Here is a 115,343-nt window from a genome sequence, read left to right on the forward strand (position 1 = left end):
GTTTCCTGTTCATGGCGACACCGACGTACAGTACATCAATGACAGCCAATTGAACGAGACGCGACGTTAAAGCTTCCGAACGATACAAGGTCTCGCGCGATTTCGTATGCAAGACGAGATCGCACAGTTTCGTCAACGGAGAGACGGAAAATTGCGTCAAACCGATCGTGTATGCGCCGGTATCCTTTGCTACTCGCAAAGCTTCGAGCACATCTTTGTTGCTGCCGCTGTGGGAAACGGCGAAGGCCACACATGATTCGTCAAGCATTGCTGCCGACATGACCTGCATGTGGCCGTCGTCAAAAGCCTGGCAACGCAACCCGGTTCGCATAAATTTATGGACCGCATCGCGAGCGATGACGGCGGAACCACCTGAACCGTAAAAATCGATTCGCGAAGCGCCCGCGATTTTCTCGATTGCCGTTTCAAACCGGCCATTTTCATACAACTGCAACGTATCTTGCAAGCCTTGGATATGTCCAGAAAACACTTTTTGCATTAAAGTTTCAGCCGAATCGTTTTCTTCGATCTCTTGATAAATGTTTTCGATCGGTTTAACGACGTCACGGGCCAAAGAGATTTTGAAGGCTTGATAACCGTCGAAGCCGATCTTCTTGCATAGACGAAAAATCGTTGATTCCGCGACTCCGACACGTTCGGCCAATTCGGTGATCGATTGATGGATCACTTCATCCGGATGAGTCAACACGTAATCCGCAGCAAGCCTTTCCTTCTTGGAAAGCGTTGAAGCGACGGCTCGCAAGCGGAGCAGCGATCCATGTTGCTCGGTCATTTTTGTCATTCCTCCTGATCTTTCGGCAATCCTCGGTTCCGTTAATTTCATTTCATCACATTAGCCAAGTCATTTTCCTTAAAATGCCCAATTTCCGTTTCTGAAAATCGGTTCCGTCTCTCCCGACGACGTAATTCCATCAATGTCGAGATTTTCGCATCCGATCATAAAATCAACGTGAGTAAGACTATGATTCACGCCTTTTTCTTCCAGTTCTTTGCGGCTCATCGAAGTCCCGCCTTTCAAACTTGCCGGGTACGCTTTGCCGACAGCCAAATGGCACGAAGCGTTTTCGTCGAACAAGGTGTTGAAAAAGATCAGACCTGCTTGCGAAATCGGAGATTGATGAGGAACAAGCGCGACTTCTCCTAAATAACGGGAACCTTCATCCGTTTCGATCAGTTTCTTGAACGTTTCGTAACCTTTTTCGGCAGTAAAATCAATGATTTTTCCGTTTTCAAACGTCACCGACAACTGTTCGATGACTTGTCCGTTGTAATTGAGCGGTTTTGTGCTCGCCACCGTCCCGTTGACACCATATTTGTAGGGAAGCGTAAATACTTCTTCGGTCGGGATGTTCGGCAAGAAATCGTCACCCTCATCATTGGTTCCTGAAGCTCCCGCCCATACATGATTGTCGGGAAACTCGATCGTCAAATCAGTGCCGGGCGCGCGATAATGAAACTTTTTATATTGTTTGTCATTTAAGTATGCAGCTTTCGCCGTCAACGTTTCTTTATGACGTTGCCACGCTTCTACAGGGTTTTCCGTATCCGCACGTGTCATCGTAAAAATGTGCTCCCAAAGCTTGCGAACCGCTGCTTCTTCGGGCTCGTTCGGAAAAACTTTTTTCGCCCATTCCTTTGTCGGCACCGCGATGATCGACCAGCTAACGCGGTCGGCCATCTGATATTCTGCAAACGTTTCGAGCGCCTTCCTTGCGGTTTTATTGTATGTGGCCATTCGCCTCGGATCTACGTCTTTCAGCAAATCCGGATTTGGACAATCGAGGTATAAAAAAGCCGCTCCGTTCTTTGCGAGTTCTTCCCTGCCCCGTGCTTTCCATTTCGGATAGTCCTTGAAAGCCTCTTCCGGAGCCATTTTAAATTTGGTCAGCGTCAAATGGTCGTCCGCCCAATCGACATACACATGTTTCGCTCCTGCCCGATAAGCCTTTTCCACGAGATTCCTCACAAATTCAGCTTTGGAAATCGGGGCAATGATCACAAGTGTCTGTCCTTTTTGAACGTTGACACCGTTTTCAACCGCCAATCTTGCATAATTTTCGAGTTTCTCCGCAAAAGATAACATAGCCATTCCTCCCGAATGTATGGTTTCGACAATGATGGAGATGAATCCTTTTTTACGCGAAAAACGCCCGCATTGTTGCGGACGTTTCCTGCAGTTTCGCGAACAACTCAAATCACCCAGTTTCCATTGCGGAACAATGGAACGGTTTCGCCGTTATCGGTGATGCCGTCAATGTCCAAATCAGCTGAGCCAATCATGAAGTCCTCATGAACAAGGCTGTTGTTGGCACCGCGATCCTTCAACTGCTCCGCACTCATCTTCGATCCGCCTTCAAGTGTCGACGGATACGCTTTACCAATCGCCAAATGGCAAGAAGCATTCTCGTCGTACAACGTGTTGTAGAAAATGAGCCCGGATTGCGAAATCGGGGAGTCGTACGGCACGAGCGCCATTTCCCCTAAATAATGGGATCCTTCGTCCGTGTCAATCAGATTTTCGAGAATTTCCTCGCCCGTTTCCGCTTGGCACTCAACGATTCGGCCGTTTTCAAACGTCAGCGTGAAACCGTCGATTAAACTGCCGTGATAATTGAACGGTTTCGTGTTCGTGACTTTACCGTTCGCGCCGGTTTTCAACGGCATTGTGAAAACTTCCTCGGTTGGAATGTTAGCAAAAAAATCGACGCCGTCCTCATTTGGACCGGCTCCTCCGACCCAAAGATGACCTTCCGGCAATTCAATCGTCAAATCCGTTCCCGGCGCGGTATAGTGAAGCTTTCTAAACTTCTTTTCGTTGAGATAATTCACCTTTTCATTAAGCGCCGATTGATGCTCGCTCCACGCAGCCACTGGATCTTCTCGATCCACGCGCGTCATTTTGAATATCGTCTCCCAAAGCTTTTCGAGCGCTTCATCCTCCGGGAGATCCGGAAACACTTTTAAAGCCCATTCCTTGGTTGCTGCAGAAATGACGCACCAACTCACTTTGTCTTTCATGCGAGCGTCTTTGTAGTCTGCGATCGCTTGCGCTTCCGCTTTGTTTGCGGCGGAGATTTTCTTACTGTCAATTCCCGTCAACAAATCCGGATTCGGCGTACGGATGTTTAGGAAAGTTGCCCCGTTTTCTGCCAATTCTTCGAACCATTTGGCTTTCCATTCAGGGTATTCATGAAAAGCTTCGTCCGGAGCGAGTTCGAATTTCGTTCGCTTGATGACATCGTCTTCCCAATCAAAATAGACATGTTTCGCTCCGGCTTCGTATGCCTTTTCGGCTATCTTTCGTACAAATCCGATGGTTTCGATCGGCGCATGCACCAAGAGCGTCTGCCCTTTTTGAACATTGTTCCCGATGCGAACGACAAGTTCGGCATATTTTTCAAGGTTCTTTTCAAAGGTCGACATGTACACCCCTCCTCAAAAACCATTCTACCACTCAGCGAACGTTCCGTCATCGTTGCGCCATATCGGGTTCTTCCAATCATGCCCTTCGCTGCCTGCCGATTTCACCCGTTCCTCGTCGATTTCAATGCCGAGACCCGGGCCGTCCGGTATCGCTGCATACCCATTCTCATAGCGGAACACTTTCGGATCGACTAAGTAATCGAGCAGATCGCTGCCTTGATTGTAATGGATGCCAAGGCTTTGCTCTTGAATGATGCAGTTCGGCGTGCACGCATCCAACTGCAACGATGCGGCCAAATTGATCGGTCCGAGCGGGGCGTGAGGAGCGACAGCAACATCGAATGTTTCCGCCATCGTCGCGATTTTCTTCGCTTCAAGGATGCCTCCGGTATGGGACAAATCCGGTTGGATGATGTCTACATACCCGTCCTGCAACATTTGCTTGAATCCCCATCTTGTATAATTCCGTTCACCGGATGCGATCGGAGTCGCCGTATGTGCCGCAATGTCACGCAAAGCCTCAATGTTTTCAGCCAATACCGGCTCTTCAATGAACATTGGACGGTAAGGTTCTAATTCTTTTACAAGAATTTTCGCCATTGCTTTATGCACTCGGCCGTGAAAATCAATTCCAATTCCGAAAGCGCCGCCGACCGCTTCGCGGATCGCCGCCACGCGGCTCACCGCAGCATCGACCTTTTCATAGCTGTCGATATAATTCATTTCTTCCGTACCGTTCATTTTGATCGCCGTGAATCCAGCTTCTGCTTTTTCTTTCGCAGCCGTCCCGACATCCTCCGGACGGTCGCCGCCAATCCAAGAATAAACGCGAATTTTTTCGCGCGCGGCGCCTCCAAGCATTTCATATACCGGCATGTTGTAATATTTGCCCTTAATGTCCCACAACGCCTGCTCGATTCCTGAGATCGCGCTCATCAATACTGGACCTCCGCGATAGAAACCCCCGCGGTAAAGCACTTGAAAATGGTCCTCGATTTTGCGCGGATCTTTCCCGATTAAATAATCCATGATCTCCTCGACGCAAGCTTTTACCGTATGAGCACGCCCTTCGACAATCGGTTCTCCCCAGCCGGACACACCTTCATCGGTTTCAATCTTTAAAAACAACCAGCGCGGCGGCACTTGGTACAAAGAAAAATTTGTGATTTTCAAAGCTTTCACCCTCCGATCTTATCGTGAAATTGTTTCGCTCTTTCTGTAAGTTCGGCTAATGTTTGTTCATTGATCGGCTGTTTTGCATTGACGAGTGCGCTGCCGAGCCCAGCGGCAACAGCACCATTTGCAAAATAGTCCTCAATGTTTTCCAGGCTGACCCCGCCGGTCGGCATGAGCGGAATGTGCGGGAGCGGTCCATGGATATCTTTCAAATAACGAGGTCCGAGCACATTGGCGGGAAAAACTTTGATAATGTCGGCCCCATGTTCATAAGCAGATAAAATTTCCGTCGGTGTCATCGCGCCGGGAATACTGACTGCGCCGTAACGCTTCGTCATTCGAATCGTATCAGGATTCACCGTCGGTGAAAAAATAAATTGCGCCCCCGCCATGATCGCTGCTCTTGCCGTTTCCGGATCGAGCACCGTCCCGGCGCCTACCGTCACCTCATCGCCGAGCTCGTTCGCCACCTTCTCGATCAACCTGAGTACGCCCGGTGTTTCCGCCGTAATTTCCAACACTTTCACGCCGCCGTTGCTCAGCGCCTTTGCAATCGCCAACACTTCTTCACCTTTCGCGCCGCGGATGACGGCTACGAGTTTATTCTCATAAATCGATTGCAACGTTTCCAATGTGATCGCCTCCTATCGTTTGACATCTTCACCGTTTTCGCTGCTCATGAAAGAAACGAGACGTTCCTTGTCCGGCAGCCCTTCCACATCTCCGTGTACCATTGTCACGATCGCCCCGACCGCGGCACCTCTTCTGACGGCTTTCGCCAACGGCAACTGATCCAACAAACCCGAGAGAAGTCCCGCCGCAAAACCGTCCCCGGCGCCAACCGGATCAACCACGCGCGGCACCTTGAAGGCATCGACCGTTCCACTTTCTTGATCTGCGGAATAATACGCCCCTTGTTCGCCAAGCTTAACCACAACAGTGGCCGCGCCAAGTTCATGAAACCGGCGGGCAAGCGTTTCCGGCTCGCGGCTGCCGAACAAAAAATCACCTTCATCAAGACCCGGCAATACGATATCTGCGCGTCCGGAGAGATCGAGCAACGCGTTTCGCGCCTCTTCCTCTGACCATAACTTCCGACGCAAGTTCGGATCAAAAACGACCTTTACGCCATGTTGTTTCGCCGCTCGAATCGCGTGAAGCATTGTCTCATAACAACTCGCACTTAAGGCCGGTGTGATGCCGGACAAATGAAGAAAGTCGGCCTGCGCAACATATGATTCGTTCACATCGTCGGGCGTCAGCCGGCTGGCGGCCGACCCGGCCCGATAATACTGCACACGCATTTCTTCCTCACTGATTTGTTCCTTGAAGTACAAACCCGTTGCTGCGTCAGGGTCGAACGTCACTTCGCTAACGTCGACCCCTTCACCGCGTATAAAGGTTAAGATTTTTTTTCCGAATTCATCATTTCCCAATTTGCTGATCCATCCAGTTCGGTGGCCGAGCCTCGCCAATCCGATTGCTACATTCGATTCGGCACCGGCGACCTTCGCAGTAAATCGATCGGCATACCTCATGAATCCGGTCGATTCTGCAGACAACAAAACCATGGTTTCTCCCATCGTTACGACGTTCATAGTTCAAGCTCCTTCTTCTTTAACACTTGTGGAATTCTCAAATGGCTCGGTCGTTCCCCGTTCCTTGCGCTTAAAAATGATCTGCAATTGAACACAGCAGCTTTCATAAGCTGCGTGAGTTAATTACTAATTTTTTACAAATCGGTTCGTTATCGAAGACGTCAAAAATGACCCATCTTCATTGTCCGCGCGGTCGAAAATGAACAAGAATGGCTTTTCCGACGCCGGTACGCAGGCTGGCGCTCTATTCCTATTTTCAACTTCCAGTAAGTCAGCACCCTTTTGTGCATCCAACGAATCCATGACCGCATGGCCCCGCTCCTGCAGTTTCAGGCCTAACCTGTACCTTTCGGCAGTTGGATCAATGGAAGTATACGTAAGGCGCGATCAACGGACGTACAGAACCGCAAATATTGGAGGATCCCCCGAAACAACAACACTGCTCCTTTATAAGGAACAGTGTTGTAAAATATATTTTTCCACATCATAACCTGCGATACTAGTGGAGTCAATATCGACTGGAAAAATACACAAACCGCTCCCCGGCAACCATCATATGAAACTTTTGGTTCGGATACGTATGAAATAAGTAATCTACAAAATAAGCAGGATTATCCGTATTGTTCGGAAACAAATCAAAGTGAATCGGGATGAGCATGTCGGCTTGCACGCAGTCACTGAAATCGCAAGCTTCCCGAAAATTCATGTTCCCGATGATGCCGCGGCGCGTACGCGCGTAATCTCCGCCGTTGATCGGCAAAAAAACGATGTCCGGAGCAAAAGCTGCCACTGTTTCCACGATTTTTTCGTCAACAATCGTGTCCCCGCTATGAAACAACTTAACACCATTTCCTTCGATCAAATAACCTAAATGTTCTGCGTTTCCATCGGCATCAAATACATACGTATCATGCGCGACAGCGATCGGTGTGATTCGAAAACCGCCGATTGAAAACCTTTGGTTTTGACACGCAGCAATGATTCGCTCTTCGCCGATCCTTTCCGGCAGCAGATGACGATGGGCGGGCGGCACAGCAAATTTCGCCGCTTTCGCCGTTTTCGCAATGCCCTTTAACGTACAGGGATCTAAATGGTCATCGTGTTCATGAGTGATGATTACCCCATCAAGCGCCGACAATTCTTCCGGCGCAAACGGCGCGGGAAATGCACGAACAAATTCCGTCCCCGGCTTATTTTTCTCAATGCAATCGGTCAAATACGGATCAATGCAAATCGCTCCATCATCTTTCGATCCTTTGATGATCACACCCGATTGCCCTAAGCTCCAAATCGCAACCGATCCGCACGGCAGATCGGTTGCATCCATTTGCTTCTTAAGCGACTTCACTTTCAATGGCACCTCCTGCCTCCGTTTTCCATTTTACCTTCCCATCCAACCCCCGTCTACGACGATCGTTTCTCCGTGGATGTAGTTCGATGCTTCGGAGGCAAGAAACAGCGCTGCACCGGCAACATCTTCCGGTTTCCCCCACCTGCCTGCAGGAATGCGTTCAAGAATTTGCCGATTTCGCGTTTCATCTTCCATTAAAGCCGTGTTCATGTCCGTTGCCATGTAACCGGGGGCAATTGCATTAACATTGACGCCATGCTTTGCCCATTCGTTCGACAGAGATTTCGTAAATTGAGCGACCGCTCCTTTGCTCGCCGCATAAGCCGGGACGGTGAGACCGCCTTGAAACGAAAGCAATGAAGCAAGATTAACAATCTTTCCTTTTCCTTGCTTCAACATCGCTTTCCCTGCAGCTTGACAAAGAAAGAAAACGGTTTTTGCGTTCACGTTCATTACATCGTCCCAATATTGTTCGCTGAATTCAACAGCTGGCGCGCGTCTTTGAACGCCGGCATTGTTGACCAATATGTCCAATTTCCCAAAATGGTGAATCGTCTCGTCGACGATCGTTTTCACTTGCGATGCGTTGGTTAAATCAAAACGAATCGTCACACACTTTTTTCCTAACTTTTCAATCTCCGCAACCGTATCCGATTCTTGTTCGGATCGTTGCACGATTGCGATATCCGCCCCTGCGCGAGCGAGGCCGAGCGAAATTCCTTTCCCCAGCCCCCGGTTCCCTCCGGTTACAACCGCAACTTTCCCTTCAAGGTTAAATAATTCGAGCATGCAGGTCCTCCTCGTTCGATCATAGCATTCACCCCCTCGGAAAAGGGGGTGATGAGAAATTAAGACAAAATGTTGCGGAACGTAATGTTTTTCACTTGCGTCAATTCTTCAAGCGTAACCGACAAGCCTTCTCGGCCAAGTCCGCTCTTCTTGTAACCGCCGAACGCCGCCACATCTGGACGATACAAGCCGGTTCCGTTAACCGCGACAGATCCTGTTTGCATTTTATAGGCCGTGTTCATGGCGCGCGCCATATCTTGAGTGAACACTGAACCGCTCAAGCCGTAAATCGACTGATTTGCAATTTTCACGGCTTCTTCATCGGATTCGAACGAGATGATCGGCAAAACCGGACCGAAGATTTCCAAGTCTCCGGCGACCTCCATTTCCGGTGTCACTCCGCCTAATACGGTTGGCGTAACAAAACATGGATCGAGACGCTCCCCGCCGTATAAACGATGAGCACCAGTTTTTACCGTCGCTTCAATTTGCTCCGCCACTGTTGCTGCCGCTTTTTCGCTGATAAGCGGCCCTACTTTCGTATCCCGCTCCATCGGATTTCCTACTTTATAAGTCTCTAAAGCTTGAATCAATTTATGCGTGAACGGTTCTACGACATTTTTTTGCACAATAAACCGTTTGCTGGCACAACAACATTGCCCGTTTGCGATCGTTCTTCCAAAAATCGCATGATCGACGACCTCATCAAGGTTTGCATCATCGAAAACAACCATTGCGTCGTTGCCTCCGAGTTCGAGGAAGACGCGCGAAAGATGTTTGGCCGCATTTTGCGCCACTCGCACCCCAGTGTTCGTATCGCCGGTCATACTCACAATGTCGACTTTAGGACTCAATGCCAAAATTTCGCCGACAACCGATCCACGGCCCGTAACAATTTGCATGACATTCCCCGGGACCCCTGCTTCATACAACAACTCGGTTACACGAATCACCGTTAATGGGGCTTCGGTTGCCGGTTTTAACACGACAGCATTGCCGGCTGCCAAGGCAGGAGCAACTTTATGTGAAAACAAATCAATCGGAAAATTGAATGGTAGAATCGCACCCATGACTCCGATTGGCTCACGCCTCGTCATGTACACGTCTTTTTCAAGCCCAGGCTGCGCGTCGAGCGGCGCTGTGATGCCGTATAAGCTTTTCGATTTTTCCGCGAATCCTTTAAACAGTCTCGTTCCCGTATCGATTTCCCATTCGGCTTGCTCAAAAGGCTTGCCGTTTTCTTTTGTCAAAATCTCCGCCAATTCCGCTTTATGGTCTTGGAGCAAGTCAGCAAATTTAACCAAAATTTCATAACGTTCATGTGTCGGCGTTTTCGCCCAAACTTCTTTACCGGTTTGCGCAATATCGAGTGCCTCTTCGACATCTTCAGGCGTTGCCATCGGAATGTAGTCGATCACTTCCTGTGTAGCTGGATTCGAAACGGCAGTTCTTTCGCCGTCACGAGCGGTTCTTGCTTCCCCGTTAATGAGCATTTTTCCTAATCCGTTCATTGATGTCATGTGGACAACCTCCTGCTATTCTTTCTTGTAAGTAGCCTCGACTGAAGGATAACGATAACGATCAAAAATACGCCGCGAATGACCGGCTGCCACCATGAATTGATGTCGCCTTCCAGATTGATAATGTTCAAAATGACACCGAGTAACATGACGCCGTAAAAAGTACCGGAAATATTGCCTTTACCGCCGGTAAGAATCGTTCCGCCAATGACGACGGCAGCAATCGCATCCAGTTCCCAAGTATTTCCCGCCACGGCTTGAGCAACTCCTCCGAGCCGCGAAGCGAGCACCACGCCGGCAAGACCGGAGAGCGCTCCATTGATCACGTAAACCCAGATTTTTATACGATCGACTTTCAATCCCATCAATTTGCTCGCCTCTTCATTTCCGCCGACCGAATAAATATGGCGTCCAAATCCCGTTTGTTTCAACATCCACGCCGCAACAGCCGCCAGCAAAACAAAAATCCAAATAGGCGTCGGTACACCAAAAAACGACCCGCGGCCGAAAAATTTATAGATTTCATGGATGGAAGAGTCGACCGTCAATGAATGCTGATTCGTTACGGCATAAACCAATCCGCGTATACCGATCATCGTTGCGAGCGTAACGATGAAAGGATCGATTTTGCCTTTCGTAATGAAATATCCGTTGACAAACCCTAAAGCACCGGTTATTACCAACGGTACGAGCAAAGCGGCCACTAGTCCATATTGGGAAAAGTACGCAGATACGATGCCGCCAAGCGCAAGCAAAGAGCCGACAGACAAATCGATACCGCCCGTTAAAATGACAAGCGTCATGCCGATCGCCACAATCCCGAGCATGCTGTTTTGCCGCAAAACATTCAAGATGTTCATTTGAGTTAAAAATGAATCATAGCGAATCGAAGCGGCGATAACAATCAAGATAAGCGCTGTGAGTGCGCCGTGTTTTTGCAAAAAATGGCTGACTTTCGCAAAGCCGGATCGGCTTATCGGCGGATGTTTGATATCGGTAGCCACGGTGCAAACCTCCTCATGCCTGATTTCCTCTCTGTAAATAGACGGCAACAATAATAATGGCGGCCTTCAACACTAACGAATAGGAATGCGGGATATCGTTCATATTGAAGGTTGTCGTAATCAAACCCATTAAGATCGCGCCAATTACCGTTCCCCAAATGTATGGCCGGCCTCCGGTCATTAACGTTCCGCCGACGACGACAGCCGCGATTGCGTCAAGTTCGATTAACTGTCCAATGTTGGTTGCATCTGCCGCAGCAAGCCTTGATGTTTCAATAATTCCCGCAAAACTCGCTAACACCGCAGCAATGACGTAAACAGATATTTTCACGAAGTTGACTTTGACACCGGCAAGTTGCGCCGCTTTCTCGTTGTCGCCGATCGCCTCAATGTATCTCCCGAAAGACGTATATTTAACAACCAGGTAAAACAACAATGCCGTTATTAGCATGATCAAAACCGGAATTGGAATGGCTCCGATTTCTCCTTTTCCAATCGTTTCAAAGCTAGGCTTGTCAAACGACACAAGGTAGCCGTCCGTCGCGATTTGTGCAATGCCGCGCCCGGCAATCATCATCGCAAGCGTGACAATAATTGGTTGGATTCGGAAATAGGAAATAATCGTTCCGTTCAGTAAACCGATGATGGCAGCAACGACTACAGCGCCAAGGACCATCATCCACATGCTGCTGTGTAAGAAAAATGTTGTCGTGACGGCTGCGATTGCCATGATCGCGCCGACGGAAAGATCGATGCCGCCGGTGGCGATCACGAGTGTCATGCCGATCGAAACAAGGACTGTCGTAGATACATGAAGCAGCACGTTCCATAACGTTTGCATGTCGAGGAAATTGTTCGTCACGATTGAGTTAAAAATCACCAAGGCTACGAGAACCGCGACTGCCCCGTATTTACGGCTCACTTCCCGAAAGGACGGGAGTTCGCGCTTCGGTTTTGGAGATTCAACCACTGGCTTTTGCTCAACTTTTAAATCTTTCATGACACAACCGTCCCCTTTTGTTCGGACTCGATCCTCGAACTTGAAGCAATCATTTGCATGATTTGTTTTTCGTTGCGGTCTTCTCCAGTGAGTTCCCCGACTTTTTCACCGTCGCGAATGACGGCAATGCGATCCGTATGATGAACCAATTCCTCGAATTCCGACGAAATCATTAATATGCTTAAACCCTCTTTTGCCATATCCGCAATAAGAGAATGGATCTCCGCTTTTGCACCAACATCAATTCCTCGTGTTGGTTCATCAAGGATCAACAATTTCGGATTCGTTGCCAACCATCTAGCCAACAACACTTTTTGCTGATTGCCGCCGCTCAAGTTTTTGATTTTTTGATTGGCATTTGGCGTTTTGATGCCCATATTGCGAATGTATCGTTCGACAATTTCATTTTGTGTTTTCCGCGATAGGATGCCCCACTTTGAAATTTTCGGAAGCATTGAAATCGTTAAGTTTTCCTTCACCGACATGTTCGGAATGATGCCTTCAGACTTTCTTTCTTCCGAACAATAGCCGATGCCGAGTTTCACCGCGTCATAAGGAGCTTTCAAATGTTTTTCTTCACCCATAAACAACACTTGGCCTTTATCTGCCCCGTGTACGCCGAAGATCACTTGTGCCGTTTCGGTGCGTCCCGATCCGAGCAAACCGGCCAATCCAAGCACTTCCCCTTTCCGAATGTGCAAGTCGACGGATTTTACTTTGTTGCCTTGGGAAATGCCTTTCAATTCTACAATCACTTCTTCATCATCGCTGATATTGGCTGCTTTTTGCTTCGATAGTTTCTCGACTTCTTCTTCCGTCCTGCCGATCATATGGGAAATTAATTGAATTTGGTTGAGTTCCTGCACGAGCCAGGTGCCGATGTAATGACCGTCTCTCAACACGGAAATGCGGTCGCAAACCGAGTAAATTTCATCAAGACGATGACTAATGTAAAGAATCGACACACCTTCGCTTTTCAGTTTCCGGATGACTTTAAACAAGATTTGCACTTCTTGGTCGTTTAACGAAGACGTCGGTTCATCCATGACAACCAATTTCGCTTTCATCGAAATTGCGCGAGCGATTGACACCATTTGTTGCACCGCCGCACTTAATTCCGATACAGGCGTTCGCACATCGACTTCAATGCCCATGTCTTTCAAGATCGCTTCCGATTCTTGATGCGCTCTTTTCCAGTCGATCGATCCCCATCGTTTTTTCGGTTCCCGTCCCATGAAAATGTTTTCCGTAACGGAAAGGAACGGACTCAAACTAATCTCTTGATAAATCGTGCTGATTCCGTTCAATTGTGCATCGAGAGCAGATTGAAAGTTCACTTCTTCACCATCGAAGACGACGGTCCCTTCATCTTTGCCGTAAACGCCGGTCAAAATTTTGATCAACGTTGATTTGCCCGCACCGTTTTCCCCCATGAGCGCATGCACTTCGCCTTTTTCCATTTCGAAAGTAACGTCGTCAAGCGCTTTAACGCCGGGGAAACTTTTCTTAATATGGTCCATCTCCAGCAATTTCCGTTTTGACATTGTGTCACCTCCGGTGCAATTGCACTGCCGGCCCTTCAGCCGGCAGTCTGTTCAAATTTTAAAATGCGGAATCAACATATTTTTTCGCGTTGCTCTTGTCGTAGAACAAATCTTCGTTGATGATTTTCGTTGGGACTTCTTCCCCATTTTCAAGCTTTTTGATGACATCGAAGGCCACCGGTCCGAAATCGGGGCTGCACTGGACGATTGCATTGATTTTTCCGTCGATGATTGCTTGCAAACCATCTTTCGTTCCGTCGATGGAGACAATTTTGATGTCTTTGCCCGGTTTTTTGCCGTACGCTTCGATCGCGTTGATTGCGCCGAGCGCCATCTCGTCGTTATGGGCATAAACGGCCGTTACCTGGTCACCGTAGGACTGCAACAAGTTTTCCATAACCTTCTGTCCTTTGGCACGAGTGAAATCGCCGTCTTGTGAGGCAATAATTTCCATTCCTGGGACATCTTTGATAACGCTTACAAAGCCTTCATGACGATCTTTTGCGACGGAAGAACCTGTCGTTCCGAGGAGCTCAATGATTTTGGCTTTACCTCCGGTTTCCTCTTTCAACCATTTAGCGGCCCGCTTTCCTTCTTGAATGAAGTTGGAACCGATAAACGTCACATAATCTTCACCTGGGGTTCCCTTTGCTTCGCGGTCGATCAAGATAACCGGAATACCTGCTTTTTTCGCAGCATCCAAAGCCGGAGCCAACCCGAGATATTCACGCGGCGCAAGCAAGATGTAATCGACCCCTTTGGCAATCATGTCTTCAACATCGGAAACTTGCTTGGCGGTATCGCTGTGCGCGTCCGTGTAAACCAACTTGATGCCGCGTTTTTTGGCTTCCTCTTTAATGCTTTTCGTTTCCGCCACGCGCCACGGATTGTTGTTTTCCATTTGCGAAAATCCAACAACGAGTTGACCGTCGTCTTTCCCAGCGTTTCCGGAATCGTTGCTGTTGGATGCATCGCTGTCCGATACGCTGTCCGTGCTCGCGCATCCAGCTAGTGCGAAACTAAAAACCATCATGATAGCCAAGACGAAATTAAGCTTTTTCAACATTTCCCATAACCTCCGTTAGTACATATTTTCACATTGTAATGAGTACCTTCACTGCGTTTCCGCTTTTTAAGGCGTCGAATCCTTTTTGTGCATCCTGCAGCGAAAATTCATGCGTAATGATGTTGTCGAAACCTTCGTTATTGACCATTAGATCCAAAGCAATCTCGTAATCACGTTTTGTATAAACCCTCGTACCCGTTATCGAAATTTCTTTGAAAGTGATGGATTGCAAATCCAGCGGTGCTGGTTGTTTGTAAGTTCCGACAAGCACGATTTGCCCATTGACTTTAGTGACTTCCGGCAAGATACTCGCCACCGATGGATGCGCGGCGCAATCAAAGACTACATCGGCATGACCCCCTTTAAAGTGATCGTTCAACAAGCTAAGAAAATCTTTATCTTGTGGATGAAGGACAGCAAATCCAAGTTGTTCCGCCAGTTCACGGCGAAACGGATGAACCTCGACGATCACGAGATTTCGGACGCCCATATGACGCAATGTATAGGCGGTACATAAGCCGATCGGTCCGGCCCCAAAAACAAGGCATTGATCCCCCGGCTTAAACTTCGATTTACGAACAGCGTGCACGGCAACAGCGTAAGGTTCAATAAGCGCCCCTTGTTTGATCGACAGCGAAGCCGGCAACTGAAAAACTTCATCCGCAGGCACAGACACATACTCGGCCATCCCGCCCGCACGGTCGATGCCGACAAGGCGAAGATTTTCGCAAACGTGAGGAATTCCGTCCAAGCAAGAAGAACAAGTGCCGCATGATAAAATGGGCCGGGCGGTCACCGGCGCCCCCGCGGTCAGTTCGGGATGGCTTACAATTTCTCCGGCAAATTCATGACCGAGGACAAGAGGACCTTTCGCCCTCGGATGCCCTCCGCCGTATATGTTTAAGTCGGTTCCGCAAATCCCGCAATAGTGCACTTTCACGATCGCCCAACCGGATTCCGGTTCGGGGATGCCGCACGATTGCAGCGATATTGTCTCTGGCTGTTCGTATACGACCGCTCGCATTTTCTCAGACAATGAATTCACCCCGATCAGAAGCTACACGATTGACGGGATAACGGATCGGTTCTCCTTCGATCAATCGAGCCGCTTCTTCCGCCGCTTTTCGTTTCAAGTCGTATGCGGACTCTTCGGCATACCAAGCCGAGTGCGGCGTAAGAATGACGTTGTCATACGCGAATAACGGATGATCGGCCTCGGGAGGCTCGTTTTCAAGAACGTCCAAACCGGCACCCGCGAGCTTGCCGCTCCGAATCGCTTCTATGAGCGCCGTTTCTTCAATGATCGGTCCTCTCGCTGTATTGACGATGATCGAACCGTCTTTCATTTGTTTAAACGTTTCCCGTCGAAACATGTGCTTCGTTTCCTCGGTAAGCGGCACGTGAATCGTAATCATGTCCGCTTCCTTCAATAAGGTCGCAAAATCGACTTGACGGACGTAAGGATCGTCGGAATAGTCCTTATGATCGACTCCAATTACGTTCCAGCCCATGACCGAAGCTTTTTTGGCAACGTTATATCCGATCCGCCCCAACCCGATGACACCGAGCGTTAATTCGCTCGTGCGCCGGATCGGCCGGGAAACTTGAAAATCCCAGTTCCCTTTTTTAACGTCTTCGGAAAGCAAACTCACTTTCCGAATCAAGTTAAACAGTAAAGCGAGGGCGTGATCAGAAACCTCTTGTACGCCATAATCAGGCACATTGCAAATTTGCACGGCAAACTCCGTTGCCGCCTCAACATCCACATTGTCCACGCCCACACCGTAGCGAACGACAAACTTTAATTCTTTCAATTCAGCAAGGACTTTTCGAGTGATCGGCGCATACTGATTGATCAACCCTTGAGCGTCTTTACACTTTCGAATGACATCTTCTTCTGTCAAGCACTGTTCCAACTCAACTTCGATGTTTTGGCGGCGCAAAACATCCTTTTCAATATCGACGGAAGGATGGTCACAATCAGTGATTTTTATGAGTCGTTTTGGCATAAATGGCACTCCTAACCGATATGAGAATTAGCTTAAAACGTTTCCTCCGTCGACATTCACTGTTTGTCCGGTCATGTAATCCGAATCCGGCCCTGCCAAGAAAGCAACCACTTTGGCAACGTCTTCCGGCTGCTCCATCCTTCCTAACGGAATCGCTTCGACGGCGCGTCGCTTCGGTTCCCCTAATGGAAGATTTTGCAATTCTGCAAATTTTTTATCGACTTTTTCCCAGAAAGGCGTATCCACGACTCCTGGAGCCACTGCATTGACGTTTACTTGATCTTTCGCAAGCGCCAGTGCCGCCGACTGCGTGATGCTGATGACGGCAGCTTTGCTCATGCAGTATGATAAGGCAAATTCCTCTCCGCGGCGGCCGGCTTGCGAAGCGAGGTTGACGATTTTCCCGCTTTTTTGCTTAGCCATATACTCAGCCGCTGCTTGCAACGTGAAAAACAAACCTTTTACGTTCACTTCATACTGGATATCCAATTCTTTCTCATCAATGTCAAAAATGCGGTTAAACATGCCGACGCCGGCATTGTTTACGAGAATATCGAGACCACCGAGCTTGTCCGGTACTTGGCTGACCACATTGCGCACCGCTTCGCGATCGCGCACGTCTACTTGCAGTGCCAAACTTCTGCGTCCCATCTTTTCGACTTCCGCCGCTACGCTTTTCGCATTATCTTCAACGAGATCAGCAATCGCAACGTCCGCGCCCTCTTCTGCCAATTTTAACGTGATGGCTCTACCAATCCCTTGACCTGCTCCTGTAACGAGTGCGACTTTTCCATCTAATTTTCCCATCGTTTTTCCTCCCCTGAAATCTGTTCATTAAACGAGTGTTGCGCCCGTATCAACCTTGTATTTCTTGACTGTGTCCTCATTCAGTGTAACCCCGAGACCCGGACGGTTCGGCACGTTGACCCTGCCTTCAGCATCGATCTTAATTTCCTCGTTGAACAACTCGCTGCGCAACGGATTCGGATTTTGATCGAATTCCAACAATCCGCCATTTGGAATCGAAGCGATAAAATGCAAGTTAGCAACGAGGCTGACGGCTGAAGAAAAGACATGCGGAATGACCGGGAGACCGTAAGCATGCGCGAAGGCAGCAATTTTTTTACATTCGGTTACGCCGCCGGACCAAATCACATCCGGTTGAACGATGTCCACAGCACGTCTTGTAATTAATTCTCTAAATCCGTAAAGACCCACTTCCGTTTCATATCCGGAAACCGGCATGTCCAACTGATGAGCGACGAGCGCACTTCCCTCAATATCCTCGGTGTCAACCGGTTCTTCGAACCATTCAATGTTATAAGGCTCAAACGCCCGGGCCATTTTTATGGCGAGTGAAGGTGTCCATGCGTTGTTTGCATCAATCGCCAACTTCGTTTTCGGACCGATTGCTTCTCTCACTTTTGCTACTCTTTCAATATCCTCTTCTAAAGAAACCGTTGCGAAATCGGTGTGATCCATATTGTGAAGCGGATTCAGCATCGGCTCGAGATTGCGGCCAATCTTCATTTTGACACCTTTAAAACCTGCTTCAACATAGCCGGCCATCTCATTCGCGAGGTCATCCGGACTTTTTCCTTCCGCATAAAAACCAGCGCTTGCATACGCCTCCACTTTTTCACGATAACCGCCAAGCAAGCGATACAGCGGGGTGTTCGTTGCTTTGCCGATAATATCCCAGAGCGCGATATCGATACCGCTGACAGCCGTAAATAAAATGCCTTTTCTTCCATGTTGATGGGAAGGAATCGTCATTTTCCGGAACAAACGCTCGACTTGGAAAGGGTCTTCTCCGATCAAGCGCGGTTTCAATTCATGCAGGATTACGGCTTCCGTCGACTCCATCGGCCCTCCGTAAGAAGCAGCCTCACCGATCCCTGTCAATCCTTCATCAGTATGCACTTGCACGAGCAGCAAATTTCGCTGCCCCATGTAATGGATCGCGTCCGCCATCGGTCGATCCGGTGTGTAAGATAACTTCACTGTTGTTATGTCTGTGATTTTCATCCCTTGCCTCCCCAGGTTATTGATTCGAACGCATTGACGGAACATAACCTAACCGCTTTGAAATGTTTTCCGCTGTATCTTTCAGCCGCGGAATGATCGTTTCCCGTCTTTCATTGATTCTTTGCGTCGGTCCGGCGATGCTGGTCGCAGCAATCACTTGACCGGTGTACGTAAAAATCGGCACCGCAATACACGACAACCCGCTTTCCGCTTCCTCTTGGTCAAGCGCATACCCGCGCTCACGAATGTTGCTTAATTCTTGTAAAAATTGCTGCCGGTCCGTGATCGTATTTTCTGTATAACGCGGCATCCCTTTGACGCTTAAGATTTTGTCAACTTCAGCAAGTTCAAAATGAGACACGATCGCTTTGCCGAGTCCGGTTGAATGGATCGGTTTTCGCGTTCCCAATTGCGCGTTCGTAATCACCGATTGCCACCCTTCCACTTTGTAAACGTATACAATTTCGCCGTTATCATAAACCGCGATAAAACAAGTTTCTCCGAGTTCCTTCGACACTTGACGTACGTAGTCGGAAGCGATGTCGATCCAGTTCTTTAATCCGCTCATGCCGACTTCAATCGCCTTGACACCAATTTCATATTTTTCAGTCATTTGTACTTGTTCGACGAAGCCTCTCGCCTTCAATGTTTCCAAAAGGCGATGGGTTGTGCTTTTGGGAAGGCCAAGCGCTGTGCTGATTTCTCCAACACCTGTTTCCCGGCGCTTCTCAGCCATAAATTCCAAAATCGCCAACACCCGTTCAACGGAAGAATTGGAATCTACCTTCACTTGCGACAATGGAACACCACCTCACTTTTTTTAAATAACACTCTATAATCGGAACGATGTTCCGTTTTTTTCTGATTTAAGATTAAGCGTTTTCACATCGTTTGTCAACATAATTTTTTAAAAACTTTCTCGATTCTCCGTTTTCAAATCGTCCCACAATGAAAAAAAGCTTTTCCCCCCGCTTAAAAACTGCGGAACGGAAGAGCTTTTGTTAGCAAAACATCGCTATTTAAATCAGTAATGCCGCCATGCCTGTTGATAGAGCCGGATCAAATTCGGATGGCTGAGCGTGTTCGGCTGAAACACATAACGTTCGCCATCATCCACAATGTCAGCATCCTCGTCTTTGCCGAACTTCGTCAGCGAGGGGATCATTGAACTTTTTAAAAATCTCGTCTTGACAGGAATTTGCCAAGCCTTGACTTGAAACGGATGCCGCGCGGCAAACACAAAGCCCCAATTGCCGAAACTCGGCACGTCGACGTGTAAGTTTTGCGTATACAAATCGGCACTCTCGACCGTTTTGTTGATCGTCCAATACACTTTCGTCGCAAAAACCGGACTCGTCGCCTGCACCATCATCGCACCTGTCGGCGCTAAATGATTTCTTACGAGTTCATAGAATTCCCGCGAATACAACTTATTGAGTGAAATCGAATTCGGGTCGGGCAAATCGATCAAGATGACGTCGTAGAGTCCCCGGTTCGTTTTCAAATATTGAAACGCATCCTCGTGAATGACGGACACCCGCGGATCATGCAGCGAATCATGATTAAGCGCCGTTAGCATCGGATCCGTCTTCGCCAAATGAGTCATCGCCGGATCGAGATCGACAAGCGTCAATTGATGCACGCTTTTGTATTTCAAGACTTCCCTTGCCGCGAGTCCGTCGCCGCCGCCGAGAATGAGGACGTCATGCGGCTCGTCCGCGAGCGCCATCGCAGGATGAACGAGCACCTCGTGATAACGGAATTCATCGACCGAGGAAAATTGCAAGTTTCCGTTTAAATAAAGCCGTAAGTCGCCTTGCTCTTTCGTCATCACGATATGTTGGTATTGGGAATCCTCGGAAAAGATAATCGGATCACGGTAAAGTTTTTGCTCAAAAGAAAATGCCGCCTCATCACCGAGGAACGCACCGGTCGTCAATAAAAGCAAGACAAGGACACCGATGGTTCCATAGGTCCGCGGACGTTTGATTTCGTCACGGAACGTGATAACGGTCCAAAGCGCAACCGCAGCATTCGCGACGGCCACGAGAAACGCCGTTTTCACGAGACCGAAAGCCGGACGCAGCCATAAAATAAAAAGGATGCCCCCGATCAACCCGCCGGCATAATCCGAAAACAATACGCGCGCAGTACTTTTGTTAACGGCCACTCCGATTTCGTTGGCCTTCCGAATCAAAATCGGCAACTCGAGGCCGGTGAGAACACCGACAAGCAAGATGACGACATACAAATAAAGGGCGTCCGTACCCGCAGGCAAATACGCGCTGGCGCCAAACATGAAAAGGGCGGAAAAGCCGCCGATCAAGGCAACGGCAAACTCCACCCAAATGAAGACGTTCATTAATCGACTCAGCACTTTCTCGCTTAAGAAAGCGCCGATTCCCATTCCGGTCAGGAAAAGCGAAATCGTGATGGTATACTGTTTCACGCCGTCCCCAAGCACGTAAGAACCAAGTGCTCCGAACAAAACTTCAAAGATGATGCCGCAAATCGAAACGATGCCGGACGCCCAATAAATTCGTTTCACTTTTTTCAAATCGTTGCGTTCCATAGTTTTCACCCGGTTGTTATGTAATGGATGCACCGATGACGAGACCGAGTCCAATAGAGATCGACATCGAGATGATTCCGACGGCAACATTGCCTTCTTTCAACTTCGTTTGCACGGAAAAAGTGCGCGTCAACCATTCGAACAAGAAATAAACAATGATTTGCAACACAACACCGAAAGCTCCCCAGATCATCGTCGAAGGGATCGAAGCATTTTCGAGAATCGAAAACATTAAAATGACGGAAATTCCAATAATTTTCCCTCCGACCGAAAGCGCTACGGCTGCATTACCTTCCTCGATTTCTTTCCAATCTTTGTATTGCGTCGTAATCCACTCAAACACGATGATGCCGACGAGAACAATGACGCCCGCGGCAACGAAATAAGCGAGTGTCGCCAAAAAAGGTCCCATAATCTTCAACCCTTTCACATAGTGATGAATTTATTATTTGCCTGCATTCGGTCCGCCGCCCCTGAAAAAGCCGGACATGGATCCACGAAAAGAAGGAACCGTCTGCGGTCCTTTGTAATGCCCTCCAGAATGAACATAGCCGCCGTAACATGGATTGAAAGCGTGGCGGCACCGCGACGATTGCCTTTTGCCCCAATCATCGACGTCGAACAATTCGTCCAACAGATAAAGAGCCAACAATCCTTCAAAGAAACTCGGGCGGTAATTGTCGCGCACAAACGTGTAAGACGCCACCTCGATTTCCGTATTGTCCGGATTTGCCTTGCTCTTCATCAAAGTGACGAAATAATCGTCGTACACTAACACTTGCTTCCCGTCTTGTTTGTCGCTGATCCGGTTCGGCTTCTTTTTCTTCGTCAATTGCTGGACGACGTCGTCGATGCTTTGATTCTTCGCCACATAGATCCGTGCGACATCGTTCGCATCAATGCTGCTTTGCACGGTGTCTTTCAATGGATACGTCGCCGAAACGATATCTTTCACCGTTTGGCCGCATCCGGCCAAAACGAGAACGAGCAACATGCACACGCTCACCGTTTTCCCTTTCATCGAACCCCTCCTCGCAAACAGAAAAAGGGGGAAAGAACGGTTATTCTTTCCCGAGCTTTTTCTTTAATGCCGCCAATTCGTCGTCGACGCTGTCCTTTCCGTCGAGTTTTTCAAACTCGTCGTCCAGACTCCGGTTCGCCGAACGCAAATCTTCGCTCGTTTCCGCTTCCGCTTCATACCGCATCACTTTCTCTTCCATTCGTTCGAAGCCGGCCCGCGACGCATCCGACCCGATCCCGGACATCGTCCGGTTGATCTTTGTCTGCGCCTTCGCCGACTCCGCCCGCGCTTTCAACGAATCCTGCTTCAATTTCATCTCTTCATACTCGTCTTTCATCTCTTGCAGCTTGCTTCGCAGCGCCGCCGAATCCTGCTTCGCCCGCTCCCACGCGTCACGAAGCGAATCCGCATGCGAATCATGATGCTTTTTATCTTCGAGCGCGCGTCTCGCCAAATCGTCGTCCCCGGCTTCAATCGCCTTCTCCGCTTGAAGCTGGCGCTTTTCAACGAGCTTCTGAGCATCTTCATATTTCTTTTTCAACATTTTTTCATTGGCGATCTGTTTCGCTACCGCCGTTTCCGCTTCATGAATGTCTTCTTCCATGTCGCGCATGAATTGGTCAAGCATTTTCACCGGATCTTCCGCTTTATCGAGAAGCGCATTCAATTCCGAACTGACTACGGTTTGCACCCGCTTGAATAATTTAAACATGTACTTTTTCCTCCCTGCCGCCAATTAGCTTCCGGCAATGATTTTGATTTCAAAGTCTTCGATCGGCTTGCCGCGGCTCACTTCCACTTCGCCGCCCCAAATTTCAACCGACAACAATCGTTCCTCGTCCTCGTCCGAGTAATCGAAGTAGCGGACTTCTTCCCCGCTTACATTCTTCCCGCGTCCTTCACCGCGAACCCTTGCCGTCCCGTATTCCGACCGTTGATAACTAACCCCGTCGATGACAAGGCAATCCGGAATCGGCTCGCTGATCTTATGTTTGATGCGTTCGTACACGGCGAGTTCCAGTTCGTCGTCCATTTCGACACTGAGCCAACGTGAACCGCGGTCGCCTTGAAGCTGGTATTCCAGCCATTCGTAACCGCCGTCATGATAAGTCAGTTTTCCGACAACTTGATAGTCCGCCAAATCGTATTCGACGATGTCACCGACTTGAATGTGGAACAGGTCACGCTTGATCGGCCCCTGCCTCTCCTCCTTTTTCCCGAACATCTTTGAAAAAAGGCCCATATCCCCACCTCTATTCGACTCTTGCTGTTACACTTACCATTTACGATTGAACGGCAAGAGAGTTTCATTTTTTTTAAAACCTTTTTTTGTCCAACACAGATTTCATTCATTATAACATAGTCGGCGGTTTGCTTTTGCAACGTGAGGCACAATAAATTATAGTAAAATGAGAAAAGTCTTTCATCGAGGTGATCGTTATGAACGAACGGCTTACGCCCCTCTGTCAATGGCTGCGAGAAAACGAGTGCGATTTTGCTTTCATCCATTCCACAGCAAATGTCTTTTATTTGTCCGGCTTTCATTGCACGCCTCACGAACGTTTATTGGGGCTGCTCGTATTTCCAACAGACGAATCGGTACTCATCTGTCCGCGAATGGAGGTTAACCGCGCGAAAAATTCGGGAGGCACGGATGAAATCATCGGTTATTCCGATACGGACGATCCGTGGACGCTGATCGGAGAAACGTTCACGAAGCGCGCGATAAAAAATGCCCGAACAGCAGCAATTGAAAAACAAAAGCTCCCGTTTTCCTACGGAGAAGCGCTGAAAAAGCAGTTTCCGCACTTGACTTTCCTCGATGCGGACGAAAAGCTGGGCGAGCTGCGGATGACGAAAGATGCGAACGAACTGCGCATGTTGCGGGAAGCGGCGCGTTACGCGGACCTCGCCGTTGAAATCGGGGTGGAGGCAATCGAAGAAGGAAGAACAGAAATGGAAGTGCTCGCGACGATTGAATACGAGATGAAGAAAAAAGGCATCCGCGAGATGGCGTTTTCGACGATGGTGCTCGCCGGGGAAAACGCGGCGCATCCGCACGGAACCCCGGGAAAGCGAGAGATTCGCAAAGGCGATTTCGTCTTGTTCGATCTAGGCGTCGTACTCGACGGCTACTGTTCCGACATCACAAGAACCGTGGCGTACGGCCATGTAAATGACAAGCAACGGGAAGTATACGAGACGGTTTTGCAGGCGCAAGAAACGGCGTTGGCGTTAAGCCGGCCGGGATTGCGAATCGGCGACCTGGACGCTGCTGCGAGAAAGGTTATCGACGATGCCGGTTACGGCGAATACTTCCCGCATCGACTCGGGCACGGGCTCGGAATTGAAGCCCATGAAGCACCTTCAATGGGCGGTAATAATGACGAGACTTTAAAGCCGGGGATGGTCTATACCGTGGAACCGGGCATTTACATCGTGGACGATGCGATCGGTGTGCGCATCGAAGATGATGTGTATTTAAGCGAAAACGGGCCGGAGTGCTTGACTCGCTTCCCGAAAACGCTGCAAGTCATTAAATAAGAAACAGCGCGGAAAAATTGTTTTTCCGCGCTCTTTTCACATAATCCGCCGTTAAGGAAAATGGAAATGTAGATAGGAGCCATTTTCTTAATAACAATGGCCGTCTTTCGAGGAAACGGAGGATCAAGAGGAACTTACGAGGAGGGTGAACCAATAGAGGTTTCCATCGAAGGCGGATTACCGAAGTTGTAAATTCATTGTACGACAAAATCCCCCCTCCGTAAGGCCCATTTTTTTATAGGCCTGCTACAAAATCCCTAATTTTTTCATGTTTTCTGCGGCTTTTTTCACTCTACTTTCGCCCGTTTTCCGCAAAATGTGATTGATGTGGTTTTTCACCGTTTTTTCGGAAACGACCATCTTCTCAGCAACTTCTTTCCGTTTACAGCCTTTGCTGATCCATTTCATGACTTCGAGTTCCGTCCCCGTGAACCTTTTTTTCATTCGTTCAACCTCCATCTGGTGTTCATACGTTTTCAGTCTGCGAAATTCTTCCCTGACTTTCGCAGCCACGTTTCCGCGCAAAGCTGATTGATTGTGATAGGCGGCGCGTATCGCATCCGGGATCTCGTGAACGCGATCTTTCACGATGTAATCGACCGCTCCAATTCGCAAAGCTTCAAACAACAGTTCATCTTCATCCGACCCCGTCAGCATCACGACCTTTGCTGAGCAACAGCGGATGATTTCCCTCGCCGCTCTCAATCCTTGCGGCTCACCGTGCACGTAAATATCAAGAATCGCAACGTCGGGTTTGGATTTTCGAGCTTCGGCAACCCCCTCCGAAAAATTGCCCGTTGCTGCCACGACCTCCATATCATTCTGCTTTCCGATGAATAGTTCCAGTCCTTCAATCCAGTCGGGATCATCCTCCATCAACAGCACGCGAATCGTTTTCATTGCCATCCCCTCTTAAAGTCAATTGCCCGGCTTCAAGCCTCTAGTGCGAGTTGTACATGGCTTCATTTGCATCCATCCATCTCGTCACCGGCTTCTATCGGCTTCTCGGTTGGCGAAGCCAGACGCTTTTGCATGTACGGGAACAAATTCTTAGACTTCGCATATTTCGTTCCAGGAAGCCAAATCTTCATTACCGTCCCTTTCTGCAACCGACTTTCCGCCGTTATTGTACCGCCGTGTTTGCGAACCACTTCACGGCAATAGGCAAGCCCAAGTCCTTCATTTTCGCCTTGCTTCACTTTCGTCGTGAAATAAGGTTCAAAGATGTGCGGCAAGTAGTGTTCGGCTATCCCTGTCCCGGTATCCTTGATCATCAAGGTCACTCCGGATTTCGACGGTTTGCTTTGGATGACCAGTTTTCCTCCGTCCGGCATGGATTCGACCGCATTTATAATTAGATTCGAGATCACTTCCTGCATATGTTTCAAATCATAACTTAACTGAACATGTTCCACCTTAACGGATACGTCAATGTTCTCCAACACCGGCTCGAATGTGAACAGCAGATGATCGATCATCGTCGACAAATCCGACTGCGTTTGTTTAATTTGAATTTTCATAATTTTTGCCTTAAAATGATCGAGCAGTTCGCTCATCCGTCTTCCGGCCTCTTCAATTCGAACAATGTCCGAGCGAATTTGCTGATTCACCTTGCCGGAGTCGTACATTTTAAGTTTTTCACAAAATAAGCGAATTTTCCCGATGTCATGTTTCAATGCATGATTGACCATCAAAAACTTTCCCGTACTTGCGTCTTTATCATGGTGCATGATTATGCGCACCCCGATAATGCCCCGTCTCAGCCATACCACAATAAAAAGCAGCAACGCAGGCACCACCACGGCTCGGTCGTATTTAAACCATTCAAAATCCCCGAACAGCGGCATGACGTAATGAAACAACAAAATCATCACAACGGGCGGAACAAACACAACAATCGTATAGATGCGATTCTTGCGTATAATGTCATTCGGTTCGCGAAAAACGGCAACGAGCAGCACCAAACACCCTGCAAGCAAATAAAGGCCGTTCCATGTATATTCGATACGATGAATGACGAGAGGAACTTCCAACAGCAATGACTTGACGAACATAACGAAACTCAAGATCACTACGACGAAGGTCGTTTTGGCAATGAACGTTTTCCGAAAAAGAGAGGAATAATGCAGCGAGAACAACAAGAATGAGCAAGCAAATCCGTAAAAACTCAATAAACCGAGCGGTCTTTTCAACACAAACAAGAGGGAAGCTGGATAAAATTGATCCGGATGCAACGCAGCCGCAAGCATACCGATTCCAGCAAACAAGAATATGGCGCTGGCCGAATAAATGGCGGGGGTTCTCGCCCCGTATGCCAGCAGTCCCCAGGCCACAAGCACCATTGCTGAAAAAAGAAAGAACATTCATCACACTCCTTCCTGACAATGATGAAGACTGCAGTCTTTGCTTTTTATATCGGCAATGGAACTGGGATTTTTACCACTTCCCTGAAAATTTTCCTTCTTCTTGATGATTTCTGGTGCAAATTGGCCGCAAAAATGGCGTGCATTGGAAAAATTCCTCCGCACACCTCAGTATGACATCCTTATAAATTTCTTATGACAACAGTTCCCCTGCGTTTTTATAGTCGAGCCCGTGAGCTTCGGCTACTGCTTGATACGTGACATAGCCGTCCAGGGTGTTCAGCCCTTTCATAATCGCTTGATCTGATCGACATGCCGCTGCGTACCCTTGCGTTGCAATTTTATTCGCATAAGGAACGGTTACGTTCGTTAAACCGATCGTCGATGTTCTCGGAACCGCGCCTGGCATATTCGCTACCGCATAATGCAAGACGCCGTGTTTTACATAAGTCGGATCATCATGTGTCGTAATTCGGTCTGTCGTTTCAAAAATTCCGCCTTGATCAATGGCGACATCGACGATCACCGACCCCTCGTTCATCGATTGAATCATTGTTTCCGTCACAAGCCGAGGCGCCTTTGCCCCGGGAATGAGCACCGCACCGATCACGAGGTCCGATTCAGCGACAGACTCGGCGATGTTCAACGGATTCGACATTAACGTATTAATGGCGTTCCCAAACATATCATCCAATTGCCGCAACCGTTCAGGGTTGAGATCGAGAATCGTCACATGGGCACCAAGACCCATCGCGATTTTTGCCGCGTTCGTTCCAACGATTCCGCCCCCGATGATCGTCACTTTCCCTCGATTCACGCCAGGAATGCCGCTCAGCAAAATGCCCTTCCCGCCTTTCGGCTTTTCAAGAAATTGAGCGCCGATTTGAGCAGCCATTCGTCCAGCGACTTCACTCATCGGTGTCAACAAGGGAAGTGATCGATTTTCCAATTGTACCGTTTCATAGGCAATACCGACCACTTTATTGTCGATCAACGCTTTTGTAAGCTCCGGTGCAGCCGCTAAATGCAAATATGTAAACAAGATCAAGCCTTCGCGAAAAAATGGATATTCTTCGGGGAGCGGCTCTTTCACTTTCATGACCATCTGCTGCGCCCATGCTTTTTCGGCGGACGGCACGATCGTCGCCCCTGCTTTTTCATACTGCTCGTCCGTGAAACTCGAACCGAGTCCGGCTCCGGTTTCGATGAACAGTTCATGTCCCGCTTCGACAAGGTGATGTGCGCCTGACGGCGCAAGCGCCACGCGGTTTTCATTATTTTTTATCTCTTTAGGTACCCCGATACGCATTTTTATTCGTCCTCCTTAACATCATCACACATGAACTAGCGTTCATGCCGTTCCAACTTAAGATCGGCATTCGTACGACCAACCCAACGCCTAGGCACAGATGATCATGTTTCCGGTCGGTCTAACACAGCCCTTTCACAGAAGCGTCGTTGAGTCCTCCTTAACATCATCACACATGAACGAGCGTTCATGCCGTCCCAAATTTAAGATCGCATTCGTATCTTCCATGTTCATGCAAATTCAGTCCCGGCTGAAAACCCAGCTTGAGTCACGCTTAATGGCTTAAGTAGGTCATACAACAACCAGTAATAGCATAACACGGTTTCCCGAAAAATTGTATTTTTTCCTTGCCCCGCGCAAAAAAACCGCGGCCTCCCGCGGCTTACTTCTCATTTTTTGCTTTCCAAGCCCACGTATACAGCTTTTCTTCGGAATTGATCCAGCGTACGTCAAGGCAATCGATTTGTTCGTGACCGTCCTTTTTCAATTTCGCGACCATGTCTTTCACCTCAGCGCCGGGTGAGATGTTTAAATAAGTGAACATTTTGCTCACGAGCCGCCTGCCTTGGTCTCCTTTCACGATTTTGTTTCCGTGTTCGTATTCATACTCGTCGGGATTCGAATATTCCCATTGATACTCCACTCCGTTTTCAACGATCGTCACTTTAAGGAAAAGACTGTCGGAAAGCGGCTCCGCCTGCGCGTGAGCATGATGATGAGCAAACGGAAGAAACAAGGACAATAGGCAACCGATCACCACAAGCTTTTTCATTGCCATCACCTCTAGGAATAGCTTGCTTTATCGGCCGGATCCTTATTCGTTTGTTTCGTTGCGGCGGAATTGATGAACGACATCGACCCCGCCCGTGACTTCCAAAATCGCTCCGGTAATCAGGTCTGAATGGTCTTCACATAAAAACGCGATCGCTCTTGCGATATCTTCTCCGGTTCCTGACCTTCCGACAGGCGTATCCGCGTCAGTTTTCGTGCGCGATTCGGCAATCGTCGCCTCCTTCATTTCACCACGAATGTTGCCGGGACAAATCATGTTCACGGTAATCCCATTTTCCGCTTCTTCGAGCGCAACGGTTTTTGTAAAACTGACCAGCCCGACTTTCGCCGCCGCAAAGGCCGAACGGTACTTCCACCCGGGAGCCGCTCCCGCGCTCTGGAAACCGTAAGTAATAATGCGCCCGAACTGTTGTTTCCGCATATGAGGAATGGCGTGTTTCGTCAAATAAAACGCCGCGCTTAAATTTCCGTCGATCATCGTGTTCCATTCATCGTCGCTGTAATCGGCTAATTTTTTTCTTTCGAATATGTATGGCCCGGCATTATGGATGAGCAAATCGATCCTTCCGAACGCGGCAACCGTTTCTTGAACCAACTTGAGGCAATCGCTTTTCGAAGTGACATCTCCTTGAATGAGTTGAATCCGTGATTGCAGACGGGCAGGGAGGTCGTTCTTGAGGCGCTCGGCGGCGTTTCGGTCGCTCCTATAGTTCACGGTTACCGAGTAGCCATCGTGAAGCAAACGTTCCGTTACTTTTCTTCCGAGTCCTTTCGTACCGGCAGTAACGAGTGCATGACGCATCGGATTCCCCCGCTTTCTTATGAATTGATCTTATTGTATCAAAAATAAACGCCACAGTTAAAAACTGTGACGCCGATCACCATTATTGCGAGCGGTCTTTCTTCCGTTCGCCATCAACCTCCCCTTGATTTCCGTCAAGCAAACGATCGACCGCTCCACTTTGGTATGCTTCCGTTACTTGTCTATGAACAACTTCCTCGCCGTCTTTCTCTTCTTCCAAGTCAGTACCTTGATCATTTTCAATCGCCATGCAACGGACGCCTCCTTAAACCGTGATCGGTAGTTAGGATTCGTTTTCTTGCGACGATTTATGCCCGAGAACGTGTTTCGCCTTATCCAACTGTTGGCGTACTTGCGCGAAACCGGTGCCTCCAGCGCTGTTTCGTCTTGCAACGACCGTCCGGGGATTCAATACAGAATACACATCCTCTTCAAACAGCGGTGAAACATCAAGAAACGCCTCGAACGACAACTGTGCCAACACTTTCTTGTTTTGTATGCTGTAAAGCACAAGCTTGCCGACGGCTTCATGCGCCTCGCGAAAAGAAGCTCCTTTGCCAACAAGGTAATCGGCCAATTCCGTAGCATTGGAAAAATCGTTCGCGACCGCTGCTTCCATGACTTCTGTGCGGAAAGTACTCGTTTCGATCATCCCGGAAAAAATACGCAAGCAGCCTTTCACCGTTTTGACCGCATCAAACATGCCTTCTTTATCTTCTTGCAAATCTTTATTGTAAGCGAGCGGCAACCCTTTCATGACCGTTAACAAAGAAAAAAGATCTCCATAGACACGGCCGCATTTACCGCGGATCAACTCGGCCATATCCGGATTTTTCTTTTGCGGCATCATGCTGCTTCCCGTCGCAAACGTATCGTCAATTTCTACGAAGCGAAATTCTTCGCTCGACCAAAGAATAAGTTCTTCGCAGAAGCGCGAAAGATGCATCATCACGAGCGAGGCGTTGCTTAAAAATTCAACGATAAAATCACGGTCGCTGACAGCATCCAAGCTGTTTTCATAGATCGATCCGAATCCGAGCAGCTCTGCCGAATATTCCCGATCGATCGGAAACGTCGTTCCTGCGAGTGCACCTGCCCCGAGCGGCGACCGGTCGATCCGTTTCAAGCTTTCGGTTAGACGTTCGTAATCCCTTTCGAACATCCAAAAGTACGCAAGCAAGTGATGGGCGAGGGAAACCGGCTGGGCACGTTGCAAGTGCGTATACCCCGGTAAAATATCCTCCACGTGCTCGGCAGCCTTGACAAGCAAGGTCTCTTGCAGCCCGGCGATTTCCTTCAAAATCGCGGTCACTTCTTTTTTCAAATACAAGTGCATGTCCGTCGCCACTTGATCGTTGCGGCTCCGGCCGGTATGCAATTTTCCGCCGACAGGACCGATTTCATCAATGAGCATTTTTTCTAAGTTCATATGAATGTCTTCTTCCGTGACGGAAAAAGACAAGGCGCCTGCCTTCGCCTTTTTCAGCAACGTTTGCAGGCCGCCTTTAATGTCCGCCGTTTCTTCATCCGATAAAATCCCGCATTGGTTCAGCATCGAAACGTGGGCCAAACTCCCTTGAATGTCCTCTTCGACGAGTTCGCTGTCAAAAGCAATCGAAGCCCCGAATTCGTCGACCCACTCTGCTGCGGATTTCGTAAACCGCCCGCCCCAGAGTTTCGTCATACGTTCACCTTCTTCTTGTTCACCATGCTGTGCACCTTCGTCGGGAGTCCCCACAACGATGTGAATCCTTTCGCTGCTTCGTGATCAAATTCGTCATCGGGCGTATAGGTCGCAAGTTTTTCGTTATACAGCGAGTATTCCGACTTTCTGCCTTCGACGATGGCATGGCCTTTAAACAATTTCACGCGCACAACGCCGGTGACCGACTGCTGTGATTGCTCAAGAAAAGCCATCACGGCCGGCTGCAAAGCGGAAAACCAAAGCCCCTCGTAAATCAGTTCGGTGATTTTTTTCTCGACAACCGGCTTGAAATGCGCGAGCTCTTTCGGCAATGTGAGATCTTCCAATTCTTTATGGGCTGCGATCAATGTCATCGCCCCCGGACATTCGTACACTTCACGCGATTTGATCCCGACGAGTCGATTTTCCACGTGATCAATCCGACCGACGCCGTGCTTTCCGGCGATTTTATTCAATTGCATAATCAATTCAGCCAACGGCAAATATTGCCCGTCAATCGATACCGGGACACCTTTTTCGAAGGCGATTTCAATGACGTCCGGCTCATCCGGCGTTTTGTCGAGCGGTGTCGTAATATCATACGCTTCCTCCGGCGGCGCCGTCCACGGATTTTCAAGCACACCGCACTCGTTGCTGCGGCCCCATAAATTTTGGTCAATCGAATACGGGCTGTCATGATCGACTGGAACCGGAATGCCGTGATGTTTGGCGAAGTCGATTTCCTCATCGCGCGACCAAGCCCACTCTCTCACAGGTGCGATCACTTCCAAATCGGGATTCAACGCTTGAATGGACACTTCAAAACGAACTTGATCGTTTCCTTTTCCGGTGCAACCGTGTGCGACCGCATCCGCGCCGACTTCCTCAGCCACTTCGACTAATTTTTTCGAAATTAACGGACGGGACAATGCCGAAACGAGCGGATATTTCCCTTCATAAAGCGCATGCGCTTGCAACGCTTTTAGTGCATATTCCTCAGCAAACTCTTTTTTCGCGTCAATCGAATACGACTGAATCGCGCCTACCTTCAAGGCTTTCTCGCGAACGAAGTCAAGATCTTTGCCTTCCCCTACGTCAAGACCGAGTGCAATCACGTCATAACCTTTCTGCTGCAACCACTTGATTGCCACCGATGTATCGAGTCCTCCTGAATATGCCAATACAACCTTTGGATTTGCCATAAAATTCTCTCCTCCTATTTATCTCGAATGTATTTATATGCGTTTAAATGTATAAATACACAATAACATGACCCTTAAACGAACGCAAGCCCAAATCTACAAAAAAATCACCGCGAATAGGCGCGATGATTTTACACATAATCATTTATGCAATTCAGCGGCGACATGACGAAGCTCAGGCAAGATGAGCCGATTCATGGCCAATCGCACTGCCCCCGAAGACCCGGGCATCGAGAAAACAGCCGTCCCGTTCCTTCCGCCGGCCGTTGCACGACTCAACATCGCTGCCGACCCGATGTCTTCCGTATAACTGAGCATCCGGAAAAGCTCACCGAACCCGGGCATTTTTTTATCAAGTAACGCCTCGATCACTTCCACAGTTACATCTCGCGGAGCGATGCCAGTCCCGCCCGTAAGCAGCACGGCATCCACCTCTGCGTCATCGCAACCTGCCAACGCCGCATCACGAATCGGTTGTTCCTCATCACGTACGATCTCATAAGCGGTGATTTCGTGCCCGTCATGCTCCAACAGCTCGCAAATCAATGCTCCGCTCCGATCCGTCGCTTTCGTTCTCGTATCACTGACCGTGATCACTTTGCACGCAAGCCTCGATTTCTTTCGGATCCCCTCGCTCATTCATCTGCCTCCGCCTGTTTTTTCTCGTACAAATACCGTTTTTGGTAAAAGTAGTGGGCAAGCTCGCTGATCCGCCGCGAAAATTGATAATTCACCCCGGCACCGAAAGCCATTCCGAGCAACGGAACACCTTGAACCACTTTCTTTCTCAACAATTGAATCACAACAGATTTTACAAGTTGTTTTAACGTATGTTCCATCCAATGGGCATTCACGAGCAAATGGTCATCTTCGTAAAAATACGGGTCATACGTCTGGGCGAACACTTCATCCTCAAGCTCCCGCCACGCCTCACCCCGCAGCCGTTTCGGCAAAGAAGCGGTATGGAAGACTTTCAACGAAGTCATCATTTCCGCAGGAAGTGCTACTTCGTAACCGTAATTCATGGCAATTAACTGCACAGAACGCAAGTTGATCGCCAAAACCGCCGGAAAATCAATGCCCAACAAAAAAAATCCGCCGGTGCCGGTCAATCCGCCTTGAGCAAAGGAGATCAGTCTTTGTCTGGCAATGTTTTGGCTCGCCATGTACCGGAGTTGATCAATGTCAAGCTTTTTCATATCGCCGATATGGTTGACTCCGGGACGAAACAGTCTTGCTTCATTTAGCAACCGTTCCTTAGCTTCTGCTTGGAACTGAGCATTTTGAATGAGAGCATGCAAATGAAAAAGAAGCGTGTCGATCGTTTGCGGCACCTTCTTGCGAACCGGCGCGCTCAACCTGTCAAAACCGGCGCCAAGCCAATGTTCGTACGTAAAGGCGATGTCGTTCGGTTCATATGTAAAATACGTATCTTCCCAAGCCTCAATCCGCTTCCAAACCTGTTCGTCGCGCTCCGTCCATCCCATCGAACAAAACCTCCTTTACCTCTTTCTTCTATTATACAGCGTTCATCGCAAAATGAAAAAACACGGAAAAGAAAAGTCGTGCGAAATCCATTGGCATGATGCGCCTTAACTACGTTGCCCATTGAACGTCATCCACTCAAAGGAAATGCTGCAGAAAGGAATTTTATGTTAATATGGAAGAGATTAGAGTCGAAAACCAAACTTTCAAGGAGGAATGAATATGGCGTTTCATAAAATTTACACCGAAGTCACCGGCGGCCCGACAATCGAAATCATACTCTTGGCACTGTTCGTTGTTGGTTATGTTATTACATCTTTCTTTTTGATAAAAAAATACAAACCTGCCGCGTCCCCGTTGAAATTAGCATTGGGTATTTCCCTTTATTTCGTCATTTCCGCTGTTGCCACGGATTTTTCATTAAACCTATTCCTGTTTCCCCAAGGCGATTACGTTAATTATGGTCTTGGCGGAGGGCTTTTAAGGCTATTTAGCAGTATTTTCCTCGGGTTTCTGATTGGATTTTGGATCACACGGCTCAGTTACTTTAAATTTGTCACCCCCCTCTCATCAAGCAGTTAATGCCGTAAACAACCCCCGCGTCGGCCGCCTGCTCACCGATGAGATAAAAAAAAGTCCGTACGAGGCAATCAAGCCCGTACGAACAAAATCGATTAAATCGAAATCCCGTTTTCTTTTAAAAAGTCGGCAATCTGTACAACTTTTTCGGTTTTCGCCGATTGCTCCGCGGTTGTCGTCGTCTCCATCGAGGATGCTAATCATCCGTTTCAAAGGTGCTTTCCTGTCATGCAGTATACGAAAAAAAGTTTGACATGGATGTCTATTTTTTTCCGTGCAGAAATAAATCGATCTCATTCATTTCAAATACGACCGATACATTCACCCTTTTACGGCGCCTTCCGTCATGCCTTTGACGATATGCCGCTGGAAGATACCGTAAACGATCATGATTGGAATAACAGCAATCGTCAGTCCGGCAAACAAAGCGCCCCAAGCGTTCGTATATTGTGCCTTCTGATTCATCAGGTCCATCGCCACGCCGAGCGTGTATTGATCATCGGACTGCAAAAAGATGAGCGCCATGAAATATTCGTTCCAAAACGTGATCGCATTCATGATCGACACGGTAATGATGCCGGTCAAGACAAGCGGTGTGACGATCTTAAAGAGAATGCCGTACGGAGACAATCCATCGATCGCCGCCGATTCTTCCAATTCCTTCGGCACCGTCCCCATGAAACTCGTCAAAATAAACACGCTGAAAGGGATTTGCGTAACCGCATAGACGACGCCGAGCCCCCACAAGCTGTTCAACATATGCAGCTTCATGAGCAGGAAAAACAAAGGAATCCAGCCGAGCACCATCGGAATCATCATCGCCGACAAATAAACATTGAACAATACTTTGCTGCCGCGGAAGCGAATTCTTTCGATCGCATAGGAAGTCGGAAGCGAGAAGACGAGACAAAGGACGGTTCCGAGCATCGTCACGAATATGCTGTTCAGAAAGCTGGAGCCGATGTTGAAATCCGTCCAGGCGGTCACGAAGTTGTCGAAGCTGAACGATTTCGGCAGCGCCCAAGGGGAGGCGAAAATTTCGCCGTTCGACTTGAAGGCGCCGAGAACCATCCAGATGACCGGGTAAATGACCGCGATCGACCAGGCAATCAAAGGAATGCGCATCCCGGTTTTTACTAAAATTTTACCGAACCTCATCTTCTCCCCCCTAGTACTCAACTTTCTCTTTTCTTAATAAAAATTGCAGGATGAGCACCGTCGCCAGCGACAAAATCAAAATCATTACTCCGATCGTCGCTCCGTAGCCGAAATGAAATTGCTTGAATGCTTGTTGATACAAATACGAGCCCATCACTTGTGTGGCGTTGTTCGGCCCGCCTTCCGTCATAACTTGTACAATGATGAAAGACCCGTTCAACGTCGTAATGACGATATATAAAATCGATGTTTTGATTTGCGGCCAGACGAGCGGAACCGTCACCCGCCAAAATTGCTGCCAACTGCCGGCCCCGTCAATATCCGCCGCCTCATACAAATTTTTCGGCACATTCATAATCCCGCCCATCAACATGAGCATGAACAAACCGATGCCTGCCCAAACGGACGGCAACACAAGACTCGCCAACGCCCAATCCGGACTCCCGAGCCAAGGTTCTGCCCAGCTGCCCAGGCCGATCGCTTTCAATCCCGAATTGACGATACCCAAATCCGGATTGTAGATAAACGTCCACAATATCCCGATAATGACGACCGACATGATATTCGGAAAAAAGAAAACGATCCGGTAAAACGGCGCTTCCTTGATGCGCAATTGCGTTAAGGCAACAGCGAAATACGTGGACAAAACCATGATGCCGACTACTTTCGTGACGACGAGAAAATAATCGTGCCAAATCGTTTTCGGGATGATTGGGTCCTTCAACAGCTGTTTATAGTTGTCCCATCCGATGAAATCTTTCGTCCCCGACATGCCTGACCAGTCAAAAAAGGATAAATAAAGGCCGTTCAAGAGCGGATACACCGTGAAAATAGCAAAGACGATGAACGTCGGCGCCAAACAAAACAGCAAAAACATATATTTTTGATTTTTCGATTGCATCATACTGCTTCTCCTCCTCCCATTAAAGTGGAAAGGAAGGGTCCGATCGGACCCTTTCTCCGCCTCTTTTATTTATTGTTTCGGTATTTTTCGGCCGCCTGTTCGGCTTTTTGGCAAAACTGTTCCGCATCGATTTTGCCTAACAGGAGAGAAACAAGGGCGTTGCTAATCGGCGTTTCAAGATCGGCGCCCATCGGATGATTTTTATGATGAATCGCAACTTTGTCTGGATTGTTGATCATCTCGTTCGCGTCTTTCAAATAGTCCGGCACCTTCGGGTTGCTTGAAAGATCAACACCTTTCATGTTCATCATCGCACCCGTCAACTCAGCAAATTTCGAAGCGTATTTTTTCTGAAACACAAACTGCACGAACGCCTTCGCAGCTTCGGGATTTTCCGCTTTTTTTGCAATGGCGAGCGGACGCAAATCGGGAACGATGACCATCGGTTCACCCGGTTCATTCATCGGAGAAGGAATGAACCCGAATTGAAAATCATCCGGCACGTCTTTCGCCATTTCGTTCGGCAGCCAAAAGCCGACAGGAATATAGGCGTTTTTGTGCAGCAAGAAGTTCATTTGCGACTGTGTATGGCTCAGTGCCGCAAATCCAGGGTCGATGAAGCCTTTTTCCTGCATTTGCTGCACCTTTTTCATGACGCCGAGCACTTTGTCGCTCGTCCAAGCACCTTTCTCTCCGTCGATGACGGCATTTAACAGCTCATCCCCGCCGGCCGCAGCAATCGCTGGATACAATACGCCGCGCAAAAAATAATACGGATATTTCCCGGTCGTCACGAACGGCGCGATCCCCGCTTTCTCTTTAATTTCCTGCATCGAAGCCATCCAGCTCGGGAAATCCTTCGGCACATCAAAGCCTTCTTTTTCAAACCAATTTTTGTCGTACCACGTACCCCACGTATCAAACACGAGCGGCAAGCTGAATATCTTTCCTCCGTCATACTTGCTTGGCGGAACAATGAAACTGTCTTTCAACGGCGTCCCATCCGGTAATTTTACCGTGTTGATCCATTCCGACAAATCCATCAGCTGTCCGTCTTCGACCATTTGCGTTTCGCTCGCTCCCGCTCCGTCAATGTAAACGACATCCGGCGGATTGTTCGAAATCCAACGCGTCTTCATTTCCTTGTTTATGTTCGGACCCGCATATTGCTTCACATCGACTTCTGGATACTTCGCTTGGAAATCTTTGATGACCGCTTTCCACCAAGCATCTCCATATCCACCGACGAAATATTGTATTTCGAGCGTACCGGATACGGCTTTCCCTTCATTTCCGCCGCCCAATTCCCCTTGTGCGCCACCCTCACTGCCGTCTGACGTCTTTCCGAAAGAACAGCCAGCCAGCATTCCCATCACCAGCACAACCATCGCAACCAACATGAACGTCTTTCTCTTCAATCCGCTCACATTTTTCACCCCGTTTAATTTTTTGACTTGTCCCTTCGTATTCAAGCGATGATGTTTTGCCGTCAAGACTTCAGCGGAGATTTGCTGTGTGACGAACGGTTGGCAAGCCTCGATAAATTTTATTCGTAAAAACGGGGAAATATTAGCGAAATGAAATTTTATTTCATCGTTTCGTTTCGTCGATTAAACAAAACAAGCCGCCGACAACCCGGCAGCTCGTTTTCAACCTTGCCTATTCAAATGTTTCACGAACGCCATCGCTTCGCGGAAATGGCCATTCGCCGCCTTCAGCGCTTGCGCCGCCCGCTCTTGATCGATGTCGCACATAACCATCAGCAACGCTGCCCTGGCATCCCCTTGCGCCCTTTCCGCAACCGCCTTCGCTTCCTCTTCGGAAACCCCTGCAACCTCTTTGACGATTTCAACAACGCGTCTTCTCAATTTCTGGTTCGTCGCTTGTACGTTGACCATTAAATTTCCGTAAACTTTGCCGAGTTTGATCATCGATGTCGTGGATATCATGTTTAACACCATTTTTTGGGCGGTTCCGGCCTTTAACCTCGTCGACCCCGCAACAATTTCCGGTCCCACCGGCACTTCGATCGGATATTGCACGCATTCGCTTAATTTCGTATTTTCATTGCATGATAAGCCGACCGTAACCGCTCCCTTTTCACGTGCCGCCGTCACGGCGCCTATGACATACGGCGTCCATCCGCTTGCGGCAATTCCGACAACCGCGTCGCCCTCCTCGACCTCTTCTAGAATTTCCGCTCGCCCAGCATCTTCGTCGTCTTCCGCATCTTCGATCGAATGCTTCAACGCCATTTCTCCGCCGGCAATTAATCCGTTTACAAGCAAGGGACTTACGCCGAACGTAGGAGGACATTCCGAAGCGTCGAGAATGCCAAGCCTCCCGCTTGTTCCTGCCCCGACGTAAAACAACCGACCGCCGGAACGCAACGCATCGACAATGCTTTTAATGGCCGACTCAATTTGCGGTAACGCTTTTTCAACCGCTTTCGCTACGGTTTTATCTTCATCGTTCATCAATTCAATGATCTCGCCGACTTCACACAAGTCGAGATTCTGAGACTTACGAGATACTTGTTCTGTCGTCCACCTCTGTTTTGACCGTTCCACGGCATTCAACAACTCCTATCCTTGAAGAAGTGACCAACTTTGCCTGATTTCTTTTTTCAACGATTCGGTAATCGCCATCCCGGAATGCCGCAATGCCAGCACATAAGCACCGACCGCCGGGGAAACAGCAGGGTCAACAACCTTTAAATCGCCGAACGTTACGCCTGCTTTTTCAACGAATGCCTGTTTGAAGAAAGCATTCGAAAATAATCCACCGCTGAGCACCAAGTTCGTGCCTACCGCCGGCATTCCACAGTAAGCGGTTCGTACCAATTCGAGTAACTCGGCAACGGCAGCTTCGACGATGGCTTGCGCCTGCGCATCTCCCGTTTTGGCAGCCCGAAACACGAGCGCGGACAAATTTGCAATCGTATTTTTCACGTAGGGGCTTCCGTAAACAAGCGGGATTAGTTGCTCCGGCTCCGACACTGCAAACGCTTCTAAGACAAATTCCGTTAACGATGTTTTCGGCCCGCGGCCGTCCAACTGTTTAAGTACAGCCGACAACGCTTGTCGGCCAATGTCATAACCGCTGCCTTCATCGCCGAGCAAATATCCCCAGCCGCCTACGCGCACCGCTTTTTCGGAGGAAAAACCATACGCGATCGATCCCGTTCCCGCGATTAAAACCAACCCCGGTTCGCCCCACGAACCTGCGGCAAGCGCCGCCTTTGCATCATTCTCAATGACGATATCGACAAATGATCGCTTGTACGGATTCAAGAAAGCGTCGATCCGTTGTTTATCTTCCCGCCGATCGGCACCAGCCAACGCTAGATAGATGACTGCCAATTGTTCACGGCGCGAACCGGCTTTTACCAAAACCTCTTCAATGAGTCTGCAGAGCGTTTCTTTCACACGCTCCGGCGAATGAGATTGAATGTTGCCTGAGTCACCCGCGGCATGAGCGAACAATATTCCGTTTTCGTCTCCGATCACGCACGTCGTTTTTGTTCCTCCCCCATCGATTCCGATCCATTTTCTCGTCAATGATGATCTTCCTTTCACAACCTCCACCGTGAGCGACGGTCCGTTCCTTTCACAAGAGGCCAGGCAACTCTTCCAGCGTACAAAGAGCGGCGGACGGCGTAATCTCTTCACAAGCTATTTGTATCGTCAAATGATTTCCTTTAGACCACTTCTCTTTCAATATTCCAACATAGCTTTCGTTCTGCGTACGATCCTTTGGCGATTGACATCTGACTTGCTCGGGCATGTCACGATCGATGAGGAAAGAGAGACAGCCGAGCCGATTGGCAAAATAAACATCATGATCGACTCGATCGCCCACGTGGGCAACGAGTTCGTCACCGTTCTCGGTGAACGGATCCGCTGTTCGCAAATCCGGCTTTGCATAGCCCGCATGATCGGGCGTCACGATCTTTGCGAAGTGATCTTTAAGCTGCAACGTTTCAAGTACCGGCAGTTGATATTTTCCCAATCCGTTCGTAATAATACCGAGCGCGTATCCTTTATCCGACAGCTTGCGCAATACCTCGCGGATGCCCTCTTCAAGCAAATAAACCTTCGGCACAACCGAATGCTGCTTCACCATACGTTCAACGCTAAGCGCGTGCGATGCGCCATAGCAGGCAGCCACCTTGTTCAACATATCATCCCAGTCGTAAGCTTCCCGGTAACGCCTTTCTCCCATTCGAACGCTATGTTCCCGTACCAATTCGTCGATAATGTCCGCATCTGGAATTTCGTCCGCCAACGTTTCAGCAATTTCGGGAAACACCCATTTTTTAAAAGGATTCTGCATTAAAGTTCCGTCTAAGTCAAAAGTAATCCATTTTTGCCCCTTGTTCACTTTACCGCTCCTGTCGTTAAGCCTTCGACAAACTGACGCGAGGCGAACATGAAAGCGATGATCATTGGCAACGAAGCGAGCGTAAGACCGGCGAAGAGCAAACTCCAATCCGTGCTGTACTGTCCGAACAACGTTTGCATGCCAAGCGGAATCGTTTTTAAGTTTTCATCGTGGATAAAAATCAGCGGATAGAAGAAATCGTTCCAAATGCTGATTAGATTGACGATGCCGACGGTCGAAAGCGCTGGTTTCATCAAAGGCAGCACGATTTTGTAATAAACTTGAAAATCATTGCACCCATCCAACTTGGCCGATTGTTCTAGATCTTTCGGAACCGTTCGGAAAAACGCGTAAAAAATGAAAACCGCAAGCGGCATGCCGTGCGCCACGTAAATGACCATTAAGGAAGCGAGAGAATTCAGCAGATGCAGATGAATCATCATGATGTACAACGGCAAGATCGCTAACTTCATCGGCAGCATCAAGCCGATCATGAAGAAAAACAACAAGAATTTGTTCCACTTGAACGAGTAGCGGGATAAGTAAAAAGCGGCGAGTGAACCGATGAACAAAATAAAGAAAATCGATACGCCCGTAACAAGTACACTGTTCCACACATAATCGGAAAACTGCACTTTCTGCCAAACCTCAACGAAGTTTTCAAGCGAGAAATGTTTCGGCAATTCCAACGGATGCGTCAAAATTTCGACGTCCGACTTAAAGGACGAAACGATCATTAAAAAAATGGGATATAAGAATATAAACGCGAAAACGCCCAATATGACGTAACGCAAAGGTTTCGAATACGAGCTTAGTTGCATCCCCGTCTCCTCCTAATAATCGACTTCTTTTTTTCTGAAAAAGACCAACAGCAAGGCGGATGCACAAGCAACCAACAGAAATAAAATAACAGCCAAGGCCGAGCCCAATCCGATCGATGAGTTACTTCCTATGGAACCAAAGGCAAGTCTGTAAAAATAAGTTGTTAAAACGTCGGTGGCATAATAAGGCGAGCCTGACGAGCCTTCCATCGCATAAATGAGCTCAAACGTTTCGAAGGCACCTATAAAAGTCAAGATCACCGTGACCATAATTGATTGCATGACCATCGGAATCGTAATGTTGAAAAGCATTCGCCATCCTGATGCCCCATCAAGTTTCGCGGCTTCATAAATTTCCTGCGGGATGGACTGCAATCCGGCGAGGTAGACGAGCATCGAAAAACCGAGGCCATACCAGCTGCTGACAAAAATGATCGCGAATAGTGCCGTGTCGGGATTTCCGAGCCATGACGCGGTTAAAAAATCGAGGCCGACGGCACGGAGGAATGCGTTCAAAGCCCCATGGATCGGGTTTAAAATCAAATTGAACAAAAATCCGACGACAATAACGGATAACAGCTTTGGCGCAAAATAAACGAACTTGAAAAACTCGCGCCCTTTCGTCACGCTGTTGATGAGCAAAGCAAGAAAGAAGGCCAGGCAAAGCTCCGAAAAGAAAACGACGCAAAAGTAAAGGATGTTATGTCCGAAAGCATTGAAAAACCTTTCATTGTACGGCGATTCGGTAAACAATTTTACAAAATTGTTGAGGCCGACAAAATGCATGCGCACGTACCCTCTGAAGTCAAAAAAGCTGTTGTAAAACGCGGCAAGGATCGGATAAATCTGAAAGACGACGTACAGGAGCAAGGCCGGAAGAAGAAACAGATGAACGAGATGCTTTTTGAATTTGAACGGCTTCGATGGTTTTGAGTTCAAGGCTGTGATCGCATCCCCACGATGAGGATCTTCTTGTTTCTTATAAGCAGCATGCATTGTTTTGACCTCCAAAAAAGAGTGGAAGATCACAGTCTTTCCTCCTCGGGACCGACTGTGATCTTGAACAATTATTGCATCGGTTTAAACCATTTTTCGGCGGATTGCTGCGTCTCTTGAATGACTTGATCGATTGTCACTTGTCCGGTGTACATCCCTTGCAGCGCATTTTCAAACGTCGTTTTCGTTGACGGCGATCCTCCCGTGAAATGAACGAGCATCAAGTAAGGAGTGGTCGCCTTGTCACTCGCCTGCGAAATTTTCTTGATGATCGGCTGTTCCGGCGAAACGCCGCTGACCGCGCTTACCCGCGCAAACGTATCCGAGAACATTTGTCCGAACTGTTTCGAAGCAAGAAACTCCATAAAGACTTTCGCTTCTTCGACGTGCTCCGACTTTTTCACAACCGCATAAGAGCTGTCGACCCATGCGGTAACAGGCGCTTTTCCATTCTGCGTCTCAAGTGCCGGAATCACATCCACCGGCAAGTCCGGTGCTTTTTCGTGAAATTCCGAAAGACGATAGTCCCCGTTAATGTACATCGCAGCTTTGCCGGCGTAGAGGAGACCTTGAGCATCGTCATCGCTGATCCCGACAAAATCTTTCGGGAAATATTGAGCAAGATCCTTCATTCTTTGCACGGAAGCTTTGAATCCTTCATCGGTGAAGTCCGTTTCTCCGCTTGTGATTTTCTCAACGAATTCGTTACCTCCGTAAGCGGACGGCGCGATTACGCTGTGCAACAAAGAAAGCAGATAAGCCGCATTGCCCGATTGCGCAATCGGTGTGATCCCCTTACTTTTCAGAGTCTCGCAAACATTGACGAAGTCTTCCCACGTTTTCGGGACTGAAATGCCATTTTCCTCAAAGATTTTCGTGTTGTAAAAAATGACTGCGTTGTTCAAGGAAAGCGGAACACCGTATACTTTTCCGTCGCTGCCCCTTGCCGCGTCTTTAAACTGATCCGAAATGTTCGATAATCCTTTAATGTCATCCAGCGGAACCAAATAGCCGTTGTCCGGAATATCTTTGTTATAAGGACGCAATTGAATGATATCAGCGCCTTGGCCAGAGACGAGCGTGTTGGACAAAATCGTGTTGTATTCTGTTGATTTAAAAGGCTTGAACTCGACGTGAATGTCCGGATGATCGGCTTCGAAGGCTTTAATGATCTTTTCGTAGCCGGCTTGATCTTCAGTTCTCCAACTATACATGGTCAGCGTTACAGGCTCTTTACTTTTCTCATTGTTCCCGCCATCGCTTCCTCCTGCGCCGGATTCACTCCCTGAATCGTTGCCGGAGCAGCCGGACATAATGAAACAAATCACTAAGAACGGGATAAATAACGACAATATTTTCTTTTTCAACGTGTTTGCTCCCTTCTTTTTTGAAAAAAACACGGCTTGCTTATAGGCGAAACATACTGGCCGCCACTGCGTCATGAAACGCCTTTCTCAATTTTGCAAGCGGTTGCCGTCTCCCGAAATATACTCGGTTGGTCAGCAATATTACGTATAAACCGGTGTCTGGATCCATCCAAAGACTTGTCCCGGTATAACCGGTATGACCAAAGGAACGGGAAGAAAATCGGTTACCGGATACATCGTAACCGTCTCCTTTCAATACCCAACCGTATCCACGGTTCCCGTTCAATGATTTCGTATGATTGCGAACGGAGGAACGGATTAATTCAGGTGAAAGAATGCGATGTTCATCTCGACTTCCTTCCTCTAACCACATGGCTGCATACACACCGAGATCAACTGCTGTCGAAAACAGACCGGCATGTCCGCAAACTCCTCCTAATGCAAATGCACGTTCATCATGAACCTCTCCCCAAAGGCGATAACCAATGTCTGATCTGAACTCGGTCGCGGCCGTTCGCTCACGCAACGTTTTGGAAGGACAGAACTTGCTGTCCGTCATGCCAAGCGGCCGAAACAAATAGTGATCGGCGGCCTCGTCCAACGGCTGTCCTAACACTTTTGAAACAATTTCACCTAACGCGATGAATCCTAAGTCACTGTAGATCACCTGCTTTCCCGGCTCATCCGCAAGGGCTTGCGAGAAGAGGAAATTTTTGATTTCTTCGGATTCCCATCCTAGAAAAGTTTTTTCTACCGAAGGCGGCAGCCCTGAAGTATGTGTCAATAAGTGATGGATCGTCACCGACGCCTTCTTTCCGTTTCGAAATTCAGGCAAAAAGTCCGCAACGCAATCACTTAGAGTTATCGATTGATTTTCGATGAGCTTCAAAACTAGCGGCAGCGTCACAACGACCTTCGTCAAAGAAGCACAATCATACAATGTTTGCATGGATGTTTCGTAGCGCTGAGAATCGGCCATTGCGTAATGCCCCGCCGCATATTGACCGACGATTTGACCGCGTCTCCCGACGAGCGCCGCGACGCTCGGCGTCAACTTTTGCTCTACGGCATCCGTAAGAAGAGAGAACGCTAGGTCCAACTTCATGGGGTCGATTCCTGACCGTTCCGCAACGGTCTCCGGCACTTCGTTCAACATTCGGCAACGTCCTTTTACCCTATAGTTTCGACTGCCGTACCGCTTTTCTCGTCTTTTCCAACTTTTCGATGCTCGCTTGGTAATTTTCGCTGGCAATACCGATGTATAATATGTCGACAACATTCAACATCGAAATGCGAGAACTCATCGCGCCGCTTCGGATGCTTTTTTCCAACGAACTGGCATACAATGTAATGTCCGCGAGCTGCGAAACCGGATTATCGCCGAATTTCGTCAGTGAAATGATCGTCGCCCCGTTTTCCTTGGCGAGTCTCAACGAGCGAATTATATCGTCCGTCTGCCCGGAATTAGAAATACCCAGAACCACATCCCGTTCATTAAGATTCGCACTTACCGTCGCCATGGCATCGAAGCCATAAGCCGCTTCACACCAGCGATCGATGCGGGTAAGTTTTTGTTTGAAGTCTTCCGCGATCACGGCAGATGCCCCTATTCCGAAAACGGAGATCTTCCTGGCGGTACACAAACTTTTAATCGCCTTTTCCGTTTCTTCTTCAGACAATACGGACAATGTGTCTTTGATCGATTGAATGTTGTTGTGAGAAACCGAGCGAATTAGAGAATGCACGGAAGCATCCGCGGCAATCTCCTCATACGAATGATCCGTGTCGTTTCGATTGTTCAAATCATAGGCGATTCGTAATTTCAGTTCTTGAAACCCCTTACATTTCATTGATTTAGCGAATCTAACGATCGTCGCTTCACTAACCTTCGCCAACTTAGCAAGTTTCTGAATCGAGCAGTTGACCATTTCTTCCGGATGATCCAGCGTATATTGCGCAACTTTTTGTTCCGAAGGCTTTAAATGTGCAAGAGATTCTTTAATGCTTACCAATCCGCCCTTCAGCACATAGTCCCTCCATTCCGCATTATTTTTTGTTAATTTTTAATCTTTATAATATAAATGAGTATATTAAATTTTATTACATAAGTCAATATATTTTACGAAATAATATTTCATAAAAAGCTCACTAAAACTCATACAGGGTTTTTCAGTGAGAGTTGTGATGAACGAAAATTATATCGGGAGTCTCGTTTCATTCATCTATTTTCATCGTCACGATATGAAATTCGTATAGATCGTCCGCGCATAACCGCCCCTTGTTCAATAAAGTTCCTGTTTCAATCAAAAAGATGGAGTCGGGGGGCATTTTGTTCCATCAGTTCCAAAAATACTTTTGCCGCTTTTGTTTGAAATGGGGTGGCTTGCGTGATCAATGAAAAATTTCTCGTGAACGGAAACTCTTTCAACGGCAACGCCTTTAAAGTGCCGGCTTCCAGATCCCGGCGGATCGTCCACTGCGACAAAAAGGATACGCCGATACCGGCTGCAACTGATTCCTTGATTAATTGTGTGCTGCCGAACTCCATCGTTTTTTCCGGCTTGAATTGATGAAGCGAAAACATTTTTTCCGTCATTTCCCTCGTTCCGGATCCTTCTTCCCGTACAATCCATGTTTCCTGTTGGAGATCAGCCAGCTCGACCTGTTTCTTTCGGGCAAACCGATGATTATGAGAAACAACGACCATCATGTAATCCTTCACAAGCGGTTGAACCGCCAGCTTTTGGTCATGCACATCCCCCTCAATGATGCCGATGTCCAACTGTCGACGAGAAATCTTGTCTGCGACTGAGGCAGAGTTTCCGATCATGACCGAGGGTTTGATTAGCGGATACTGCTGCAGCAAGTCGGCAAGCAGCTGAGGCAGTACATATTCCCCAAACGAATAACTTGCCCCGATCGCCAACGGCCCTCCTGCTGTCTGCATTAAATCGACAACCAACGTTTTCATGCGCGCGTATAACCCGAGAATTTCTTTCGCGTGATGATAGACGACTTCCCCGGCTTTCGTCATCCTCACCATTTTATTGTTCCGTTCCAAAAGCGTCGCGTTTATATCTTGTTCCAGCGTTTTCACGTATTGGCTCACAGCGGGTTGTGTCATATGTAAAGCTTCGGCAGCGCGGGAGAAGTTTTTCTTCTCAGCGACGGTGACAAACACGAGTAAATGTTGATCCATCATGAAACCCCTCGATTCGCTGAATTTGGCATCATTATAACACATTACTTATCGTCACTATATTTATTATTTATTTTACTTATCGTTCCCTGTGACTTACGCTTAAAAAAGTTTCGTTACGCACGGATGAATAAACAGGGGGCAAGGATTTGAGAATGAAAACTTCAGAAACTACGGCAGCGGCACAGCCAATAGCCGATACGGTACGTAACCCATGGCCGTTTAGACAGTGGATGGGGGGACTTTTGTTTACCTTCGTCATTGCCGGTCTAGGCTATGGGCTCGCTCAACTTCCCGGCCCCGACCATGTCGGTTCGATGGCTTGCTCAATCATTCTCGCTGTCGTTTACAGGCAAATCTGGGGATACCCGGAATCGCTTCGGTCCGGAATTGAATTCTCCGCGAAAAAATTGTTGCGATATGCGATTGTATTATATGGTTTAAAATTAAACGTCAACGTGATTTTCAATGAAGGATTGCCGTTGTTGGCGCGAGGGGCGTTCACGATCGTTTTTGCGATGCTCGTTATGATGATTTTGGCGAAATGGTTAAAAGCCGACCTCTCTCTTTCGCTGCTTCTCGGCGTGGGTACCGGGGTATGCGGAGCTTCGGCGATCGCCGCAGCCTCGCCGATCATAAAGGCGAAAGAAGAGGATACGGCAATTGGAGTCGGCATCATTGCCTTCATGGGCACCGTTTTCGCGCTTAGTTATACGTTCATTCGGCCGTTTTTGCCGCTGTCTCCCGCCGATTATGCGGTCTGGTCCGGAGTGAGCTTGCATGAAATCGCCCATGTCGCTCTTGCCGCCGCTCCCGCTGGTCAAGATCCGCTTGCGATCGCGCTGCTTGCAAAACTCAGCCGGGTGTTTCTTCTCATCCCGCTTTGCTTTGTGCTGGTGTTTTGGATGAATCGAGGAAAAAGAAGCGACGATACTCCAGGCACGAAGACGCCATTTCCGTGGTTTTTGCTCGGATTTGTCGCGATGAGTTTGATCGGCAGTTACCTTATCGGTGATCTAATTGAAATCCCCGATCGTTGGCTGTCGGGGATTTCGGAACTCTCTCACTTTATCTTAACCGCAGCTATGGTCGGCCTCGGGTTGAATGTCAGCTTCGCGGCATTACGGAAAAAAGCGCTCCGTCCGCTGCTGGCAATGACACTCACTTCTGTTTTGCTGTCGATGATCACTTACTTGTCCTTATAAATGCGGTTTCTCCTTTCGAAACCAATCATCGATTTGCTGAACGATGCTTTGCATCGCACGCTCGTTCGAAAAGCTTGGCAAATGGACGAGCAGTGTCTGCGAGGGGGGATGCGCGTTTTCCCCGTGTTTTTGCAAAATCATGATGCTCTTGGCATAATGTTCTTTCTTGAACATCGTAAGCGGCAGCTGAAGAAGACCTTGAATGGCGGCCGTTTTCGAAATGAATGTTTTTAATGCTCCCGCCTGGTCGCTTTCAAAAAGGCCGTTTGGAATAAGGAAAATGGCGTATCCGCCATCCTTCAAGTGCCGCAAGCTTTGTTCGATCAACAAATGGTGGGCAAAAGAACGACCGCTTTTCGCTCGCACATCATAGCCGGCGGCAATGGCTTCATGCGGATAATACCCGATCGGAAGATCACAAACAATACAATCGACAGGATCGATCAACAAAGGCTGGATGCTGTCTTGATGAAAAAATTGCGTTGCGTGTTTTTGCAAGTTGCTGCTGACGTATGCCAATTTTAACAATAACTCGTCGGCATCCACAGCGTAACTTTGGTCAACCTTTGTTTGCGCGCTATTGAGCACAGCGGTCAATAAATTGCCGGAACCGACCGCTGGATCGAGGATAGTTACTGAGTCGCGTTCGGACGACAACTTGTTGAACAAATAGCCGATAAACAGAGAGACGGCATCCGGCGTCATTTCATGGTTCGGCTGCGTCGCTGCTTTCATCCCTTTTAACACTGCCAACTGGAACGCTTTGCGGATCTCTTCCGCTTTCAGTTGTTCGATGTCGATGTTCGAATAAAGGTCCTCAAGTTTTTTGACGACTTCCGAACGGACCGGTTGCAAGACTGCATGCTGAAACAAGTTTTCCCCTGTTTCCGCCAGTGCTTCCAAATAAGGAACGTCTTCGGTTTCTGACAACAAAACGCTCGAATCATCCAACACTTGAAAACATTTTTCTGTATTCGTCATGCTTTCCCTCCGTTTTTCAAGACTCCCATGCATTTGGCGAAACCGTTGCTGTCCGTCCGATCGCTTTTTGCGAGTTTGGCCGCTTTTTGCAGCGCAACAAACCATACGTGCGCATCCGCTTTCGCAACATCTTCAACACCGTATGCCTCGTAAAAACGACTTTTGCAACGCGCCGATTCAAAAGCATACTGAGCGACGTCCCAATAAGGGTCGCCGATCATCGAACGATCGAAATCAAACAGTAATAATCGCCCGTTTCGTTCGCCGATGTTCGCGAACCTAAAGTCGCCGTGAATGTAAGCCAAAGGGGTATACGGCGAGTCTTTCAATTGCGCAAGTTTTTCTTCAAGGCGTTCACCAACGGCAATCCAGTCACGTAACGATTCCACCGGTTTTCGAAAAGCGTGCGCCAAATAATCTTTCCATGTCGTGAAATGTTCGCCTGTGCCGGGGTCATAAACCGCTCCATACCTTCTCGTCGTATGGTGCAACTGCTTCATAAGGGCAGCGGCGGCAAGGTCTTTGTTCGCGCAATCAAAGGCTTCCTCAAGCGGTTGATAAGACATGTACAAACAGCGGCGGCGGACATCGATTTTGTAGACGACCGGCCGCATCGTACGGTCGATAGCTTTAACAGCTTCGATTTCTCTTTTGAAAGTTACCGGATCGAAAAACGTTTTTTTGACAATTTCCCCGTGTTTCGGATGCTTGACGAGATGCACCCGATGCGTTGAATCTTTTTCGGAAAGTTCTCTCACCACTTCATCCATCTTGATAACCTTCCTTTGTCCCGACTTCCTCTAGCATTTTAACATAGAAAAGAGAACAGCGGCTTAAGGGGCGCCTGAAGAGCAGCGCAAAAAAATCACCCGAGAAGCGTATCGGGTGAGAAATTATTGTACGGGCGTTTGATTTGTTTGGCTGGCTTGATTCGCTTGATTGGATGGTTGGCCTTGGTTCGCTTGCGGTTTCTTTCCTTTCAACATTTGTTGAATTTTCTCCGCCGCTTGCGGCGCCAAGTTCAGCATTTTTTCATAAAGATGCGTTGTGTTGTCGAGATGAATCAATTGAATGTCGTCTTTTTTCACAATCAAGAAAGCGATCGGCGTTATGGAAACACCGCCTCCGCTTCCACCGCCGAAAGGGAGTCCGCCCCCATCTTTCGAGCCGCTCATCTCACTTCCGCCCGCAGCGAACCCGAAGCCGACTTTGGAAACGGTCAAGATGATACTGCCGTCCGGCGTCTCCACGGGATCTCCGATTACGGTATTGACACTCGTCATTTCCTGCAAATTTTCAAGCGCGGTGTTCATCAACCCTTGAATCGGATGTTCCTGTTGCTGTTCCGGCATCGCCGTTGCCTCCTTTCAAGGACTTGAAAATGCGTCTCGCTGCGAGCATAGCATGCCCGATTCTGAAAGAAAACATGCAGGCGATCGTGGTCTCAAACCGTTGTTTCTGCCACAGCGGTTCAACGGAAAGTTCCGGTTCCGTCTTCCATTGAAAAAAACGATCCAATACGCCGAGTGCATTTCCCTTCAACGCCCATAGCGACCCAGCCGTCATACCGGTAACGGCTGCATCGGCGCATCCGATCCGGCTGTGCCAAGCAAAATCGACAAAAGTGACTTTACTCGCAAACCGGCGAACCGCAGCCACTGCATTTTCAAGTTTTCTTACCATTCTTTGCGTAAGCTTTAAACTCTCGTCAAGACCTGATTTTTCTTTTTTCGCCGATTCGTTCCCCTCTTTCGCCGGATAACCGTTTAAATCAACGGAATGATGCCGTGAATAAACCTTAATGCCCCATACGCGCATCGTGATCGTCATATCATTCGATTGATCTTGAAGGCAAAATTGAATTTCGACGTAAAGCCTTGAACACAGCAACGCGAACAGGCCGATGACGACTGCAATAAGCGCCGCATACGCAACCATTTCATTCCCTTCTTTCCATTTACAGTATCTCCGCCTGTGAAGGGAAATAAACAAAACCGCCTCGATAGCGAGACGGTTCATTCGTTGTCATACATGATGCTGTCGTCGACGACCGTTTTCATCACATTGGCGTTGGGGATCTCCTCGATGTCGACAGCAAACAAGTCTCGATCCAAAATGGTAAAATCGGCGGTATAGCCCGGGGCTATTTGGCCGCGTTCCAATTCTTTGCCGATCACGTATGCGCTCCCTTTCGTATACAAAGAAACTGCTTCGTACACGGATAGGGATTGTTCGGGGTAAAATCCTTTCCCCGGCTCTCCCGGCTGTTTCCTAGCCACGGCCGCATGGATGCCGAGCAACGGATCGGGAATCTCGATCGGCGCATCCGATCCTCCTGCGCAAGCAATGCCGGCTTCGAGAAGCGTTTTCCAGGCAAACGAGTGCTTCATTCGCGGCTCGCCGAGCCGTTCGATCACCCAAGGGAAATCAGACGGAACGAATTGTGGTTGAATATCGAGTACGACGGGCAGCGCCCGCAGTCGATTAATCAAATCGGGAGGTGTTACTTGCGTATGCACGAGCCTGTCCCTCATCCCCTCCGGAACCGGAAAGGCTTCAATGGCTTCCACCGCAAGCTCAAGAGCCCGGTCGCCGATCGTGTGAATGACAACAGGCATATCGCAAGCTCGCGCCTTCCTCACAAGCGACTTCAATTCGGGCAAATCATACATCGCCACGCCTGACGTGTCGGGAGCATCGTTATACGGGTCCCTGAGCAACGCCGTCCGCCCTCCGAAAGCTCCGTCGGCGAAAATTTTCATCGCGTCGAATTTGACGAAGGATGTCCCTTCTCCATACCGGCCGCCTTCCTCGTACATTTCTCCCACCACTTGATTGTGCACGAGCAAATGCGTACGAAATTTAATCCTTTTCCCGTCTATGACCTCACGGAAAGCATTCCACGTTCGCTTGAAACCGCCATGGTAATACAAATCCTCCGTATGCCCGCCGACTAGTCCCCGCCGTAACAAATCGTTCACCGCAATTCGTAAAGCATACCGCAATTCGGTATCGCTTTGTTTTGGAACTTGATTTTGCACGAGTTGTTGCGCATTATCGAGCAAATAGCCGGTCGGTTCTCCTTCGTTGTCGCGCACGATCACCCCTCCAGGCGGATCTGGCGTATGCGCGTCGATCCCCGCCGAGGCGAGCGCCTGTGAATTGGCAAGCAAAGCATGGCGGCATACCCTCGTCAAGATTAACGGCTTGTCGGGGGCGATGTCGTCAAGTTCTTTCTTATGAAAAATTTTCCGATCGGGAAAATGGTTCTCATTCCACCCTTCGCCGATTACCCATTCGCCGGCAGGCACCCCGTTTGCTTTTTCGCGTATCCTCCTGGCCATTTCTTCGGAAGAATATACGTCTGACAAATCCAGCCGCAACAACTTCTCTCCGTAACCGATCATATGCAAATGGCTGTCGACAAATCCCGGATACATCACATTTCCGTGCAAATCTATTTCCCGGGTAATTTTTTTGTCGACAGCCTCGCGAATCGCTCGTTCTGTGCCGATTCTTACAATTTTACCATTTTCCGTATAAATGGCTTCCGTCTTTTCGTTCTCTTTGCGCATCGTGTATATTTTTCCGCCGAACCATAATGTTCCCACAACATCTCTCTCCCGTTCTTTATGCTTCATGCACCAGTTTAACATGATCGTCCATAGCTGCGCACAAAAAAACACTGATCATGTCACACGAGCACGAAGCTCTTGGACCGATCCGTGTTTTAATTGTTTGCAAACGCGTCCATGAATTGTAAAACCGCCGGTCCTAACAAAACGATAAAGAGACTAGGAAAGATAAACAGCACGAGCGGAAAAAGCATTTTGATCGGCGCTTTCATCGCCTTTTCTTCGGCTCGTTGTTTTCGCTGCTCCCTTACTTCTTCGGATTGAATTCGCAGTACTTTCACTAGACCGATGCCTAATTTCTCTGCCTGTAAAATGTTGCTGATCAACACCCGCAGTTCGTTCAGCGTCAAACGCTCCCTTACCCCGCTCAAAGCATCCTTTCTCGTTTTCCCGAGTCGAATTTCCTCCAGGCAGCGGTGAAATTCCTCCGGCAGAACCCCGCTTTTGCGCGAAACCACCTTGCCAAGCGCCGAGTCAAACCCGAGTCCGGCTTCAAGGCTGACGGTCAGGAGATCAAGGATATCCGGAAGTTCTTTCAAGGCTTTTTCATTTCTCGATTTCGTCTTCATTCGCAAATAAAAACCGGGCAAAGCCGCAGCGACCGGAACTGAGAACGTGACGAACAGGATTGTGATCGACGAACGATTGCCGAGCAATTCCCCGTAAAAAAATGCGATCACCGGAAAAATTAAAAGCAGCGTAAGCTTGAACAAGCGGTACTCCACCGGTCCCATCCCAAGTGGACTTCCGGCTCGCAACAACTTGATTTCCAGTTTCGCTGCCTGTTCGCGTTTCATTTTCCGCTGGAAATTCCGTCTTATTTCACCCCAGAGTGGAGATCCGACTCTTTCCCACAACGATTGTCTCTCATTCTCGTCGCTGGGGACAGCCGCTCCGTCTTGATGAAAGACGGAGGAAATGCGCGATTGCACGAGTTTTCTTCTTTCTTCGCGAACCGTGGTCCAAAACATGCAAATCAGCAGGAATGTGCAAAAGAATGTGATGTAAAGCATGCACTACACCTCAATTTTCGTCAATTTCCTTATCATCAAGAATCCAACCGTGCAAGAAACGGCGCCGGCGGCAACCATAACGATGCCGATTGGATTAGTAAACAGTGCCCCAATGTATTGCGGCTGGATCAAATACAGAACGAAGCCTAAGATGACCGGCATTAAACCGATAATCAAACCGGACAACCGGCCTTGCGCCGTCAACGTCAAAATATTCCTTTGGATCCGGTTGCGGTCCCGAATCGTTTGAACGATTTTGTCTAGAACTTCTGCCAAATTGCCGCCGACTTGGCGTTGGATTAAGATCGCTTGAATCATTAGCTCCAAATCTTCACTCGGCATACGGTCTTTCAATTCCCCGAGCGCACTTTCCATTGAATTTCCATACTGAATTTCTTTCAATAACGTTTTTATCTCATCTTTCATCGGTGGATCCGCTTCTTCGATGACCGTCATGAGCGCTTGTGAAAAACTGAATCCGGCACGAAGCGACCCGATGATCGTCGTCAACATGTCGGGAAGCTGCTCATTAAAGGCTGTCAGCCGGTCCCGTTGTTTCTTTTTCAGCCACCATTTCGGCATCATCCAACCTGCGAATGCGCCAGTAATCAATAGAATCCAGTTTCCGGCCAATAAATAAAAAATTCCTCCTCCGAGCAGCACCGCCATCCAGCGAAACAACACATATTCTTCTGGTTTTAACGGAATCCCTGAACGAGACAGCATCTTTTCTAGTTTTGCATTGTGTCTTTTGTTGCCGATCTGTCCCTTCAACCGTTGTTTGAACAGTTGTATAGTAACGAGTTGACTAAACCGTTTGCGATCGAACCCTTTTTGATCTTGCAGTTCCAAATAATGCTGAATCCGTTTCGTCAAGCGTTTGTCGGAAGGGGCAAATAACCGGGATATCGCAAAAACCCACAAAAAGGATGTAAAAGAAACGAACAACAAAATCAACAGTTTCATTCAGACCAATCTCCTTCGGCAACAAAAACGCTTGTCGGGATTTTCATGCCTGATTGTTCCAACCGCTCGTAGAACAAAGGTCTTACCCCGGTCGGCATCATTTGCCCGATGATTTTGCCTTCGGCGTCAACGCCCTCCTGTTTAAAGACGAAAAGATCTTGCAGAACAATAACGTCCCCTTCCAACCCTTGCACTTCCGTAATTTTAGTAATTTTCCTCGTTCCGTCTTTTAAACGGGCCTGTTGAATAATCACATCAATGGCCCCGGCGATTTGTTCGCGAATCGCTTTGACAGGCAAATCAACACCCGCAAGTAAAACCATCGTTTCCAGACGAGCGACCATGTCGCGCGGACTGTTTGCATGTCCGGTCGTCAACGAACCGTCGTGACCGGTATTCATTGCTTGAAGCATGTCCAAAGCTTCTCCGCCGCGCACCTCGCCAATAACAATTCGGTCCGGACGCATGCGCAAGGAATTTCGTACGAGATCACGAATCGTTATGCTTCCTTTTCCTTCAATGTTCGGCGGCCGCGATTCCAATGACACGACGTGATCCTGACCGAGTTGAAGCTCGGCTGCATCCTCAATCGTGACGATGCGCTCATCGTTTGGAATGAAGGAGGACAATACATTCAGCGTGCTCGTCTTCCCTGAACCGGTTCCGCCGCTGACAAACAAGTTCAGACGCGATTTCACGCATGCTTCGATGAAAGTCGCCATTCCCCTCGTCATCGTTCCGAACCGAATCAAATCTTCGACTTGAAACGGATCTTTCGAAAATTTTCGGATCGTAACGGTCGGACCATTCAACGCCAGCGGCGGCACGATGGCATTGACACGTGATCCGTCGGGAAGGCGCGCATCGACCATCGGACTGCTTTCGTCGATTCTCCTTCCGAGCGGTGCAACAATTTTTTCAATAACATTTAACACGTGTTCGTTATCTCTGAAAAAAACGTTGGACAGTTCGATTCGTCCCTTTCGCTCGACGTAAACGCGGTTTGGACCGTTCACCATCACTTCAGATATTTCTGGATCCAACAAAAGTGGATTGATCGGTCCATATCCGGTCAAGTCGTTGATCAACTCTTCAACGACTTTCTTGTGGCTGACCACTCCGCGCAGCGACTCGTCTTCTTTAATCATTTCAATGGCGATGGCATCCAGTTTCGGAATGATCTGTTCGACTTCTTCCTCATTTAATTCGTCGAGCACTTTTTTATGCAAGCGATTCTTTAATTGTTGCTGCTTCTTTTGCAATTCGACGTTTACTTGAGGTTTCGGCCGCGGTTCACCATGCTTGCCTTCGCGCAAGCTGGAAATCAAGTCTTGCACTTGTGCACCCGGTTTTGGCACACTACCGTGATTCGGCTGCTCACTGCCGTTCCCCCGTTCCTCCCCCATCTTTTGCATGCGTTCCAAAAGACTCATCGTTTCTTCTCCTTCTTCGCATTTCGATTCGGCAACATTTTCGGAAATATCCGCTTGTTTTTTGACGGGACCGTCGTGATCACATGATTGGTAGTAAGCAGTTCCGCCATTTTGAAAACGGACTTGGCCACCTCAGTTTTTCCTTTGTTAACAACGAAAGGCACCCCGATATTCAACGACTGGGATACCGTTTTGAAATCATTCGGAAGATAAAATAGATCATTTTCGTCTTCCCCTAAAATAGCTGGTACGTCCGACGCCTTAATGACGCTTTCCATCGTCGATCGATTGACAACGACGCTCGTTTTCTCACGAAAACCTAACGTAGTTAACGTTTCCAACATCAATTTCGTGTTTTTCAATCCGGGCATGACCAAGTCCGTCGTCAACAGCACTTCGTCGGCTTGTTCAATGAGAAACAAATTGCTCTCCTGCAAACCGGAGGCAGTGTCGACGAGGACGTAATCATTTTTCTCACGCAGCCAACCGAGAACGGCCGTGATCACCTTCTCGGTGACAAGATCCGCATATTCGGGCTGATCCGGTGCGGTCAGCACTTTCACGCCGCTGTCGTGCTGGCTTAAATAGCTCGCGAAACTAACAAGTTCCATATGGTCAAAATTTTCGACGACATCTTTGATGGTAAACGGTGATTGAAGATCCAAAGCCAAGCCGACGTCGCCGAATTGGAAATCCCCGTCGAGAACGCCGACCTGCATGTTTTTTTTGCAAAGCGCCACCGCCAAATTGACGGTCAGAACGGTCTTTCCGATTCCTCCTTTTGCGCTGCATACGGCAATCATCTTTCCCCCTTGCCGTCTTTTAGCTGCCGCCATCGTTGTTCCCGCCCTCGTTCGGAAGCAGCCTGCTGTTCAAAATGAGTTGGAGTTTGCCTTGTTCCGCCGCACGAATGACTTTCAGCGCATCTTCCGGTTTCAGCTCGAGCGTTACCGCTTCATATTTTGTTCGACCATCTTTTGAATCCGGTTCGATCATCGTGCTCCCGACAGCCAAAACCCGTACATTGGAGACAAGGGTTTCAGTCTTTGTTTGTTTCTTTTGATTGACTTGCGTGGTAATGCTGACGACGACGTCAACTTTATCCTCCGGCTCAATTAAATTCGATACCGACCGAACGTAATCGACCCCGACCGAGACTGCGCGAAAACCGGGTGTGATTTTTCGGGAGACAAAGACGTTTTCATCCAGGTGACTGCGAACGTGGTTCGTTAACACTGGTTCGCCCGCCGCCATGTCGACAGTTGCGTAAAGTCCGGCAACCGCATCGAATTTCGGCGTCATAGACTCGAGTTCCCGGGTTTCAGGATATTGGACGATAGTCAGTTTCTCTTTCGTGATGCGTTCGTTCTTTTTGATCGCTTCTTTGGCGACGACAACATTGACCGTGTTCCCGTCGGAAGCTTGTCCAGTATCGAGGTGCTGCATATAACGATAAAATAAATAAGTTGTAAACCCGGCCATCACGATTGCCAGTACCAAAATCAACTTCGATTTCATGAGTTCAACACCTATTCCGTTAATCGAATCGCATAGGCACCGCGATTCGATCCTTGTGAATTGATATACCCCGTACCCGTTCTTCTAATGAAAATTCCGTGAATCGTCTTTCGTTGACTGTCCAATGGTTCCGTAATGTAAAAATAAGCAAAACCGGTGATTTTCACGGTTTTTAATTGATTTTGATCGACTTGGTAACGCTCATAGACCGGGATCAAAATCACCCGCGGACAGTCGCGGTCTTCATAATTGCCGTCCGGGCATGCGTCAATGAGCTCTTGCACCGCCTGTTTCGTTTTCCCGGCAATGTTTCCGGTTTCTGTTTCAACAATATCGCCGACTCGCAATTCCCCATCGAACCCATAGCGCAAATTGTCATAATACCGATCCGCCCCGCCGCCGCCCAATGACAACACGCCGAAATTCCCGGTATCCTCCAGCGTTTGATCGACTTTCAACTCATATACTTTGTTGTAGATCAAATCGACGGAATCGTCGATGCCGAGTGGTGCCGCTCCTGCGGCCCGTCCCATTGTGCCGATCTCTGCGGTCGCATTGGCCGACACTGTTCCCGTATCGATTCCGAATATGGACATGAAGGACAAAGGTACGGTCTTCTTCAATACGATGCTCACTTGGTCGTTCATGACGATATCCAAATGTTCCACATCATTTTCATTTCCGTGAGCAACCAAAATCCGTTCAACGACTTGTTGAACGTCGGATGGAGTGTCGGTCAGTTCCTGCGCCCCTGACAATACTGCGGCATCAGCCGCTTTTTGCAATGCAGCTCGTCTTTCGTACAGCATTCCCCCGTCCAGTGCCAAACCCGTGATCATTAACATTCCTACCAAAGCTAAGGAAAACAGAAGCAACGTACTTCCTTGTTGTTGTTGAAACAGCCGTTTAATGATTTTCATCTAGACCACCTCCCTATTCGACCCGGATTGTGGAATCGACCGAAATTACGAGGGGAGAAGGTATGATGGCAGAAATGAACGGCGTGATCAAATGAAAGGGATATCGCAAGGTCACCGTGACATAGTCGCCGGATTCGCGATCCGCTTCGGACGGCGAAATCGCAACGTTTAATGAGGAAGGATCTGAAAGCTCGACATCTTCCCTCGCAAAAGAAACGATTCGGTCGTCCCCTTCTCCCAAACCCGCCATTCGAACCGTATCTTGTGCGACCGACTGAAGGTTCAAATATGTGAACAACACTCTCCCCATATCAAAAATGCCGGAGAACAGCAAAAGCAGCAACGGCAAAATCAACGCCATTTCTACTAAAGACTGTCCTCGTTCGTTTCGGATCACTTCATCACCTCCCATTAAACATAAGACAAATGATCGTCCCTGCAGCAATTGCGATACCGTACGGATATGTAAGCGTAAGCGCATGTTTGTCGATGTTCAACGGCATCCTCAAACCGTGCAAATGCGAAAATAAAAACCACGTCATTGATTTTAACCGTTTCGCCGCGCCTTTCCTGAAGACGAGGATTCCAACAGCGACGGCTGCGCCGGCAAGTGCCATGTATATAGCGGAATGAAACACAAATACGGAGCCTTTTGCCGCTCCGACGAAAGCCAACAACTTAACATCACCCGCGCCCATCCCTCCAAACAAATACGGGACGATTAATATTCCGAATCCGACCAACAACCCGCCGAAAGCGGTTCCGAGCTCCGGAACCCCCCCGTTCATAAAATGTAGAAGAAAAGCCGCTAAAAACGCAGGATAAACGACGATGTTATAAATTTTTCGCGTTTTCAAATCCGTCACCGTACAAATAATCAAGACGATGATCAACATCGCGTCCAACATTACGGCAATGTTGCGCACAAATTCAACAATCATAATGAACCATCCCTCATGTTTCAAAAAAAGGGTCTTGCGCAAACGACAAGACCCCTTCCCTTTTCTTCTTATGTCGTCGTGCCTCCGTTAGCACCCGTGATGGCGGTAAGTACTTTCTCAAAAAGAATGACGATCTGTTCTCTCAAACTGACGAGAATCGTCACGACGCCAACCGCAATCACACCGAGGACAAGCCCGTATTCCGTCATCCCTTGTCCTTCTTCTTCCTTGAACAAATCAATGAATTTCTTTAACATGTGAATCGCTCCTTTTTTTAAATAAATTGGACCGTTTGACCGACTTTTGTTTCCGTTGCCGAGATCGTTCCCGGCGGAAGTTCCACTACGGCGAGAGTTTCCTTCGAACCTTTTGCCAGCTTGCCTGGCCGTAAATGTTCTGCAACCGCTCCAACGCGATTGTTCGAATCGAGATACAAAACATCAATGGAATAGTTCATAAAAAACGTGTGAATCGAACGGCATGGTTTAATGAGCAAGGCCTCTCCCGGCGGAAATTGCTTTGTAAACATGAGCCCTTTCAGTCTTTCAACAAACTTGCGAGCTTGGTTGACATTTTCCGCGATCGTTTCCCCATTATCGACGTTGAGCAGTTTCATCGCCTTCACCTCCTCGCATTTGATGACTTCGCAATTTATTTCCGAATCTTCCGACAAGAAAGAGATAAAAAAACCCCCCGCCAATTCCCGAAGGCGGGGGTGTATCACAGTCCCATCTTTCGGCAGCTGGCTGACATTGTGCGGTTGACCCCGCACTTTAGTCCCTGTAGCTTTGCGTCGCTGGCTTTCGCCAGTTTTGCCTTTATCGCGAATATTGTCGTATTTGCTGTGTCCTTACCATAATCGAGATGGAACATGTTTAAAACCCGACGAACAGCCTATTTTTTCCTGTCATTCTCACAAAAGAGGGACTAAAGTCGGATGCAGCCGGCTTTTTTGAATAGGCTGTTCGAATCATTTTGCGTGAAGAGCGAACAAAGCCCTCTCGAATACGTGATTCGAGAGGGCAACTGATCGTTTACGCATCCTTTTCCATTTGTCGAAGTTCAACGCGGCGAATTTTTCCGGAAGTTGTTTTTGGCAATTCGTTGACGAACGTGATTTGGCGGGGATATTTATACGGCGCCGTCATTTTTTTGACATGATCTTGCAGTTTCGCGACAATCTCGGGATCTTCGCTATCTTTGTTGTTCTTAAGTACCACGTAAGCTTTGACAATATGACCGCGTACTGGATCAGGACTTGCGACGACTGCACATTCTTTCACATCCGGATGCTTCACGAGCGCATCTTCCACTTCGAACGGTCCAATCGTATAGCCCGAACTAATAATGATGTCGTCACTCCTGCCTTCGAACCAGAAATAACCGTCCTTGTCTTTCTTTGCTTTGTCTCCGGTCAAATAATAATTCCCTCGAAATGCTCGGTTCGTCCGTTCGGGATCTTTATAATATTCTTTGAACAAGGCTGGGGTATCTTTATGTACCGCTATATCACCAACTTCACCGACATCCGCGGCATCCCCTTCCTCCGTAATGATCTCCACCCGGTTTCCCGGCGTCGGCTTTCCCATCGAACCCGGTTTGATTTTCATCCCTTCCCTGTTGCAAACGAGCAACGTATTTTCTGTTTGCCCGTAACCGTCCCGCACTTGGATACCGAAAACGTTCCGGAACGTGTCGATCACTTCCCGGTTCAACGGCTCGCCCGCCGAGACGGCACTCTTCAAATCCGTCAGCTTAAACCGTTGCAAATCGTCGACTTTCGCCATCAAACGATACTCCGTCGGCGTGCAGCAGAGCACTTGGATTCGATATTCATCTGCTAAAGCCAAATACGTCTCGGGGTCGAATTTCCCATAATAAACGAACCCGACTGCCCCGGAACCGAGTGTCGACAAAAACGGGCTCCATACCCATTTGGCCCAACCCGGTCCAGCCGTTGCCCAAACGCGGTCGCCTTCGGAAACGTTCATCCATTTTTCAGCAGCTGTACGCAAATGCGCATACGCCCAGCCGTGAGTATGGACAACTCCTTTCGGTTGTCCGGTCGTTCCGGAAGTATAGGAAAGGAACGCCATGTCATCGCGTGACGTATCCGCCGCTTCGAAGACGTGACTTTCTCCATCAGTCAATTCATTTACGGGAAGCCAGCCTTTATTCCTGCCGCCGACAACCACTTTCAACGAAAGTGAAGGTACCTGTCCGATTCGTTCGAACTCTTCAATCAATGGGGCGAATACGATCACCGCGCTTGCCGACGAGTGGTTAAGGCGATAGGACAAATCTTTCGCTCGCAACATTTCCGACGAAGGAATCACAACTAGACCTGCTTTCAAACAAGCCAAATAAGCTGTGTACGCCTCCGTGATTCGGGGCAGCATGATGAGCACGCGGTCGCCTTTTTTAAGTCCACGGTTTTTTAAGCCGTTCGCCATTTGATTTGCACGCTCAAAAAGTTTGGCGTAAGTGACCGTCTTCTCCTCGCCGCTTTCATTTTTCCAAATCAATGCTTGACGCGCGGGATCAGCCGCATGCTTTTCCATTTCCTCGGTCAAATTGTACGCTTCCGGTGCCAGCAAATTCGTTTCCAAGGGCCACTCCTCCTATGTTGGCGTTTCCTCCATTATAACAAATTCGCCAATTTTTTGAATCATCAAAATCGCAAAAAGGGTGATACCCACTGGTACCACCCAAGCCAATAATATCAAATTGTAAAAATGATTAACGTCCCAATTGTTGTTGAGCAGCGGTGACAAGACGTTTCGTGATTTCTCCTCCTACCGAACCGTTGGCGCGGGATGTTTGATCAGCACCCAGTTGTACGCCGAATTCTTGAGCGATTTCGGTTTTCATTTGGTCGATGGCTTGAGACGCGCCTTCGACGAGCAATTGGTTCGTGTTCCGGCTTCTTTCGTTTTGTGCCATGTCTTTCACCTCCTTACGAAGGTAGCATTTGAAGAAACCGGTTCGATCATGCAACTTGACGATGGTAAATGTTGAAAACTACGAACAAGACGTCTAACGTGCCATTCGCGGCCAGCGATCGTTAAAACAACTCGTGAAACTCTTCACTTGTTGCATCTTCTCGATCAAACGACAAGATCTCCGTTTGCGCAACCGCTTCTTCGATAAGCTTTTCCGTTTCCAAGTGGCGTTCGAAATGATTGGCTTTATCCCTTCGCGGTTTTGTTTTCGGAGCAGCCGGAACAAAAATTGTGCAGCAATCCTCGTAAGGACGAATGGAAATGTCATACGTGCCGATTTTCTTCGCAATTGCGGTAATTTCCGTTTTATCCATCGCCAACAAAGGGCGCAAAACCGGCATGTTCGTCACTTCATTGATGGTGTTCATGCTTTCGAGCGTCTGACTGGCGACTTGTCCTAAACTTTCTCCCGTCGCCACGGCTAACGCTCCATGTTGCTGTGCGATTCTTTCACTGATTCTTAGCATCAATCGGCGCATAATCGTCATCCGATAATTGTCCGGAACCGAGCGGTTGATCGTCTCTTGCGCGTTCGTAAACGGCACAACATGGAGGCGAATCGTTCCTCCGAATTTCGTGAGCTCACGGCACAAATCGACGACCTTTTGTTTTGCGCGTTCGCTCGTATACGGCGGGCTATGGAAATGCACGGCTTCGACGACAGCTCCTCTTTTCATCATCAAAAACGCGGCGACCGGGCTATCAATTCCACCCGAAAGCATGAGCATTCCTTTTCCTCCCGCTCCGACAGGAAGTCCTCCCGCTCCAGGAAAACGAATGCCGCTGATAAACGTGAATTTCTTTTTCACTTCCACTTTTAAATCTACATCGGGATGGTGGACGTCCACCTTTACGTCCGCATTCTTCAAAACATGGGCTCCAATTTCCCGGTTTAATTTATCGGAACGAATCGGAAAGCTTTTTTCGATGCGGCGGGCGGAAATTTTAAATGTTCGAACGTTGTCCAATTCGCGTATAGCCGCGAGTGCCCCCGTTTTCATCGCTTCCAAATCAGATTCGGTTTTCAGCGCAAGACTTAACGATTGGATGCCAAAAACTTCTTGAAGCTGTTCGATGATCGGCATATACGGCTGGCCGTTAAGCAGCACAAACATCTTGTCAAAAGAACGCTTTACCCGGATATCCGCGAAACCGGTCAATTTACGTTTTACGTTCGATTGCAGGCAATCGATAAATTGTTTACGATTTCGTCCTTTCAGCGAAAGTTCCCCAAATCGGATAATAATGTGATCAAAAGTCATCTCGTTCCCCCCACTTTGCGAAGCTTTGGAACAACCGCTTTAACGGCTTCGATTGTATCTTGTATTTCCGCTTCCGTGTTGTCGAAAGCGAGACTGATCCGAACCGCATGTTCCGCACGCTTCAAAGGAATTCCCGAAGCCAACAATACCGGACTTGCCCCGCTCTCATTAGAAGAACAGGCCGACCTCGTTGACACGTAAATGCCGTGTTCGCTTAATGCGTGAACAAGAACCTCCGGTTTGACGCCTTCGACAGAAAAGTTCAATATATGCGGAGCAGCATGTTCGTCAGGCGTATTCAAATCAATGCCCTCCAATTTCGATAAACGTTCCGCCAAATTGTTTTTCAACCGCCGAACATGGGACAGTTGGTTCATCGATGCTTCAGAACTCATCCGAAGCGCCTTCGCCATTGCGGCAACGGCGGGTAAGTTTTCCGTCCCGGAACGAAAGCCGGATTCTTGATTGCCGCCGGAAAGCAGTGCCTTCAGTTGGACGCCGTTGCGGACATAAAGAATGCCTACGCCGCGCGGGCCATGAAATTTATGGGCCGATAGGCTTGCCAAATCAATGCCGGACTTTTTGAAATCGAGCGGAACTTTCGTAATTCCTTGAACGTGGTCCACGTGAAAAACAATCTTTGGGTAACGAGCCAACAGTTTCCCCGCTTCTTCCACAGGCTGAATCGTTCCAAGCTCGTTGTTTACGTGTATCATCGATACGAAAATCGTGTCCGGCCGAATGGCTTTTTCCAAATCTTGCACGGATATCCGGCCGCCGTCCGTGGCAGGCAAATAAGTCACGTCAAACCCGAATCCTTTCAACTGCTCAAACGCCTGTTTCACCGCCGGATGTTCGACTTCCGTAGTGATCACGTGCTTGCCCCGAGACTCGTACTGGAAAGCTGTGCCTTTGACGGCCAAATTATCGCTTTCAGTTCCTCCGGATGTGAAAACGACCTCTTGTTCATTTACTTTCAGCCAATGCGCGCAAACTTTCCGCGCCTCGTTGAAGACTCGTTCCGCTTCACCGCCGAGGCGATGGAGGGACGATGGATTGCCGAAATACTTCTCCGCAACCTTGCTATACGTTTCAAGCACTTCTCGATAAGGTTTCGTCGTCGCGCTGTTGTCAAGATAAATCAATGGATCCTCGCTCCTTCACATCGTACTATCATAACACGTACGTTACCGTGATAAAAGCATCGCCAATTCAGTGAACATCCCGTCAATTTCGCCTTTTCCGCCGATCATCATGCAAAAAGATCCCGGTTGCCGGGATCTCATTAAGCTTCCTTATTCAACGAAACATCGAATTCCTTTAAGATGTGGGGCTCGACGGTTTCGATCGCTTTCGCCGCAAATTCCAACGCTTCTTCATAACTGTAATTGCGAAAAGCATTTTCCGCAGCGTTCAATCCTTCTTTGACGGACGGGTATTTGCTTCGATACCGATTTCCGTATTGGATGAGCCGCTCGGCCAAGTCGGCATCTTCGACAAGTTTCTTCGTCGCTTCGCAACTTTGTGCGACCTCCTCGAGCGCTTCCTCCAACACACGATTGACGACATTCATTTCCAACGGTTTTTTGTTCAGCTTTTCATCCACTTCGGCCATCTTTTCTTCGGCAAGCTCAAAATGGGTCAATTGATATGAAGGCAAGCCGGGAAGGTTGCTCTTCTGAACGAGACGCTTCGCTTCCAGCAAGCTTCTCTTCATTTCCAGCAGCTTCTTCTTCGCTTTCAGCTCATCTTCCCTTAAAGCATCAAGCATTTCCCGATACAGCTTTCTTTTTTCTTCCAATTGGTCAAGCCGTTCTTTCATCGTTTCAAGCTTTTCTTGAACAATGCTGAAGGCTAGCTTCTGCTCCTTCAACGCATCTTCCGTTTCCGCAAATCGTTTCCGCAATTGCTTCGTTTCCGACTCAAGTTCATCTTGAATTTGCAAATCTTCCTGTTCAATCCGGTAACTTAACTGGACGAGCTCCGTTTCACTCTTCAATTCGCCGACGTTCGCTTCCGTTTGCGCCAATTGATCTTGAACCGATTTTCGTTCAACCGGCACGAGTTTTCGCGAGGCGACTTCCTTCTCAAGCTCGTCGTAAATCCTTTCAAGACGCTTGCCGAGTGCCTCGATTTCCTCAGGCATCGTATCGACATTCGCTTGTTCCAAATCGGAAAGCAATTTGTCGACAAGTCCTTCAATCGCTTTAAGTTCACGGTCGATTTTTAAATGGCCGAGAATGAACCCTTGCTCTTCCATATCATGAAACCCTTCGCGCAGCTCTTTGATTTGTTCAGGAATGTTCGTCTGCAACTCTGTGAACCATTGCGGAATATGTTCCACTTTCCGTTGCAAACCATCGATCTGGGATTGGATTTCGAGCAAAATCGATCTCGCTTCGAGGTAATTGCCTTCTTCCGTTTCATGTTCGTAATTCTCAAAATAACGCGAAATATCGGCCAATTCAGCTTCAATGGGCACAATCGCTTTCTGAAAATGCCTTCTGCCTGTCAACATTTTCTTCTTCAGTTCATGATAGGCTGCCTTCAACGCTACGATGTCTTCGCGGTTTTGTTGTTCACTCGAAATGAGGACACGTAAATCTTCAAGAAGCTCTTCAATTCTCTTCTCTGACCGTTCCAGTCGTTCCTGAATGCCGTTCAAAATCGCTTTCGCTTTACCAAAACGAAATCGATCCGCCGCTTCTTCAGCCTCGAATAATCGCTCTTCCACTTCCGGCAAATCAACGGTGACGATATCGTCCCATTCATTTCTCCACCGTTCGAATTTCGCTTCCGTCTGACCGGTCATTTTCAAACGTTTCACTTTCGAAATTTCTTCGGTCACCGGCCGGTTCATGATCTCGATTTTCCTCGACTCGAGCCGGTCGATTTGCCGGTATACGTTGCGTCTGCTTAAACTGCCGAAAATAATAATTCCGATAAGAATTCCAATCAATGCGAGAATATAATAAACCAAAGGAAGCCTAACCCCCATTCCCCTTACACTTTCCCGGATGCCGGGAAGGCTCGTTCCATGCACAATTCCAGTTTCTATGATACCATGTATTCAACGTTTTGCGTGAATTTTTCCGAAAAAAATTGGTTTTTAGCGAAAAACGGCAAAAGACGAGGTTCGTTGTGAAACAGAATCTCGTCAAGCTTGAGCCTTTTTCAATTGGGGAGGATTCGGGTGGCAGACCGCGGTGTCAACCCACATTCTTAAGTAATGGGCGTACCTTTTTTTAAAATAAGCTTCCTGCGGCATTAAATGATAAACTTCACGTATATATTGAGGGTGCAAATACGGCATGAGCAACAGTTCTCTCAGTTGCAGTACAAGCAAATCGACCGGGCGGCGGCGAAATTCTTTTTGTTTGAATCCGGCGGAAAATACTTGCTCGTAACAATACTTTTCCTTCATTAAGTAAGTCGTCATTACTTCACGAACCAAGGTGGAGTCGAACGTCACCTCCCGGTGAACGCAACGGGCAAGATCGAGATGATCTTGCTGGTAATCGAGGGCAAAGCGAATCATCTCAAGCAGCACATCCTTTGCGGAACGTTCGTGAAGCTGTTCCAAACAAGCCGCGATGCCTTCGGTGTAACCTTCGTAAAAAGAAGTCATCAAATGTTCCAGCAAAGATTTTTTGCCGCCGAAATAATAGGAAATTAAAGCAACATTTACTCCGGCATGGGAAGCGATGTCCCGAACGGAAGTCCGATCGAACCCTTTTCCATTGAACAGAAGAACCGCCGAGTCGATCACCAGTTGTTTTTTGTTCGGTTTCATTGGTACCACCTCGCAAAGTGTTCTTCCTGTATGGTTTCGCGGCGAGCCGCAAGTGTCCTTTAAAAAAAGCTCGACAGATCGCCCGTGGATTCCGCAAGTTTAGTCAAAAGCCGGCGCAAGATTTAGCATTTAAAGGGGGATGACGATGTTTCACGTCGAATCTTACAATGATACGCGAAAAAATAATTACCGTTTGGTGTGCAAGCAGTTGAAGGCTTTAATTGAAGGAGAACCGAACTTGTTCGCCAATTTGGCGAACGCTTCCGCCCTGTTGAATCAATTTCTCGATGACGTCAACTGGGTTGGATTTTATTTACCGGACGGAGAAGTCGAACTCGTGCTCGGGCCGTTCCAAGGGTTGCCCGCCTGCGTAAGAATTCCATTCGGCAAAGGCGTATGCGGAACAGCGGCAAGCGAAAGGAAAATCATTCGGGTGAAAGACGTTAATGAATTTGCCGGACATATCGCTTGCGATTCAGCCTCGCGTTCGGAAATCGTCGTTCCGCTGATCAAAAACGACGAGGTGATCGGGTTGCTCGATATTGACAGTCCGTCAACCGACCGATTTGATGAAGAAGACGAAGACGGCCTGCGCCGGTTTGTTGAAGTATTGGTGGATCATCTATAATGATTGCGACAGTGAAAGCTCCCGACAACCCTCGGGAGCTTTTTTTCATCATCCGGACACGAATTGATTTTTTCCGGCCGCTTTTGCCGCATATAAAGCACGATCTGCACGTGAAAATAAGGCTTGAATCGTTGTTTGCCCTTGTAGGTCCGCCGCCCAGGATGCCATTCCGCACGAAGTCGTCACCTGCGGGTTCGTGTTCCGGCGAATGTTTTCAAGCAGCCTTTCGGCTACACTTTCGCCATGTCCCGAGTCAAGGTCAGGCAAATAAAGCGCCAATTCCTCCCCGCCCCACCGCGCTACGACATCGACGTCACGCGTATTGTTTCGTAAAATGTCGGCTACTTGGACTAAGAGATCATCACCGGTTTGATGGCCGAATGTGTCGTTGATCTCCTTGAAATTGTCGATGTCCAGCAACAAGAAACAGCCGAGCCTGTCCGCTTTCAAATGGTTTTCCAGTCGTTCGTTAAAATGAACGCGCGTGCACAACCTTGTCAAATGATCAGTAATTACCATCTTTCGAAGTTTTTCATGAAGAATGGAATTGCTGAAAGCGAGCGTGGAATGATGGATAAGTGATTCCAACAATTTGTGCTGGTCGAACGTAAATTGGTTAGGTTCTCCGTGCAAAACGACTGCGATGCCTTCCATGATTCCTTTATGGACCATCGGAACTCCCATGAAAGATCGGTAAGCGGTTTGGTTCGTCCAGCTTTCGTTTCTTAAGTCGCCGATGAATATTGCATCGCCGGCCTCCGCGATCTTTTTGAGGCAGGCGTCAAGAAACGGACGATTCGCTTTACGGAAGAAAAATTCCGTACTGCCTTCCAACGGTGCATTTCGTTTCCCGTAAGTGATGAAACCCACTTGTTCCGCATGAAACGAACGAATAATCTCCGATGTTATGTAGCGGATCGAATCCGTCAAACGGTGATTGGCATTCAGCTGATGCGATGTTTCGTTGATTAATTTCAAATCGGCGATGTATTGCTGCGATTGTTGATGCAGCTTTGCATTTTCCAATGCACTGCCCCCGATGGCGGCGAATCTCCTGATCCACTCGAAATCGGCGTCTGAAATCGTTTCGTTTCCGGCGTTCATCCGGTTCATTTCAATACTCATTACGCCGTAACTCCCTTGTCGGCCGAGGAGCGGAACATGGATAAAAGGGCAACAGCGATCATCCGTTTCCAACTGAATTTCACCGGATATGAAAGCCTCTGAACAACTATTGTCTTTATCAGTATGGTCAAATTCGAAATGTTCGACGGGCAAGCCTTCGAGATCACCGCTGTCATGGGACAAATAAAATTTGCACCGGCAAGCACTGTCGAGAAAAGCCGTGGCTCTGATCATCTCGCGAAGCACGACGTCCACTTCCGATGATGCGTGCACCGCTTTCAACATGTCGATGAGGTAGTCGTGACGCAGTTGTTCCTTCCCATTGGCGTCCGATAGTCTCATCATGCCGCGAAATTCTACCAGCCTTTCACGGATTTTCTTTTCGTCGCCGTTCGCTTTCGCATACACGGCACCGACAAAACCATTTTCAACGATTTCATCAAGAGACAACTGCATATAACACGTTTCTTCATCGGCTTCGACATCCATGTATTGGTCAATGCTGCGATAACGAGCAAGATCTTGCTGCAAACTTCCGCTGGAGGAAAGAATCGCTCCGTCTGCGCCAAGCAAAACAAAAATCGCCTGATCGCAAGCACCGAAACGATCGACGATCGAATTGAACAATTCAATCACATGTTCCATGTATCGAGGTCATCCCCTGTCATTGAAAACGATTATCTTATTCCATTATATCGAAACAAATGACCCCTGTCCTCTCGTTTTCGGAAAAATGATTCACTTTCTCCGAATATCTTTCGGAAACGGGAGAATTGCCGTGCTATCCTTGACTTCCCACCGAATTCCGATTATACTTGTCGTTGTGTAAAATGTGACAGCTTATGTGGACACCGTATGAACCCTCCCATTTTGTTTCTCGATCATCGCGGCTGTTTTTGAGAAGGATCGAGGTGCATTGCGTAACCCCCGCTGTCGGGGCGAAGGTGCGTGAAGACAAAATGGCATGCGGCGGACCGCGAATTCGCTGTTATTTTATGCAAATTAAAATAACACGAAGGAGGAGTCTTCAATGGCTCGCTATACTGGACCAGCATGGAAGAAATCCCGCCGTCTCGGCATCTCGCTCAGCGGTACCGGCAAAGAATTGGACAGACGTCCGTATCCTCCCGGAGAACACGGACAAAACCAACGGAGAAAGAAGTCCGAGCACGGCTTGCAGCTGCAAGAAAAGCAAAAGCTCCGCTACATGTACGGATTGACGGAACGCCAATTCCGTAACTTGTTCAACAGAGCCGGCAAGATGCGCGGGGTGCACGGCGAAAACTTCATGGTTTTGCTCGAATCCCGTCTCGACAACCTCGTCTACCGGATGGGGCTGGCAAGAACGCGCCGGCAGGCTCGCCAGCTCGTCACGCACGGCCACATTACCGTTGACGGGCAAAGAGTCGACATCCCGTCTTACAGCGTCAATCCCGGACAAGTGATCGGGTTGCGCGAAAAGTCGAATAACCTGGACATCGTAAAAGACGCGATCGAAACGAACAACTTCGTACCTGAGTATGTAACGTTTGACGCCGACAAGAAAGAAGGCACATACACTCGCCTTCCGGAACGTTCCGAACTGCCGGCTGAGATCAACGAAACGCTCATCGTCGAATGGTATTCGAAACGCTAAGAACACTACCGAAACACTTGGACGAAAGGTCCAAGTGTTTTCTGTATATTTGAAGTGAGAGGTTTGAGGTTGAAAAGAGACAAGCGCCTCTTTTGTACCTCTATTTGCAAACATCCAACAGGGAGGGAAACCGAAGTGGCAGAAACAGAAATGATTTTGTTTGACGTGGACGGCGTCATCTTAAGTGAAGAAAGATATTTTGACGCATCGGCATTGACCGTATGGGAACTCATCTCGAGTCCGAATTATTTAGGGCTCGCCCCCGAAACGTATACGCCGGCGCCGGATGAAGCGGTCATTCGCCGCATTCGCAAGCAAGTGTTCGACAACGACCGTGTCCTTCACCTTGTGAAAACACGCGGCATCAACGCAAACTGGGATATGGTGTATCTCACGTTTTCCGTACAGCTTCTATCCTTTTTAGGCACGTTGGCGGAAACGGATGAGCAAGCGGTTCGCACGTATCTCGGAGGGCAAGTCGACCGGGAAACGCTCCAACAAATCGGACGGCAACTCGCACAGTTGAACATTCGGCCAAATTATGAGAAGTTCGTCGCGGCGTTTGAAGCAACCGAGGTCAAAAAACAACAACTGCTTACCCATCTGAATGTCATCGCCGAACAAGAGACAGGCGTGCCGACGAACATCTTTTCGCGAAACAGTGCGCTTTGGGACGTTTGCCAACGCGCGTTTCAAGAATGGTATTTAGGAAACGACAAATTGGAACAACCCGCCGTCGATCCCGGCAAACGCGGATTTTTAACAGACGAGATTCCGATCGTCGCACCGGAAAAGCTGAAATTCGTCTTCCAATCATTAAAAGACAAAGGCATTACGCTCGGCCTCGGTACGGGACGCCCGGAAGTCGAGACGATCGAACCGCTGAAAGCGCTCGGCATTCTATCTTTTTTTGAAACGAACCGAATCGTCACCGCAAAAGATGTTCTAGTCGCCGAGAGACGTTTCCCCGAACAGGCGCCGCTGTCAAAACCGCAGCCGTTCACATTCGTCTACGGTTCCATCGGCAAAGATCGCGACCATCACGAAGTCATACATACGCCGCTTCCTTTAAAGAATGCGGACAAGCTTTTGATCGTCGGCGATTCACCAGCTGATCTTTACGCAGCAAGAAGCGCCGGCGCCCGTGTGGCCATCGTTTTAACCGGTCTTGAAGGCCAGAACGCGCGTGAACATTTTGAACAGCTCGGCGCCGATTACATTTTAAATGATGTGACCGAAGTGGCAGAGATCGTTTAAAGAAAACAAACGATTAACGTCGATAAGAAATCGCCCTCTTCATAGAAGAGGGCGATTTCTTTCATCGTCAAAGTTCCAGTTCCCTTACGCTGTAAATATCGTCCAAACCGCTCAGTTCCTCGAAAGCGGCTTTCTCGATTTTCTTGTCGACCGTCAACGCCATCATCGCCTGTCCGCCGACATCTTCACGTCCGACCTGCATCGTCGCGATGTTCACTTCATGTCGTCCGAGAATCGAACCGACTCGCCCGATCATGCCGGGACGGTCGGAATGACGGATGAGCAGCAGTCGGTCCAGCGGGGAAATGTCAATCGTGTATTGATCGATTTTCACGATACGCGGCCCATATCCGTTCAAAATCGTGCCCGCGACGCGATAGTGTCCTTGCTTCGTTTGCAGCGTTACGTCAATGAGGCTCGCAAACCCGCGATGTTTCGCCGACTGTTTCACAGAATAAGAGAGATCATTTTCTTTTGCCAGATGAGGAGCGTTGACGAAATTCGCTTTGTCGCCGAGATAGAACGATAAAATGCCTTTCAACATCATCCTCGTCAACGGTTCTGTATCAATGTCAGTAAGCTCCCCTGCATAAGCAATTTCGACGTCCCCGGGTGCCCCTTTGGCAAGCTGGACGACGATTTCGCCAAGTTTTTCCGCCAGCACAAAATACGGTTCCAATTTGCGAAGCACTTCACCGGACACCGGCGGCAAGTTGACCGCGTTTTTATACGGCTGCCCGCGCAAAATCCGCAAAACTTCGGTGCTTACGTCCACCGCAACATTATGCTGCGCCTCCTGTGTCGAAGCCCCAAGATGCGGGGTGACGACCACTTCGGGCAATTGGATCAACGGATGATCCGTCGGCGGCTCTATTTCAAAAACATCGATTGCTGCGCCTGCAACTTTTTTCTCGCGAACGGCGTTGTACAGTGCGTCTTCGTCAATGATTCCTCCCCGTGCGCAATTGATAATCCGCACGCCGGGTTTCATTTGATCAAATTGATCTTTTCCAATGAGGTGGCGCGTTTTTTTCGTCAACGGCGTATGAACGGTCAGAAAATCCGATTGCCGGACGACTTCCTCAAGCGTCAACCGTTTGACGCCCAATTTTCCCGCCTTCTCTTCTGTCAAAAATGGATCGAAAGCGACCACTTTCATTTGAAAAGCTTTCGCCCGCTTCGCGACCTCGGCCCCGATTCGGCCCATTCCGACAATGCCGAGTGTCTTCCCGTTCAGCTCCACGCCTTTGAACGCTTTACGGTTCCATTCCCCCGACGTCAGCGATCGATACGCTTGCGGAATTCGCCTCGCAACAGCCATCATCATCGCAAACGTATGCTCCGCCGCCGAAATCGTGTTGCCGTCGGGGGCATTCACGACAATAACCCCTTTCGCTGTCGCGGCGTCCAAATCAATATTGTCGACACCGACACCTGCCCTTCCGATCACTTTCAATTTCGCAGCATTCCGCAACACTTCCTCAGATACTCGCGTCTGGCTGCGCACGAGCAACGCATCGTAATCACCGATGATGCCAGCCAATTGTTCGCTGTTCAACCCGGTCGTTTCGTCGACGCGCACATCTTCTGCATCCAGCAAGCTTTGAATTCCTTCCTTGCTTAACGGATCACTCACCAAAACTTTAAACATGGTTCATCTCCTCCACCTTTTCCTCTCTTTTTGAAGCCGCGGTTTCTTCCCGCGCCTCGCTTCCGGGCACCTGATTTCCGTTGTCGTGTCTGCCGTGGGCCCCTTGATTTTTTTTATAAAATAAATACAAAAAACACCCGCCCACTACAGCAGTAGTGAGGGGCGTCTATAAGACGCGGTACCACCCTCATTCGCCGCGCGCATCGCACGGCCTCGACAGGTCTTACACCTAACCGGTAACGGGATAGCCGAATTCACCTACTCATTTCGGTGAACCAGTTCGGAAGGGCTCGGCGATCCGCTGAAAACCACCGACTCTCAGCAAACGTCGGTTCTCTGGAAGGTTTCCACTCGGAGCCGTTCTTCGTCGCAACTGTTCGAAATATTTAAACGTATTGTATCAAGCCCGTATCGCCTTGTAAAGCCGGGAATCGCATGTAAGCGCCGCCATTTTCAAAAAAAATTTGTTTTGCGTAAACCGGCCTGTTTTGCCGTCTTGCTGTTCGATTTCGAAAACTTTGTTTCTCGCAAACTGCGTGAACTCGCACGATTCCCTCTTCAAATGCTATAATAGATTCGTCTTTGTTGAATTTTGAGGTTTTGGAGGTTTATGAATATGTCATTTGAGCCGTCGGACATCGGCCAATATATGCGGAAAGCGGCCAACGGAGTTCGGTCGGTCATCCGTGTGCTGCGCGAAAAAAAGGTGTTTTCCGGATTCCGGATCACGTTCAAAGTCATTTGGAACTTAGTTTTAATTGCAATCGTTCTCGGACTGCTGGGAGGCATGTTCGCCTTCGGCGCCGGCGCCGGTTACTTTGCGTCGCTCGTAAAGGATCAACCGATCATGAGTTACGACGAAATGAAGAAAAACATTTACAACTACACGGAAACAAGCGAAGTTTATTTTGCCGACAACGTTTATTTAGGCAAACTGGAATCCAATTTGGAACGCGAAAAAGTGGACCTCGCCCACATTTCCGACTACGTCAAGGAAGCATTGATCGCCACCGAAGACAAATACTTTTACAAACATGAAGGTATCGTGCCGAAGGCGGTCGTTCGTGCGATTTACCAAGAATTGACGAATGCGCCTATCATTACGGGCGGAAGCACATTGACCCAACAACTCGTTAAAAATCAAATCTTGACGCCTGAAGTTTCGTTTAAGCGGAAAGCGAAAGAAATGCTCTTCGCGATGCGCATCGAGAACTTTTTTTCGAAAAATGAAATTTTGCAAGCTTACTTAAACGTCGTTCCTTTCGGCAGGAACGCTTCCGGGGACAACATCGCCGGAATTCAAGCCGCCGCCCAAGGCGTTTTCGGCGTTGACGCAGACGAATTGAACATTCCTCAAGCCGCTTTTTTGGCAGGGCTCCCGAAAAATCCGTTCACGTACACCCCGTTTGAAAACGCAGGCGGGGTCAAGGACGACATTTCCGACGGCGTGGACCGCATGCATACGGTGTTGAGCCGGATGTTAAGCGTTGGTTTCATTACGAAAGAGCAATACAAGAAAGCGATGCAGTACGACATCAAAAAACACTTAGCAAAGCCGAAACCGTCACCGCACGACAAATATCCGTACTTAACAACCGAAGTCAGAAAGCGCGCAAAAATTATCATCGCCAAACAAATCGCTGAGGAACAAGGATTGGACGGAGACAAACTCGAGCATTACACAACGGTCTACGACAACATCCTGTATGAAAAAAATCATTCATGCGGCGGAAGCACTTGTCTCCCCGGCGGTTCCATGGAAGAATCGGCGAAATATAAAGGGTTCGAACTGGGCGAATTGAAAAAGGCAGCCGAGCAATTCGAACAGTTCAAGAAAATTGCCGACCAACGCATCGACCAAAACGGTTATAAAATTTACACGACGATTGACAAAAAAGTATACGATGCCATGCAAAAAGCCGCCCATGAATTTGACAACTACGAACATTCGAAAACGATCACTGTGAAAAATTCGGAAACGGGCGAGAAAGAGAAAAGAGTTTACATGCAGCAAGTGGCCGGCATGTTAATTAAAAACGACACAGGCGCAATCATCAGCTTCGTCGGCGGCCGCGACTTTGATCATTTAAAATTCAATCTCGCAACCCAAGCTTACCGGCCGAACGGTTCGACGATGAAGCCGCTGCTTGATTACGCCCCGGGAATGGAAGCTGGCATCGTACAGCCCGGATCCATCCTTGCCGATTTACCGACGACACTAAACGGTTATACGCCGCACAATTACGCGGATTACGGTTACGGCAATTACCACGGGCTCGTAAGCGCGAGGAAAGCCTTAAAGTATTCTTATAACATCCCGGCCATCAAAACGTATTACAAGCTGCGCCGGAAAGTATCTGATCCGACAAAATATTTAAGGGAAATGGGCTTTACTTCCTTGCTCGGAGGCGATCGCGACAACCTTTCTATGGCCATCGGTACGTTGACGAAAGGAGTTACGGTCGAAGAAAACACAAACGCCTACGTTACGTTTGGAAACGGAGGGAAATTCGTCGACGCTTTCATGATCGAGAAGATCGAGTCCTCCGACGGGCAAGTGATCTATGAACATGAAGTCGAACCGAAGAAAATCTTTTCGCCGCAAACAAACTATTTAATGCTCGACATGATGCGAAGTGTCATGGACAGCGGAACGGGAACGAATGCACGCAGGTATCTCGATTTCCGCGCCGACTGGGCAGGCAAAAGCGGAACATCCGACAGTATCAAAGACTCGTGGTTTATCGGCACGAATCCAAACGTTACGCTCGGTGTGTGGATCGGCTACGTAAACAATGCGGAATTGATACCGGAATCGCACAGCAGGCGAAATCAGCAGCTTTGGGCCGCTTTCGCCAATGCTGCACATGACGTTAGGCCGAAGCTGATGGATCCCGACGAAAGATTCAAAATGCCCGGCGGAATCGTGCGCCGTACGGTATGCAAACTTACGGGATTGCTGCCGTCAAAACTTTGCAGCGATGCGGGATTGACGATCAGCGACCTTTTCAATCAAAAATACGCGCCTTCGCGCTCTGAGGACGTCCTGGACAAAAATGCTTATGTCGTCATTGACGAAAAGAAATATTTAGCCCATGAACGGACACCGGAGGCATTCACCGAAGAAGGCATCATCGTAAGCAAAGATTTCATCGAAGATCATTTTCTCGACGTCAAAGTCGAAGACTTTTTCAAATATTTGCCGGAAGAATGGAAAGACGTATTGACGGCCGAAACGTTAAAAGAAAACGGGAAAGTCCCGGCCCCGGTTTCCGGTGTTCGCGTGTCAGGCGGAAATGTCGTGTGGAACGAACAACCGGAAAACGACATTGTCGGCTATCGCGTTTATGCAGCACCGAAAGGTTCGAACTCGTTTAGTCCGATCGGATCGGTGAAAGTCGACGCGGCGTTGCATTATCCGATCCAGACCGGCGGCGCCTATCACTATTACGTCACGGCCGTTGACATTGACGGTCGTGAATCCGGACGATCGGCGATCGTCAAATCGGGGGATTGGACGCCTCCGAAACCGGAGCCAAAACCGAAACCGGATGATGGAACACAAGACGGAAATACAGACGGAACCACAGGCGGAACGGACAGCACGACCGACGAAAACGACGGACAAAGCAATGACACACAAAACGGCGATACGAGCACGAATCAAAACTCGACGACCGAAAATCCAGCGCAATAGCAAAAAGATCGAACGGGTATCCCGTTCGATCTTTTGTTATAGCCGGTTTCTCCACACGGCGAAAGGGTGCCAGGAGGCACCCTTTTACGCTTTCGTAGATTGGCGGTATTCGATTCGGTGCGGCAAGACGACCGCATGATCCTCCACTTCTTCTTCGCTCATGTATTTGGTCAGCAACCTCATCGCGACCGCTCCAATGTCGTACATTGGTTGAACGACTGTAGTCAGCGTGGGTCGCACCATCAAAGCCAGTCTCGTATTGTTAAAGCTGACGACTTCAATGTCGTCGGGCACTGTGTACCCGGCGTCCTGGGCTGCATGAATGACGCCGATCGCCATTTCATCCGAACCGACGAAGATGGCCGTCGGCAAATTCCCGGTTTCGATGAATTTACGCATGGCTTCCATGCCGGAATCGTATGAATCGTCTCCGACGGCGACCAGGTCGTCTTTCAATGCCAGCCCGGCTTCACGAAGTGCCTTGCGATAGCCTTCAAACTTATAATGACCATTAATTGGGTCCGTCAATGAGCCGGAGACCAACCCGACTTTGCGATGTCCTTTTTCAAGCAAGTAATGGACCGCGTCGAAAGTTGCCTGCTTGTAATCGATGTTGACGGATGGCGTTTCTCCCTGCTCGTCCACCGTTGCGGCGAGAACGACAGGTACGGGAGCATTTTTGAATTCGTTCACATGTTCCTCGCTGATTCTTCCTCCCATGAAAACAATGCCGTCCACTTGCTTTTCGAGAAGGGTATTAAATAGATGCAGTTCTTTGTCTTTGTTTTGGTCTGAGTCGCACAAAATGATGTTGTATTTATACATCGTCGCAATATCTTCAATCCCTCTGGCAAGCTCCGAAAAGAAGATGTTGGAGATGTCGGGAATGATGACTCCTACGGTCGTCGTCTTTTTGCTTGCCAGACCCCGCGCTACAGCGTTTGGACGATAACCGAGCCTTTCAATGGCGTCGAGCACTTTTTTCCGGGTGGATGGTTTCACGTTTGGATTTCCGTTCACGACACGCGACACCGTCGCCATCGATACCCCCGCTTCGCTTGCTACATCGTAAATCGTCGCATTCAATGTCCCAGCCTCCTAGCCTTCACCGTTCCTGTTTCCATTAATTATCCTTTACTATAATGAATTATGAAAAATTTTTCAACATCCCATGTTCAAATTGTAACATGGTTTTCACCGGTCGAGAAAATAAAAAGAATCCATTCTGTCAAGCAAATGGATTCCTTTTCAGTCATCACCGTTTTCGTATCGTAAAATTTTCCCGCAAGATCAGCCAATTTTGCGGGAACGGAAAATCAAGTACCCAATAACTCGCCCCGCGAAATTGATAATCTTTGACGAGTTGATATTTTGCGGCCGCCGTCCTCGCATCTTCGTACCATACTTCGTGCATCCGTCCGTTTTCGTCGCGATAACGAAAATGAGGAGCGTGCGAGATCGGGTCAAACGCGATATTGACGTTATATCGAGCTGCGCGGTTGACCGCTTGTTGTTCGCTTACAGAGGTCGCTCGAGTCTCTCCGGCGACGAATGGCAGCGGCCAATCACGCCCGTAAGTCGAAAATCCCATGAGTATTTTATCACGAGGAATCGCCGTTACGGCATAATCCAGCACCCTTCTCATTTCGGGAATCGGCGAGATTGCGCGCGGAGGGCCGCCGGCCCATCCCCATTCATACGTCATGAGCACGACAAAGTCCGCCAAACGCCCATGAGTCGGATAATCGTGAGCCGCGTATAGAAGCCCTGTCATGGCGGCACTCACTTTCGGTGCTAACGCCGTCGACACGAAATAATTTGCCGCGTGCAGACGTGAGACGACCCTTTGCAAAAAGGCATTGTAATTATCGCGGTCGTCGGGATACACGTATTCAAAATCGATGTTCAAACCGGCATAGCCCTTCGTTCTCATTGTCGACAAGACATTGGAAATGACCCGGTCCTGGACGGCCGTGCTTGTCAAAATGGCATGGGCGACATCGGAACTGAAACCGCTGTCCCTAGTATTGGTGATGACCATCATCGGCGTCACGTTTTGGGCGCGCGCCGCTTCCAATACCGCCGTATCATTCAATGGCACGAGCGTACCGTCCGTCCTGACCCGGTAGCTGAACGGACTTAAATAGGTCAAATCACGACCGTGCCTTCCGATAATTTCCGGTCCGCGCCCTAAGGCGGTCAAATACCCGTTCGTTTCGATCCTCCTTCTCGAACCTTCCGGCATGACGAGCGTTTGACCCGGATAAAGAAGATTCGGATCTTGAATGCGGTTGACTTGCTGAATCGCCCTGACACTCGTGCCGTTCAGTTGCGCAATTCTCCAAAGCGTGTCGCCCGGTCTCACTGTATATGGATAACTTGAGATCGGGATGAACAAGCGTTGCCCAGGAAAGATTTGCGCCGCGTTTTGGATGTTGTTGGCGCGGATGATGGACGGCAGGCTGACGGCATGGCGATTGGCGATTTCCCATAACGTGTCTCCTGCTTTGACAATGTAAAAGCGCGTCGTTGTCGGAACGACAAGCGCTTGCCCGACGACGAGCCTGTTCGGATCGGGAATGTCGTTGGCGCGAACGATGCTTTCGACGCTGATTCCGTATCGGCGTGCCAATGCCCAAAGCGTTTCTCCCCTGCGTATGACTTCAATGATCAAAAAATAACCTCCCGGCGCAAAATGGCTGTTAATCCATTGTATGCACCAGAAGATTCGAAACAACCAAAAAAAAGAAAGCCGAAATCAATCGGCTCTAAAGCAAGCTTGTTCGTAACGACATTATACTCACACGGTTTGCAGCGAATGAAGTCCTGTCTTCTTCAACTCGTCGGCAAACGTTTTGAATTGATCGAGATCCATTTGCTGCGCGGAATCGGAAAGTGCGACGGCGGGATCCGGATGAACTTCGGCCATAACACCGTCAGCCCCGATCGCCAATGCCGCTTTCGCCGTCGGGAGCAGCAAATCTCTTCTACCCGTAGAATGAGTCACGTCCACCAGTACGGGCAAGTGCGTTTCCTGTTTTAAAATCGGCACCGCGGATATGTCGAGCGTATTACGCGTCGCTTTCTCATATGTGCGAATGCCTCGTTCGCAAAGAATGATCTGTCCGTTTCCTTCGGACATGATATACTCGGCAGCGTTGATGAATTCAGCGATCGTTGCCGAAAGCCCGCGTTTCAACAGCACCGGTTTGTTCGCGGCTCCTGCCTCTTTCAGCAAAGCGAAATTTTGCATGTTGCGTGCGCCGATTTGGATCACGTCGAGATAATCGACCGCTTCCTCGATATCGCTCGGATTTACGATTTCGCTGATCACCGCCAAATCATACTCATCGGCGACGCGCTTTAAGATTTTCAAGCCTTCTTTTCCAAGTCCCTGGAAATCATACGGCGATGTTCTCGGTTTGTACGCACCACCGCGAAGCAATTTAAACCCGTTGCTTTTCACTGCTTCCGCGACAGTCGCGGTTTGTTCATAACTTTCCACCGCGCACGGACCGGCAATCAGGCGTTGTTTTCCGTCTCCGATCGCTTCGCCGTTCACCTCGACGATCGTGTCGTTCGACTGATTTTTGCGCGATACGAGCAGGGCCTTGCGATGATCGTCTTCTTGCAATTCGAGGGCCGCCTTAAAGATTTCCTTGAACAAATGCTGGATTGTCGACGTTTGAAACGGTCCTTTGTTTTTCTTTGCGAAGGCGTCCAACATTTTTCTTTCTCTCACGGGGTCATAACGATTGACCCCTTGCGTTTTCTTTACCTGGCCGATCTTCTTGACGATCTCTCCGCGTTCATTAATCAGTTCGAACAGTTTTTCGTTTATGGCATCGACCTGTCCCCGAAGTTTCTCCAGTTCTCCTTTCTCCACGCTCCCCATCCTTTCCATATCTAAAGAATTAGCCATTATTATAACGAACTTTCTTGGGAATGTCACGCCCTTTTTTTTACCACGTAAACGCTTTTATGCGATAAAGTAAAACTTGAAAAAAAAAGCCTTGATAAGCGATAAATCGTTGCCGCTTATCATGGCTTCACAATCAATCGTCGGTGCGATCGGTCGTTGATGTTTCGTCCACTTCGTTTTTGAAAGCTTCCGCCTGCACTTCGGCATCATCCTTGACTGTTTCCGCCGAATTTTGCACATTCGTCCGCAAAGTGTTGGCGTCTTTTCTCATGTTGTTGCGAAATTCCCGAACTTTTCCTGCAACTTGAGACGATTGATCAGAAACGGTTTTCGCGAGATTGGACGATTTCTCCAAAGCGATCGTCGCATACTCGTTTCCTTTGTCACGCCAATTCGTCGTCTGCTGGTTCAACTCGCTTCTCAATTCTTTCCCCGACTTCGGCGCGAGCATTAAGGCCGCTGCCGCCCCGACCATGCCGCCGATCAGCGTTCCGATCAAAAAATCTTTGCTGTTAATGTTGTTGCCGTTGGTTTCATTGCTGTTTTCGTTTGTCATCATGAGCGCCTCCTTTTGTTTGCTTAAACGCATGTCATTTTCTAACGAACGCTTTCATCATGTTTTCGCTTATCTTTCCAACGTCCCCAAATTTCCATCGCCGCCTGGCTCCATTGAACGACCTGGGAAATTTGTCCCGATTGCCTTTCCGTTTCCCGCGAAACTTTGTCGGCAACCGTTCTAAGCGACTCATTTACGGAATGGACTGACTCGCCGACCGTTTTCACGGAATCGAAAAACGTGTTAAACACTTGCGATTTTCTCCCGATTTCTTCTGCCATTTGATTCGTCCGATGCAGCAATTCTGTTGTCTCGGCAGTGATCCCGGTTAATTGCTTTTCCAACCCTTCCATGGTCGATGCCAAATGATCAAGGGTTCGTCTCGCCGATTTCAAGGTTTGAGAAACATAATAAACGAGGACGGCAAATGCAATGGCGAGCAATGCCACGCTTAAATAAACAATGATCATAACCGGTGACCTCCTCATATAGCTTTACCCTATCATTTATTCCATTAAACCGTTGAAAATATACGCGCGTTATCAAGCTTGTCCGCCTTGCCGGCCCGACGGCCGGCCCGCTTAACGTTCGTCTACGGCCGCAGCAATTTGCTCGTACGCTTTTTCGAATTTCTGTATGTCGCCGGCTCCCATAAACAATAATACACTCGTCGGATGTTGCGAAAGCTGCCCGATCGACTCTTCCGTGATGAAACGGGCATTCGGAATTCTCCGCCGCAAATCTTCAATCGTCAAATTCCCTTTCTGTTCACGGGCGGAACCAAAGATGTCACATAAGTATACGGCATCTGCCATTTGCAAACTTTCGGCGAACTCGTTCAGAAACGCTTCGGTTCGCGTGTACGTATGAGGTTGAAATACAGCTACCACTTCCCGTTTGGGATACTTTTGTTGCGCTGCTTGAATCGTCGCCCTAATTTCCGTCGGATGATGCGCATAATCATCGATAATGATTTGTTCGTCGAGTCTTTTTTCGGAAAACCTCCGTTGCACTCCTTTAAACGATACGAGCTGGCGCTGGATGACGTGTACGGGCAATCGTTCATGGTACGCGGCGGCAATTACCGCGAGGGCGTTCAACACATTATGATCGCCGAAAGATGAAATCGAAAACGTTTCAAATGGACGTCCTGAGATGGTAACATCAAACGTTGTGCCTTCACTTCCGACCCTCAAGTTCTCCGCCCGAAATTCGTTGTCTTCTTCGAATCCGTAGTAAGTGACCGGGATTTCCGTTTCGAGCTTTCGCAACAAGCGGTCGTCTCCGCAAGCAATTATTCTCTTTTTGATTTGGCGGGAGAACTGTTGAAAAGCTTCAAAAACATCATCGACATTTTTAAAATAATCGGGGTGATCGAAATCAATGTTTGTCATGATGCAATAGTCCGGTTCGTAAGAAAGAAAATGACGCCGGTATTCACACGCTTCAAAAACAAAAAAACGGCTGTCTTCCCTTCCCATGCCGGTTCCGTCTCCGATTAAGTAAGAAGTTGCGGCATCCTCACCGAATACGTGGGCAAGTAGTCCGGTCGTTCCGGTTTTTCCATGGGAGCCGCTCACCGCGATGCTGGTAAAATTTTTCGAAAATTCGCCGAGAAATTGATGGTAACGATATACGGGCACTTCGAGCTCGCGAGCTCGCTGCAATTCAATATGGTCATCCGCGTATGCATTGCTGGCAATCACCGTAACCTCTTCGGTAATGTTCTTCTCGTCGAACGGGAAAATCGAAATTCCTTTTTCCTCCAACGCTCTTTGTGTGAAAAAATATTTTTCCACGTCCGAACCTTGGACCCGGAGCTTCATGTCGTGTAGAATCTGTGCGAGCGGACTCATGCCGGACCCTTTGATGCCTACAAAATGATAAATCATGCGTTGTACCTCCAAAAATCGATGATCACAGGCGGTGACTGTTGTAGTATATGCCTAAAGAAGCGCTTTGCTCCTGAGGCGAAAGTCACGGTTCGACTTTTTCAAGCCGCGGATTCGGGCGGTATTTTCTCCCGGCCTTCGCTTCCGGTTTTCCATTGAGAAGCACGTTGTCGCCGGTGAACCCGATATTGATGTTCAACAAACTTCTGCCGACCCCGTACATATCGACAGGTACGTTCATTTCCTCAAAACGCTTGATTTTGTCTACGTTGAATCCGCCGCTGACGACGATTTTTACGTGTTGAAAACCTTCCCGATCGAGAGCTTCCCTCAATGCGAAAATCAATTCCGGATTGACGCCGCGCGGGTCAAAGCTGCCGAGCATGTCAGGGTTGCAGCAAAAATATTGGTCAACGAGCGTTTTCGAGGTATCTACTCTTACCCCTTTTAACGTTTCGCCAAACTCGCGCGCCACTTTCAATGAATCGTTGATCACGTCGTTGTTGTAATCAACGAGCGCGATCAAATCATCTTCCGGGAATTCCTCATGGTAAGCTTTTGCTGCCGCTACGACATCGCCGTCGAACAATTGAATCAACGCATGCGGCATCGTACCGATCCCTCTCTTACCCCACCATTCGTTCATCGCGTGCGTCGCCTGAGCCGTCGATCCCCCGATAAACGCAGCATAGCCGTCCCCGGCTTGCTGTGTGAAATGATCGTCCCGGTCACCCATGAAGATGATCGGTTTTTGAACACCGGAACATTTCGCGGCATTCACAACATTATACACGTTTGTGGCGACAGACGTCCGTCGTCCGAGAATGCCGTCGATCATCCCTTCCAAAAATCCGAAATGCTGATACGGTCCTTCAATCGTCAGGACCGATTCATACGGGGAAATCTTGTCGCCGTCTTTCAACGCGTAAATTTCCAACGACTCTGCTTCTCTAGCAAACGTTCGCACAAGCGCAATCGCCTCGTCGCTTCCACACAAAACCGCATGCTGCTTTTGAAAAAACTGCATCTTGACGATGTTGTCCGGTTTTTGTTTCTCGGCAATTTCGCAAGATTTAAGAAAATAAACGGCCGAGAACCAACCCTCTCCCGCACGTTGATCGAATTTAAACGTCTCATTGGTGAGACGATGGATCTTGCCTTGCATCTTCAACTCGAATTCCTTCATGTCTAACCCCTTCGCCTTCCGCACCAACCACGATCCGGTAGTCTTATCCTGCTCCGTTTTGAACTGTTCTCATCATAATAAATCCGCCGCGTAATGACAAGCGACTTGCCAAATCATGGCTCCTTTTGGATCATCCGGTCAAGAAAATCGTCTTCGGACATAAGCACGTCTCTCGGTTTGCTCCCATTCGCCGCAGAAATCATACCCGCCGCCTCCATCATATCGATAAGACGCGCCGCGCGATTGTAGCCAACGCGAAAGCGCCGCTGCAACGCCGATGCGGAAGCTGAACCTTGTTCAAGCACGAAAAAGCAAGCGTCCTCAAACAATTCATCTTCTTGATCGGCTCCTGCGGGCTGCGCCTGCAACTGTTCTTTTTCAAACAAATAATCCGGCTTCCCTTGCCGTTTGACATATTCCGTCACCTTGTCGATTTCGTCATCGGAGACAAAATTGCCTTGGATGCGGACCGACTGCGACGAACCGTTCTCAACGAAAAGCATGTCGCCGGCTCCTAACAACTTCTCGGCCCCGCTCATGTCGAGAATCGTTCGGGAATCTGCTTGGGACGATACAGAAAAGGCCATTCGCGTCGGTATGTTTGCTTTAATAAGGCCGGTAATGACGTCCACGGATGGACGCTGAGTAGCAACGACGAGATGAATCCCGCACGCCCTCGCTTTTTGTGCGATGCGGCAAATCGAAGCCTCTACGTCGTGCGGCGCGGCCATCATGAGATCGGCCAACTCGTCAATCACGATGACGATATACGGCATGCGCGCATCGGCGGAAGCTCGTTCATTATAGCGTGCAATGTCCCGCGCTCCTTGAGCGGCAAGTTCGGTATATCTTCGCTCCATTTCTTCAACTGCCCACTTCAAAGCCTCGGACGCTTCTTTCGGATCGTGAATGACCGGCGCTGCCAAATGCGGAATATCCTTGAACGGAGCAAGCTCTACAACCTTCGGATCAATCAATAGAAGCTTGCACTCCTCGGGACTTGTTTTGTATAGAAGACTGATGAGCAAAGAATTGATGCAAACACTTTTGCCTGAACCCGTCGCCCCGCCGATCAAACCGTGCGGCATTTTTTGCAAATCGGTGACGACCGGACGCCCGCTGATGTCCAAACCGAGCGCAGCCATCAACGGGGATGCCGATCGCCGGAACTCGTCATTTTCAATCATTTCCCGCAAAAACACCGGCCGGCGATTGCGGTTCGGAATTTCGATGCCGACCGAGCTTTTCCCCGGGATCGGCGCTTCAATTCGAATGTCCCTCGCGGCGAGACTCAATTTCAAATCGTCGTTTAACCGCTTGATTTTGTTGACTTTCACGCCTGGAGCCGGTTGAATCTCGAAACGGGTGACCGCAGGACCGGTGGTCACTCCTGTCACCTCGGCATTCACGTGAAACTGGTTCAACGTTTCCGCAAGCTGCCTGCGTTGCTCTTCGATCCATTCATCGTCCTCATCCGTATGAGGAAAACCTTCAGCCAGCAAGTGAGGCTCGGGAAGCCGGTAGTTCGTTCCCGCCGCCTCACGCACGGTCGAACGTTGGCCGACGGACGTTTCTTCCTTTCGCATCAGCGCCGTCCGCTCTTGTCTCGATTCAGTCAACCGGTGTGCCGATCCGCCTTTCGCCGTCTGCCGTTCCGGCGAAACGTCTTTCAAATCGTTCAACACGTCTTGCCAGCCGTTCAACTTTTCGTCACTTCGCCGTTCAACAGAATCCACCGTTACACCCGCGCGTGCTCGGCTTCGGATCCTTTTTTCGCTTTGTCTCGCACCAGCGGAATCCCCGCCATCGGCGGTTTCCTCCCCTGACGCTTTGCGCGCATCGCGTCTCAATGACGCACGCGTTCGATAACCGTACACCGGCGACGGAACGTCGTACGCGCGGAAATTCGTGCCCCCGAACGTTTCCCGCGGTTTCTCGCCTCCGTCCTGCCCTGCTATCCTTCTTATCCCCGTTTGCTCCGCGCCGCTCTTCCTATGTATTCCCCGCGTTTCATTCGCGGCCGCAGTCGAACGACGTTCCGGTGCCCGCCTTGTCGCTTGCCGCCGCGGCCCGCCCTTCGGCGTTTGCACGGGCTTGCCTTCGTTTCCTTCAGGCATCTTCATCCGTTTCGCCGGACGCAGTCTATCGTCCGTCGATGGATAGCGATGCAATACGCGAGGCTGCCGTCCGCCGCCTGCGGCTCCCTCGATCCGCCCGACGGTTTTTCGCTGCCGCTGCCCCGCCGCTTCCGCGTGCGCGTCGCGATGCGGCGAATCTTCTTCGATTACCTCTTCGGTGAACAGGTTTATAAATTTTTCCCACCAGTTCGCTGCCATGTATATCCCCCGTTCGAACTTCTTCGCGAATCGTTGTTGCCGAATAGGCACCGTCCAACTAAACTTGTCCGCCCCGTCAATCGATCAACGTAAATTGGACCGAACGTACTTTGAAATCCCGTCGTCGCCGCCGGTTCCGGACGAGCTTCAAGGCAACCATTCGGGCGAACCTTGTTATTGTGCAAAAAAGTCGCTGCCGATTTCCCTGTCGCCGCCAAGGACGAGAATGCCTTTCTTTTGCGGCGCGTCGGGCAGATTCAACTCCTTCGCCGAACATATCATTCCTTTCGATTCAACGCCGCGCAATTCGGCGTCCCTAATGATCGTGCCGCTCGGCATCACCGCGCCCGTCGTCGCTACCACCACTTTCTGTCCGGCGTCAACATTCGGCGCACCGCATACAATTTGCACCGTTTCGCTCCCGAGATCGACCTGGCAGACGCTCAGCTTGTCCGCATCAGGATGCGGCCGTTTTTCTTTCACGAAGCCGACGACAAAATCCGGCCGGCCGTCGAACGTCAACCGCTCCTCAAAACCGTTCGCTTCAAGCGCATCATTGATGTCCTTTACAAGGGCTTCGTTGTTCTTCACGATTCCGGAATCGTTCACCACGCCGTATTTTGAAAAGCCAAACAGATTGTAGCCTGCGGTTTTTCCGCTTATTTTATCGTAGATACGGGCCGCGTCGCCTTTCTTTTCGACCTCAATATTGTCTCTGTCGGCGTCCGCGATCCGGACAAGAAGCGTGTCTCCTACTCCTTTTTTATTGTAAAAGATGTTCATTCATTGTCACTCCCTTTGTTTCCGGCGGTCGGTTTGTTGCGCGCCATGATGAAGATCGGTTCCAAAACGCCGTTTTCATAAACAAACGGCAAAGCGGTAATCGGAACCCTCCCCGACGTATAGAAAGACATTGTCATCTGCCCAAGAACGTCGTAGCCGGCATCGTTGCGAATATCCCCGAAGATCAAGACGTCTTGATGAGGAACCGCTACTGTGAGCGTTCCCTCCGCCTCATCGTTCATCTTCTCAAGTAAACCGGTATTTAAGATGCGGCTGGCATCGTACCCGTCATTCGGATTGATGAAATGAAAAACATTCCCCGCCACTTCGTCCTCTTTCACAGGATTCGGCAAAGAACGCAAATTGAAACGAGCTGTCTCGCGAATCCTTTCTTCGCTCCACTGTTCCTTATTCATCATCCGCCGATCAATCAACCGATACGATTGTTCCATATCCACCGCGTAATAGACGCGCGTTTCCGCTGTATGTTCTTCATGGAGCAGCGGTTCCCCGCTCTTTGTTTCTGTCGGGAACGAAGTGGAACGGATGACCGGAAACAGCTTGGACTCTTTTCCCGCCAGCACCGGCTGCGCATTCATCGCTTTCAAGCCTTCCTCGACATGGTATACGACATCGTCGATGGCCGCTTGCCCGTTGCGCTCGAATTTGGCGATCAATCCAGGCAAGGACAACGTCATCCCTTTTCCGCTCTCGCCTTCTTCGACCCGCAGCTTGTCGTGCTCCCTGTCAAAGAAAAACGTTCGGCCCGGCTTGCGCAGCCGGGCTTCGAGTGTCTTTTTCATCTCGGCCGCCTTCAATGTAAACCACTCCTATTCCGCCTTATGCATCGTCTTCCGGACGGTATTCACATACCGTGTACGTTCCAAGCCCTCCGCGTGCATTCCAATCCGCTTCGACTTTCATGTATTTCGGATCAAGCAAGCGCACAAGATCTTGCAAAATTCGATTCGTCGCATGTTCTTGATAAATACCGACGTTCCGGTAGGAAGTCAAGTAATATTTTAACGATTTCATTTCTACGAGCGTTTCCTTCGGAACATAGGAAATTCGGATTTCCGCAAAATCGGGCAGACCCGACCAAGGACAAACGGACGTGAACTCATTCGTCGGAATCGTCACCATCGTTTCTTTTCCGATGTATTCATAAGGAATTGTTTCCAATAGATCGACAAGGATAACGTCCTCCGATTGCGTATCGAATCGAATGTTATCATATTTTTTGTGATTCACTTCAACCTTACCCATTGTTGCCATCCTTTCGCAATCATTTTCCATTTAACTATATCATGTTTGCCAGGAAACGAGAAATCGAAAAATGTTGCTGAGGTGCTTAAGATTTTCGTGGAAACGTCCGATAATACTATACGAATGTCTTTATTTTACAATCGGGGGTATTATACATGAGGAAGCCAACATTCAAACCATCACTTCGTTTCGCTTGGACCATCAAAAACAAAGTCCGACTCATGCTTGCCGTGTCACTGGCAGGCATTCTCCTTTTAATTGCATTCATGCTTTATTATATGCATGCCGACAGCACGATATCTGTTCGGCTCCACGGGTTGAACGAAACGATCAGCGAAGCGAAAGAAATGAATTACAACATGGAAAAAGCCAGGAAATTCGAACAAAAGTACCTTCGCACGCCGAGCAAGGACACGGCAAAAATCGTCCTTTCGACCGTGACCAACGTGAAAGAAAACGCAGCAAAACGAAAAAAACAACAACACGATCCGACATTGAAAAAAAAGTTTGCATCCATTGAAAAAGCAGCCGATGACTACATATTGGCTTTCAAGCAACTGACTTCTTCACAGGAAATCGTCGGTTATTCGGAAAAAGACGGACTTCGAAAAATATTACTCGAAGACTTGGCGACGTTGCAAAAAACGATCGGCAAGGATCATCCGGACCTCGCTGCCTCTTTGCGTGAAATGGAAATGCAGCGAAAAATATTCATGGCAACAAAAGACGAAGCCGTTTATCAATCGTTTTCCAAAGCAGCGGACGAACTGAACGCTTTACTAAGACAGTCGAACATCGACAGTGATTTGTCGATGACATTGCTCACGTACACAAACTCGTTCAAAACGGTTTACAGAGCCGTTTCTACCATGAAAGAAGCCGAAAGCGGATTTTCTGATACGGCGGAAAAAGTCGAGCAAGGGGTCAGTACGATCGCCAAACAGCTTGATGAACAAAAACAGCAGTTGATGGCCGATCAAAACCGTCTTCAGCATTTGTTAACCTTAATTCTCATCATCCTCAGCATCATCATTTTCGCCGGATTAACGTTCTTTGGGATATGGCTGTTGCGTACCATCGAAGCTTCGATTTCGTCGCTAAAAGAAGGAGCAACGATCATCGGCGAAGGAAATCTTGCTCACCGTGTAAATGTGAACACGGAAGACGAAATGGGCGAATTGGCAAAAACATTTAACTTTATGGCGGAAAAAATGCAGCGCACGATGCAAAAAGTATTGGATGCTGCCGGAAGATTGTCGTCTTCGTCGCAAAACTTAGCCGCCGTCAGCGAGGAAACGACCGCGCAAGCGAATGAAGTGAACGAAGCAATTTTGCAAGTGTCTGCCGGCGCGCAAAACCAGGCGAACCATCTAGAGGAAGGAATGGAACATATTGCTTTAGTAACGTCTGCAGTGGCGAAAACGAGCGGCTACGGAAGCGAGATTGCCGAGCAGTCCTCCAACGCCGAGCGCCAAGGAAAAGCGGGCATCGAAAAAGTCGACCGGCTCAAGGAGACCTCCGACCAATTCATGGCGTTGACTTCGAAACTGATCGATGAAGTGAAGCAAACGAACGAGCAATCGGAGGAAATTGAATCGATCGTAAAAACGATCAAAGACATTGCCGGAAACACCGACTTGCTCGCCTTGAACGCAGCGATCGAATCGGCTCGGGCGGGCGAAGCCGGCAACGGTTTCGCCGTCGTCGCAAAGGAAATTCGAAAATTGGCGGAACGATCGAAAACGGAAGCGCAACGCATCCAAAAGCTCGTTTCGGCGATCGGGACGCAAATGGGTAAACTGGCCGAAGAAGCGAATTTGCTTAACGAGTATCGTGAAGAACAAGCGGATTCGGTCACGCAAACGAAAGGCGCCTTCGACGAAATCGTCGCGAACGTTGGAGCAATCAGCGATAAAATCAAGCTTACGCGCGATGCGATTCAGCAAGTCGAACGGGCAAACAAAGATTTGTCGGCAAAAATCGAAGAAGTAAGCGCGATTTCCGAAGAATCAGCTGCTAGCGCCGAACAAGTGGCCGCCTCGAGCGATCATCAAAAAGAAGCGATCGAACAAGTGAACCGCTCCGCGATGGAACTGCAAACCATTGCCTTTGATTTGCAAAGCGAAGTTGACATGTTTCACCTGACAGATGAGAACGACGAAGAGCATGAGGAGCCGTCCGATTCGGACGACTGGGACGGCGCGAAACAAACCGCGGCGGCTATCGAAGAATAACGCCCTCGCGTACGGCCGCCAACCGTGAAGCCGCAAGCGCGGTATGATATACTGGCAGCAAAACGACGAGGAGGAGTCTTAGTGGAACTGACGGTTTATTTGGCCGGGCAAATTCATGATGACTGGCGGGAACGAGTGAAACAGCGGGCAAATGAACAAGGGTTGTCATTGCAATTCGTAGGTCCGATGGAGGACCACGATCGTTCCGACAACATTGGCGAAGAAATTCTCGGACCACAGCCGAATGCCGTTTACAAAGATGAAGCCGCTTCGGCGGTGAACAATTTGCGTACGCAAGTGTTGCTGTCGAAATCGGATGTCGTCATCGCTTTATTTGGTGAAAAATATAAGCAATGGAACACGGCGATGGACGCATCGGCGGCCGTGAGCCTCGGCAAACCGCTCATTCTCGTTCGTCCCGAATCGCTCCATCATCCTTTGAAGGAATTGGCAAACAAAGCGCAGCTCGTCGTGGAAACACCGGATCAAGCATTGCAGGCACTTGCCTACGTCCTAGAAAACAAGTAAAAAAACCAAACAGCCGATGGCGCGTATGCGCCATCGGCTGTTTCATTTAACCGTTATTGGTAATGGCATCCACGGTCGATTGATCCGTCGATCGAACAAGCTTAAGAAGCAATTCCTTTGCGGCCGCATAATCGTCCACGTGAATGATGGAAGATGAAGTATGAATATAGCGGGAACAAATGCCGATTACGGCTGAAGGCACCCCTTTGCCGGATAGATGAACTTTCCCCGCATCCGTTCCTCCTTTGGAAACGAAATATTGATACGGAATATCATCCGATTCCGCCGTATCGAGAACAAATTCCCGCATGCCGCGATGCGTCACCATTGTGCGGTCGTAAATTCGCAGCAACGCCCCTTGGCCAAGATGACCGAATTCCTCCTTCTTCCCGGTCATGTCGTTCGCCGGCGAAGCGTCCAATGCATAAAAAACATCCGGCTTGATCATGTTCGCCGCCACTTCAGCCCCACGCAATCCGACTTCTTCCTGCACGGTCGCCCCGGAATACAACGTATTCGGAACAGCCTCGTCTTTTAAGTGTTTCAGCAACTCAATCGCCAGTCCGCAGCCATAACGATTGTCCCACGCCTTCGCGAGAACTTTCTTTTCGTTGGCCATCGTCGTGAACGGACAGACCGGCACCACCGGCAACCCCGGATAAATCCCCATCCTCTCGGCATCCGCACGGTCATCGGCTCCGATGTCAATCAACATGTTTTCCAGCTTCATCGGCTGCTTCATTTCTTCTTCCGAAAGCAAATGCGGCGGAATGGAACCGATCACCCCGGTGATCGTTCCATCATCTGTGAGAATTTCCACTCGCTGCGCGAGCAGCACTTGGCTCCACCAACCGCCGAGCGGTTGAAAACGCAGCATCCCGTTTTCGGTAATTTGCGTCACCATAAACCCGACTTCATCCATATGGCCGGCGACCAACACTTTCGGGCCGCTCCCTTTTTTGACGCCGAACACGCCGCCGAGCCGGTCTTGGATCACTTCGTCAGCATACTTTTCCAATTGGCTTCTCATAAACTTCCTGATGCGATGCTCAAAACCCGACGGTCCTTGCAACTCCGTCAACGTTTGAAACAAAAGCTTTGTCTTCTCGTTCATGTCAATTCTTCCCCTCTGTCCTTAACGCGAAATCTATCTTTCATTGTAACCGATCCATCGCCGCTTTCCAACGAGGAAAGAAAACACGCCGTTGTTCTCGGCTGCGAAAGGAAATTCTCGACAATCTGCCGTTTGAGGATCAGCGGCCGCATCAAAAGAAAAAACGAACAGGCCCTCGACCTGTTCGAATAAAGTCTTATCCTTTTCGGAAGGCGTCAAGTTCAATGACACACGAGCTTGCATTGAAAGGACGTTCGTCCGATTCTGCTGCCTCTCGGGACATCGTTTCAAGAGGCTCCTTTATTTCCGGTAAACCTTGAGCGTTTTGTGAATAAAACCGGAACGTGTTTTTCCCCGACGATTTCGCTTTATACATGGCAAAATCGGCATTCCGAATCAACGTTTCCTTGTCGTCGCCGTCGTCCGGAAAAATGCTGACCCCGACGCTCGTCGTAGTATACAATTCATGGTCCCGCACATTGAAGCGGCGGGAAATGTCATAAACGATACGTTCGGCGGTGCGGCGAAAAAACATATCGTCGCCGGTCTTCGTGACGAGAATGAATTCGTCACCGCCAAGGCGGCTCGCCATTTCGATTTCTTCCATCCCTTTGAGCCGTTCGCCGACGCAACGAAGAAAGTCGTCGCCTGTCTGATGGCCAAGCGTATCGTTGATCATTTTAAAACGGTCGAGATCGAGAAACAAAACGGCAAATCGGGTTCCGCCTTGTTTCGCGTGATCAAGAAAATCTTGAAACTTTTCCTCCAGCTTCACACGGTTCGGTAAATGCGTAAGAGCGTCATAATGCGCCTGCATTTCAATTTTGTTTAATGCGGTTTCCAATTCTTCCGTACGCTCCCGGACGACCGTCTCCAGCCCTTCGTTTGCTTGGCGAAGCTGCAAGACGAGTTTGCTGTTTTGAAAGACAGTAAGCATATAGCGGAAAAACACGAGAATAACCGCGCCCATGGCCGAAACATACACAGGAGTGACTTTTTCTTTGATATCAATCATCACATACAATACGAGAAATACCCCTAAATAAGGCAGCATGACGGCGATTTTTTTTAACAGCGGCAACTTCGCCGCTTTCTTTTGTTCTTTCATGCGATAAAAACCCGAACTGGCAGCCATCAAGGCGAATACCGGCCAAGCAAGGATGCACCAGCTTAACCGCGGTGATCCGTTCATCGCGAAAACCAAATAACCGATGTCGCTCAAGGCAAAGATGAGGATAGCCGTGAAAAACATCGGATAATGCACGTGTTCAAAGGTTTTTTTGTAAAAAAGCCCGTTGATCAGCAAGAAAAACACGAGGCCGAACCCGAACAGCAAATGAAGGACAGACAGCAGCGAAACGTTCAAGGTAGCCTCGAAATTAAGCGTATATGGAATCAAATAATTGTACCACCCGAACGTGATTAACACGAGGATGGTGATGAGAAGATCAGCGATAACGAGCACCGACAATCGCGGTCCGTAATTTTTATAAAATTTGTAAATCAACCCGGCAGAATAAAACAACGGCAAGCTTAAGTACAAGCTGTCGAAAAAGCTCGGGAACGGCAGCGGTGCATCCGTCGCCAACAACCGGAGCGAACAGACGCCCTCACCTAAAGCAAACAAAAAATTTCCGACGGCCAACAGCACCCAAAACATGCGGTTGTCCAACTGGTCCGCCCGTCGCGAGAGGAAGACGCAAACGACACCTGCAGCCCCGACTGCAGCCGAAGAAACACCGTACACAGCCGCTTGTCCGAGCAAACCGTGCATCATACTGAACAACACGAACGCAGTCCATGCTATCGTGATGCACATCACCTGTGGTTTTCGAACGGGTACGGACACCATTAATTCTCCTCCTTTCCCACTCTCGCGAAACGAACCGCTGAAGGGATGCAAAACGCACAACTGAAATAGGTAATTAGAACCATTTCTTAATACCTATTTTACGGGAAAATCACACATTTTACAACAACGTTTTTTTTAAATAACGCTTGTCACTGCTTCCGTGGAATAATACTACCCGCCGACAAAAAAACCTGCCGAGACACGAAATCCCGGCAGGCCGATGATCAGCCGTCAATTATTTGATCAACCCTTGATCTTGCAAAAACTGCTTCGCCACTTCTTTCGGCCGTTTGTGATCAATGTCTACGGCGGCATTCATTTTCCGCATTTCTTGTTCAGAAATTTTCCCTTTCAGTTCATTGACGACGTCATCCAATTTCGGATAGGCTTTCAACGTATCCATCCGCACTACGGGAGCGGCAAAATATGGCGGAAAGATGTTATGGTCATCCTCCGTCGTTACTAAGTTCAGTTTGTCGATACGTCCATCCGTCGTAAACGCAGGAATGACGTCAACTTGGCCTGCATCCAACGCCTTGTACATCAATCCCGGTTTCAGACTTACGTGCTTTTTGAAGTGATAGTCGTACGAATCTACCATATAATCGTAACCGTCTGGACGTCCGAAAAACGTTGCCGGTCCGCCGAACACGAGCTGATCGGAAATCTTCGTCAAGTCCGAAGCTTTTTCGATGCCGTATTTCTCTTTCGTTTCTTTGCGAACGGTGATCGAATACGTATTTTCAAAGCCGAGCGGCGCCAACCATGTTAACTGGAAGTTGTCTTCGTACGCTTTTTTCGTGATGTCGTAAATTTCTTGCGGGGTCTGTTCCGGCTTAAACTCCTTTTTCAACACCGCCAAATAGCCCGTACCCGTATACTCGACGTACATGTCAATCGAGCCTTGGGTAATCGCTTCATGCAACACGTTCGTTTCGCCGACGTTTGCGTGCACCTTCACGGGATAATCCGTTTTCGCTTTAATGTAATCAGCCAAAATATACGGCAAAATCCGTTGTTCCGTCCACGGTTTGCCGGAAATGACGATCGGCTCATGCGATCCCTCAGTTCCGCTGCCCGTTTCATTCGTGTTCGCAGCCTCGCCGTCTCCCGTCTTATTGTTGCTGACCGAGTTGCTGCATGCCGATAACAAGAGCGCCAATGCAGTAAGGAAAACAAACCATTTCTTCATCAAAACACCTCTTATTCTTATTTTCTTAGTCCGCGGGGAGTCGCTAATTTCTCGATCCATCGCAAAACACCGTCAAAAATGAGCGCCAAAAGCGCCGAAGGGATTGCCCCGGCCAAAATCAAGTCTTTTCGCATCATGCCGATGCCGATATTAATAAGCGTGCCGAGACCGCCGGCACCGATAAACGCCGCCAATGTCGTAACTCCGATCGTAATGACCGTCGATGTTCGCAATCCGGCCATAATGACCGGTAACGCCAAGCGAAAACGAATTTTGAATAAAATTTGATTGTTCGTCATCCCCATGCCTCTGCCGGCTTCAACAACCGATTCGTCGACACCGATGAGACCGGTGTATGTATTTCGCAAAATTGGCAGCAAGGCGTAAATCGTCAAAGCGACGATGGCGGAATCTTTCCCGATGCCGAGGATCGGAATCGTAATCATGAAACCGAGAAGCGCAATGCTCGGAATCGTTTGAAACAGCGCGGTCACCGTAATGATCGGTTCGGCCAATTCACGTTTTCTCGAAAGAAACACACCGAGAGGCACGGAAATCACCGTCGCGGCGATAATCGCAAACAAGGACATGTACAAATGCTGCCCGAGCAACACCCAAATCTCGTGTCTTCTTTCAATGAACGTATGCAGCAGCATGACGAGAACCCCTTGATCATTCACCGTCCCCACCTCCCGTCTGTCCGGAAAGCGGATTGTCGCCCGCAAGGCCCCGCATCATGCTCGACCGAGTGATGATCCCGGTTAAACGCCCGTCATCTACAACCGGAATCGTTCGAACCCGGAGGTCGGAAAAGATTTGCGCTACTTCCGAGTAATCGGCAGCCGACGCAACAGAAGCGACATCCGTATCCATGATGTCTCGCAATCTCTTATTCTCGTCATGATAATGGTTTCGGAGCACATCGAGGTACACGACGCCCAAAAACTGATGGTCCTTGTCACTGACATACAAACTGTCGACACTGTAGGCTTTCATCAATTCCAATCCTTCCGCAAGCCCTCGCGTCGGTCTGGCCGTAACGACCCGCTTCATCATTAACGAAGCCGCGTTCGGCGTCATCGAGTCGCCGTTCAAACGGTCTTCGCCGATAAATTCGCGGACGAATGCATTCGCCGGACGGCGCAAAATATTGTCAGACCCGTCGATTTGTACGATTTCGCCGTCCTTCATGATTGCGATACGATCAGCGATTTTGATCGCTTCGTCCATATCGTGCGTGACGAACACGATTGTTTTGTGGATTTCCTGCTGTAGACGAGTTAATTCATCTTGGAGTTGTTCGCGGCTGATCGGATCAAGCGCACTGAAAGGTTCATCCATTAATATGACGGGAGGTTCGCCTGCCAGCGCACGGATGACACCAATGCGCTGTTGCTGACCCCCGCTCAGCTCTGAAGGGTATCTCGTGCGGTAAGTGGACGGATCGAGTCCTACGAGGTCAAGCAGCTCGTCGATCCGTTTCTCGTATTTCGCTTTCGGCCATTTTTTCAACTTTGGAACGAGTGCTACGTTCTCGGCGATCGTCATATGGGGAAGCAATCCGATTTGTTGAATGACGTAACCGGTGTTTCTCCGCAAGTCGACCGGATTTTTGTCCGCGATGTTTTCCCCGTTTATGCAGATTGAGCCGCTCGTCGGTTCGATCAATCGATTAATCATCTTCATCGTCGTTGTTTTTCCGCATCCCGAGGGCCCGATCAACGTCAACAATTCACCCTCTTCCACCGTGAAGTTGATGTTCTTCAATGCCTCGGTGCCGTCGTCGTAAACTTTTCCAACGTTCTCAAATGTGATCATGTCCCACCTCTCCCCCGATCAACTTTCTATACCCTGTTTCAAAAAATTCAAACGGGAAATGTTGATTCCTTTCATTGCCATTCGACATCAACGGCGTAAGGAATCGGATCGATTCCTCCCGCTTCCCTAAACCCTTTGATCCGCAGCCGGCAGCTGTCGCATTCCCCGCACGCTTCATCTCCTCCCAAGTAACAGGATGTCGTCAAATGGTACGGAACTTTGAGACGAAGGCCGATTTCCACCGTCTCTTTCTTCGTCAATCGGATCAAAGGCGTTTCGATTTCAATCGCTTTCCCAGTCACACCCGCTTTCGTCGCCAAACGGACGGTGCTTTCCATACTTTCGATAAATTCCGGACGGCAATCCGGGTACCCGCTGTAGTCGACGGCGGAAACGCCGATGAACACTTTTTCCGCACCGATCACTTCCGCATAGGCGCTCGCCAGCGACAAAAAGATCATATTACGCGCCGGTACATACGTCGATGGGATGTCGTCTCCAGCACCGTCTTTCCTTACGGCGATCGACGCATCGGTCAACGCGCTTCCCCCGATTTCGGCGAAAAAGCCGACGTCAACGATGCGGTGATCCTTTGCACCGAAGTGCACGGCAATCTTTTTCGCCTGCTCCACTTCGCGATCATGCCTTTGGCCGTATTGAAACGTTATCGGGTACAACTCGTATCCTTGTTCTTTCGCAATGCCCATGCAAGTCGTGCTGTCCAATCCTCCGCTGAGCACCATGACGGCTTTTTTGCTCATGTTAAACCCCTCTTTGATCCGGGTGCCAGATGACTTTGTGCAGCTGCATGTTCACTTTGACATCGGGCAACGGTCTTTCCAATATTTTTTCAACGAGCGCTTTCGGTTTCATTGTTTCCCACACCGGGCTGAACAGAAGTTTTCCTTGTTTATGATACCGTTCGATTACATTGACGGCCGATTCGAAATCTTCGTCGCTGCCGATGACAAATTTAATCTCATCCCGGTTTGTGAGGACATCGAAATTGTCATCAATCATCTTGTCCATTTCACCGGAAGCCGGCAGCTTGTAATCCGTGACGAACCGAACCTTCTCGCGCCATCGTTCATTCTCTTCCCGCATCACCGCAAACGGCTGCAAATCAATCGCCCCGTTCGTCTCAATATGAATGTCGCAAACGTGCTCCAACTTTGTCATCTCTTCAATAAGCGCAGCCGATTTCTCGCGGTGAATCAACGGTTCTCCGCCCGTAAAGCAAATTCGACGGCTTGCATATCGCTTGATGCGATCGACAATTTCTGCGATCGAAGCTTCAAATTCAGGTTTTGCCGGAGCATAACTGTACGGCGTGTCGCACCATTTGCACCGCAAATTGCAATGAAAGGCGCGCACAAATACAGTCGGATACCCGGCTTCAGTCCCTTCCCCTTCGACCGTTTCGAAAATCTCGACCATCGGCAGCGTCCATTGCCTGTACGTGTTGCGATCCGGCAACGTCCAACGGTCCGCCTTAATCGGCATGGTCCATCCACTCCCGCCTCAACGTGGCATAACTCGTCGGTGTTTCATACAAAATGAGTTCTTCGAGCCGAAGGCCCCTGTCATGTCCGAAAGCGTCGCGCAAACCTTCCGCGAGCTGTTCCCAAATCCAGACGATCATGTTTTCCGCCGTCGTATTCATGTTTGGAAGCACTTCGTTCAAATAGCGGTGATCGAGCCGGGATTCGATCGTTTTTTTATACAATTGTTTAATGTCCGCAAAATCAACGGCAAACCCGTTCTCGTCGACAAATCCGCTGATCGTCACTACGAGCCGGTACGTATGTCCGTGCAAACTTTTGCACTTGCCTTCATAAGCATGAAGATGGTGAGCGGAATCAAACGTGAACGACTTTGTGACCGCCACTCTTTTGTTATGATATTTAAGCTCATGTTCTTGAATGTCTCGGCCCAATTGTTCTATATGTTTCGGAATCTGGAAATTCATAACTCACGACCTCTTCATCAATACTGTCATCTAGTCAGTTTATCAAATTCGGAGGAAAAAAAGAAGAAAATCGTTTGGTAAAATCGGATTTGGTTCGCTATACTAAAAATTAGAAGGGATTCTTACGCGAAAGGAGACCGGCCCACAATGAATTGGAAAAAATCGCTGCTCGCTGCCGGCATCGGAATCATCGGCGGCTTTGTTTTGCGGGAAGGTTTGGAAAAAGGAACGATCACCCCGGAAAAAGCATTGAAAAGCGTCAAAAAAACCGTCGGCCAAAAGTTCGCCATCGACGGCTCTTGGGTACATATGCGACCCGAGCATTTGATTCGAAACGGACTGGATTTTTCCGCCTACCGCGGAGGCGTTACCGTTTCCGACGACAAACAAGTGAAACATTACAACTTTATCGTCGACGCCAAAACCGGCACCGTTCTCGATTTCACCGAAGATGAAGTATAACTCGACGCTCCGCATCAAACGGCACCCCGATGGAAGGTACAATCACATCCATTGGAGGTGCTTTTCTTATCGCTTCATAAAAAAACAAGAGCTCGATGCCTATCGAGCTCTGTGCTGTCTAAGGGAATCACTAAGTTTTCCATTCCCCTTAACTAAATTTGTTATTGCCTACGCCTTCAAACAATCCGTTTTCCAGCTTATAATCAAGCACCGAATGTTTCCGTTTCACGAAAACGTACGCAAGAACCGCGGGGATTAATAGAATCAAGAACAATAATATCAAGACCGTGGCGACGTGGGTCGTTTCCCCGATCTCGGCTTCATACTTGTCTTTGAAGTCTTGCGTCGCGGGAATCTTGCCCGCAATTGTCACGGAGAGCACTTGATCTTTTTCCGGGCTGTAATATACCGGCTCATTGTGCGTTTTGAAAAAGATGCCGTCGCGAACCGTATTGTAATGCGCAATGGCCATTTTCAACGTGTGAATCCCTTCAACCGGTTGATCGAGTTGAACGGTCTTGACATGACGAAGCACGAGCGAACCTTTATCGTAATCATAGTTCGCCTCAGCTAAGTTTTTGTTGACTGCTTTATACATTTTGCCCGAAGTCGTTTCCGCGCCGGCCGCTCCGGCAAAAGCAAAGATAAGAATCAATAATGACAGCATGGCAGAAAACGTTTGTTTCAAAATGATAGCCTCCTTTTTATCTAAACGACATGAATGAGATGGCAGTCGTTTCGCTCGAAGTTCAACCGCACAACCGCCAGCCGGAAAAGGTGTCCCTTTGCCGGTGATGTGACCGTCTTCGCGATTTATTATACCAGTTTCTTTTATAAAAGAACATTCGTCGAGCCTGAAAAATTCCGTTTTTCAATCGTTTGAATAGCTTTCAATCCAATCCGGAACCTTGCCGGTTTTGTATACTTGGTCCGCATCTTTCTCAAGCACGCCGTGCGGTTCATCCTCAGCGAAAGGATTATGTAAATTGACGTGCGGCAATGTACGTGATTCATGCTCGAATTCCGTCGTCAACGGCTTGACCGTTTTCTTGAAGGCGGCGTCCACGTCTTGCGCATATTTTCTCGTTTGATGAAGTTGTTGAATCAACAGCAAATATTCGGCGCGAAACCGGCGCAACTCTTCTTTCTTGCTTTCAATATTCTTCAACGCCGCATCAAACTCGCGATCCCTGCCCTCTTTCAACGAAGCGACCATGTTTTGCAGCCGCTCATCTCGCGAATTCCGCAGCTGCTCGATTTTTCCTTGCGTTTCTTTCATTTCTTCGTTCAGCGCATCAGACGCTTTTTTCCGTTCGGCGAGTTCCACTGCGCTGTCGGAATCCCGCTCATACACGACTTTCGACAGCGCTTTATTGTATTGCCGCGAAGCCTCCGCTTTATCCTCGTGCAGCTGCTTCAATTCTTCCTCCAACGCCGCAATTTTGTCATTGTATTCTTTCTCGATCCGATGGAATTGTTCAAGCTCGGGATACATGATGATCATTCCTCCAAATTAGGTTCTTCAAAAGCATTCGCCGCCTGCGGCTCGTTTTCGGCGATTCGACACAAAAATCAAGCAATCGAATGGATGCCCGCGATCGATCATTCCCCGAGCGAACGATTATTTCCCGCGAAATTGCGGCGCCCGCTTTTCCATAAAAGCAGCAACACCTTCATTCTTATCCTCCGAATCGAACAGGCGGCCGAACTGCTCCGCTTCCAACGCTAACCCTTCCGTCAACGGCAACGCCAATCCGCTGTCGACAGCTCGTTTCGCAGCTCGTACCGCAAGCGGCCCGCGTTTCAATATATTCGCCGCCTCTTCCTTCGCTGCCGCGAGCGCATCTTCCTCAACCAATCGTTCGATAAGGCCGATGCGCAGCGCTTCTTCCGCTTGCACCGGTTCGGCGGTGAAAATCATCCGCTTCGCTTTTCCGGTTCCGATCAGGCGCGCCAGCCGCTGTGTCCCCCCGTAACCGGGAATGACACCGAGAGACGTTTCCGGCAAGCCGAGCATCGACTTCGCTGATGCGACTCTGAAGTCGCATGCGAGCGCTAACTCTAATCCGCCTCCGAGTGCGTAACCGTCAATCGCGGCGATCGTCGGCTGCGGCAACCCGGCCAATTTTCCAAAAATTTGTTGACCTCTCTGGCATAATTCGACGCCTTCTTCCCCTTTCAACTCGGGAAATTCTTTAATGTCGGCACCAGCGACGAAAGCTTTCCCGCCTGCTCCGGTTACGATCACTGCATGGACTTTCTCATCGATTTCGTCGAGCACCTCCGCCAATTCCGACAACACTTGTCGGTCCAAAGCATTTACCGGAGGTGAGTCGATCGTAACGATGCCTAGGTGTTTTTCCGATTGAAACGTCACTTTCGCCATTCAGATTCCCCCATTTCATTTAAGATATAGTTTCATCTTACCTCGATTCCTCGGGAAAGAACAAGGCTCAAAAGCGGGCGATGCCGCGCATGATCTTCTGGCCGCGGCGGGAAAATTTTTCCTCGTATTCGGTCATCACGTTGTCCCCGACATCGTTTTCGTGCACATCCCAATCAACGGAGAGAAGATTCATGCCGTATTGTTCCATGCTTTGCAGGGAATACTCGAAAAAGCCGGCATTGTCGGTTTTCAAGTGAATTTCTCCTTTCGCCGTCAATACCCGCTCGAATTTCTCGAGAAATGTTCGGTAAGTGAGCCTCCGTTTTTCATGGCGGTTTTTCGGCCAAGGATCGGAAAAATTCAAGTATATCCGTTCGACTTCGCTTTCGTCAAAAAAGCTTTCGAGATCGGCGGCGTTGCGGTTGACCAATTTAATATTGCCGGCATCCGTTTCCAATGTTTTGTCGAGAGCCGAAACGATCACACTTTGCATCCGTTCGATACCGACGAACAAAACGTCCGGATGTTTTTGAGCCATCCCACACAAAAACTGCCCTTTCCCCGTCCCGATTTCGACGTGGACGGGCGCGTCCGGAAAGAAAGATGCCGCCCAAGATCCTTTCAAACCTTCCGGTCGTTGGATAACAACTTGTGGATATTGCTCAAGTTTCTCCTTGGCCCAAGGCTTGTTGCGCAATCTCATTCGATACAAACCCCTTTCCTTTCTCCACGGAACATCATATCATAGAATTAAGTTTTTCTGCGTACGTAACCGGGAACAAAAAGCATAGAAGGGAGGGTGAACTCTTGATTGTACGGGAAGATGGGGTTTTCTTCGGTCTGATCCGCCAGCATGATCATGGACTGCTGTCCGGGGAAATCGCCGCCCGCTGGGGGAACGAACACTTTTCATCGCCGGGACATTCAATGATTATCGCCGCGTCACTTCACGATTTAAGCTGGATCGAAGCCGACGAGCAAATCTTGTGGGACGAGGCCGCCGAACGTCCACATGATTTCGTATCGCTTCCGAATGAGCATCGCCTCCCTATGTACGAAAAGGGTTTACAATTGACGGAGCAACTGAATCCGTTCGGAGGGCTGCTCGTGTCCAAGCATTACTGTTCGTTCTTGAACGATAACGAAAATGCCGAAACGGACCGTTTCTTGCAAAACGAGCGGAATCGGCAACAACGGCTCACGGAGCGTTTTTCCGAGTCAGCGCTTGACCGCGATTTGCTTCAACTGCAATGTTGGGATAATTTGTCTTTATATGTATGTATGCACCGGCCCGGTTGTTCAAAAGACGAGGAAATCGATTGGTTCAAGAACGGCATTCGTTGTCCGAAAAAATCGGGAGAAGATGTATGGATTAACGTTAAGTGGCTCAATGAACGAACGATTTCGTTAGATCCGTTTCCTTTCCAGGAGAGTTGGTCCACGACGGTCCCTTATACGCGGATGCGAAAATCGCTCGGACGCAACGATCCCGATTTAAGGAACATCATGCATCGCCGCATCCGTTTCAGTCCGAATGACGCAGGCGGCGGCTGTTGATATTCCTCGGCCGCGCGCGTACAGGTCCATGAAGGCCAAACAAAGCAAAAGAGACGATCCGAAACCGTCTCCTTCTCGCATTACAGCTGTTGAAGATAAAAAGCCGCGTCCCGATTCAGACGAACGAGGCGAATTCGAAGCTTTTCCGCCTGGCGGCTTTCTTTTCTTCCAGCATGCCAAATCATGAATTTCGCCGCTTGAGCCGTCGCATACCAATGCATGCGCAGCAGAAAATCTCCGGTCAGCTCGTGCCCGTATCGCCCCAACCAAGAACGCCATTCGCTCTTCGCAACGTATTCGTACAAAAGCGGTCCTAAGTCCAATGCCGGATCCGCGATCATCGCATTGTCCCAGTCGATTAAATACAAATCGCCGTTTTCGCTTAACAGCCAATTGTTGTGATTCACATCGCAATGGCACACGACTTTCTCTCCGCTTTCGACCTTGTCGACGTTGTCCGCGAGAAATGAATAAGCTTCCCCTGCAGCTTGACCGCCGATCATATTTCCGATTCGCATACGACTTTCCAGTTCAGCAAGAACTGCTTGCGGCGTAACCGGTTGTTTGCCGAGTCTTTTTAACATGGCCAGCAACGCATCAGATCGATGTATTTTTTTCAAAAGATCAACGACCGCTCCGCTCTTCATTTCATTTTCATGAAGTTCCCTGCCGTTCAGCCATCGCTGCGCTGTTATAACATCTCCGTTTTCAAGCCTTTTCGTCCATAACAGCTTAGGCACGATGCCTTCGACCGATAAGACGGCAAGAAAAGGTGATGAATTTCTTTTTAAAAAGAGTTTCCGGCCACCGGACCGGGCTATGTAAGCTTCCCCGGTCTGGCCACCAGCAGGTTTGATGTTCCATTCGTTTCCTAGTATGTCCAGCAATGGCGTCACCCTCGATCGTAAACGAATCTTTAAATCCGATACTCAACTAATTTCATTATAACGAAGATCGCGTCGAAGACAAAAAACGCCCTTCCGGTGTTCAGGCTTACCTTTCATCGGCAACTGTCTGGCATCTGCGCAACAGCCGGTCGGCCGTCTTCAATTGCACGTATTTCAACGGCGTCTTCCATTTTCTTTGTTCTTCATACCAAACTCGCGCTTTCGTCCGATCGATTAAATCTACGTCCCCCGGGGCATCCGGGTACTCAATGAACGAGGAAGGCGACAACAACGCTCTTCGCACCGGCAGCACGTCACCGTCGGTTCTTTTCAGCCAATCCGTCACTAACCGATACATTCGCAAATTAGCGATTAACGGATTCAACGTCTGAGTCACTTTCCCATTCTCAATCGTACGCCAAAAACGGCCGGACCGGCCTTGAAAAACGGTGCCGTCCCGGCTTTCCAGCAACGTTATACACCAGAGCGTCACTGGACTGAGCATAAGGATGTCAAGTTCCACTTCCGCTTTTTGGATTTGAAACACCGGTTTATATAAAATGAGATAATTGTCTGGAAATCGCGTGAGGAAAAATTTCAACCAGCGGTCGAGTCGATATTGTCTGGACAGATCGGATTTCATCTGCAAGGTCGAACTCGCCCAGCGAAGTTGAAAGAAAAACACGTCTTCCGCGAATTCGGTTTTCCATTCGTCCTGCGATGCGGCTGTGTCGGCGGCCTGTTCCGTTTCACGGGCTTTCTTCATCGTTTCCCATCGCTGTTTTTTTATTTGAATGAAACGGCCGGGATAGCCGTAAATATCGGTTTCATAACGTGAAATGTAATTGTCCAATTTGATGAGCTGCGCCATCGGCGTGTCCTCCACCTTTGTTATCGGCTGAAAGCAAATGTTCTTAAAGGGAAATATTTCGGGAAATTGCTCCTATCAATGCGATATAAAATAAAGGCATCGACCGTCCACGGCGCGGAATGAAACCCGTTTGGCAACACGTTGCGGTCAATGGTTTCCGTCCCGTTCCACTTCTTCGCAAGTGTAATGTGCGGGCGGTACGGACGGCGGTCCGGTTCGTACCCTGCGGCTTTGCTCGCCTCAGCTACGCCTTTCTGAAGCACATGCAGGCGCTCGTCCTCCCGTACACCTGCCCATAACACACGCGGCCGTTCGCGGGTGCCGAACGTGCCGATCCCGTTGATTGCTAACGAAAAAGGCGAAGATTGACCGGCAACCTGTGCCGCCTCGTGAGTGAAAGTTTCGATTCGGTTGTCCGCCACCGCGCCGAGAAAGGCAAGCGTAAGGTGATAGTCGTCGCGATGGGTCCATTGTTTGTAAGGCAAATGCTTTCGAAGCGTTTGCGATTGCGCATGCAAATGGGAACGCACCGGTTCTGGGACAGGAACCGCAAAAAAATAGTGTGCAACGGGGTCAGCCATGTCGTGAGCTTTCCTTTCCTTCAAAAAATCATCGATCGCGTTCAACAACTTCACACTTGCCGTTACCGTCTTCGTGCAGGAACGCGAATTCGTTCTTCTTATTGTAACAAAGCCGGCCGCATGCGGCTACCCGATTCATTTGATATAATAACGAGAGGAATTCTTTGAATTTGAACGTCTGCCGTGAATAAAAAAGGCTGAAAAAAGGTGGGAAACCAATGGTACGAGTCGTTAACAATATCGCAGAATTGATCGGGGACACCCCGCTAGTTCGCTTAAATCGAATCCCCGACCCGAACGGAGCCAAGATTTATGCGAAGCTGGAATCGTTCAATCCGAGCGCAAGCGTAAAAGACCGCGCAGCCTTCAACATGATCGCGGAAGCGGAAAAGGCCGGACATTTGCGGGAAGGATCGGTCATTATCGAGCCGACGTCCGGCAATACCGGGATCGGAATTGCCATGAACGCGGCGGCGAGAGGTTATAAGGCGATCCTCGTCATGCCGGATACGATGACGCAGGAACGGATCAATTTATTGAAGGCGTACGGAGCGAAAGTGGAGTTGACGCCGGGCGACGAAAAGATGCCTGGCGCGATTGCGAGAGCGAAAGAGCTGCTCAAGGAAATTCCGAATAGTTTCATGCCGATGCAATTCGAAAATCCGGCGAATCCCGATGCCCATCGGGGAACGACGGCGATTGAAATTGTCGAGGCGATGAAACAGCTCGGAAAGCCGCTGAAGGCGTTCGTATCGACAGCAGGAACGGGCGGAACGGTGACCGGAACGGGAGAAACGTTGAAGGAATACTATCCGGAAATGACGATCCACGTTGTCGAGCCGGCCGGATCGCCGGTATTGTCCGGGGGCAAGCCGGGCAAGCATAAGCTCGTCGGAACAAGTCCGGGATTCGTCCCGGAAATCTTGAACACCGGGCTGTTCGACGAGATTTTTCAAATCGAAGACGACGAGGCGTACGAAGTGACGCGACGGTTGGCGCGCGAGGAAGGCATTTTGTGCGGCACGTCGTCCGGCGCATCGGTGTGGGCGGCCGTTCAAGTGGCGAAACGCCTTTCGCCGGATGACGTCGTTGTTTGCATTTGCGCGGACACCGGCGAACGGTATTTGTCGGGAGACTTGTTTGATTTTGAATGATGAAATCCGCCTTGCACAATTAGAAGGCGGTTGAATCAATGGCGTTGGCGATACAATTGATCTGGAATCCCAATTAAAAACTCCCCCGAAGAGGAAACAGATTGGCCTCGGCTTAATCTGTCTATCTTCGAGGGAGTTATTCTTTTCCAACTTCGCCTATTGGGTTGCCGCAGCCGCATCCACTTGCTCGTCGGCATGATAGGAAGAACGCACGAGCGGTCCGGATTCGCAATGGCGGAATCCTTTTTCAAGCGCGATTTCCTTCAACTCCGCGAACTCGTCGGGATGCCAATACTTTTCGACTTTCAAATGTTTCTTCGTCGGTTGCAAGTATTGGCCGATCGTCATGATGTCGACGTTGTGGGCGAGGAGATCATCCATCGCCTCCACCACTTCTTCTTTCGTCTCGCCAAGCCCAAGCATGATGCTCGACTTCGTCGGCGTATTCGGGCTGATTTCTTTTACCCGCGCCAACAGTTCGAGCGAACGGTCATATGTAGCCTTGGCGCGAACGCGTTTCGTTAAGCGGCGAACCGTCTCGATGTTATGATTGAAAATGTTCGGCTTTGCGTCCATCAACGTCTTCAAGCTTTCGTAATCGCCTTTCATATCCGAAGGCAACACCTCGATTGTGCAACTGGGATTGCGGCGCCGAATGGCCCTTACCGTTTCCGCAAACACCGCCGCACCTCCGTCGGCTAAGTCGTCGCGCGCCACCGCCGTCACGACCACGTGCCGCAGCCCCATTTGTTCGACCGACTCCGCCACGCGTTCCGGCTCCTGCCAGTCCAACTCCGTCGGCAACCCGGTCTTGACCGCGCAAAAACGGCAGCCGCGCGTACAAATATCACCGAGAATCATGAACGTCGCCGTTTTGCGAACGGCCCAGCATTCGTGAATGTTCGGGCATTTCGCCTCCTCGCACACCGTATGCAGCCGCTTCTCGCGCATCATTTTCTTCAGCCCGGTATAATTTTTATTCGTATTCAGATTGATTTTCAACCATTCCGGCTTTCGTAAATGTTCTTGCTTGTTTGCCATGCTCATCACCTTTCAGCGGGAATATGTCCACTCATCGTTGCCGTAACGGCTTTCGGCCAGTTTCTGCACTTCCGCTTCCTGTTCCTTCGTCAACTCAAACGGCTCAAGCTGAATGCCGAGTCCTTTTTCAAAGCCGATCCGGAATGCTTCCCTCGCCTCTGCCAAAGTCGCCGGTTGCTCGCGCAGCAAATTGATCGCCACGGCCTTGTCCCGAAAACCGCGCTGCGCACGTTCCCTCACTTCCCGACTTGGGTAGACGAATAAATCGAACAACTTATCCTCATCAATGTCAAGCGGAATCGCGCCATGCTGCAAAATTACGCCTTTTTGCCGGGTTTGCGCACTCCCCGCCGCTTTTCGTCCGCCGACGACGAGTTCGTACCAAGACGGTTGATCAAAACATACCGCCGAGGAGGTCCGTTTCAATTTTTCCGTCGGAATCGAAAAATCCGCAGCCAAGCCGAGCTCGCGAAAACCTTGCAGCAATCCTTCGGAGATGACGCGATATGCTTCGGTTACATTCTTCGGCATGTTCGGATGATCCTCAGACACTGTGACACTGTAAGTCAGTTCCTTGTCATGCAAAACCGCTCTGCCCCCGGTTAAGCGCCGGACCAAGCCGTACCCGTGTTTCTTGACGCCTTCGAGGTTAATCTTCTTCATTTCCTGAAAATAGCCGATCGATAAGGTCGGCGGGTTCCATGTATAAAAACGAAGCGTCGGCCGGACAAGCCCTTGGTTCATCCAGTGGATCAATGCCTCGTCAAGCGCCATGTTATAAGCCGGAGAGCGTTCCCCGGAGTCGAGAAAATACCAAGTTTCTTTCATGGCTCCCCTCCATTCGACTTTATTGTAACAAAGCATGAATGGAGACTTCCACTAAATGCGTTTTCACGGAATTTTCGCAACGATTGTTGTCAGCTCGTTTGTCCACCCTTTGTCAACAGCTTCTGGTACGTCTGTTCATCGCAGATCACATACAACTGGGCATCGGTTCGGATCGGTTCGTCCAGTCTGCGGTTGATGTCCAAATGTTTGCCGTCAGCGACAAGCGTCGCCCCTTCTTGTAACAATTCGTCGAAAGCATCGCGATACGTTTTCCAGCGGTCCTTTTGACTGATTCGGTAAAGGTTGTCGCCTTCGTTACGGCTCATCAATTGGCGATAAACCTCGGAAATGCCGCCCATGAACGCGGAACGCACCGCCAGCCGAGAAATCGTTTCATTTCGTAAAATGAACTCGTCAATTGCTACGTAGTGGAAATTCTCAATGTGCCGTTCATCGACGATTTCAACGACGGAATGAATCTTCGGGGCGAACGACTCGACCGCAGTCGCGATGATCAAAGATTTTCCGTCACACATTTGCGGATCGTCAATGTTATCATCGGCAAAAATAAGCACCGACCTCGCCTGTTGCAAGTTGGCTTTTTCCAACGTTTCTTCTTCCGCCGCCTGTCCTTGGATATAATGAAAGCGTTCTTCGGAAACCGGAGATTCGGAAAGGGTGTCGATCAACACAACATCAACCGTGTCATTGGAAGAAAGAATTTCCTCTGTTGCATGTTTCGCTTTTTGCGACCATCCGATCAGGACAATGTGATGCTTTCCTTTGTAATTCACCTTGCCTTCCTCCCTTCGCCTGTTGAATTTCGTAAACCCTTCGACGATTTTCCCGATCAACACGCCGACGATCCCGACGCCGAAAATAAATAAAAAGATGCCGATCAGCTTTCCTGTGAACGTATGCGGATAAAAATCACCGTACCCGACAGTCGTTACCGTCGTCATGACCCACCAAAACGCGTTAAAGGGAGATTTAAACGTCTCCGGTTCGCTGAGATAAGCCGCTGCTGCCGCCGCAAACACAACGATCGCACTTGTAATAACGATCAACCAGCTGCTAAGCTGCCTCGCCATCCGGAGCAGCGTTTTATAAAGCCACATCGCCCCGCCTCCTTTCTTAAAGATTTACACGACACTGAACGTGCAATGACTAGTTCTATTCAATCGCATTTCGTTCAGAAAAGAAAGAAATTCAATCATTCTGCCGAAAAAAAAACGGCGCAAGAACGGCAGGATCTTGGCGCCGCTTTCCGAGCAATAAAAAATAACCGCCGGCGCTCCCGACGATTATTTTACGTTTATTGAATGAGTTTAAAACAAACCACCTTCTTCTCCGTCATTTCGCGGATCGCGAACTTAACACCTTCCCGCCCGACGCCGGAACCTTTAACCCCGCCAAAAGGCATCGCGTCGACACGGTAATCGCTGCTGTCATTAATCATGACGCCGCCGACCTTCAACCTTTGCAGCGCATAGAACGCCTTGTTCAAATCTTGCGTGAAAACCCCGGCTTGCAAGCCGTAATCAACGTCATTCGCAGCCGTAATCGCCGCATCGAGATCGCGCGCCGGAAACAACGAAACGACCGGCCCGAACGCTTCCTTCCAATATACTTTCGCCTCAGGCGAAACCCCTGCCAACACCGTCGGCTCATAAAACGCGCCGCTGCGCGTACCGCCGTGCAACACACTTGCACCTTTTTCCACTGCTTCGCGCACCCAGGCTTCCGTTCGCCTTGCTTCGCGCTCATCGATGAGCGGCCCAATGTCCGTCGTTTCGGACAGCTTTCTTCCCGTCCGCAACCGCTTCGTTTCCGCAACGAACGCCTCTGCAAAAGCAGCATAGACCGTCTCTTCGACGTACACCCGCTGGACACCGATGCAGTTTTGCCCGGCTGCCGAAAACGCGCCGCTCACGGTCGCTTCCACCGCCAATCGCAAATCGGCGTCCTTTAAGACGATCACCGGGGAATTCGAGCCAAGCTCCATTCCAATCGCTTTCACGCCGGCTTTTCTCGTAATCGCTTCGCCCGTTTCGTAGCCGCCCGTGAAGGAAATCATGTTTACGTCCGGATTTGTCACGAGCGGGTCGCAAACTTCGGCGCCTCTGCCGGTGATGACCGACAACACGTGGGCAGGTAACCCGGCGTCAAGAAAAGCTTCGGCGAGATACAGCGCACTCAGAGGCGTCACGGTCGCCGGTTTTACGATGATGGCGTTGCCTCCAGCAATCGCCGGACCGACTTTGTGCGCGACGAGATTCAGCGGGTCGTTGAAAGGCGTGATCGCTCCGATCAACCCTTTCGGAAAGTGATAATAGTAGCCGAGCCGGTTTTCGCTGCCCGGCACTTGATCGTAAGCAACGGTTTCCCCGTTGATCCGCGAAGCTTCTTCGCCGCTCAACTGCAGCGTCTGCACGCAGCGCGACACTTCCGAGCGCGCCTCGCGGATCGTCTTGCTGCTTTCCCTCGCGATGATCGTCGCGAAAAGTTCTTTCCGCTCCGCGACGATATCGGCGGCTTTCTTCAAGATCGCCGCCCGCTCATAAACCGGCATCCGCGCCGCCTGCTCGACACCTTTCTTCGCTTCGCGTATCGCAAGCCGCATATCCTCGGCACTGGCGGCAGGCACGGCGTCAATGATGCTGTTGTCTTCGGGATCGCGCACCTCGATCGTTTCCTCGCGGTCTTCCCAGCGTCCGCCGATCAACATTTTTTGACCGGTCGTCGTCACCTTCACCATCTGCATCGACCACCTTTCTTCTTTTTATAAGACTTGTTTTTCTACGGACATTCGATGAATGTGCAGCAAGTCGATCAACAGCGCATACCCCGTTTCGATAATACCGGCACCGGCACCGACGACCGTCACCGGCCCGGAGAGATCGCATTCATACGTAATCGCATTCAATGCCCCGGAAACACTGGCCAAAGGATCGTCCGATAAAAGTTTCTCCGGTCCCACCGAAGCTGACACAACGTCCCCGTCACGCTTCACTTTCGCAACAAGCTTCCACGTCTTTCCGTCCTTCTTCGCCTCCTCGATGTCTTTCAGCGTCAATTGCGAAATCCCGCGGCGAGTGACTTGTTCTTTTTTCAACGGAACGTTCAAGAGTACGTTTGCGAGAATTACAACCTTGTACAACGCGTCATAACCTTCCACGTCATTTGTTGGATCGGCTTCCGCATAACCGAGCCGGCGCGCCTCTGCCAACGCTTCCGTATAATCGAACCCTTCTTCCATTTTCGTCAAAATATAATTCGTCGTCCCGTTCAAAATGCCGCGAATTTCGCGGATGTCGTTGCCCGCCAAGGTGACTTTAGGCATGCGCAGCGTCGGCGTACCGCTCATCACTGTTCCCTCGATGCCCCATTGTACGCCGTTCGCCGCCGCCAATTCGGTCAACTCCTTATATTGAAGCGCCGCCGGACCTTTGTTCGTCGTCACCACATGTTTCCCGGCTTCGAAAGCCGCCCGGCAATGGTCAATCGCCGGCTGCCCGGTGTTTACATCCGTGAACGTCACCTCGACGATCGTGTCCGCATTCGACTCGCGAATCGTCCGCAAGCTGTCCCAGCCTCGCACCAACCCCGGGGTGTCCGGATACCCCTCAACCTTGCCGGTTTCGGACACCGTTTTCAGCAACGTTTCCAAATCAAGGCCGTCAGGATGATACACCGCGCCTTTCATGACGTCCGAAACGGTGACGATTTCCGCCTCGAAACCGACGGTTTCGGCAAGTCTCTCCCCTTTATCAAGCAAAAGTTGCGCCAGCCCTTGCCCAACGCCGCCAAACCCGATCATCGCCAACTTATGAGCCACTTCGTTCACCTCCGAAAGATCGTATGAAACGCATAGCGGTTTCGGATAAAAGTTTCGCCCCGACCGGCAAGCATCTTTCATCGATGTCAAACACCGGCGTATGAAGATCCCTCACGTTCCCGTCCGGGAGCGCGCACCCGAGAAAAAACATTGCTCCGGGAACATGCTTCGCGATATGGGCAAAATCTTCGCCGCCAAGACCGAACGGTGCATGATCGATGGAAAAATCGGGATACGCTTCACGAATCGCCGCCCCGACCGCCCGATTCACCTGCGTATCGTTATCGAGAGCCGGTTCGCCTCTCGTAATCTTCAGTTGATAATGGCCGCCGAGCGGCTGAACGATTGAAAACGCCCGTTCCAGCTCGGTAATGATCATTTCCCGCGTCGCTGGATCGTAACTTCGCATCGTCCCTTCGAGCACGATCCGCTCCGGAATGACATTCGCTGCCGAACCGCCGTGAATGCTGCCAACGCTGATCACTGCGCTCTCAAGCGGCGATAGTTTCCGGCCGACGATGTTGTTGATCGCCTGCAACACCGGTCCGAGCATCGAAATCGGATCACTGCCGAGGTGCGGGTACGCCCCGTGGCCGCCGGTTCCGATGATCTCCGCTCGGAAAAGATCGACGCTCGCCATGCTCAAACCGTCGTGCATTTGCACTTCGCCGACCGTTTTCCACGGACAGACGTGCAGTGCAACCGCAGCATCCACGC

At 49.3% G+C, this 115,343-nt stretch carries 112 protein-coding genes and 1 riboswitch (1 of these 113 running past the window's edge); of the genes, 12 read left to right on the plus strand and 100 right to left on the minus strand.

What is annotated here, in order from left to right:
- The 23 genes from VFK44_00160 to VFK44_00270 form a co-directional block, all read right to left on the minus strand.
- Window positions 1–793: MurR/RpiR family transcriptional regulator (locus VFK44_00160; GenBank protein ID HET7626783.1), on the minus strand; the 793-nt coding region annotated here is incomplete at its 3' end.
- A gap of 78 nt (window positions 794–871) precedes the next feature.
- Window positions 872–2,104 carry an aminopeptidase gene (locus VFK44_00165; GenBank protein HET7626784.1) on the minus strand — a complete coding sequence of 411 codons (1,233 nt, stop codon included), beginning with the start codon at window positions 2,102–2,104 and terminating at the stop codon, window positions 872–874.
- A gap of 107 nt (window positions 2,105–2,211) precedes the next feature.
- On the minus strand, window positions 2,212–3,444 hold the full coding sequence (locus tag VFK44_00170) for an aminopeptidase (protein ID HET7626785.1): 1,233 nt from the start codon (window positions 3,442–3,444) through the stop codon (window positions 2,212–2,214).
- A 24-nt stretch (window positions 3,445–3,468) separates the two neighbouring features.
- On the minus strand, window positions 3,469–4,617 hold the full coding sequence (dgoD, locus tag VFK44_00175; GenBank protein ID HET7626786.1) for a galactonate dehydratase: 1,149 nt from the start codon (window positions 4,615–4,617) through the stop codon (window positions 3,469–3,471).
- Between the two features lie 5 nt (window positions 4,618–4,622).
- Entirely contained in the window at window positions 4,623–5,252 is a 630-nt protein-coding gene (locus VFK44_00180) for a bifunctional 4-hydroxy-2-oxoglutarate aldolase/2-dehydro-3-deoxy-phosphogluconate aldolase (GenBank protein ID HET7626787.1), read from the minus strand.
- A 12-nt stretch (window positions 5,253–5,264) separates the two neighbouring features.
- Window positions 5,265–6,218, minus strand: a complete 954-nt coding sequence (locus VFK44_00185) for a sugar kinase (GenBank protein ID HET7626788.1) — start codon at window positions 6,216–6,218, stop codon at window positions 5,265–5,267.
- Between the two features lie 508 nt (window positions 6,219–6,726).
- Window positions 6,727–7,566, minus strand: a complete 840-nt coding sequence (locus tag VFK44_00190; GenBank protein ID HET7626789.1) for an MBL fold metallo-hydrolase — start codon at window positions 7,564–7,566, stop codon at window positions 6,727–6,729.
- Between the two features lie 33 nt (window positions 7,567–7,599).
- Complete coding sequence (gene kduD / locus VFK44_00195; protein HET7626790.1) at window positions 7,600–8,358, minus strand: 2-dehydro-3-deoxy-D-gluconate 5-dehydrogenase KduD; 759 nt, start codon at window positions 8,356–8,358, stop codon at window positions 7,600–7,602.
- Between the two features lie 59 nt (window positions 8,359–8,417).
- On the minus strand, window positions 8,418–9,878 hold the full coding sequence (locus VFK44_00200; GenBank protein ID HET7626791.1) for an aldehyde dehydrogenase family protein: 1,461 nt from the start codon (window positions 9,876–9,878) through the stop codon (window positions 8,418–8,420).
- Complete coding sequence (locus tag VFK44_00205; protein HET7626792.1) at window positions 9,875–10,882, minus strand: ABC transporter permease; 1,008 nt, start codon at window positions 10,880–10,882, stop codon at window positions 9,875–9,877. The genes VFK44_00200 and VFK44_00205 overlap by 4 nt, the downstream gene beginning before the upstream one ends.
- Window positions 10,883–10,895: 13 nt before the next feature.
- Window positions 10,896–11,882 (minus strand): ABC transporter permease, encoded by a 987-nt coding sequence (locus VFK44_00210; protein HET7626793.1) that lies wholly within the window; start codon window positions 11,880–11,882, stop codon window positions 10,896–10,898.
- A complete protein-coding gene (locus VFK44_00215) occupies window positions 11,879–13,426 on the minus strand; it encodes a sugar ABC transporter ATP-binding protein (GenBank protein HET7626794.1) in 1,548 nt (515 codons plus the stop codon). The genes VFK44_00210 and VFK44_00215 overlap by 4 nt, the downstream gene beginning before the upstream one ends.
- Window positions 13,427–13,484: 58 nt before the next feature.
- Window positions 13,485–14,492 carry an ABC transporter substrate-binding protein gene (locus VFK44_00220; protein ID HET7626795.1) on the minus strand — a complete coding sequence of 336 codons (1,008 nt, stop codon included), beginning with the start codon at window positions 14,490–14,492 and terminating at the stop codon, window positions 13,485–13,487.
- Between the two features lie 28 nt (window positions 14,493–14,520).
- Window positions 14,521–15,528, minus strand: a complete 1,008-nt coding sequence (locus VFK44_00225) for an alcohol dehydrogenase catalytic domain-containing protein (GenBank protein HET7626796.1) — start codon at window positions 15,526–15,528, stop codon at window positions 14,521–14,523.
- The gene (locus VFK44_00230) at window positions 15,521–16,501 is read right to left on the minus strand and encodes a C-terminal binding protein (protein HET7626797.1); all 981 of its coding nucleotides are present in this window, start codon (window positions 16,499–16,501) and stop codon (window positions 15,521–15,523) included. Before VFK44_00230 ends, VFK44_00225 begins: the two co-directional genes overlap by 8 nt.
- 27 nt (window positions 16,502–16,528) lie before the next feature.
- Entirely contained in the window at window positions 16,529–17,308 is a 780-nt protein-coding gene (locus VFK44_00235) for a glucose 1-dehydrogenase (GenBank protein ID HET7626798.1), read from the minus strand.
- A 27-nt stretch (window positions 17,309–17,335) separates the two neighbouring features.
- Window positions 17,336–18,529 (minus strand): mandelate racemase/muconate lactonizing enzyme family protein, encoded by a 1,194-nt coding sequence (locus VFK44_00240; GenBank protein HET7626799.1) that lies wholly within the window; start codon window positions 18,527–18,529, stop codon window positions 17,336–17,338.
- A gap of 16 nt (window positions 18,530–18,545) precedes the next feature.
- Window positions 18,546–19,319, minus strand: coding sequence for an IclR family transcriptional regulator (locus VFK44_00245; GenBank protein ID HET7626800.1), 774 nt, complete (start codon window positions 19,317–19,319; stop codon window positions 18,546–18,548).
- A gap of 234 nt (window positions 19,320–19,553) precedes the next feature.
- Window positions 19,554–21,101: a polyamine aminopropyltransferase gene (locus tag VFK44_00250; protein HET7626801.1), complete on the minus strand. Its 1,548-nt coding sequence runs from the start codon at window positions 21,099–21,101 to the stop codon at window positions 19,554–19,556.
- A 16-nt stretch (window positions 21,102–21,117) separates the two neighbouring features.
- Window positions 21,118–21,513: a DUF350 domain-containing protein gene (locus VFK44_00255; protein HET7626802.1), complete on the minus strand. Its 396-nt coding sequence runs from the start codon at window positions 21,511–21,513 to the stop codon at window positions 21,118–21,120.
- A gap of 33 nt (window positions 21,514–21,546) precedes the next feature.
- Window positions 21,547–22,122 carry a DUF4247 domain-containing protein gene (locus VFK44_00260; protein HET7626803.1) on the minus strand — a complete coding sequence of 192 codons (576 nt, stop codon included), beginning with the start codon at window positions 22,120–22,122 and terminating at the stop codon, window positions 21,547–21,549.
- A gap of 40 nt (window positions 22,123–22,162) precedes the next feature.
- Entirely contained in the window at window positions 22,163–22,834 is a 672-nt protein-coding gene (locus tag VFK44_00265; protein HET7626804.1) for a PspA/IM30 family protein, read from the minus strand.
- Window positions 22,835–22,858: 24 nt separating this feature from the next.
- The gene (locus tag VFK44_00270) at window positions 22,859–23,365 is read right to left on the minus strand and encodes a DUF4178 domain-containing protein (protein HET7626805.1); all 507 of its coding nucleotides are present in this window, start codon (window positions 23,363–23,365) and stop codon (window positions 22,859–22,861) included.
- A gap of 197 nt (window positions 23,366–23,562) precedes the next feature.
- On the opposite strand from VFK44_00270, the gene VFK44_00275 reads away from it, so the two are divergent.
- Window positions 23,563–24,666 carry a Xaa-Pro peptidase family protein gene (locus VFK44_00275; GenBank protein ID HET7626806.1) on the plus strand — a complete coding sequence of 368 codons (1,104 nt, stop codon included), beginning with the start codon at window positions 23,563–23,565 and terminating at the stop codon, window positions 24,664–24,666.
- A gap of 246 nt (window positions 24,667–24,912) precedes the next feature.
- Here the strand turns inward: VFK44_00275 and VFK44_00280 are convergent, their stop codons facing one another.
- The 10 genes from VFK44_00280 to VFK44_00325 form a co-directional block, all read right to left on the minus strand.
- A complete protein-coding gene (locus VFK44_00280) occupies window positions 24,913–25,566 on the minus strand; it encodes a response regulator transcription factor (protein HET7626807.1) in 654 nt (217 codons plus the stop codon).
- A 62-nt stretch (window positions 25,567–25,628) separates the two neighbouring features.
- The gene (locus tag VFK44_00285) at window positions 25,629–27,029 is read right to left on the minus strand and encodes a HAMP domain-containing sensor histidine kinase (GenBank protein HET7626808.1); all 1,401 of its coding nucleotides are present in this window, start codon (window positions 27,027–27,029) and stop codon (window positions 25,629–25,631) included.
- A 193-nt stretch (window positions 27,030–27,222) separates the two neighbouring features.
- Window positions 27,223–28,338, minus strand: a complete 1,116-nt coding sequence (ald, locus tag VFK44_00290; GenBank protein ID HET7626809.1) for an alanine dehydrogenase — start codon at window positions 28,336–28,338, stop codon at window positions 27,223–27,225.
- A gap of 382 nt (window positions 28,339–28,720) precedes the next feature.
- Window positions 28,721–29,110 (minus strand): hypothetical protein, encoded by a 390-nt coding sequence (locus VFK44_00295; protein ID HET7626810.1) that lies wholly within the window; start codon window positions 29,108–29,110, stop codon window positions 28,721–28,723.
- Between the two features lie 42 nt (window positions 29,111–29,152).
- Window positions 29,153–29,932, minus strand: coding sequence for an SDR family oxidoreductase (locus tag VFK44_00300; protein HET7626811.1), 780 nt, complete (start codon window positions 29,930–29,932; stop codon window positions 29,153–29,155).
- Window positions 29,933–30,014: 82 nt separating this feature from the next.
- A complete protein-coding gene (locus tag VFK44_00305) occupies window positions 30,015–30,182 on the minus strand; it encodes a hypothetical protein (protein HET7626812.1) in 168 nt (55 codons plus the stop codon).
- A gap of 33 nt (window positions 30,183–30,215) precedes the next feature.
- Window positions 30,216–31,616, minus strand: coding sequence for an argininosuccinate lyase (argH, locus tag VFK44_00310; GenBank protein HET7626813.1), 1,401 nt, complete (start codon window positions 31,614–31,616; stop codon window positions 30,216–30,218).
- Window positions 31,613–32,818 carry an argininosuccinate synthase gene (locus VFK44_00315; GenBank protein HET7626814.1) on the minus strand — a complete coding sequence of 402 codons (1,206 nt, stop codon included), beginning with the start codon at window positions 32,816–32,818 and terminating at the stop codon, window positions 31,613–31,615. Before VFK44_00315 ends, argH begins: the two co-directional genes overlap by 4 nt.
- 141 nt (window positions 32,819–32,959) lie before the next feature.
- A complete protein-coding gene (locus VFK44_00320) occupies window positions 32,960–33,457 on the minus strand; it encodes a MogA/MoaB family molybdenum cofactor biosynthesis protein (protein ID HET7626815.1) in 498 nt (165 codons plus the stop codon).
- Window positions 33,454–34,305, minus strand: a complete 852-nt coding sequence (locus VFK44_00325) for an EcsC family protein (protein ID HET7626816.1) — start codon at window positions 34,303–34,305, stop codon at window positions 33,454–33,456. The genes VFK44_00320 and VFK44_00325 overlap by 4 nt, the downstream gene beginning before the upstream one ends.
- Window positions 34,306–34,525: 220 nt before the next feature.
- Between VFK44_00325 and VFK44_00330 the strand changes: the two genes are divergently transcribed.
- Window positions 34,526–34,885, plus strand: a complete 360-nt coding sequence (locus tag VFK44_00330) for a hypothetical protein (GenBank protein ID HET7626817.1) — start codon at window positions 34,526–34,528, stop codon at window positions 34,883–34,885.
- A 318-nt stretch (window positions 34,886–35,203) separates the two neighbouring features.
- On the opposite strand, the gene VFK44_00335 is transcribed toward VFK44_00330, so the two are convergent.
- The 12 genes from VFK44_00335 to VFK44_00390 all read right to left on the minus strand — a co-directional run bounded on the left by VFK44_00335 (window position 35,204) and on the right by VFK44_00390 (window position 47,710).
- Window positions 35,204–36,040 (minus strand): carbohydrate ABC transporter permease, encoded by an 837-nt coding sequence (locus VFK44_00335; protein HET7626818.1) that lies wholly within the window; start codon window positions 36,038–36,040, stop codon window positions 35,204–35,206.
- Window positions 36,041–36,050: 10 nt separating this feature from the next.
- Window positions 36,051–36,944 carry a sugar ABC transporter permease gene (locus VFK44_00340; GenBank protein ID HET7626819.1) on the minus strand — a complete coding sequence of 298 codons (894 nt, stop codon included), beginning with the start codon at window positions 36,942–36,944 and terminating at the stop codon, window positions 36,051–36,053.
- A 65-nt stretch (window positions 36,945–37,009) separates the two neighbouring features.
- Window positions 37,010–38,344 (minus strand): ABC transporter substrate-binding protein, encoded by a 1,335-nt coding sequence (locus VFK44_00345; protein ID HET7626820.1) that lies wholly within the window; start codon window positions 38,342–38,344, stop codon window positions 37,010–37,012.
- A gap of 249 nt (window positions 38,345–38,593) precedes the next feature.
- Entirely contained in the window at window positions 38,594–39,514 is a 921-nt protein-coding gene (gene murQ / locus VFK44_00350) for an N-acetylmuramic acid 6-phosphate etherase (protein HET7626821.1), read from the minus strand.
- A gap of 15 nt (window positions 39,515–39,529) precedes the next feature.
- Window positions 39,530–40,504, minus strand: a complete 975-nt coding sequence (locus tag VFK44_00355; protein HET7626822.1) for a BadF/BadG/BcrA/BcrD ATPase family protein — start codon at window positions 40,502–40,504, stop codon at window positions 39,530–39,532.
- A gap of 49 nt (window positions 40,505–40,553) precedes the next feature.
- Window positions 40,554–41,327, minus strand: coding sequence for an HAD family hydrolase (locus tag VFK44_00360; protein ID HET7626823.1), 774 nt, complete (start codon window positions 41,325–41,327; stop codon window positions 40,554–40,556).
- Entirely contained in the window at window positions 41,324–42,148 is an 825-nt protein-coding gene (locus VFK44_00365; protein ID HET7626824.1) for a carbohydrate ABC transporter permease, read from the minus strand. The genes VFK44_00360 and VFK44_00365 overlap by 4 nt, the downstream gene beginning before the upstream one ends.
- 12 nt (window positions 42,149–42,160) lie before the next feature.
- Window positions 42,161–43,144, minus strand: a complete 984-nt coding sequence (locus VFK44_00370) for a sugar ABC transporter permease (GenBank protein HET7626825.1) — start codon at window positions 43,142–43,144, stop codon at window positions 42,161–42,163.
- Between the two features lie 71 nt (window positions 43,145–43,215).
- Complete coding sequence (locus VFK44_00375; GenBank protein HET7626826.1) at window positions 43,216–44,511, minus strand: extracellular solute-binding protein; 1,296 nt, start codon at window positions 44,509–44,511, stop codon at window positions 43,216–43,218.
- Between the two features lie 40 nt (window positions 44,512–44,551).
- Window positions 44,552–45,667 (minus strand): serine hydrolase domain-containing protein, encoded by a 1,116-nt coding sequence (locus tag VFK44_00380; GenBank protein HET7626827.1) that lies wholly within the window; start codon window positions 45,665–45,667, stop codon window positions 44,552–44,554.
- Between the two features lie 19 nt (window positions 45,668–45,686).
- Complete coding sequence (locus tag VFK44_00385) at window positions 45,687–46,538, minus strand: MurR/RpiR family transcriptional regulator (protein HET7626828.1); 852 nt, start codon at window positions 46,536–46,538, stop codon at window positions 45,687–45,689.
- A gap of 272 nt (window positions 46,539–46,810) precedes the next feature.
- Window positions 46,811–47,710: a LysR family transcriptional regulator gene (locus VFK44_00390; protein ID HET7626829.1), complete on the minus strand. Its 900-nt coding sequence runs from the start codon at window positions 47,708–47,710 to the stop codon at window positions 46,811–46,813.
- Window positions 47,711–47,865: 155 nt separating this feature from the next.
- Between VFK44_00390 and VFK44_00395 the strand changes: the two genes are divergently transcribed.
- Window positions 47,866–48,915, plus strand: coding sequence for a putative sulfate exporter family transporter (locus tag VFK44_00395; GenBank protein ID HET7626830.1), 1,050 nt, complete (start codon window positions 47,866–47,868; stop codon window positions 48,913–48,915).
- On the opposite strand, the gene VFK44_00400 is transcribed toward VFK44_00395, so the two are convergent.
- From VFK44_00400 to refZ, 21 genes are all read right to left on the minus strand, one after another.
- On the minus strand, window positions 48,910–49,896 hold the full coding sequence (locus VFK44_00400; protein HET7626831.1) for a class I SAM-dependent methyltransferase: 987 nt from the start codon (window positions 49,894–49,896) through the stop codon (window positions 48,910–48,912). The two genes, VFK44_00395 and VFK44_00400, sit on opposite strands and share 6 nt — an antisense overlap.
- On the minus strand, window positions 49,893–50,666 hold the full coding sequence (locus VFK44_00405; protein ID HET7626832.1) for a phosphotransferase: 774 nt from the start codon (window positions 50,664–50,666) through the stop codon (window positions 49,893–49,895). The genes VFK44_00400 and VFK44_00405 overlap by 4 nt, the downstream gene beginning before the upstream one ends.
- A 123-nt stretch (window positions 50,667–50,789) precedes the next feature.
- A complete protein-coding gene (gene ytfJ / locus VFK44_00410) occupies window positions 50,790–51,248 on the minus strand; it encodes a GerW family sporulation protein (protein HET7626833.1) in 459 nt (152 codons plus the stop codon).
- Window positions 51,193–51,834, minus strand: a complete 642-nt coding sequence (locus tag VFK44_00415) for a DUF2953 domain-containing protein (protein ID HET7626834.1) — start codon at window positions 51,832–51,834, stop codon at window positions 51,193–51,195. Before VFK44_00415 ends, ytfJ begins: the two co-directional genes overlap by 56 nt.
- A 77-nt stretch (window positions 51,835–51,911) precedes the next feature.
- Entirely contained in the window at window positions 51,912–53,507 is a 1,596-nt protein-coding gene (locus VFK44_00420) for an amidohydrolase (GenBank protein HET7626835.1), read from the minus strand.
- Between the two features lie 119 nt (window positions 53,508–53,626).
- On the minus strand, window positions 53,627–54,544 hold the full coding sequence (locus VFK44_00425) for a type II secretion system F family protein (protein HET7626836.1): 918 nt from the start codon (window positions 54,542–54,544) through the stop codon (window positions 53,627–53,629).
- Between the two features lie 3 nt (window positions 54,545–54,547).
- Complete coding sequence (locus VFK44_00430; GenBank protein ID HET7626837.1) at window positions 54,548–55,510, minus strand: type II secretion system F family protein; 963 nt, start codon at window positions 55,508–55,510, stop codon at window positions 54,548–54,550.
- Window positions 55,507–56,943, minus strand: a complete 1,437-nt coding sequence (locus tag VFK44_00435) for a CpaF family protein (protein ID HET7626838.1) — start codon at window positions 56,941–56,943, stop codon at window positions 55,507–55,509. The genes VFK44_00430 and VFK44_00435 overlap by 4 nt, the downstream gene beginning before the upstream one ends.
- Complete coding sequence (locus VFK44_00440) at window positions 56,940–57,779, minus strand: P-loop NTPase (protein HET7626839.1); 840 nt, start codon at window positions 57,777–57,779, stop codon at window positions 56,940–56,942. The genes VFK44_00435 and VFK44_00440 overlap by 4 nt, the downstream gene beginning before the upstream one ends.
- Window positions 57,766–58,461, minus strand: a complete 696-nt coding sequence (gene cpaB, locus VFK44_00445) for a Flp pilus assembly protein CpaB (protein ID HET7626840.1) — start codon at window positions 58,459–58,461, stop codon at window positions 57,766–57,768. The genes VFK44_00440 and cpaB overlap by 14 nt, the downstream gene beginning before the upstream one ends.
- 11 nt (window positions 58,462–58,472) lie before the next feature.
- The gene (locus VFK44_00450; GenBank protein HET7626841.1) at window positions 58,473–59,381 is read right to left on the minus strand and encodes a pilus assembly protein TadG-related protein; all 909 of its coding nucleotides are present in this window, start codon (window positions 59,379–59,381) and stop codon (window positions 58,473–58,475) included.
- 13 nt (window positions 59,382–59,394) lie between these two features.
- Window positions 59,395–59,778, minus strand: a complete 384-nt coding sequence (locus tag VFK44_00455) for a TadE family protein (GenBank protein HET7626842.1) — start codon at window positions 59,776–59,778, stop codon at window positions 59,395–59,397.
- A 4-nt stretch (window positions 59,779–59,782) separates the two neighbouring features.
- A complete protein-coding gene (locus VFK44_00460; GenBank protein ID HET7626843.1) occupies window positions 59,783–60,322 on the minus strand; it encodes a prepilin peptidase in 540 nt (179 codons plus the stop codon).
- Between the two features lie 68 nt (window positions 60,323–60,390).
- A complete protein-coding gene (locus tag VFK44_00465; GenBank protein HET7626844.1) occupies window positions 60,391–60,579 on the minus strand; it encodes a Flp family type IVb pilin in 189 nt (62 codons plus the stop codon).
- 17 nt (window positions 60,580–60,596) lie between these two features.
- A complete protein-coding gene (locus VFK44_00470; protein ID HET7626845.1) occupies window positions 60,597–60,938 on the minus strand; it encodes a DUF192 domain-containing protein in 342 nt (113 codons plus the stop codon).
- Between the two features lie 118 nt (window positions 60,939–61,056).
- Window positions 61,057–61,149, minus strand: a riboswitch (cyclic di-GMP riboswitch).
- A gap of 207 nt (window positions 61,150–61,356) precedes the next feature.
- Window positions 61,357–62,883 (minus strand): acyl--CoA ligase, encoded by a 1,527-nt coding sequence (locus tag VFK44_00475; protein ID HET7626846.1) that lies wholly within the window; start codon window positions 62,881–62,883, stop codon window positions 61,357–61,359.
- Between the two features lie 178 nt (window positions 62,884–63,061).
- Entirely contained in the window at window positions 63,062–63,265 is a 204-nt protein-coding gene (locus VFK44_00480; protein ID HET7626847.1) for an alpha/beta-type small acid-soluble spore protein, read from the minus strand.
- A 121-nt stretch (window positions 63,266–63,386) separates the two neighbouring features.
- Entirely contained in the window at window positions 63,387–64,586 is a 1,200-nt protein-coding gene (gene thiI, locus VFK44_00485) for a tRNA uracil 4-sulfurtransferase ThiI (GenBank protein ID HET7626848.1), read from the minus strand.
- On the minus strand, window positions 64,583–65,731 hold the full coding sequence (locus VFK44_00490; GenBank protein HET7626849.1) for a cysteine desulfurase family protein: 1,149 nt from the start codon (window positions 65,729–65,731) through the stop codon (window positions 64,583–64,585). The genes thiI and VFK44_00490 overlap by 4 nt, the downstream gene beginning before the upstream one ends.
- Before the next feature lie 140 nt (window positions 65,732–65,871).
- Window positions 65,872–67,566 carry a septation ring formation regulator EzrA gene (ezrA, locus tag VFK44_00495; GenBank protein ID HET7626850.1) on the minus strand — a complete coding sequence of 565 codons (1,695 nt, stop codon included), beginning with the start codon at window positions 67,564–67,566 and terminating at the stop codon, window positions 65,872–65,874.
- A gap of 177 nt (window positions 67,567–67,743) precedes the next feature.
- On the minus strand, window positions 67,744–68,379 hold the full coding sequence (gene refZ / locus VFK44_00500; GenBank protein ID HET7626851.1) for a forespore capture DNA-binding protein RefZ: 636 nt from the start codon (window positions 68,377–68,379) through the stop codon (window positions 67,744–67,746).
- Between the two features lie 145 nt (window positions 68,380–68,524).
- Here refZ and VFK44_00505 point away from each other — a divergent pair, with 145 nt between their 5' ends.
- On the plus strand, window positions 68,525–69,007 hold the full coding sequence (locus VFK44_00505) for a GAF domain-containing protein (protein ID HET7626852.1): 483 nt from the start codon (window positions 68,525–68,527) through the stop codon (window positions 69,005–69,007).
- 48 nt (window positions 69,008–69,055) lie between these two features.
- Here the strand turns inward: VFK44_00505 and VFK44_00510 are convergent, their stop codons facing one another.
- Window positions 69,056–70,777, minus strand: coding sequence for a sensor domain-containing diguanylate cyclase (locus tag VFK44_00510; protein ID HET7626853.1), 1,722 nt, complete (start codon window positions 70,775–70,777; stop codon window positions 69,056–69,058).
- Window positions 70,778–71,162: 385 nt separating this feature from the next.
- On the opposite strand from VFK44_00510, the gene rpsD reads away from it, so the two are divergent.
- Both rpsD and VFK44_00520 read left to right on the plus strand, forming a co-directional pair.
- Window positions 71,163–71,768: a 30S ribosomal protein S4 gene (rpsD, locus tag VFK44_00515; protein ID HET7626854.1), complete on the plus strand. Its 606-nt coding sequence runs from the start codon at window positions 71,163–71,165 to the stop codon at window positions 71,766–71,768.
- Between the two features lie 135 nt (window positions 71,769–71,903).
- Window positions 71,904–73,025 (plus strand): HAD hydrolase-like protein, encoded by a 1,122-nt coding sequence (locus tag VFK44_00520; protein ID HET7626855.1) that lies wholly within the window; start codon window positions 71,904–71,906, stop codon window positions 73,023–73,025.
- A 67-nt stretch (window positions 73,026–73,092) separates the two neighbouring features.
- On the opposite strand, the gene serA is transcribed toward VFK44_00520, so the two are convergent.
- Window positions 73,093–74,676, minus strand: coding sequence for a phosphoglycerate dehydrogenase (serA, locus tag VFK44_00525; protein HET7626856.1), 1,584 nt, complete (start codon window positions 74,674–74,676; stop codon window positions 73,093–73,095).
- 616 nt (window positions 74,677–75,292) lie between these two features.
- On the opposite strand from serA, the gene VFK44_00530 reads away from it, so the two are divergent.
- On the plus strand, window positions 75,293–78,373 hold the full coding sequence (locus VFK44_00530) for a transglycosylase domain-containing protein (GenBank protein HET7626857.1): 3,081 nt from the start codon (window positions 75,293–75,295) through the stop codon (window positions 78,371–78,373).
- Between the two features lie 84 nt (window positions 78,374–78,457).
- Here VFK44_00530 and ccpA read toward each other — a convergent pair whose 3' ends face one another.
- From ccpA to queF, 11 genes are all read right to left on the minus strand, one after another.
- A complete protein-coding gene (gene ccpA / locus VFK44_00535) occupies window positions 78,458–79,459 on the minus strand; it encodes a catabolite control protein A (protein ID HET7626858.1) in 1,002 nt (333 codons plus the stop codon).
- Window positions 79,460–79,628: 169 nt separating this feature from the next.
- Entirely contained in the window at window positions 79,629–81,047 is a 1,419-nt protein-coding gene (locus VFK44_00540) for a LysM peptidoglycan-binding domain-containing protein (GenBank protein HET7626859.1), read from the minus strand.
- A 126-nt stretch (window positions 81,048–81,173) separates the two neighbouring features.
- Window positions 81,174–82,259, minus strand: coding sequence for a bifunctional 3-deoxy-7-phosphoheptulonate synthase/chorismate mutase (locus VFK44_00545; GenBank protein ID HET7626860.1), 1,086 nt, complete (start codon window positions 82,257–82,259; stop codon window positions 81,174–81,176).
- A 169-nt stretch (window positions 82,260–82,428) separates the two neighbouring features.
- The gene (locus VFK44_00550; GenBank protein HET7626861.1) at window positions 82,429–82,851 is read right to left on the minus strand and encodes a YtxH domain-containing protein; all 423 of its coding nucleotides are present in this window, start codon (window positions 82,849–82,851) and stop codon (window positions 82,429–82,431) included.
- 41 nt (window positions 82,852–82,892) lie between these two features.
- Entirely contained in the window at window positions 82,893–83,321 is a 429-nt protein-coding gene (locus VFK44_00555) for a DUF948 domain-containing protein (protein ID HET7626862.1), read from the minus strand.
- Window positions 83,322–83,432: 111 nt separating this feature from the next.
- Window positions 83,433–84,743, minus strand: coding sequence for a UDP-N-acetylmuramate--L-alanine ligase (murC, locus tag VFK44_00560; protein HET7626863.1), 1,311 nt, complete (start codon window positions 84,741–84,743; stop codon window positions 83,433–83,435).
- An 85-nt stretch (window positions 84,744–84,828) separates the two neighbouring features.
- Complete coding sequence (locus VFK44_00565) at window positions 84,829–85,929, minus strand: nicotinate phosphoribosyltransferase (GenBank protein ID HET7626864.1); 1,101 nt, start codon at window positions 85,927–85,929, stop codon at window positions 84,829–84,831.
- A gap of 113 nt (window positions 85,930–86,042) precedes the next feature.
- Window positions 86,043–88,265 (minus strand): DNA translocase FtsK, encoded by a 2,223-nt coding sequence (locus VFK44_00570; GenBank protein ID HET7626865.1) that lies wholly within the window; start codon window positions 88,263–88,265, stop codon window positions 86,043–86,045.
- 174 nt (window positions 88,266–88,439) lie between these two features.
- Entirely contained in the window at window positions 88,440–89,048 is a 609-nt protein-coding gene (locus VFK44_00575; GenBank protein ID HET7626866.1) for a DUF4479 domain-containing protein, read from the minus strand.
- Window positions 89,045–89,866: a DUF1444 domain-containing protein gene (locus VFK44_00580; GenBank protein HET7626867.1), complete on the minus strand. Its 822-nt coding sequence runs from the start codon at window positions 89,864–89,866 to the stop codon at window positions 89,045–89,047. The genes VFK44_00575 and VFK44_00580 overlap by 4 nt, the downstream gene beginning before the upstream one ends.
- 22 nt (window positions 89,867–89,888) lie before the next feature.
- The gene (queF, locus tag VFK44_00585) at window positions 89,889–90,314 is read right to left on the minus strand and encodes a preQ(1) synthase (GenBank protein ID HET7626868.1); all 426 of its coding nucleotides are present in this window, start codon (window positions 90,312–90,314) and stop codon (window positions 89,889–89,891) included.
- Window positions 90,315–90,469: 155 nt separating this feature from the next.
- On the opposite strand from queF, the gene VFK44_00590 reads away from it, so the two are divergent.
- Both VFK44_00590 and VFK44_00595 read left to right on the plus strand, forming a co-directional pair.
- Entirely contained in the window at window positions 90,470–92,548 is a 2,079-nt protein-coding gene (locus VFK44_00590; GenBank protein ID HET7626869.1) for a methyl-accepting chemotaxis protein, read from the plus strand.
- An 81-nt stretch (window positions 92,549–92,629) separates the two neighbouring features.
- Window positions 92,630–93,076 (plus strand): YtoQ family protein, encoded by a 447-nt coding sequence (locus tag VFK44_00595; protein ID HET7626870.1) that lies wholly within the window; start codon window positions 92,630–92,632, stop codon window positions 93,074–93,076.
- A gap of 46 nt (window positions 93,077–93,122) precedes the next feature.
- Here VFK44_00595 and VFK44_00600 read toward each other — a convergent pair whose 3' ends face one another.
- The 8 genes from VFK44_00600 to queD all read right to left on the minus strand — a co-directional run bounded on the left by VFK44_00600 (window position 93,123) and on the right by queD (window position 101,021).
- Window positions 93,123–94,190 (minus strand): M42 family metallopeptidase, encoded by a 1,068-nt coding sequence (locus tag VFK44_00600; protein HET7626871.1) that lies wholly within the window; start codon window positions 94,188–94,190, stop codon window positions 93,123–93,125.
- Window positions 94,191–94,386: 196 nt separating this feature from the next.
- Window positions 94,387–96,042 (minus strand): GGDEF domain-containing protein, encoded by a 1,656-nt coding sequence (locus VFK44_00605; GenBank protein ID HET7626872.1) that lies wholly within the window; start codon window positions 96,040–96,042, stop codon window positions 94,387–94,389.
- Between the two features lie 235 nt (window positions 96,043–96,277).
- Entirely contained in the window at window positions 96,278–97,234 is a 957-nt protein-coding gene (locus VFK44_00610) for a glycine betaine ABC transporter substrate-binding protein (GenBank protein HET7626873.1), read from the minus strand.
- 17 nt (window positions 97,235–97,251) lie between these two features.
- Complete coding sequence (locus VFK44_00615) at window positions 97,252–97,890, minus strand: ABC transporter permease (protein HET7626874.1); 639 nt, start codon at window positions 97,888–97,890, stop codon at window positions 97,252–97,254.
- 16 nt (window positions 97,891–97,906) lie between these two features.
- Window positions 97,907–99,052 (minus strand): betaine/proline/choline family ABC transporter ATP-binding protein, encoded by a 1,146-nt coding sequence (locus VFK44_00620; protein HET7626875.1) that lies wholly within the window; start codon window positions 99,050–99,052, stop codon window positions 97,907–97,909.
- 71 nt (window positions 99,053–99,123) lie between these two features.
- A complete protein-coding gene (gene queC, locus VFK44_00625; GenBank protein ID HET7626876.1) occupies window positions 99,124–99,813 on the minus strand; it encodes a 7-cyano-7-deazaguanine synthase QueC in 690 nt (229 codons plus the stop codon).
- A 1-nt stretch (window position 99,814) separates the two neighbouring features.
- Complete coding sequence (locus VFK44_00630) at window positions 99,815–100,555, minus strand: radical SAM protein (protein HET7626877.1); 741 nt, start codon at window positions 100,553–100,555, stop codon at window positions 99,815–99,817.
- Window positions 100,545–101,021: a 6-carboxytetrahydropterin synthase QueD gene (queD, locus tag VFK44_00635; GenBank protein HET7626878.1), complete on the minus strand. Its 477-nt coding sequence runs from the start codon at window positions 101,019–101,021 to the stop codon at window positions 100,545–100,547. Before queD ends, VFK44_00630 begins: the two co-directional genes overlap by 11 nt.
- 147 nt (window positions 101,022–101,168) lie before the next feature.
- Here queD and VFK44_00640 point away from each other — a divergent pair, with 147 nt between their 5' ends.
- Entirely contained in the window at window positions 101,169–101,483 is a 315-nt protein-coding gene (locus tag VFK44_00640; protein ID HET7626879.1) for a peptidase M4, read from the plus strand.
- 148 nt (window positions 101,484–101,631) lie between these two features.
- Here VFK44_00640 and VFK44_00645 read toward each other — a convergent pair whose 3' ends face one another.
- The 4 genes from VFK44_00645 to trmB form a co-directional block, all read right to left on the minus strand.
- Window positions 101,632–102,171, minus strand: a complete 540-nt coding sequence (locus VFK44_00645) for a hypothetical protein (protein HET7626880.1) — start codon at window positions 102,169–102,171, stop codon at window positions 101,632–101,634.
- Between the two features lie 183 nt (window positions 102,172–102,354).
- Window positions 102,355–102,987: a hypothetical protein gene (locus tag VFK44_00650; protein ID HET7626881.1), complete on the minus strand. Its 633-nt coding sequence runs from the start codon at window positions 102,985–102,987 to the stop codon at window positions 102,355–102,357.
- A gap of 117 nt (window positions 102,988–103,104) precedes the next feature.
- Window positions 103,105–103,869: an enoyl-CoA hydratase-related protein gene (locus VFK44_00655; GenBank protein ID HET7626882.1), complete on the minus strand. Its 765-nt coding sequence runs from the start codon at window positions 103,867–103,869 to the stop codon at window positions 103,105–103,107.
- 67 nt (window positions 103,870–103,936) lie between these two features.
- Window positions 103,937–104,572, minus strand: coding sequence for a tRNA (guanosine(46)-N7)-methyltransferase TrmB (gene trmB, locus VFK44_00660; GenBank protein HET7626883.1), 636 nt, complete (start codon window positions 104,570–104,572; stop codon window positions 103,937–103,939).
- Between the two features lie 104 nt (window positions 104,573–104,676).
- Here trmB and VFK44_00665 point away from each other — a divergent pair, with 104 nt between their 5' ends.
- Window positions 104,677–105,426 (plus strand): DUF3891 family protein, encoded by a 750-nt coding sequence (locus VFK44_00665; GenBank protein ID HET7626884.1) that lies wholly within the window; start codon window positions 104,677–104,679, stop codon window positions 105,424–105,426.
- Window positions 105,427–105,506: 80 nt separating this feature from the next.
- Here the strand turns inward: VFK44_00665 and VFK44_00670 are convergent, their stop codons facing one another.
- The 3 genes from VFK44_00670 to thpR all read right to left on the minus strand — a co-directional run bounded on the left by VFK44_00670 (window position 105,507) and on the right by thpR (window position 107,765).
- Entirely contained in the window at window positions 105,507–106,313 is an 807-nt protein-coding gene (locus tag VFK44_00670) for a phosphotransferase family protein (protein HET7626885.1), read from the minus strand.
- 106 nt (window positions 106,314–106,419) lie between these two features.
- Complete coding sequence (locus VFK44_00675) at window positions 106,420–107,184, minus strand: nuclease-related domain-containing protein (protein HET7626886.1); 765 nt, start codon at window positions 107,182–107,184, stop codon at window positions 106,420–106,422.
- Window positions 107,185–107,204: 20 nt separating this feature from the next.
- A complete protein-coding gene (thpR, locus tag VFK44_00680) occupies window positions 107,205–107,765 on the minus strand; it encodes an RNA 2',3'-cyclic phosphodiesterase (protein HET7626887.1) in 561 nt (186 codons plus the stop codon).
- Between the two features lie 218 nt (window positions 107,766–107,983).
- Here thpR and cysK point away from each other — a divergent pair, with 218 nt between their 5' ends.
- On the plus strand, window positions 107,984–108,919 hold the full coding sequence (cysK, locus tag VFK44_00685) for a cysteine synthase A (protein ID HET7626888.1): 936 nt from the start codon (window positions 107,984–107,986) through the stop codon (window positions 108,917–108,919).
- A 156-nt stretch (window positions 108,920–109,075) separates the two neighbouring features.
- Here the strand turns inward: cysK and lipA are convergent, their stop codons facing one another.
- The 6 genes from lipA to VFK44_00715 form a co-directional block, all read right to left on the minus strand.
- Window positions 109,076–109,960 (minus strand): lipoyl synthase, encoded by an 885-nt coding sequence (lipA, locus tag VFK44_00690; protein ID HET7626889.1) that lies wholly within the window; start codon window positions 109,958–109,960, stop codon window positions 109,076–109,078.
- Window positions 109,961–109,972: 12 nt separating this feature from the next.
- On the minus strand, window positions 109,973–110,788 hold the full coding sequence (locus VFK44_00695; protein HET7626890.1) for a biotin/lipoate A/B protein ligase family protein: 816 nt from the start codon (window positions 110,786–110,788) through the stop codon (window positions 109,973–109,975).
- Window positions 110,789–110,877: 89 nt separating this feature from the next.
- Window positions 110,878–111,906: a potassium channel family protein gene (locus tag VFK44_00700; protein HET7626891.1), complete on the minus strand. Its 1,029-nt coding sequence runs from the start codon at window positions 111,904–111,906 to the stop codon at window positions 110,878–110,880.
- Between the two features lie 197 nt (window positions 111,907–112,103).
- A complete protein-coding gene (locus VFK44_00705) occupies window positions 112,104–113,546 on the minus strand; it encodes an aldehyde dehydrogenase family protein (GenBank protein ID HET7626892.1) in 1,443 nt (480 codons plus the stop codon).
- A gap of 24 nt (window positions 113,547–113,570) precedes the next feature.
- Window positions 113,571–114,626: a homoserine dehydrogenase gene (locus VFK44_00710; GenBank protein HET7626893.1), complete on the minus strand. Its 1,056-nt coding sequence runs from the start codon at window positions 114,624–114,626 to the stop codon at window positions 113,571–113,573.
- Window positions 114,616–115,343: the 3' portion of a M20 family metallopeptidase gene (locus VFK44_00715; protein ID HET7626894.1), read on the minus strand. It continues 442 nt past the right edge of the window; only the last 728 of its 1,170 coding nucleotides appear in the window; the start codon falls outside the window, past its right edge; the stop codon is at window positions 114,616–114,618. Before VFK44_00715 ends, VFK44_00710 begins: the two co-directional genes overlap by 11 nt.

The organism is Bacillales bacterium (assembly GCA_035700025.1).
Lineage (GTDB): Bacteria > Bacillota > Bacilli > Bacillales > DASSOY01 > DASSOY01.

What these genes read in the sequence shown, in the direction of transcription:
- VFK44_00165 (HET7626784.1), bottom strand. Translation starts at nt 2,104, where the DNA reads ATGTTATCTTTTGCGGAGAAACTCGAAAATTATGCAAGATTGGCGGTT.
- VFK44_00170 (HET7626785.1), bottom strand. Translation starts at nt 3,444, where the DNA reads ATGTCGACCTTTGAAAAGAACCTTGAAAAATATGCCGAACTTGTCGTT.
- VFK44_00185 (HET7626788.1), bottom strand. Translation starts at nt 6,218, where the DNA reads ATGAACGTCGTAACGATGGGAGAAACCATGGTTTTGTTGTCTGCAGAA.
- kduD (HET7626790.1), bottom strand. Translation starts at nt 8,358, where the DNA reads ATGCTCGAATTATTTAACCTTGAAGGGAAAGTTGCGGTTGTAACCGGA.
- VFK44_00200 (HET7626791.1), bottom strand. Translation starts at nt 9,878, where the DNA reads ATGACATCAATGAACGGATTAGGAAAAATGCTCATTAACGGGGAAGCA.
- VFK44_00210 (HET7626793.1), bottom strand. Translation starts at nt 11,882, where the DNA reads ATGAAAGATTTAAAAGTTGAGCAAAAGCCAGTGGTTGAATCTCCAAAA.
- VFK44_00215 (HET7626794.1), bottom strand. Translation starts at nt 13,426, where the DNA reads ATGTCAAAACGGAAATTGCTGGAGATGGACCATATTAAGAAAAGTTTC.
- VFK44_00220 (HET7626795.1), bottom strand. Translation starts at nt 14,492, where the DNA reads ATGTTGAAAAAGCTTAATTTCGTCTTGGCTATCATGATGGTTTTTAGT.
- VFK44_00230 (HET7626797.1), bottom strand. Translation starts at nt 16,501, where the DNA reads ATGCCAAAACGACTCATAAAAATCACTGATTGTGACCATCCTTCCGTC.
- VFK44_00235 (HET7626798.1), bottom strand. Translation starts at nt 17,308, where the DNA reads ATGGGAAAATTAGATGGAAAAGTCGCACTCGTTACAGGAGCAGGTCAA.
- VFK44_00240 (HET7626799.1), bottom strand. Translation starts at nt 18,529, where the DNA reads ATGAAAATCACAGACATAACAACAGTGAAGTTATCTTACACACCGGAT.
- VFK44_00250 (HET7626801.1), bottom strand. Translation starts at nt 21,101, where the DNA reads ATGGAACGCAACGATTTGAAAAAAGTGAAACGAATTTATTGGGCGTCC.
- VFK44_00255 (HET7626802.1), bottom strand. Translation starts at nt 21,513, where the DNA reads ATGGGACCTTTTTTGGCGACACTCGCTTATTTCGTTGCCGCGGGCGTC.
- VFK44_00260 (HET7626803.1), bottom strand. Translation starts at nt 22,122, where the DNA reads ATGAAAGGGAAAACGGTGAGCGTGTGCATGTTGCTCGTTCTCGTTTTG.
- VFK44_00265 (HET7626804.1), bottom strand. Translation starts at nt 22,834, where the DNA reads ATGTTTAAATTATTCAAGCGGGTGCAAACCGTAGTCAGTTCGGAATTG.
- VFK44_00270 (HET7626805.1), bottom strand. Translation starts at nt 23,365, where the DNA reads ATGGGCCTTTTTTCAAAGATGTTCGGGAAAAAGGAGGAGAGGCAGGGG.
- VFK44_00275 (HET7626806.1), top strand. Translation starts at nt 23,563, where the DNA reads ATGAACGAACGGCTTACGCCCCTCTGTCAATGGCTGCGAGAAAACGAG.
- VFK44_00280 (HET7626807.1), bottom strand. Translation starts at nt 25,566, where the DNA reads ATGAAAACGATTCGCGTGCTGTTGATGGAGGATGATCCCGACTGGATT.
- VFK44_00285 (HET7626808.1), bottom strand. Translation starts at nt 27,029, where the DNA reads ATGTTCTTTCTTTTTTCAGCAATGGTGCTTGTGGCCTGGGGACTGCTG.
- ald (HET7626809.1), bottom strand. Translation starts at nt 28,338, where the DNA reads ATGCGTATCGGGGTACCTAAAGAGATAAAAAATAATGAAAACCGCGTG.
- VFK44_00295 (HET7626810.1), bottom strand. Translation starts at nt 29,110, where the DNA reads ATGAAAAAGCTTGTGGTGATCGGTTGCCTATTGTCCTTGTTTCTTCCG.
- VFK44_00300 (HET7626811.1), bottom strand. Translation starts at nt 29,932, where the DNA reads ATGCGTCATGCACTCGTTACTGCCGGTACGAAAGGACTCGGAAGAAAA.
- VFK44_00305 (HET7626812.1), bottom strand. Translation starts at nt 30,182, where the DNA reads ATGGCGATTGAAAATGATCAAGGTACTGACTTGGAAGAAGAGAAAGAC.
- argH (HET7626813.1), bottom strand. Translation starts at nt 31,616, where the DNA reads ATGACGAAACTCTGGGGCGGGCGGTTTACGAAATCCGCAGCAGAGTGG.
- VFK44_00315 (HET7626814.1), bottom strand. Translation starts at nt 32,818, where the DNA reads ATGGCAAATCCAAAGGTTGTATTGGCATATTCAGGAGGACTCGATACA.
- VFK44_00320 (HET7626815.1), bottom strand. Translation starts at nt 33,457, where the DNA reads ATGAGCGAGGGGATCCGAAAGAAATCGAGGCTTGCGTGCAAAGTGATC.
- VFK44_00325 (HET7626816.1), bottom strand. Translation starts at nt 34,305, where the DNA reads ATGGGATGGACGGAGCGCGACGAACAGGTTTGGAAGCGGATTGAGGCT.
- VFK44_00330 (HET7626817.1), top strand. Translation starts at nt 34,526, where the DNA reads ATGGCGTTTCATAAAATTTACACCGAAGTCACCGGCGGCCCGACAATC.
- VFK44_00335 (HET7626818.1), bottom strand. Translation starts at nt 36,040, where the DNA reads ATGAGGTTCGGTAAAATTTTAGTAAAAACCGGGATGCGCATTCCTTTG.
- VFK44_00340 (HET7626819.1), bottom strand. Translation starts at nt 36,944, where the DNA reads ATGATGCAATCGAAAAATCAAAAATATATGTTTTTGCTGTTTTGTTTG.
- VFK44_00345 (HET7626820.1), bottom strand. Translation starts at nt 38,344, where the DNA reads ATGTTGGTTGCGATGGTTGTGCTGGTGATGGGAATGCTGGCTGGCTGT.
- VFK44_00365 (HET7626824.1), bottom strand. Translation starts at nt 42,148, where the DNA reads ATGCAACTAAGCTCGTATTCGAAACCTTTGCGTTACGTCATATTGGGC.
- VFK44_00370 (HET7626825.1), bottom strand. Translation starts at nt 43,144, where the DNA reads ATGCATGCTGCTTATAAGAAACAAGAAGATCCTCATCGTGGGGATGCG.
- VFK44_00380 (HET7626827.1), bottom strand. Translation starts at nt 45,667, where the DNA reads ATGTTGAACGAAGTGCCGGAGACCGTTGCGGAACGGTCAGGAATCGAC.
- VFK44_00390 (HET7626829.1), bottom strand. Translation starts at nt 47,710, where the DNA reads ATGGATCAACATTTACTCGTGTTTGTCACCGTCGCTGAGAAGAAAAAC.
- VFK44_00395 (HET7626830.1), top strand. Translation starts at nt 47,866, where the DNA reads ATGAAAACTTCAGAAACTACGGCAGCGGCACAGCCAATAGCCGATACG.
- VFK44_00400 (HET7626831.1), bottom strand. Translation starts at nt 49,896, where the DNA reads ATGACGAATACAGAAAAATGTTTTCAAGTGTTGGATGATTCGAGCGTT.
- VFK44_00405 (HET7626832.1), bottom strand. Translation starts at nt 50,666, where the DNA reads ATGGATGAAGTGGTGAGAGAACTTTCCGAAAAAGATTCAACGCATCGG.
- ytfJ (HET7626833.1), bottom strand. Translation starts at nt 51,248, where the DNA reads ATGCCGGAACAGCAACAGGAACATCCGATTCAAGGGTTGATGAACACC.
- VFK44_00415 (HET7626834.1), bottom strand. Translation starts at nt 51,834, where the DNA reads ATGGTTGCGTATGCGGCGCTTATTGCAGTCGTCATCGGCCTGTTCGCG.
- VFK44_00425 (HET7626836.1), bottom strand. Translation starts at nt 54,544, where the DNA reads ATGCTTTACATCACATTCTTTTGCACATTCCTGCTGATTTGCATGTTT.
- VFK44_00430 (HET7626837.1), bottom strand. Translation starts at nt 55,510, where the DNA reads ATGAAACTGTTGATTTTGTTGTTCGTTTCTTTTACATCCTTTTTGTGG.
- VFK44_00435 (HET7626838.1), bottom strand. Translation starts at nt 56,943, where the DNA reads ATGAGTCTTTTGGAACGCATGCAAAAGATGGGGGAGGAACGGGGGAAC.
- VFK44_00440 (HET7626839.1), bottom strand. Translation starts at nt 57,779, where the DNA reads ATGGCGGCAGCTAAAAGACGGCAAGGGGGAAAGATGATTGCCGTATGC.
- cpaB (HET7626840.1), bottom strand. Translation starts at nt 58,461, where the DNA reads ATGAAATCGAAGTTGATTTTGGTACTGGCAATCGTGATGGCCGGGTTT.
- VFK44_00450 (HET7626841.1), bottom strand. Translation starts at nt 59,381, where the DNA reads ATGAAAATCATTAAACGGCTGTTTCAACAACAACAAGGAAGTACGTTG.
- VFK44_00460 (HET7626843.1), bottom strand. Translation starts at nt 60,322, where the DNA reads ATGATTGTTGAATTTGTGCGCAACATTGCCGTAATGTTGGACGCGATG.
- VFK44_00465 (HET7626844.1), bottom strand. Translation starts at nt 60,579, where the DNA reads ATGTTAAAGAAATTCATTGATTTGTTCAAGGAAGAAGAAGGACAAGGG.
- VFK44_00470 (HET7626845.1), bottom strand. Translation starts at nt 60,938, where the DNA reads ATGAAACTGCTCAACGTCGATAATGGGGAAACGATCGCGGAAAATGTC.
- VFK44_00475 (HET7626846.1), bottom strand. Translation starts at nt 62,883, where the DNA reads ATGGAAAAGCATGCGGCTGATCCCGCGCGTCAAGCATTGATTTGGAAA.
- VFK44_00480 (HET7626847.1), bottom strand. Translation starts at nt 63,265, where the DNA reads ATGGCACAAAACGAAAGAAGCCGGAACACGAACCAATTGCTCGTCGAA.
- thiI (HET7626848.1), bottom strand. Translation starts at nt 64,586, where the DNA reads ATGACTTTTGATCACATTATTATCCGATTTGGGGAACTTTCGCTGAAA.
- refZ (HET7626851.1), bottom strand. Translation starts at nt 68,379, where the DNA reads ATGAAACCGAACAAAAAACAACTGGTGATCGACTCGGCGGTTCTTCTG.
- VFK44_00505 (HET7626852.1), top strand. Translation starts at nt 68,525, where the DNA reads ATGTTTCACGTCGAATCTTACAATGATACGCGAAAAAATAATTACCGT.
- VFK44_00510 (HET7626853.1), bottom strand. Translation starts at nt 70,777, where the DNA reads ATGGAACATGTGATTGAATTGTTCAATTCGATCGTCGATCGTTTCGGT.
- rpsD (HET7626854.1), top strand. Translation starts at nt 71,163, where the DNA reads ATGGCTCGCTATACTGGACCAGCATGGAAGAAATCCCGCCGTCTCGGC.
- serA (HET7626856.1), bottom strand. Translation starts at nt 74,676, where the DNA reads ATGTTTAAAGTTTTGGTGAGTGATCCGTTAAGCAAGGAAGGAATTCAA.
- VFK44_00530 (HET7626857.1), top strand. Translation starts at nt 75,293, where the DNA reads ATGTCATTTGAGCCGTCGGACATCGGCCAATATATGCGGAAAGCGGCC.
- VFK44_00550 (HET7626861.1), bottom strand. Translation starts at nt 82,851, where the DNA reads ATGACAAACGAAAACAGCAATGAAACCAACGGCAACAACATTAACAGC.
- VFK44_00555 (HET7626862.1), bottom strand. Translation starts at nt 83,321, where the DNA reads ATGATCATTGTTTATTTAAGCGTGGCATTGCTCGCCATTGCATTTGCC.
- murC (HET7626863.1), bottom strand. Translation starts at nt 84,743, where the DNA reads ATGATTTATCATTTTGTAGGCATCAAAGGGTCCGGCATGAGTCCGCTC.
- VFK44_00565 (HET7626864.1), bottom strand. Translation starts at nt 85,929, where the DNA reads ATGAAGGAATTCGAGTTGAAGATGCAAGGCAAGATCCATCGTCTCACC.
- VFK44_00570 (HET7626865.1), bottom strand. Translation starts at nt 88,265, where the DNA reads ATGGCAGCGAACTGGTGGGAAAAATTTATAAACCTGTTCACCGAAGAG.
- VFK44_00575 (HET7626866.1), bottom strand. Translation starts at nt 89,048, where the DNA reads ATGAACATCTTTTACAATAAAAAAGGAGTAGGAGACACGCTTCTTGTC.
- queF (HET7626868.1), bottom strand. Translation starts at nt 90,314, where the DNA reads ATGGGTAAGGTTGAAGTGAATCACAAAAAATATGATAACATTCGATTC.
- VFK44_00590 (HET7626869.1), top strand. Translation starts at nt 90,470, where the DNA reads ATGAGGAAGCCAACATTCAAACCATCACTTCGTTTCGCTTGGACCATC.
- VFK44_00600 (HET7626871.1), bottom strand. Translation starts at nt 94,190, where the DNA reads ATGAACGAGAAGACAAAGCTTTTGTTTCAAACGTTGACGGAGTTGCAA.
- VFK44_00605 (HET7626872.1), bottom strand. Translation starts at nt 96,042, where the DNA reads ATGGTGTCCGTACCCGTTCGAAAACCACAGGTGATGTGCATCACGATA.
- VFK44_00610 (HET7626873.1), bottom strand. Translation starts at nt 97,234, where the DNA reads ATGAAGAAATGGTTTGTTTTCCTTACTGCATTGGCGCTCTTGTTATCG.
- VFK44_00615 (HET7626874.1), bottom strand. Translation starts at nt 97,890, where the DNA reads ATGCTGCTGCATACGTTCATTGAAAGAAGACACGAGATTTGGGTGTTG.
- VFK44_00620 (HET7626875.1), bottom strand. Translation starts at nt 99,052, where the DNA reads ATGATCACATTTGAGAACGTTGGAAAAGTTTACGACGACGGCACCGAG.
- queC (HET7626876.1), bottom strand. Translation starts at nt 99,813, where the DNA reads ATGAGCAAAAAAGCCGTCATGGTGCTCAGCGGAGGATTGGACAGCACG.
- VFK44_00630 (HET7626877.1), bottom strand. Translation starts at nt 100,555, where the DNA reads ATGCCGATTAAGGCGGACCGTTGGACGTTGCCGGATCGCAACACGTAC.
- queD (HET7626878.1), bottom strand. Translation starts at nt 101,021, where the DNA reads ATGAATTTCCAGATTCCGAAACATATAGAACAATTGGGCCGAGACATT.
- VFK44_00640 (HET7626879.1), top strand. Translation starts at nt 101,169, where the DNA reads ATGAATTGGAAAAAATCGCTGCTCGCTGCCGGCATCGGAATCATCGGC.
- VFK44_00650 (HET7626881.1), bottom strand. Translation starts at nt 102,987, where the DNA reads ATGATCATCATGTATCCCGAGCTTGAACAATTCCATCGGATCGAGAAA.
- VFK44_00655 (HET7626882.1), bottom strand. Translation starts at nt 103,869, where the DNA reads ATGGCGAAAGTGACGTTTCAATCGGAAAAACACCTAGGCATCGTTACG.
- trmB (HET7626883.1), bottom strand. Translation starts at nt 104,572, where the DNA reads ATGAGATTGCGCAACAAGCCTTGGGCCAAGGAGAAACTTGAGCAATAT.
- VFK44_00675 (HET7626886.1), bottom strand. Translation starts at nt 107,184, where the DNA reads ATGGCGCAGCTCATCAAATTGGACAATTACATTTCACGTTATGAAACC.
- thpR (HET7626887.1), bottom strand. Translation starts at nt 107,765, where the DNA reads ATGGCTGACCCCGTTGCACACTATTTTTTTGCGGTTCCTGTCCCAGAA.
- cysK (HET7626888.1), top strand. Translation starts at nt 107,984, where the DNA reads ATGGTACGAGTCGTTAACAATATCGCAGAATTGATCGGGGACACCCCG.
- lipA (HET7626889.1), bottom strand. Translation starts at nt 109,960, where the DNA reads ATGGCAAACAAGCAAGAACATTTACGAAAGCCGGAATGGTTGAAAATC.
- VFK44_00695 (HET7626890.1), bottom strand. Translation starts at nt 110,788, where the DNA reads ATGAAAGAAACTTGGTATTTTCTCGACTCCGGGGAACGCTCTCCGGCT.
- VFK44_00700 (HET7626891.1), bottom strand. Translation starts at nt 111,906, where the DNA reads ATGTGGCTTTATAAAACGCTGCTCCGGATGGCGAGGCAGCTTAGCAGC.
- VFK44_00705 (HET7626892.1), bottom strand. Translation starts at nt 113,546, where the DNA reads ATGGTGAAGGTGACGACGACCGGTCAAAAAATGTTGATCGGCGGACGC.